Below are 115,343 nucleotides of genomic sequence, written 5' to 3' on the forward strand. Positions count from 1 at the left end.
GGTACAGGTGAATATGAAAGCTCCGTTTTGTACCATCCGCATCTTCACACTCCCAAGACGCGCCTTGCTCGGAGGCGCCTTTGCGGCGGAGCATCGCCGTGAGGAGCTCCCACAGCGATTCCGCCCGCAGCATCGTACCCAAGGCGCGACCCTCAACCGAGTCGGAATCCATCGCGAATAATCGCCTCGCCGACTTGTTGGCGAAGCTGAGGTTTTCGGCGGCGTCGCAGATCAAGATAGGATCGGGTACCACATCGAGGACGTTTTTCAGACCGGCCAGTTCGGCCGCCAGCCGTCCATGCTTGATTTCCAAGGCGGTGTGAAGCTGATCACGTTCCGAGATTTTCAGGACGGCATCGGATAGTCGCTGCGCCAGCGACTGCAACAAGGAATCGAAGGGTTCCCCCACTTCGGCCCGTACGGCAAAATCGCGCTCTTCGTTGGCGTTCTCCGCGGCGGCGTTCAGGTCGGCCAGGCATTCGACTAATCGGTGCTCGCGACGGCGCATCAAGACGTAGACCGCCCTTGCCGCCGCGGCTGCCGCGAGAAAGGCCGCCGTCAAGGTGACCGCCGATACCATCCCGCCGCTCATCAGGGGCGACGCGAGTGCGCCGACCATTGCGTTTGGGACGGGCGCAAGTGGGGTTGCCCAGTGCAGTCCTTGCTCAATCAACGTCATGGACGAGAATCCTTAAACACCTCAATTTCCCCGGTTCGTAGGGGAGTCTTTCTTTGCGATGTACGGAGCCGACACGACTCGACGGATTCGACTCACGCAATAGCCTGTCTCAAACGACCGATGCGTCGCCGGGAGTGCGCACGGTCCGCGCGAAGCCCGGCGTGGAGGGAGGGTGTGGATCGCAAGCGGCGAGCGGTTGCCTCAAAGCCCCAATTGCGAGGCCTTCTCGAAGTAGCGTCTCGCCTCTTGCGGCTTGTGCAGCTTTTCCGCAGTACACCCCAAGAAAAGGTAGGTCAGAGGGAGGGAGTTGTCCAATTCCAGAGACCGCCGCAGGATCGTTTCCGCGTCGGAGAATCGCCCCAAACGATACAAAGCCAAACCCAGCACTTGGTCTAGTCGGGCATCGGGCGGCAATCCCCGAACAATCGGCGCGATCTTCTCGATCACCACATCCGGGCGGTTCACTCGCAACAATTGTACTGCCGCCGCATGAACCATGACCGGATCGCGTCCGTGCTTGGCTAAGAGATCCTCGAGCCTCATTAAGGCGGCGGGATCGTCGCCGGCGGCAACGTCGTCGATCACCTCGCCGAGCCTCTCTTCCCACGACGTAGAATCGCCCACCCGTTCACCGTCTCGGGACTCGGCGGAGGTCTCCGCAGCGACGGGGATCACCGCCGAACGCCGGGAAGTCGCGTCACCGGCGTCCGAGTCGGGGCGTCGTTGTGCCGCCGCGGCGAGGGCATCCTCATGTCGCTGCTGGATGTCCCGGCGAACTCGCTCCCGTCGCTCCAGTCTTTCCGCGGTAATGTCGGCGGCGGATGTCGGAGACGGTTTGGCAAGGGGACGGCATTCCGGACCGGGGGACGTGCTTCGACATCCGACCAAAAGGCCGAGGCAGCATGCGAGTACGAGCCCGAAAAAAGCGGGCGTCGAACCGCGGGCATCGATGACGGGAAGGTGGACCATCACGGGTGTCGGACCTCGCCGTTGGAATCGCGCGCGTTGCTTGGGGGCGGCGGTGGGGGTGCCGGCAAAGGAGACATCGGCGGCGTCGCCTCCAAGGCGTCCAATATCTCCGGCGGTAGTTGTTCGCCGTCCAATGCGGCGGGAGAAAGCAGGATGTCCCCCCCGGCGGACTCGGGCGGACAGATGCCTTGCAACGAATCTCGAAAGGCGATCGCTTCGATATTGCTGGGGTCGAATTGCACGGCGAGACGTGCGAATCGCAACGCGAGGAGGGTGTGCCCCGCCGCCGAGGCCTCGCGCGCCCGTTGCAAATAACGGCGTGCCGCCGATCGCTTGCCCAACGGGCTCATGGTTTCGGCATACGTTGCTTGTCGGTTCAGGTTTTCCGCGGCGCTACGTCCACCCTCGGCGGCTAATTGGTAGTCGCCCATGATGTGCGGCGTAATGAGGACGATGATCTCTTGCTTGCCCGTCGTTTCGGTCTTGTTGCGAAAGGCCGCGCCCACCAACGGAAGATTGCCCAAAAACGGCAGTTGCGAACTGGTCGTTTGCAAATCCTCGCGCATCAGTCCGCCGATGATCACCGTAGCGCCGTCGGGGACCATGATGTTGGTTGTGACTTGAGTGGTGTCCTTATTGGGAACCGTGAAGTTGTTGGTGATTTGCACGGCCCCCGTGGAAAGCTCCGGATGGACTTCCATGCGGATCAAGCCGTCGTCGGATATGAAGGGCCGAATGATGAGTTGGGCTCCGACCTTCAGGAAATCCACGGTCTGCGACGCGCTGGTCTCCGTGATGGTGGTGCTGACGTAGCCCAACTCCTTGCCGATCAGAATCTCCGCGCGGTGCTTGTTGAGAACCAGCAACCGCGGACTGGCGATGACGTTGGTGTCGCCGATGGACTCGAGCGCGGTAATGAAGCTGGAGACGCTCGCATCCAAATAGGCGACCTTCAAGCCGCCGTCGAAACTGACTTTATCCAGATCGGTGGGTGGAATGCCCCAGCCCAGACGAATATGCCCCTTATTGCGGAGCAGTTCGAAACTGATGCCGAATTGATCTCTGTCGTCGAGGTTGACGCTAACGATCATCGCCTCGATCGCCACTTGAGCCGGGCGGACGTCCACTTCCTTCAGGATGCGATCGACCTGGCGCAGGACGGTTTCGTAATCGCGAACCAGGAGGATATCCACGCCGGCGTAGGCGTTTCCGCCGGCCTTCGTGGGATCCGGCGCAATTCCGACCTCCGCGGCCGTAGACAGGGTGATCTTGCCGAACTCCGGCGTCAGGATCGGTTCGATGAGAGCCTTGATTTCTTCCGCGGTGACGTAATTGGGGCGGTAAATACGAGTGGCCACCGCGTCCTTCATTTGCAGCACGCCTTGGATGTCGGCGGGCGTGCCCACATAGACGATACTCCCTTGCCGGTGCATGGCCAAACCGTGGGCGGCGACGACGGCGGAAAAGGCCTCGTCGGGCGACAACCCGTTGAGCGAGGCCGTCACCGTTCCCTGCACGTTGTTCGACATCAGCACGTTCAGGTTCATTTGGCGCGCCAAGGCGTGCAAAGCATCGCGAAGGTCCGTATCGCGAAATTGCATCACAAGTTGATCGCCTGGGGCGGCGTTGGCCCGTATCTTGTCGCTTGGCGTCGCAAGTTCCGGTGCCGTCGGCGGCGGAACCACCTCTTGCAACGCTACGACTTGTACGCCGTCGATTCCCGGCTGATTGCCGGTTCCCGCGGCCTCGCAAGGGACGGCCTCGGCAGCGGGAGGCTGCGAGGTGAACCAAGACGCAGGTTTTTCGGCGGGGCGTGCTGCTTCCAATTGCGGATGTGTCCGGCCGATCGGCGATTCGGGGAATACGGCGGTCGGATACGCTTGATCGCCGGATGGGTGTGCCGTCGTCGGGAGGGAGAACGCTCCGAGGGTACCGTCCTGATGATCCCCATCGCGGGCGGGCATCGGTCTCGCGGAAGCATAACCGTTCTGACCGGCGGGCGGGATGTTCGCCGGTATCGACGTACCTTGCGGTTCGATTATCGGGCGGGTGGAGACCGAGTCGATTTCACCGGGAAGCAGTTCGTGATGCCGTATCGAAGGCGTCGAAGACGCCGGCCGCGGAGGCTGAAGCGGGTTGCCTTCGGGCGAAACGATGCCGGTGATCGTCGGTGCATGAGGGTCGTCGAACGGAGAGACGGGCAGGGAAACCGTCCCCAACGACAGGAGCACCGCCAAAGCGACGCCCGACGCGCCGAAGGCGGTCATCACGAGGATTTGCAGTAGTGCTTTCATGGTCATCCTTGACCGTGCATGTCATCGGCCCCGCGAGGCGGCTCCTGCCGTCACTTCCACCAAATTTCTAAATTGCCAATCGGTTGTCAGTTTGACGGGAACGACGCGGCGGGCGGAAGCGTCAGTTCATATTCCTTTTCACCGACTTGAATCGCCGTGCCTTCTCCGGAAATCTTGACGATGCGGACCGGGATTGCGAGTCCTTTTTTGTTCAGCGTGATTTGCGCCCCCTCCTCGACAACCCGGTCTCCCAAGACGGCCGATCGGCCGCGCGGTCCGATGATGACCGCCCGCAATTCGAGTCCCAAATCCGCCGGCCGAATGGGTTCGTCCTCAGTGCTGCCGTTCGGTTGCTTGGCGTCCTCGTCCGGTTTTGTTTCCACGGCCGCCTCGACCGCTCGTTCGAACGGATCGCGGCGGAATACCGGAGATTCGTCGCCTTGGCGGCCTTGCCGCGAAAGCCACTCCTCGAATCGGATCCACACGGGTGACACCGAACCGACTTCTGCACCCGAATTCGGATTGGGGGTACCCGGGAATGTGGGCAAGGTTTGCCCGATGCCGGTTACCGCCGAATCGGCCGAGCCTGTCGGCGTCATCGAAGTCATGCCGGCCGTGGATATCGTTGATTCGCCTGCCGCAAATATGGGGCGAAGGATTCTCCCACCCCATAAGTAGGAAGCGACAACGGCAAGGGCGACCAACACGGCCGCTTTCAACGGATTTCGTTTTGCCTCCTTTATCAGGATCTTTGCCCAATTTTTCTTCTTCGGCATGGATTCGCCAAAGCCGCCTATCGCGGCGGCCTCCTTTGCTTATTATCGGAAAACACGACTCATTTTCGCTAATCGGAATAATTGGAATTGATGGAAAACACTGACAGCACGAGTTGGCACGAAACCAAGTTCGATCCCGGTTCGCGTGCTAAGCGAACCGATTTGACGACGGTGGGGCGACGATGGTCGTCCAGGGTGCGCAAGAAGCGGATGATGTTTTCCGTTTTGCCCGACAATTGAAACTCGATCTCACTCACGGACATCCAGCCGATATTCTGCAACGAACGCGGCGCGACCCGGCTGAAATCGACGCCCTCGCTTTCACCCGTCAGCGTCGCCTCTCGCAGGAACGCGGCGAGGGCGACTTCGGGTGAGGCCGCTGACTGCCACGGTCTAAGAAACTTCTCCACGTTGTCGAGTTTCGCTGCGACCTGCTGAATGCGTTCCCTAATTGGCGGCGCCCCGGCTGAATTCGGCTGAAGCTCGGAGATTCGGCGTCGTAGTAGGGTCGTTTCCCGGAGTGTCGGGATCAGCCAGACGCCGAGATACACGACCAGAAGGACTGCCGGAATGAAGAATTCCAGCTTTCGTACATGATCGCGAAAGTTTACCATGGTTCGCGGCATTTGCAGGCATCTAGCGGATCGGCACTCGCAGGGCGCGGCGATTCGATCAAGTCAAACCGTCATTTCCGCCTATACAACTCTAGATTACGTCAGGCCCCGGCACGATCGCGCGGCCGTCGCTCCTACGAACGCGTTCCAAACGTTTTGTGATCGGTTTGCAATCCGGGTCACCGCATGGCGGCAACGGGAGGGGCGGCGTTCAGCGAATTATCCGCCGTGCTCGTTCCCAAGGGGCTTGCCTTCATGGTCAACGAAATACGAAACACGTTGTCATCGGCGTTTTCCGCCTCCGCCGAATTCTCGACGGAGCCCAGTCGCACCGAGTCGAATCGTTCGCTTTGCGACAAAACCATGACGTATTGGTGGATGGCGCGAAGTTCCCGTGCTCGGCCTTGTAATGTGATCTGCACCACCGCACGCTCCAAATCTTGTTTGAGCCTTTCCAGGGCGGCTTTGTCGGCGGCCTCTTGTTCCGTCCCTATCCCGTCGTTGAGTATGCGCACGGTTGGCGTTTCGGGGTTTTCGGCGGGGGGAACCCGTTTCCATTCGACGCTTTCCAGGACGATGTCATCCGACAGCAGGGTCATCAAGCCGAAGAGCACACGCGAAGGCGGCGTCTGATAACCGATTCGGGCCAACCAGTCGGCGCGCTCCTCTTTTTGGGCGAGTTGTTTGGCAACCGCTTCCAGGCTTCCGGCGGCCTGAGCGCGGCTCGTCGCCTCCGCCGTCAGACGAGCCTCTTGCTCGCGCAACGCGGCCAGCAAACGATATTGGTATCCGCTCAGCAAAACCAAGCCGATGAGCAGGCCCGCCGAGACGAGAACGGAGAGCTTTACGCTCTGCCGCCGTCGCCGCCGGGTCAGATATTCCGCCGGCAAAAAGTCTCTCTCAGCGTAGGAAATGACTGCCATAAGCGATTCCAATCACCGCGTATGCCCGAGTTCAAGGCTTTGTTCTTCAAGGCTTTCTTCGAAGGATTCGGCTTGGGCGGACCGGCCTCTCGTGGACATTTCTTTCCGCACGCCGTTGCTCGCCGTTTTCAGGCATCCCGTCAGTGCCAGGCCGAGTGCCGTCTCCCATTGCAAGGGGCGCGAAATCCGGCAGCGCACCTCGAATGCCCTGAGGGGATCGCTGAGTTCCACAGCGGCGTGAAGTTGCTGCCGCAAATAATCGCGCACAAGCTCGTCCGCTTCACTCCCGCCCAGGACGACCGTCGCGGGCGGTTCGCCGCGAAAGGTCACGCTGAAGTAGCGGACGGCCATGGCGATTTCACCCGCCAAACGTTCCAGCAACGGACGGATCGCCTGCTGGACGCTTCGCATTACCTCCGGATCACGGTGGCTTGCACGTCGGTCTCCGTAATTGCGGCGCATCCCGTGGCCCACTTCCGGACGGAGTTGAAGGTTCTTGCACACGGCGGCATCGAGTTCTTTGCCGGCTATGGGCACGCCCTTCAAAAACGCCGGTTGAAGGTCGCGCGCGATCATGATTTGCGTGAGACGGTATCCTAAGTTGACGAACATCATGGGTTGGTGGCGGTCCTCTTCTCGCCGGAATTGGCGGAGGCGGCACCGCAGCAAAGCCATCGGTTCGGCCTCGATCCCGTCCAGGTGCAGCCCGGCGGCCTCGGCGATGCGGACCAACCGCTCGGTTGTGTTCCGGCGGGTCGCCAGCACGATGACTTCGCGCCGCACCGTCTCCCCCTGGCGGACCGGCCCCACATCCAGATAGCGGATTTCGCCGGTTTCCGGCGCAATCCCCAGACGCCCTGCGCATTCTTGGGCCACCCAAGCCGATAGGGACTCGCGTCCGCCCTCCGCGACCCGGACGTTTTGCGTAATCAAGTCTGCGGCGGAAACGCAAAAGACGGCACGTCGCCCGTGGAATCGCCCTTTCGAAAGGGCCTGCCGCAGACCCGCCACCGTCTCCTGCACCCATTCGTCCTCGGAAGCAGCAGGGGATTCCTCCGGGCGGTTCCATCGCACCGCCTCGATGAGGGCCGAACCGTCCGCGGAAAGCTGAACCAATTTGAGCGAACGACTGCCGAGATCGACGCCGATCGGACTGAAACCTTGTCTCCACAACCGCATAAGACCGTCATCCGTTCTTGTTCTCGTTGATGACCGAACCTTGCTCCGGTACAAAGTGCGGGTCGTGCCAACGCCTAGGGGAACAGCCAGCCGGGCGGTCCCATGGCGTCGATCGGGCCGACTTGCACGGAACCGGTAACACCGTCGATGATGATCGTCACATATCGCGGCGACGGCGATTCCCCGTCCGTCAGCCAGATCATGGCCGTCCGCGCGGTTTCCAGCGATCCCGTCGGCCCGAATTCCACGAATTCCACAGGCTTTGCCGAGGCGTCGAAGGTGGCCGCTCCCAGCAAGTGGACCCGCCCGATCAAGGCGGAACGTTCACCGAGGTCGAGGACCCGCATCTTCGGATCCCCGCCGCTCTCCACGACGACATCCGCGGGCAAAACGTCCAAAGCAGGATTGTTTCCCGCGTGTTTCCAATACAAACGATTGCCGGGTACATCGAATACCACGCGGTACTTGCTATTGAAGGTGATTGCGTAATCCCTGGCTTGCCATAGCTCGGCCGCAACGATTTGCGCCGCGGCCCGAAGTTGCTCGTGACTGCTGGGCCGCAACGACGGCCAGGCCACGGCCAAGACGATCGCCAAAATCATGAACGCCAGTAATAACTCGATGAGCGTGAACGCCCACCGCGTACGCATTCGCCGAGTTGCCGAGCGTTCACCGCGTTTCATTGCCGCCGCCTTTTTCGGGCGGCGCCCGATCCGCCGGCGCCGTCCGTTTGAGGGCTTGTAGTTGCTCTTGAATCAATTTGTTTTGCTCCACCAGTAGGCGGTTCTGCTCCGTGAGCACCTCGTGGATGGCCCGTAACTGCGCAATCATTTCCATCCGTTGTTCGACGGCATTGGCGAAGGGCTGATTGGAGGCCTCCCCCATTGCCGGCGAACGTCCTCCGAAAAAGTCTAGCATGAGACCGGCGACGACGACCGCCGCCATTACAACCGCTACGAACGACATTTTCCTCATGAGGATTATTTCCTTATCGATACAAGTGACCAAATGCGCCGCCGGTTACGGAACGCCGGAATCCCATCGAATGACGGACCATCGCAAGCCGGGCGACGGATCGAGCGCCGTTTTGTCGCTTGGGCCGGGTGCGTAGATTGGTTCGCCGTATTGGAACCAGTGATATGTCGGTTCCTCACTCTCCGGTTCCAGGCGAATCCGAGGCGCCGGATCGAGTCCGCGAGCGTTACGCAACCAAAGCGGAAAATAGCGATTCTCGCCCGATGCCGTCGGGTACTGAGCCTCGAAGTCCTGGCGTAATCGCTTCCAATCCTGCTGATTCCACGGCGTCCGCGCATCGATGCGAAACTCGGGCGCGAAGACCTTGCCCTGTATCGTCAATTCCGTGCTCGCGGCGTTTTCTCGGACGTGAAAGTGACCGAACAAGCCGACCAGTCCTTGGATGGTTCGCGACGTTCCGAACGTGTCCACGTGCAACTTTTTGCCGCTGAGCGTCGGGATGCGCAGTCGGGCGCCGGTTGCACCGGGGGCCGGCATCTCGACGGGCTGAAGAAGAATATTGCTGCCGGTCACGGCAATATCTCCATCGGCGTATAGGCTACCCCGCACGGTGACGTTGCCGCGAAGTTCGATGTTGCTTCCGCAATAGTACAGCCCCAGCGGATTGGAGGCGGGATCCGCGCCGAGTGCGGTGTTCTGTAACACGTTGGGGAGGCCGGGGATGGTGTAACTCGGACCGCCGGGAAATAACCGATACGCTGTCAGTCCCTTCTGAAGGGTCAAATCCGGTTGGACGTTGGATCCTGCCGCCGACTTGGTCTCCACGCCGAGAAGAACGGATAGTGCGTAAACCGTTTCCGCGGGTTGCGAAGAGAACGGCAAGGTGACGGTACCGGCGAACGGTCGATAATCCGGATAGCCGTTCAGCATCATCTTGCGGAGGTGATCCATGTAAAGATTCCAGGCGGTCGTTTCGCTCGGGTACCCATCGGCGAGGGAAAGGCTGCTTTGAAACCGGACTTTGCCGGCAACACGGTAGGGCACGTTGAGCTTGCAGCCGCTGGTTAGTGTTTGATAAACCGTGTGCGAGGTGATGGCGTTCCAGTCTTGCGGTTGAGACCCCAGCGCCCGCGGGACCAACTCCAGGGTGATGCTCTTCTCACAGACTGCGGGATAGTCGGGCCTTCCCGGTTGCCAGGCCTTCCCGATGGACTTCATCGTGATGCGAAGAGGCAATCGAGAGTATTCCGTGTCACCGGGCGTGAGGCGTGCGTCGCCGGGCAGGAAACGGACTTCGAAAGATTGGTTGGCGCCGCAACCTCCCGCCAGCATGCCGTTGACGCCCGGCCATTGAGACGAGAATGCCTTCTGCATACCCACCGATATGCCGGTATCCGCCGCACGGCGTGCCAATTCCGCGAGGGTCCCGTTGGATTCGATTTCCGCGCGGCGGGCAAGCAGGTAGGATGCTGCGTAGGAGACCGCCAGGGCGGCCATCACGGCGAATAGAACAGTCAGCATCACGACGGCACTACGCGCCGCTGCACCGCGCAGTCGCCGGGGATTCTTGAGTCGTCGGTGTCGGTAGGAGACGGTCGGATGGCGCGGGATCATGACGGCTACCTCCGATCGGCCCTAAGGACGTACATCCGACCGACCGATCCGAACAACGGCACGGCACCGGACGCGGAGGCGTCGCCCCGGCGCGTCTGGATTTGTAGTTCTACAGCCAACCACACGTGCCGCATCCCGGTTTGTGGGCTGAACAAGCCTTGCGGCCATGCCATGGCCTCCCAAGGCACGGTAGAATCGTTCCATTCCGCGGAAGAAGGGCGCAGACGAATCTGAAAACGCAGCGCGCCCCGTCGGACGCCGTCGATCTCGAACGTCCGCAATTGATCCGACCAAGTCACGGTTTTTCTAAGACCGTCCAACTTGACCGTTTTCACCAGATTCCGCCATGCGGCCCCATCCTCGTATTCCGGCGCGGGGTTATTTCGGTGCGGCACCGTAACTTCCAACACTTCATTCGGTTGGGCGGGATTGGGATAGAAAAAGATCAACTCACAGACCCTGGGACGCCCGTCCGGTTCCGCAGGTTCTTGTTCGGGATGCCAAAGAACCAGGCATTCGGGAAACGTGCCCGACGGAGAGAGGTCGCCGACGACGCGGGCGCCGGGGAACAACTCGTTCGCGAAACTCTCCGAGAAGAGGCGGCGGATGCGTTCCAAGCACAATCGCCCGGATTGCAGTCCCTGAGCTTGATCCGTGTTTTCGGTGAACGCGTCTTCCGAGGTTTTCACAAGCGCCGCCGTGGCGGTCAAGATCATGGCCGCAATGCCCACGGCGATCAGAATCTCCAGAAGAGTAATCGCCTTGCGCCGACGTGGTGCGCCCGTGGCGACGGCGGTCGAAGTCGGTCGTGTCTTGAGATCCCAATCGGACATCACAGTCTCGCGGTATGCTGGGGGGACGGACGCTTCACCACGTTTCCGTCGGAACGTGGGCCACGATCTGGGAAGCTTGACCCAGCAAGATCAGCCCGCCGTCTTGCTTGCGGCGATATACCCGAACTTCAATCAGCCGAAAATCCGTGATTTGGCCTTGGGGAAGCGGCGTGGCGTAATTCGGGGGCGACACGTACGCGACGCGGACCTCTCGCCGAAAGCGGGCGAGCGCATCGGTCCGCGCGGCGACGGGACGATACCCGCCCCAACCGTCCTCTTGGCCCAAGGGGATTCCCCAAGCGTCTTTGGGCGGTTCTTCCACCCAACCGTTGAAGTCGTCGATATCGTCAAAACGGGAGCGATTACCCGTCGCCGCCTCATCAAAGCCGGGCCGCAAATAGACGTCGTACGGGATGGCATTTCCCTCGCTGTAACGGTTGCCCAGGATCTCGTCCAACAATTGGCAGGCCAACCCTTGGGCGATCATGCGGTCGCGAGCATCTTCCGAGAGGGCCAGGCTGGAGGTTATCGACAGCGTGATCGCCGCAGCCGCGACTGCGAAGACCGCCAAGGCCACCATCACCTCGACCAAGGTGAACCCCGCCGGGCGAAAAGATATCCGCCGCAACGGCGACGGAGTCCCCGCAGCGAGATACGTGGCATCACGGGTACAAACTGCGGGAAGCATGGCACGTTGGTCGCGATGGCAAGGCGGCGGGGATAGCTGAGGACGACGTCGGGCAAGTTTGCCGGTCAAAGCAACTATAGCTTGCGAGGGCGTCGCGACGAGTGTTCCGACGAAATGGGGTCGGGTTTCCCGCAACCACGCGAGTAGCGATGAGAAGACTCTCGCTAGGAAGCCCCGTAAATCTGCACGGAAAAGCCAACAGAGGCGGTTCCTCAGACCGCAAGCGTTCCGCCGGCCGGATGCATCAGGACAATTTCACGGGTTATGCCGACCGTGCGGACCTTTGGCGCGTCGCGCACGGTCCGGACGGTCGAGCGGCACTCCAAATAAAAAAGGTTCGGCATCAGGGGCCGAACCTTCGAATCGTTTCAGACGATTGGCTTTGGTCAAGTCGTGGGTCTCGCACAGATCGGACCCGACCGGGCGCGAGGCGACGACTCACTGCTACTTGCGAGCCTGGTTGCTTTGCGCCGCCGCTTGGATGTCCTCAAGGCTGCGTCCCAGCTTTCGGCGCGGGAGTCGTCCCGACGAGGCGGTCAATTGCTTCCACTGCTCGGCCTCGGGCATGACGCGAAGCGCCTCTCCGATCCGTTCACGGTAATCCCCGCCGTCCGGGGTGGTGCCCAGGTTATCCACGGCATCCGCAACGCCCAACAGCACGGCCTGTCGAACGCCCTCTCGTATCCATGAGAAGAAATTCATCGCTTAGCGACCTCCTTGCTTTTCGCCACTTGGAAACGACGTTGTGTCGGACCTCGCCCGCTCCGCGCGACGGCAGCGGCGGCGACCGACGGCCATTCGGCGAAAAGATACTTACCGGGAAGACGCGCGTCCAGATCACTTTGCCGGCCGATTTCTGCGCGCAATGCCAGAGTCGCCGTGATTGGGCGCGGAGGGGGTTCCTAGACGAGATCAATCGTTTTGCAAAACTGGAGGGACTCGCGAAGAATCTGCTCGTAATCCGTAGTTTCCAGATCCTCGCCGATCAGTTCGATCTCGAAAAAACCGTCGTAGCCGTTATTTCGCAGACGCTCGACGATTTCCCTCACAGGAACGATTCCCCGTCCCAGCAAGCAACGGTTTTGCTCCGTCGTCGGAGCGGCCCTGCCGTCACCGAGTTGGACCAGGCCGAGGTGAGGGACCATCTCTGGAATCCGCTCGATCAGGTCTTTATCGAAACCCAAGTGGTAGGTATCCAAGAGAAGTTTGATACGAGGCGAATCCACCGCGGCGAACAATTGCAAGTATTCGTCCCAGTTGGTGACGAACGTGAACTCCTCGGCGCAGGCGGGATGCATCGGTTCCACGGCGAGATTGACGCCGTATTGCTCGGCCGCCGGGGCCAGAGTCTTCAGGGCGTCGCGAAACAATCGGCGAGCGTGGTTGTGAGTGTGACCGCCGCGGGATCCGCTGTAGACCAACAGGCATTCGGCCTTCAATTCTCCCGCCGATCGAACGGCATCCAGGGCGTCCTCGACGGCGGCCTTGTAGGAACGACCGTCACTTCCCGTAAAACCGCCCGCCCAATGGAGGCTGGACACCTTGAGTCCATACTCCGCGAGCAGTTCCGCGCCCTTTTCCTCGCCGAAGTCGGATAGCTTCTGCCGCCACACTCCGATGGCCGAAACGCCCAACCGCCGATAGCGTTCGACGTCTTCCTCGAAGGACCACCGAAAGGTTGTGGTTTCGCAAACCGAAAGTAACGCCATCCGTGTCATGCTCCGTCGCAATCGTTCCGTGAAGGGGATCGGTGAGCTTGATCCGAGCAGGCGACCATTCCCCGAGCAGCAAGTATGCCTGATTTGCCGCCCCGCGTAAAGAGGCGGTTTCCTCTCGCCTGACGACTCCGTCCGTATTCCGCGTTAGCTCTCAAGCCCGTTCGGTTCGCCGTGCCGCGGCGGGGTTACGGCGTCTTTTGGGCGAGATCGCGGAGATCCCAGGCATTCAACCACCGCGTTTTGGTGACTTGCAGACCGATCTCCGTCAATCGGTCATGGAAATGCGGCATGTGGCCCGCCCCGTAGAAAATGGCGATCCTTCGTCGGCCTTGCGCGATCTCGCGACGAAGCACCTCCAAAACGCGCTCATTGCGTCCGGCAATCAGGGTGGACCCCTGCGGCCCTTCCATGGCTTGGATTTGCCCCTCGGGGTCCTCAGCCAGTTGTCGCGCGAACGCGCGTTTCAGTTCGAGGTTGCGATTCTTGCTAAATAACGCGGCCAGTATATCGGCATCGCTCACCTTGGCCTTGCCCGAAGCGTTCTTGGCCATCTGATAACCCATCGACCGGAGTGCCATGGCCCAAAGACTCTCGCCGCGTTCTTCCATGCTTTTGGTGAATTCGTCGGGCGACAGATCGGCATGGACGAAGTTGTCGCGCTGGTAGTCGATGACGCTGAGCTGATAAGTCAATCCAAGAATCGTCGTCATGCCTCGCTGTAGAAAGGAAATGGGGTGATTGGATTGACCGCCGCCCGGCGGAACCCGCGTTCCCTCCGGCGCCACCAATTCGTACAACACCACGTCGTACTTCGCGAGGATGTCGTTCAGTTTCTCATAGTAGGCCCGTTCGCCCAAATGGATGACGCCTACCAAATCGACCTGAAGATCGGCGGGGATTTGCTCCATTCCCGGTTTCGTTCGGTACGTCACGATGGCCGTCTGCAATGCGATCGGCTCTTCCTTCTTCTCCAAGAGGCGAATGAATTGCGGTTTCGAATCGTCCGACGATTTCGCATCGCTCTCCGCTGATGCATGCGTGTTCGGCGCCACTTTTTCCGCGGACACCGCCGGGACGCCGCGAGCGCGGGGGGCGCGAGCACGCCGTGAATAGCGGGGTTGACCGATTATTGTACCCGTAGTCTGAGACCCGAAGAACGCAGTCGAACCCTGACAAAGGCCCGGCGACAGTTCGCCTGCGATCGTTCGATCGTTGCCGATTATAAGTACAGCGGCGACGGAAACGAGTAAGATTGCGACCGTGCCCCCATTCCAACGTCGACGGGCGGGAAACCGACGGATTTGCGGCGACATGCGATGATCCTTTAATGGGCCGGTCCGAGTCGGACCTGAACCGTTATCACACGGAAATCAACCTTGGAGAAAGTTCCACCCCGGCCAATCGGTTCCTTTTCCAATGTAGCTCACCTTATTCTATTCGCCACACACCCGAATCGCCACGATCGACGCGGCGATGACTTTCCGAGAAAAGGCATGGCGGATCGAGACAGGAAAATCCGCGGGAATGGGCAAGGTAACGTCGGTGATATGGAACGGCACGCCTATACCGGACCGAGAATCGGTACGAAAGGACTTACGAGAAAATCGGGGCCTTGCCGCCGGAATAAAAGAGGAGCCATGCTGAGGCGGGGCCGAAAACTTCGGCATATCGGGGCGAAAGCGAGACTTCTTTACCGCTCCCGATACGTGATGCGTCCCTTGCTCAGGTCGTAGGGGGATATCTCCACCCGGACTTTATCGCCCGGGACGATGCGGATGAAGTTCTTCCGCATCTTACCGGCCACGTACGCCGTGATGACATGGCCGTTTTCGAGTTGTACCCGAAAATTGGTATTGGCCAGCGCCTCCAGCACCGTGCCTGCCACTTCGAACCCCGATTCTTTTTCCTTCGCCATAAACGTCTCCCGGGAAGACCGCGAACCCCACCGCATTCCGGGCGGGCCGGAATCGGAATTCTTTATCGTAGCAACGATCTTGCCCGGTTCCAAGGGCCGAGCAAGCGCCGTTCTACGGCGGCGCCGTGCGGAGTCCCAGCGGAGGGTGTCCGAACGCCGACATCGTGATTGCCAGGCAAAGCGGTGCCGCAACGGCTGCCCGGACGCTGGTTCGCAGGACGTCTCAGGAGGCCGCGCCGACTTGGAGCTGGGCCGCCCGAACCGTATTGCGCATCAGCATGGTAATCGTCATCGGCCCGACGCCGCCGGGGACGGGGGTGATTTTGCCGGCCACCTGACTTGCCGAGGCGAACTCAACGTCCCCGGCCAGTTTGGGCTTGCCGGATTCCGTCGTTCCCACCCGATTGACGCCGACGTCGATCACCGTCGCTCCCGGCCGAATCATGTCGCCCGTCACGGCATTGGGCCTGCCCGCGGCCACGATCAGAATCTCGGCGCGACGCGTATGTTCTTCGAGGCTTCGCGTTCGGGTGTGGCATATCGTGACGGTGGCGTCGGCCCCGTCCTTCTTTTGCACGAGCATCATCGCGATGGGTTTCCCCACGATATTGCTGCGTCCCACCACGACCACTTCAGCGCCTCGAATCGACGTTCCCGAGCGAATCAACAACTCCTGGATGCCCGCCGGAGTGCATGGGGGAAACACGGCCTCGCCGATCATCAAACGTCCGACGTTGACGGGGTGAAATCCGTCCACATCCTTGTCGGGATCGATGCTGAAGACGACGCGATTCTCGTCGATATGCCGCGGCAAAGGCAATTGCACCAAGATGCCGTGGACTCGGCGGTCTTGGTTCAGTCGGTCAATGAGTCCGAGCAGGTCTTCCTGCGACGTTTCGGTCGGAAGCGGATAGTGGAACGACTCCATTCCCAATTCTTTACAGGTGCGGTTCTTGGCCGTCACATAGGAAATCGAAGCCGGATCCTGCCCCACCAGCACCGTCGCCAAACCGGGAGCGATGCCGTAGCGGGCAGCGAAGTCGGCGACTTCCCGCCGAATCTCCTCGCGGACCTGCTGGGCAATCGCTTTGCCGTCGATGATCTGAGCCGTCATGATCGCGAACTTTCTCCGCCGGAATCGGCCGTCGGTTGAATCAACCTAGGACTGAAATACCTTGCGAATCTCCGGATGCAATCCTGGAAACTGATCGACGTATTCGGCACGGTGCTTTTCCAACGCCGATTGACGTTCCTCGAAGACGTCGTGAGGCAAGAGTTTTTCCGGATGGAAAAGAATGGAGTCCACCAGCCGCACCGCCGCCGGCACGTGCAATTTGGTCCTGGGAGAGAACACCCATTCATCCAAGCCGCCGCGGAGGACGGAGTCTAGTATCCCCATGGTATCTCCCAACCGGATGTCCCGCATCGATTCCCCTTCGCCGACAAACCCGGTGTTCAGCAGGTAGCACTGAATGTGCGGATTGGTCTTGAGGATGTCGTAGAAAAGGTTCGCGTGCTCCGCCCGATCACCGGCCAGGAAGGGATCGTAGAAAAGGCAGTTCTTGATCTTGCCGGCCTGAGTGGGGTCGCCCGCCGAAGACTCCATGGACTGTCCCAAGACCATGAAGGCCGCCGCCTGTTCATGCGTGAGCTTGGCGATCGCCGGGATGATGTTTCCCCGCGTGATCAGAAAGAGGTTATCGACGCGTTCGGAGTTGATCTGCGAGGCCGCGTGCATGAAGTCCCGGCGCTCAATGACCGCTCGACCGTTCGAGGTCCGCTCCATATTGAAAAAGTCGATGCCGCCGTCAGGCTCGATCCAGACGTTTTCCAAGAAGGTCTCGCGTTTGAGCGAGGCGTAGTAGGCCTCCAACTGATCGCCCGGGTTCAATCCATCCGTCTTGACGAAGATTCCGCCCGGTTCAAAACCGTGAAACGACCCATCCCGGTGCAGCGAACCGCCGTCATCCTGGATGAGCCAGGATCGCTCGCGACCCTTTCGAGCGAGCACCTTGCAAGTGGTGCTGGTCTTGCCGTTGGCGCTCAACGCTGCGAATAGCGAGCAAGTCGTTTGATATTCACCGTGGGGCGTCTCCAGCGTGTCGCGTCGGCATCCGACATGCAAGAAGATCGCGTTGCCGTTTTGCTTGACGCGAAAGTCTTCGCCCGCAAACACACCCTTTTTCCATTCTCCGAAGTAATTGCTGTTGCGGACGATTTTGACCATCCGACCCGTGCCGCGGTCATGCGCCAGTCGGATAGTGATATCCTTGTCGGGCAGTTTTTTCTGCTTGTTAGTTTCGAATGCATCGTCCGTGAACATGATGACCTGATAGGTCGGTTCCTCCGTCGTGGTCGGTCTGAACAGTTTCAGTCCGGCGAAGGCCACATGCGCGAACCGCCGGGGGACGATCAGCCGCGCCGTGACGCCCTCCGCGCCGTCTCCCACTTGCACATCAATGCTGACGAGTTCGACCTTCTCCAGTGCCGCCTTGGCCGCTTCCAGGAGGTCGTATTCGGCCTTGCCGAATTTCGTGTCGATGTTGTTCTTCGTGAACATCGCGGCCCGGGAAGTCGGTTCGGAATCCACCGCTAGCGAACCGTACTTGGTTTCCCGAACCTCGGGTTCCTCCCTCGCCAAGAACCGCAGGCGCGCCGTATCCGGATTGCGAATCAGACGACCGTCGTGCTGAGCCTTTTCAAAAATCGACTTGGCGGTCTGGGCGAATTCCTCGAACATACGGCGGACTCCTCTAGTACGAAATTGCGAAAATCAACGCCGGTACGCACATCTCAAACCGGCGGGCAGCAATGCCACGGAAGGCACGGCAACGAACGCAACTCACCCGGCAGGAGTCGACCGAAACCTCAAACGCGCTTCATCGCTTCGAACGACGCCGATGCTATGGCGACGCTTGCGGCGCCCCATGAGAATTCGCATTTTCCCTCCCGGGCTGACGAGTATCCATTCTCTTCAAGCCCCAACGTCAAACCGTCAAGTATAATCATCTCGCTTCGAGATCACTAGTACGCCGGCGGTAAGACTTGCCATACCCGAATAGGAATGACCTGCTGCGGCGGGAACAGAAACGTCCCAGTCTACCTTTCCCTTGAGGCGATCCCGGCACCGTTGGGCGTCGTCCTAGGGAAATGCATCAACCCACCCTGCGGCGGCAGTTGAGGATGTCGTGCCGCGTGACGCGGGCTTGTCGCACTTCAAACGGCACGGCGCACCATCGAGGCGCAAAATAGAAGGCCGAGGAATTCTTCAATTCGACGAAAGGGTGCCGCCGCGGGGGCGTTTCGGATTCAGGTTATGAATTCAGGCGTCACAGCCCGGGGGACGGCGCCGCATTCGAAGCCGCGACGCAAAAACTCCGCGATGGCCGTTCGCCCCCGCGGACCGAAATCCAGCGTCCAATCGTTGACGTACATTCCCACGAATCGATCCGCCAATGCGGTATCCAAATCGCGCCCGTATTGCTGAGCATATGCGAGAGCTTCTTCGCGATGTTGAAGCCCGTAACGGATGCTTTCCAAGAGAATGCGATCCACGTCGCGCGCCACTTCCGGTCCCAAATCCTTACGGACCGCGTTCGCTCCCAACGGTAACGGCAAGCCGGTCTCGTCCGTCCACCATCGCCCCAAATCGACGATCAGTCGCAAGCCGCTTTGGGCGTAGGTCAGTTGTCCCTCGTGAATGAGAAGGCCCGCATCTACGGAACGATCGCCGTAACGCCCCTGGACTACCGCACGGGGGATTTCATCGAACGGCACGATGACGTGATCGAATTCGCGATTCAAATATAGGCGAAGGGCGAGGAAAGCGCTGGTCAGGCGACCCGGAACGGCAATCGTCGATCGCACCAGGTCCGGCGGTGGAGAGTCTTCTCTTGCGACCACCATCGGACCGTAGTTGTCGCCCATGCTGGCCCCGCAATTGCACAGAATGTAGCGATCCGACAGATGAGCGTAGGCGTGGATGCTGACGGCCGTCAGTTCCAATTCGCCCGCAAAAGCGCGGTGATTCAGCGTCTCGATATCGACCAACTCGTGAACGAACCGATAGCGCCCCGTGGGAATCTTGTTCTTGGCCAGGGCGTAGAACATGAAAGCGTCATCAGGATCCGGGCTGTGTCCCACTCGGATCAAGAACGAGGTATCGGCCATCCGCGAAACTCCGCGCGAGCGCGCCGCGCGGCGCGGGGACGTACCTACGCCTCCCAGGAAAGACCGGCGGCATCCTCCATGGGATAGTCGCTCGGGGAGGCGTTTGTCAAGTAGCGAGGGGGCGCCGGAGCGGCGGGTTGGCTAGCGGAATCGTCGACCGGCACATCCGTCGCGGACAAGGCTGCCTCGTCCACGCCGCCGGATGTACCCAGTTTGCGGCAGACCTCCAACCAGGTCTCGCGCTCGATGTGTAAGACGCGTAGCGCATCGTCCAGCAACTTTTCGTCCAGCTTCAAGCCCGCTTCCACCAGGGTTCGATACACGAACGTGTAAATGGCGGCAACTTGTTTCACCAGGTTCGGTGCGGCATCCATTTTCATGGCGGCCAACATTTCCGCCACGATTTGCTGTGCCTTGGTGATCGCCTCGAAGGCCGCGTCATGATCTTGTCGCTGCCAAGCCGTGCGTGTTCGCTCGATGTACCGGATGGCGGCTTCGATCAACAGAAGATGCAATCGCTGCGGGGAGGCCGTCAGCACCTCCGATTCCAGGTATCGATCACCATAGGATGGTTGCATGGGAGCGGTCCGACGTTGCGAGAATGGGTTTCGACGTCGCCCGACGGTGTTCCGTGTGCGCAATCACGGAATCCTGCCGAAGCGGCGATCCTTTGGTACTTACCTGCGGCATCCGCCGGGAGTTCTTGGGAAACGACGTCTCGTCGCAAAGCTCACGAATTGTTGGATTGGGACAAGAAGCTCATGTCCAGCGGCTTGATGGCCGACAGCACGTTCATTTGTCCCTGAAGCTTCGCGATGGCGGTTTCCATGCGGTAGAAATACAGCAGAAGCTGTTCCCGCCGCCTTTCCAGTTTGGCATCCCACCATTCCAGCTTTTGCGTATTTTCTTCGTATTTTCGCGAGAGCGAGATGAATCGCTGTGCCATCAGCGATACATCTTTCCCCGTCAATGCCTCCAGTAGCTTGTCGAACTTGGCGGCGAAACCTTGATCGGAGTCCGTGAAAAACCGTTTGACGGCATCCGGGCTTTCCGCGAATTTGTCCTTCAGTTTCGCGGAGTCGAACTCCAGCGTGCCATCGTCCTTGAATCCGATACCGAGTTCTCCCAAAGATCGAATATCACCGACGCCCGAAAAACGCCCGCTCAGGAGGCGGGTGAGATCGCTTTCCAATCGCAAGACCGTGGCGTCGCCCGTCAATATCTGTTTGGTGTCGGTATCGACATCGTATTTCGTAAGTTCCTGGAGGCGTTTGTAGTATTTGTTGTAGTTGTCCACGAACGCCTGGACGCTGGCCGTCAAGTCTGCATCCGTATTTTGCACGCTGATCATGACGGGAGTCGCGGAGGCCTGCTTGACATCCAGTGTGAGTCCCGGAACCACACCCGAAAAAGAGTTCGTGTGCGATGAGACGATGAGAGTACCGGTGACTTGCAGGGAACCGACCGCCAACTGGGCGTCTCGGGCTTCGGCGATGCGATTGAGGTCGAGCCCCAACTCGGAGGCGTCGATGACCATGCGCCCCAAGGCGCCCAGCCCTTCGCCGGTAAGATTGAGGCGATAAGGGCGCGAGGACCCGTCGAACAGCACAGTCGCCCGCAGACCGGCGTTCAGGTCGTTGATCTTCTGCGTCAAGTCATCGAGGGAATCTTCCGCAGAAAGTTCGATTTGCCGCGTGGTCGAACCGTCGATCACCCAGTATGTGGTCGAGTCGATCGTTTTTTCGACCGGCGCGGCCAGCAGGTTCAAGTCCTTGGCGGTCGTGGAAGTGCCTTCGCTAACCGAAGGTTTTCCGGCGCCGCCCGCCGTATCGCGAATCCAAATGCCGTCGCCCTGTTCGTTGATTTCAGCATAAACTTGGGCCGCCCCTCCGTTGATCTTGCGGATCACGTCGCCGATCGTCTGAACGTCGTCGCTTGTCAGATCGACCGTCGTGCGAGCGCCTCTGCTGTCCGTGACGGTGAATTTTCCCCGTGCAACACCCTTTCCGCCGTTGAACTCACTCAACTGAGTGCTTAACGAGACGGATTGCAGATGCAGGTCGCCGCTGTTGACCTCAGCGACGGCGGCATCGACGGCAATCCCAAGCTTCTGCGCCGTTTGCGTCGCGTCCGCGTCGGCGATTTTCAAATTTCCGCTTCCGGAAGTCGTATCCTGAATCAAGAGTCCCGTCTTGGCACGGTTCAGCGACGCGGTCACGCCGATTCCCGCCGAGTTGATGGCCGTGAGGACGTCTTCGACGGTCTCCGCGGAGGAAAGATCGACGACGGCTTCGGCGCCGCCCCGGTCCGTGATGGTAATCGATCCGAGGTTTCCCCAACCTCGGCCCCCGTTGAGGCTGGAGAGCAGGACCGACTGCAATCCGCCGACCAAGCTGCGCCCCGTAATGACGCCGTCCGCCGCCGTGGTATCCAGTCCCAAGTCTTGCAGAGTCGAGGTCCCATAGAGGGACGACAACTGAAATTGTTCCGTGCCGGAAGTCAGGTCGGTCACGACCAAACGCTTGCCGTCGGCCGAGATCTCGGCCCGCAGTTTGTCGGGCGAAGCTTGATTGATGGTCTGCACCACGTCCGCCAGCGTGCGTTGCTGTTGATGTTCGCTTCCGCCGGGGATTAGAGCGTTGAAGTCGATCACGCCCGTGGTGCCGTCGCGCAATTGGAATGAAATCTCAGGCAGGGAATAGTGAAAGCCGACGCCCATCCCGTCGTTAAGTTGCGATAGATGGGTGTCTCCGGTGACGAAAACAATGGAATTCCCGTCGGCGGACGAGGCGGCGACGTCGATTCCCGCCAATCCGAGCGAGGCCGCGGTGGAACCGCCGCCAATCTCCTGCACCCTCAGGTTCGTCACGCTCATACCGGTGCGATCGGTAAGGCGGATGTGATCGCCCACCGCTTCGGCCTGTACGCTTATGCGGGTATTGCCGTTGATGGCCGCCAGCACGTCCTCCAGCGTTTGTACGGTGGTCAAGTCAATGTCGGCCGATGATCCGCTGCGATCAGTGATGCGAATGACCCCGCGTTCGAAGCCCGCGCCGCCCCGGAGTTGGTCCAGCGGGGTACTGCGGGCCAGATCGGATCCGAAACGAAATGCGATCGCCCCGCCGCCCAGCGCCGCCGTGCTCGATTCGACGCCGGAGGCCAACCACTGCTCGCTTTGGGCCGTGCGAACCGGTGTGAATAGGTAGGAGCCTATCGGCGGCGTGCCCGTAATGGTAGCCGACAGGGAGGAATCGTTGCTGCTGGTGGCGAGTCGTTTGTCGTAGACGGCGGGCTTGCCCAGGTTCTTGACGACGTATTGGGTCGCGATGACCAGCGCCGACAACTCCGTGATGGCGGCCCGTTCCTGGTCGATCTTTTTCGTCGCCGCGTCCAAATTGTCGCGAGGCCGAGACTCCAGCTTCATGAGCTTGTCCACGGTGTCCCCAATGGGAACGCCGCTGATCAGCCCGATGCTGCTTTGAATCCTCCCCATGTTCAAGTCCTCGCAACGAAAATGATTCGCAAACGATAGAGTCTGCCAAATCCTTTATCGACGGATTCGGCCCGCCGGGTGAACCGAAGCCGTATCCCTCCCGCTAAACCCTAGCATGTGGGACGAGGGTGCGTTTGACACCCCCCTTAAGAGCCAAGTTCATAACTGTCGAAAAACCGTGCCTTTGGCACCGATGCGTGAATTTTCCGAAAAAGACGATTGGAGATTCTGGTTAAATTGTGCCGATAATTACTGCCAGCCGAATCGGGTTGCGGCCAAGCCGTTGCCTAAAACCAACGCAACTAGGTGTTGGTGATGCACTGAGCCGAGGGAAGCACGTCCTGCCGATGGAAAGCGGACTTTTTCGAAAGATTCCAGGCGGATTCGATAGCGCCGTTTGTCGCGCCGCCCCCCCGGGATGCGCCGCAGGCCGGCCCTCGGCATTCGTCGCAACTTGCACGGCGATCCTTTCGATCGCATTAGTCGGGTGCTCTCTCGTTCCGAGTCGCACTGAGATTCCGACCGTACACAATCCTTTTCCTCAGATTCACAAGGTTGCCGTACTCCCCTTTTTTAACTTGAGTGCCGAACCGACGCTGGACGGTCGCAAGGTGGCCATCGCTTACTACAACGAATTGCAGGAGGTCCCCGGTTTCGAAGTGATCCCGGTCGGAGTGGCGGAAAGGGCCATGGTGGAGTCCCGTTTGGCGCTGAACCGACCCGAGGACGCGCGTCGCTTGGCGGAAATGTTGGGGGCCGACGCAGTTGTCGTGGGAGCAATAACGGAATATTCGCCGTACTACCCACCGAGGATCGGCCTTCAGGTGGAATGGTACGCCGCGAATCCCGGATTTCACCCGGTTCCGCCGGGCTACGGATTACCTTGGGGAACCGACGAGGAGAAAAACATTCCCGAGCGGCTCATATTGGAATCACGTCTTGCTTATGCCCGGGAACAAATGAAGACGCAAACCCCTGCTTTCGGTGATGTTTTACATGCCAATATAGGGGACATGAGTTCTTCGCCCCTACCCAAAACTGAAGGCGGATCGTCGGAGACGAACGCCGGTATGCCCGATTCTTGGCCGGACCCGCGGGGATTGATACCACCTCCGCCGCAACCGACGCGCCCGGAATTGATCCCGTCGAACGAACCGATCCTCGTCCACACGCGAGTCTTCATGGGAGACGACGGTGATTTTACGGCGGCCCTTCAAAGCTATGCAAATCAACGCAATGACGCTCGGTTTGGGGGGTGGCAGACCTATCTAGAAAGAAGCGATGACTTTGTCCGCTTTTGCTGTCGGATGCACATTTGGGAAATGTTGACGGCACGAGGAGGCGCAGGAAAAAGTCAAGTGGTTTGGAGGCAGGAGAAAATCCGATAACAGAGAAAAGCGGGCGAACTGGGAAGGTTACCGAATCGAGCCACAGGCGGGTTACCACCGTCACGAGCTTCTATGATAGGAGACGCCGTACCGTGGGTCGCGAAATCAACGTCGTTGCCTTGATCAAAGGCGAGGAGCGATACATCTTTCTCTTCGACGACGATAGCCGGGCCGAAATGTTGCGGACTTTGGGCCGTTTTGCGTCGAACCCGGAGCTGAGTTTCTCGTGGTACGACGCCGCCGTGCTGAGCCAAAAGGTCCGGCAGGAGGCCCGCCGCCGCGCCCTCGCCTCGCGATTCAAGATGTCTCAGGTAACCGACCCGGATGACGCACTCTGAAGGGGACCGCGAGCCGAATAGTTGACCTTGAGGTCCGACTCCAACCCATCCATGTCCGTCGCAACGCCCGATTTCGCTTCCGCCGTTGCTCGCTTCTTGCGATATCTCGCCGCGGAGCGGGACGCCTCGCCGCTGACGATCAAGAGTTACCGCGAGGATTTGACGGCCCTGTTGGAGTACTTGAACGATGCGGGCGGACCGGTGTCGCCCGACCGCATTACGGTCGGCGATCTTCGCGGATACGTCGCCGCGATGCACGAGGCCGATTATGCGGCAGGTACGATCGCGCGGCGGTTGGCCTCGCTTCGCAGTTTTTTCCGCTTCGGGATGCGCGAGGGTTGGGTCAACGACAATCCCGCCAAGCCTCTCCGTAACCCCCGAAAGCCTCGCAATTTGCCGCACGTCCTTTCCACCGAGGAGGTCGGGCGGTTATTGCAGGCCCCCCCGGCCACCCATCGCATGGGTCTCCGCGATCGTGCCATCCTGGAAACGATGTATTCCGCGGGACTTCGAATCAGCGAGACGGTAGGGCTAAACGACGCTGATCTGGATCTGAACGAAGGAATCGTCCGAGTCCGCGGAAAAGGCAAACGAGAACGACTGGCCCCGTTGGGGTCGTATGCCGCACGTGCGGTACGTCACTGGCTAATAGCCCGGCGTTTGCATCCCAGTCTTACGGAGAGTACGGATCGGCCCGTGTTCGTCAATCGATTCGGTCGGCGACTGACGACGCGGAGCGTGGCCCGCATGCTGGCAAAATACCTCCGGCAAACCGGACTCGATCGTCGGACCACTCCCCATACGCTGCGGCACAGTTTCGCCACGCATCTTTTGGATCGCGGGGCGGATATTCGCAGCGTGCAGGAGCTCTTGGGCCACAAGAGTCTGGTGACCACGCAAATCTATACGCACGTCAGCACGGCGGGATTGCGGGCCGTTTACGAAAAGGCCCATCCCCGGGCAAAATAGTCGGCGACCGAGATTGGACAGGCCATCCCCCCCGCGCCGGCGCTGCCGAAGCGGTTACGAAAAAAGTATCGCGGCGCACGAAAGGGCCGGGCAAACTTGCGCCCGGCCCCGTGGATGGCTCGGCTCGTTGGTTCCGGTTCGTTTGAACTGATCGAATCGAACGGGAACAAGCAGAGAAAACGAACGCGGCTTATTTCTTGCCTTCGTCGAAGATGCCGGCTCGCAATTCCGGATCCGGTGTCGGACCGCCCGCTCGCCCGGCGAGATAACCATCCGGCGTCATCAGGTGCTTGTACACCAGCCAGTCGATATCATCTCGCAGGTAATCTCCGTGCCCGTCGCAGTAGAAAGCTACCACCATGCCGGGGTGCCGACTCGACGGTCGTGCGGTGTTGACGACCGGAGCAAGGAGGTCGCGAGGCGCGCTAATACATTGGTTGATTTTCGCGGGACGCTGATCCGTCGGATCGCAAGGGCCTGGCGTAACGTCCCAAACCATTCCCAGATCGCGCTCATTCGGCCAGCGCGGCGCGCCGGAGGAATCCTCGGGTTTCCACAAGGTTGCTTGGATGTTCTCAGAAATCAAAAGCGTGTTCGTGGAACCATCGTGGCGACTCAGGTAATCCAAGGACATGGCCTTCTTGCCGCCGATCGGTGCCGCGTGATCGAAGAAAACGCCATGCTCGAGCCCTTCGCCGGGATAGCCCGTGATGCCCGCTGCCTGATCGGGATCCGGGACGCCGCAGTTACCGGCGTAGGCACACATCGCCGGGTGGTCGCGACGAGGATCGCTGGGACACGACAGGAACTTCAATTCCACGACCGGCTTATTTAACCACGAGACGCTCTCGTCTTTCCAAATTCTTTCCAAGTCGGCACGTTCCAAGTACGGGAACAAGCTGACCATCCATGTCCCAACAATCGGATCGTCCGGGGTTCCGTCGTTGTTCTCGTCCGGATCCACGATGAAGCGATAGCCCGGAAACTCCCGCCGCGATGACTCGTAGTTCTGAAGCGCCAAGGCCAACTGCTTTTGGTTGTTCAAGCACTGTGCCCGCCGCCCCGCTTCGCGGGCTGCCTGTACGGCAGGCAGGAGCAAGGCCACCAACATCCCGATGATGGTAATGACGACAAGCAATTCGACGAGCGTGAACCCTCTTCTGCGCGCAAGTCCGCGGATCATGGGACTCCTCCAGGATTAGAAAGCCGGCACCTTGCCCAATATTATTTTCACACACCACGCCGCGGATTTCCAGACCTTTTTCGCGAATTTGTCGAAAAATCGTGTTCGCGCGTAGGCCCTAGCCGCGGCTCAATCGAGCGGGAAGCTTTCTTCCGTGGTCTGCTTTCGATACAGCGGCAGATGGCGATAGTAGACTTCCAAGATCATGCAGGCCAGTGCGGTACAGTACAACCTCCCGCCCCGATCCGTCTTGTGGCCGTCTGCGAAAAACCAGCTTCCCGTCTCATGCCCCGCTTTGGCCTGGGAATTGACGAGGAAATCTCGCATCTCCGAGTTCCACTTTTTCCATTCCTCGCCCTCCCAGTGTCGCAAGACCTGCGTAGCATAGTAATTGTAGTACATATCGGTCTTGGAGGGGCCGCGCTCGCTGAGCCATTTGACGCCGCGCTGGAGAGCGGGATTGTCCTTATCCCAGCCCATGTACATGCGGCAGAGCAATCCCACCGCGGTCGTGGCGGGACCGGCCCCAGGGTCCGTATAGCCGTAATTGGCCCCTTCGTTGCTTTGCACGGAATCCAAGAAGCGCGTCGCCTTTTGAATCGTAACAGGCGGGATTTGCAGGTAACCCATGAAACCGCTCTTCAGAGCCATGAGTTGCCACCCCACCACGGAGGTGTCGCCTTTCTGCCGCGGTTGATATCGCCACCCGCCGCCGACCGGGTCTTGGGCCGAGACAATGAAATTCAGAGCCTCTTGCGCAGGGGCGCGCAATACTTTGTCCCGCGTCATGGCGTAGGCTTCGGTCAAACAAATCGCCGCCAGGCCGTGCGAGTACATGCTGCCGCCGTTCTCGTAAAAACTTCCGCCCTCGGGAGAGACCTTCATTCGATTCGTGATCAGGTAGTACAGCCCTGCGCGGACGCTCTTGGAATATTCCCCTTCGCGATGGGTTTGGCCCGCGCCCAGAAACGGCAGCAGAGCCATGGCGGTAGCGCCGCTTCTCGCATCGGCCAAACTGCCCGGATTGCGGCACTGCCCGTTACAACCGCCCGCTTTGGTGTGGTCGAAGCTCCACCCGCCGTCGGGCATCTGGTGGTCGGCCAACCACTTCAAGGCCAGCGCCACCGCCCGCTCACTCCCCGCGCTTCCACCTGCCGTGGCCACCAGTCGGGCCTTACCCGAACCGCGTCCCGACATATCGTTGCCGGACAGCGCCCCCACCGCCGCCATCAAATCGGACTGATTGGCGTGTTCCAGGCCGATGGGGCTGAGTTCCACCACCGCCGTTGCCGCCGTGGCATCATTGAAGGCCGACACGTCTTGCGACGAGTCCACGTTCGAGGCTACTTCGATCGGGGAAAGGTCGGTTTCCAAATTGATGTCTTGAGGCGCGTCTTGGAGCAAATCCTCGACCTCCTCCACCACATCATTTTCTCCGGGGGCCACAACCAGTTGCTGGGCCGTGCTTTCCCGCGGTGCGGGAATGGTAATCATCGCCATGATCAGCAACGCCGCCGCGTGGACGACCATGCTGACGAACCAACTGGGCGTCCAATGGAGGATTTCACTCAACAGGTAACGAAACCGACTCTTGGGAGGGGCCTCTTCAATGACGACGCCGTCCGGCGACGCGGTTGCGGAGCGTTGATCAGCCTTGACACGGTCGGCCTCTTTCTTTGCAGGCGTCTTGACCTTGGCTGCGGCAACCGCCTTCGCCTTGGCTAGCGTCGGAGCCTTGGCGTCCCCCGTCGCGCCTTTCGCCGGATTCGGCGGATTTTCGGACGGAGGCGTCCCCTGTTTCGGGAAATCGGCCGAAGCCTCGCCGCCTGCCGCGCCGCCTACGGATCCGGTTTCGGTTGGTCGGGCGGCAGCGTCGCCTGCCTTTTCTTCGTCCCTATTGCCTGCGTTCGGTGCTGGAGGCACTTGAGACATCGAACACTCTCCAAAAGCCGCAATTCTCTATTCCGATGGACGAGCCTCACCGACGTGGACCGCTGCCTGAGCGTGCGATCCTCGGACACTCCCGACCGGCCCGACTTCGCCGACCTCGACGGTGGGCGCGAACGTAATCACTCCCGCCGAATCATCGACAGTGCGTGGTCGAACGGGTGTCGATTCTATTCTAAATCAACGCGGGGCACTCCGTACAGCCTTTTGACTCCGGCGGACGCGATTCGCGGCACAGGGTTTGGCTGCGACTTGACGGCCGACATAAAATCTCTCAATCCATTGCCTTGTGTACAACGTCGCGAATCGAGGCGAATCACAGCACATTCTTGCAAACGAACACGGGATGCGACGGAGGAATCGAAAAATGTCGGAATCGAAAACTCAGATCGTGGTACGTCCAAACGGTCCGCTGGTGGTCCAAGGCTTCTTCGAACTCGTGGATGCCGACGGCAAACCTTACCCCGTCACGCCCGGCAAACCGATCGGCCTGTGTCGTTGCGGGGCGTCTCAAAACCGGCCTTTTTGCGACGGTTCGCACCGCACGTGCGAGTTTCAGGCCGACGATCACGCCCCGGAGACGGCGTGAAGTCCGGTCGGCATTTTGACCGGCGATTCTTTTCGACCGAGTGAAGCTACGGACTTGCCGGTTTTTCGAAACCGGTCCCGTAGCGTTCGCGCCCGGGGCGTTCTATAAAAGCGCTCGCAGGTGGCGAATGCTACGTTCGGCCTGATCGATCGTGCCGCATTCCACGCTGAGGACGATGTCGCGCGGGGCTTTGCGGCAAAGTTCGATGACCTTGGCCCAGTCGATCACTCCATCGCCGCAGGCACATCCCACGGGCGTGCCGGTGACTTTGCCGCGTTCTTGCTCGGACTGGGCGATCGAAATGTCTTTGGCGTGGAGGTGGACCAACCGTTCGAGAACGCGTTCCAGCCAAGCGATTTCATCTTCGCCGGCCAGGTAGGAGTTCCCCGTGTCGAAGTTGATTCCGATGACGGGGGATCGCACCAGGCTCCAGATTCGGTCCAATCCGTCGGGGTGCTTGCTATACTGCTGATGAGGCTCCAGGCCGATGAGAATGCCACGCTGCTCCGCCACGAACGCGACCTCTTGCAACGTGTAGTGCATGAGGGCGAAATCGTGGTCTTCCGTCGTCCAACTCGCCTTCGGCCCCTCATCCGTGTTCACGACGGGTGCCCCGCACTCGGCGGCATAGCGAACGGCCTGTTTCAGATATTCCACGCTGATCTCAGGCTTGCCTAAAGGGCAATGAGCGGAGAGGCCGGAGAGTTTGACGCCGGCCTTTTCGCAAGCGCGTCGGATCCGGAAGGGATCGTCCAACATGGAGACGCTGTGGAAATAACCGGCCTCGGACAATAATTCCCGTCCCCAATGGACCATAGGCTCTACGTACTCGTAGCCCAATTCCGCCGCCTTCTCGACACCCCATTCGAAAGACTTGTCCGCATGGCGAACGAATTCCATGTTAACGCCGATGGATACTTTTCCCATGATCGAGACTCCTAGCCCGCGGTAAACCAGCACCGGACCCGGAAAGGAACGCCCCCGCCGACAAGACGCTCCCAACGGTCCCCGAGTTTCGACGACACCCCTTTGATGGACTCTCAGTTTGGCGGCAGTATAAGGTTCCGCGCAGCCGGAAACAAGGTTTGCGGGTCCGCTGAGCGGTTCCGCGGGGTCGCAAGCGAGAAGCCGATCATGAACCGGTCGGCATGCTTTCGCTAAAATGGGTAGACTATACTTGATAAAAGTTGCCTTCCGCGGAGAGCTTCCGATGTTGAAAACCCTTGACGAAAAGCTGGCCCGCATTCGCGCCGATCGCTCGTGTCGTGATTTCATTTTGGCCGACGCCAAGGATGCCGACATGGCCTTCGGGCTTTCGGCGCCGGGAAAAAGCCCCGAGCATCACGCAGGCGAGGCCCGATTTCGCACGTTGGACGAGTATCGTCAGATCATACGCGAAATCGTCGCGCAAGGGCTGGTGGATATCATGCTGATGAGCGCGAGCACGAATGAGGTGCTCACGATTCGGGAGCGTATTTTCGACGGTTCTCGCGTCACGCCCGCCGTTCGCGCCAACGATACGACCGACATCTGGCTGGCGGGCGGCGGCCTGGGGCAATACGATCGCCAACCTTCGCGCCCGTTTCGTACCGCAACGATCGACCACATCATGTGCGGAAAGGCCGCTTGCGATTCGGCGGAGCGGGCATTGGGGGCCGATTTGGGACTGTACTCCGTCACCTTCAACAACGACACGGAAGCCGATCTCAGAACGCTGGAAGCCTACCGTGCGTTCCGCCTGGAGGCGGAGGCGAAAGGGTTTCGCCACTTCTTAGAGGTCTTCAGCCCAAATGCACCGGGAGAGAACGCACCCGCCGATGTGGCTCGGTTCGTCAACGACCACATTGCCCGAACGCTCGCCGGGGTCACCAGTCGCGGGAGGCCGTTGTTTCTTAAGATTCCCTACTTCGGTCCCGAGGCCATGGAGTCGCTGGTCCGTTACGACAGCTCGGTGGTGGTGGGCATCCTGGGCGGTTCGGCCGGGACCACGTTGGACGCGTTCCACATGCTTTGGGAGGCCAAAAAGTACGGGGCGAGGGTGGCCCTGTACGGTCGCAAGATCAATCACGCGGAAGATCAGTTGACCTTTATCCGTTATCTTCGCTGGGTCGCCGATGATCAGATCGAACCGGCGGAGGCCGTGCGGGCCTATCACAGCGATCTGCGAAAGCTGGGCTTGACGCCGCAGCGTTCCCTCGAGGAGGACTTGCAACGAACGGTAAGCGCCAGTTCGTACTCGGGTCGCGCGGACGCTGCGGTCGCCGCCCGCGGAAAGACCGCAGTTAGTCGGCATCAGAACCGCACCGCAAATGACCCGTCCTCTCGAGTCACTATTTCCACCTGGCGAGCGCCGGCGGACGATCCGGACTTCAGCCGTCTCACTCCCGCCGAGAAGGCCAAGCTCAACCTGGAACGCTGGAAACGGATTCTCGGCTGAGCGTACTTTCGCCCCCGCCGTTTCGTGCGGGAGTTGGCGGAGCCGAATTCACCGCCCAGTGATACGGCACGCGGCTTCTTGGCGCGACCTCAGGCTGCCGCCCGCTCGATCGCTTCCGTCGGTTTTTCGCCCACGATCATCCAGGAAAGGCTGGGCGTCGGCATGAAGCCGTCGAACATCCGGAACAACGGCCAGAGCCGATTGAACCACCGCATCTGGCCGGGCGAAAGACGCCTGCGTCGCAGGATCCTTCCGGAAACAAACCACGCCGCGGCACCGACGCGGTTGAAAGACTTCTGGTGAATGACACGAAAACCGGCCGCTTCCAATTTGCGCTTCAGATCGTTCCCGTCATAGCGTCGGAAGTGTCCCAAGGCCCGGTCCAACGACCCGAACAATCGGCTATCCGCCGGCACGACCAGCACGCAACGTCCGCCGGGTTGCAACGCCTCGAAGAATCCCCGCAGCACTTGTTCGTCGTCCGGCAAGTGTTCAAGTACGTTGGCGCAGAAAATCGAATCCAATCTCTCGTGCTTCAAGGCCGCATATAAACTTGCATCATTCAAGTCGCCTTTTCGCACGGTGACGCCATGGCGATCGGCAAACCGGGCCTCCAAGATCTCGACATACTCCGGGTCATGATCCAGCAAGACCAGGGCCTCTCGACGGGCCAAGAGGCGGCTTAGGTTCCCGATGCCCGCTCCGGCCTCGAGCAGTCGACGTCCCAAAAAGGGAGACGCCTGTTCCACCATCCAGCGATTGTAGGTCGAGGCGCGGCTCACGGCCTCGAGCGTGGCCAGGCCATCATCGCGGGATACCCGCGTGTCCCAGAAACGGTAATACAGCAGGGCTGCCAGGGCCTGGACTCCGTCCCATGCACCGATCTTTTTGCCTTCGGCGTAGGTTCGACCGGCGTAAGTGATGGGGACCTCGTAGATCCTGGCCCCCAATTGAGCCAACCGGCAGGTCAACTCGGGTTCAATCGTGAACTTGCGGGAGGAAAGGTGCAAGCGGCGGAGGATGTCGGCACGGATGACCTTATAGCCGGTCTCCATGTCCGTCAGATTGAGGTCGTTGATGACGTTGGCAGCCAGCGTGAGCACCTTGTTCGCCAAGGTGTGCCAAAAATAGAGCACGCGTCGCGGGTGCCCCACGAAACGCGATCCGAAGACGGCGTCGGCCTTGCCGGACAGAATCGGTTCCAATAGTTGCGGATAGTCGGCGGGATCGTATTCCAGGTCCGCGTCCTGAATGACCGCCACGTCGCCGGTCATGTGTTCTATGGCAGTGCGGATCGCCGCGCCTTTGCCCTGATTCGCTTGGTGCCGGACGGCGCGTACGCGACGATCTTGTTGCGCCCAGCCCTGTAAAATCTCCCAGGTCCCGTCGCTGGAACCGTCATCGACGGCGATGATTTCAATTGCTAGAGAGATCGGCGAACGCAGCACGCGGCGAATGGCTTGGGAAACCGTCGCCTCTTCGTTGAAGACCGGCATGAGGACCGAAAGCTTCGCGAACCGACGAAGCCTGGCGCGGGTAGCATCCTCGCTCGAAACAGCGTTTGATTCCGCGGAACCCAACCGGACTTCCGAGTCGAAGACCACCGGTTCGCCTATTATTTGCGCCTCCGTGCGCCCCACCATGGACGTTTTCCCCCGAGAAATCGTTTCTCATTGCAACATCCGGTAATCTCCAGATTCTAGTGCGATGCGATTGACGCTCCAATAGCGATTTGCCCCTTGTCCGGCCTCCGCGGGAATTCGTCGAAATCGCTCGGCAGTTTGAGGATGCCCCGGTTGAGGGGCTTGCGCTATTGCCGCTTGCCTGGGCGACGGCATTGTGTTTACGCTCGAAAGTGCGAGACATTCGTCGCCTCAAGAATTTGCCGGGCGTGTTTTCCGAGGATCGAATTCGTGCGGCGTGATCCGAAAGTGTCCGGCGTGTGTGAGCGATCGCAAAGCCTAATCGCGGATAGGACTGCCTGGAATGCGGTTTCGAGATCGATCGGTATTTTGTCTTTTGCAACGTCATCTACGCCCCGAAGCCCGCGCCTTGCGGATCGCCCTGCTGGTATACGCGATATTCGGATGCTTGGGACCGATTCCGCTCGGCCTGCTCAATCGAGACGCTGTTGCCGGCCAACAAGAGGTCGGCGACGGCAGGCCCTCACCGAATCAGAGTTGGCTTCGTGAGGTTCCATGGTCGGCCGAAGACTCGTCGGCCTTCGTTTCTCAGATGTTGGAACCGATCGCTGAAGGCAGTTTCAACGTCCGCCCCGTCCGGCACGACGACGTGAGCCAGTGGGAGTTCAAAGGGACGTGCCGACTGGCAACTCCCTTTGAGGACGGCCGATCGTTGTGGCTCAAGCTGGTGAAGGCCGAGCGATTGGCGATTCTCATACGGAACCGACAGAGCGCAGTGCTCCTGCGTCTTTACCCCTCGTATCACCAAGCCTGGGCGGCATACGCGGTGGATAACGACGTGGCGGTGCCCTCGGCCGCGCGCCCCTTGGAACTGCTGGCTACCGACAATGGACGATATCGCCGTAGCGGCGGCGGAAGCGTGGCCGTACATTGGGCGTCGGGGCAGGTTGTTCTGAGTCGCGGCAATTTGCGATTGTTGACCGTTCCGTTTCCTGCAAAGCCCGGTGAGGTCGTGCTCGACGGCGATTTTCGCCTGCAAGACTGTCGATGGCATGATTTCTCTTCGCTTCCCGAGGACGACGTGCTTGCGTTCAATGCCGGAAACGGTGCTGCGATCTCGCCTCGCAACACGGATTCGCCGCCGGGAAAGTCCGGACCGGGTACTGCCCACGTGTCCGCGACGACCGAGGTGTTTCGCCCTCCGCTCGAATCGGCTGCACGGATGGCGTGGGAGAACTTGGGCGGCGAATCACCCGTCCCGCTCGAACCCTTGCCGGATGGTTCGGTTCGATTGGCCGCGCCGCCGGGTCGAGAACCGGCCTACGCAGCGTTCGCGTTGCCGGATGCGGTCCTGTACGACGTCCGCTTGGAAATCGGCCGAGCGACCGCGGGATCGGGGATATTCCTCGCGGATCAAGAACGGAAGCCGATCTGCGGTCTGCAATTCGATCGGACGCCGAGCGAAGGGATTCTGTGGCTCGGTTTCTCGGATGCCCGGCGAGGCGTTGAAACGAAAAACCGCGATCCCGGGCGAGAAATTATTCCCGTGACGCGGGGTAAACTCTACGTGCGACTACTGTGGGGCGCCGGTACCGTCAAATGGATGGTCAGCCCGGACGGCACTCACTGGAGCCTTTGCGGCCCCCACGCCGAGCGGATCGACCGCAAACCCATGATGCTGGGCGTCTTTCTCACGTCCGGCAACCAAGACCGCGTCTTAGAGTTGCGGGGGATAAGCTTGCGTGAGGACATACTTCTGCCGGACTGGCCGAGTCGCGAATGGTTGGGCTTGGTCCCGCAAGGAGTCGCCCGCGCCGAGAACATATACCGTTGGTGGCCAGAGGTCCGGATGGCTAGGCCGCTCGGCGCACCGGTCGCGGCGTGGACGGCGGCCTGCGCCTGGAAAACGCTGGCGGAGAATCCCTTTCCGTGGCTGTACCCCGATCTGTTGCGGGCATATTGGCTCGCGGTCTTGGATTCGGATATTCCGTTTGCGGAAAAGTTGCGAGGCAGTCGCATTCTGGCCGGCTACATGAACGCGCGCGATTGGGGCGTGTGGAATCTCTTCTACGAGCGGATGGAGGAAGCGGCCATCGAGGCCGCGCGGCGCGGCGAAAAGAACGTCTTCGAAGCCCACTCGGAACTCATGATAAGGACTCCCCTTTGGACCGAGTGGCAGAGAACGGCATTTTCCGATGCGCTATTCCGCGGGGAGTTGTTCACACATATCTATCACGGGGAAGATCAGGCCGCAGCGGACTTGGCACTGCAACCGCTTTTCTGGGCCGTTCCCGGAGATGATTTCGTAAGCCCGTCCATGCGGCGTCTTTCGCGGGGCGCCTTGGCCCGCCATCCCCGGTATTGCCCGCCGGGCTTGGCCATCGGCGCGGAATCCGCGGATCCGTCCGGTCCGGTCACTGACGATGATAAGGACGCCTATGCGTTCCGGCGCGAACTCGATGCCATGCTTCGAGAACAGGCCTGGTCCGAGGCTGCGGAACGCATCTGGACTGTGTGTGTGTCGAAGACACCGCCGAGTTTTTTCCCGCATCCCGATCGCGACGATCTGCTGCTCGGTATGTCGTGCTTAGTTCGCGTTCTCGAGGAGCGTCACCCCGAACTGAAGGAAGCTCTGTCGCATCGCTCTGAGGAGCAATCACAAGTTCTTGTTCGGGAGGCACAACGACGCGGCGACGAACGATTGGCCGTCTCCGTGGCCGAAGGGTTGCCCGGTCTTGCGTCGGCGGCGCAAGCTGCGGAATGGCTCGGGGATCGGCGCGCGGTATTGGGTAGGTTTGCAGAAGCCCGAAGCTGGTACGAAACCGCCGTCGCTTATTCCGCGAACGAGACCGATCGGCGACGCATTGCCGAGAAGCAGACTCGCGTATTGGGCGTTCCGAGCGGGGACAATCCTGACCCAATCGAAACGGTGAACGCGACCGACGCCGCTTGGTGTGACGCGGACACGGCAATCGGCGCGGAGTGGGAAGGCCCTGCCGAACGTGTCGTATCGCTGTTCGAGATCGCCGGCGATCGCATGGTGCGCCCCGAGTGCCTGCCGGAGCGCGACTTCGATTGGCCGGTTCGTCAGTTGGGCGTTACCGCGGCCGAGGATTGCCTGATTATCAACAATCAGCGCGACGTGGTTTGCTATCGCTTTACGGACGGCGTGCTGCTTTGGGAGCAGCGGTTGGGCGGCGATGACGGCAATCGGTCCGTTCCGCTGGCGAAAATGCGACCCATTCTCCACGGCGAGACCGTCTTTTGTAGAAGATGCACGTCCCGCGGCGTCGAGGTGGCGGCCCTGAGCCTTCTGGACGGCCAAGTGATTTGGAACGTATTGCCGTTGGATGGTGCCGTGAGCGATCCTTGGTTCGTGGGCAACGAGTTGTTCGTCTTGGCGGCCGATCGTTTGGGGGCCGGTCAGATGGGGGTAATGCTCGTATCTCTCGATCCCGAACGGGGTACGGTACTCCAGCGAATTGGACTCTTCCAATTGCGGAGAGTGTGGAGCGATGACTTGAACATCCTGGTGTATGCAAACGCCGGCACGTTCTTCGCGCAGGGAGAGGGCGTAGTGTTTCGGGCCGATTACTCGGGCAGGGTACGTTGGCTCCGGGAACAACCGTGGATTCCGCCGAGCGATCGCAGTTGGTGGCAGGCCCACCCGTGGTATGTCGCGGCCGCGACGGCGCCCCTTGTGCGCGGCGGTCGCGTGTATGTTCATCAACCGGGCAGTTGGACGGTGGAATCCGTGGACGTCGAAACGGGGGAGCCGATTTGGAGTCGCTCCGACGGTCGATTAAGGAGCATCCTAGCCGAGTGGAATGGTCGACTCTGGTTACAGACGGAGGACGGCTTGCTGGTCCTTGAGGAGGCGGACGGGCGAATGGAACGTTTTGCCCCGTTGCCGAACCTTTTGGGCGTAGGCTTTCTCGAAGGGACGCAACAATTGTGGTGCGCAACGTCGCGCGAGGTGCCCGGCAAGCGAGACGAGCGGGAATGGCGATTTCTCCGCCTCGATGCCGATACCGGGCGAGTCCTTGGCGCGATGAGCGTACCGGCCGAAGGAAAGGATTGGCAGTTCTTCGGACCGGTCGTCCCCGCGCCGGATGCAATCGTCTTCATGACGGCGTCGCGAAGTCAACCCGCCCTTCGGCGCTGCTATCGCATGGAACTGTCGCCTAAATCGCCGTCCCCGCTGTCTTCCAAGTATTGGGACGCCGACCACCGTGTTCGTTAGCGACAAGGGAAAGCCGATTCGCAGGTCGCGTGCTTGGGAACGTTGACATTCCATTGGGGGCTGCCAAAAATAGGCGCTAGATGCAGTGGCGGACCGCTGGCGTAGACAAGCCGTGTGAGGAACGACTCGCGTAGATTCGCCGTTGCCTCTCCCCATTCCAACCGGAACAGCAGAGAAGATGGCCTTGCATGTCAAGAAAGCCCTCCCGTCGCCGACACGCGGAGGGAGGTGGCTTAATAACGCGCCTCGCAATGCGCCGAGACCCCGGCGGCTAGGCCTGCGTCTCAATCGCTGCGGTTTGGCGCACTTCTTTTGCGCTCTAGTCGTCCTAAGCGCGTCTTGGGGATCAGCGACTGCTTCAGCCGACGAATGGGAAATCACACCTGCGGGTGAGCAGGCGTTGAATCGCGGTCTGAGTTGGTTGGCGAGAAATCAAGGCCCTGAAGGAAACTGGACTTCTGACGATCTGGGGTTGGTGAGTACCGGGGTGCTGGCCTTTCTCGCCGCGGGGCATTTGCCCGACCGCGGCGAATACGGCGGGCACGTTCGTCGCGCGATGGATTACGTGATCCGCGGCGCCGACTCTTCGGGATTGCTCAACATCGCCGAACCGCGCCGCGGCGTATACAACCATGGGCTATCCACTTTCGTCTTGGGTCAAGCCTATGGAATGACTCGCGATCCGCGGATGGGACCCACGCTCGATCGTGCGCTGCGTCTGATTGCCGACACGCAGTGCGAGGACGGCGGGTGGGATTATGTGGCGGTTAAGCAGCGGCAAGGGCACGATTTGAGTTTGGCGGTCATGCAAGCGCTGGCCCTCCGCAGCGCCGTGGACAGCGGGTTGGACGTTCCGCCCAAGGTGATCCAAGCCGCCATCCGCAGCGTGCGGGAACATTACACACCTTCGAATTGCCCGCGCGACGCCCCCGAAGAAGAGCAGAAACGGCATCCCGGCCAGTTCACGTATACGCGCGGCGGGGGCAATCCGTCGCCCGCCATGGCGGCGGCGGGCGTGGTGTGCCTTCAAGAATTCGGACAATATGACGATTGGCGAATCGGAAAGAACATCGAGGTGATTCGCAAGGCGGTGCGAGAGGCGGCCTCGCCGGATCGCGCGCGTCGGGAACGCCGTGCCCCCTTCGATCCGTACACGCTGTACTACGTCTCGCAGGCCCTTTACCAAGTCGGCGGAGAGCCTTGGCGGGAATGCTATCCGTTGCTACGGGATGCCGTGGTCGCTTCGCAGATCGACGATCCGAAGAACCCGACACGCGACGGGATGTGGTCCGCTCAAGGGCATGTCGGCGGAAAACCCGGTGATCTGTACATGACTGCCGTGTGCTGTTTCGTGCTGGCTATTCCCAACCGTTATTTGCCGATCCTACAGGAAGGCCGCATCGAAACCTTGGAGAAACAGTTTGGGACGCCGACGCCTTAGCCGCGTGCCCGCCGCTGTTGCGTCAGGGTTCTTGACCGCCGGTCGAAACGACGTCGTACAGTATCCGGTGATCCGCACGTAGTGACTTCATGGGGAACAGGGAACGATGTTCGTGGCGCCGTGGTTTTTGGCTGGAGGGTTGATCGCGGTCGCCGGCTTGACCGTCGTTCACCTGATGCACCGGCGGCGCTACCGCGTCGTGCACTGGGCGGCCATGGATTTTCTTTTGCAGGCCGTTCGCCGCAGTCGGCGCATGCTGCAACTCCGCGATCTGCTGCTTTTGCTGATGCGGGGTGCGTTCCTGTTGTTGTTCGCTTTGGGTATGGCGCGGCCGTACTGGCCGGGCCAAGCCGTCCCCGACTCGTCCGGCGCCGTGCATGCCGTTTTGATCATCGACAACAGCCTCAGCATGGATTACGGCGAGTTGGCGCGTTCCCTGCTCGACGATGCCAAGCGGCAGGCCGAGGCGCTGTTGCGCGGGTTGCCGCCGGGGAGTCGCGCGACCGTGCTGGCCGCTGCGGGATCGCCCCGCGAATGGTTATTGGGGGCCTATCCCGGGATCGACGACGCCGTTGCCGCCGTCCGCGAGATCGTCGCCGTCGATCGGACGCCGAACCTGGCCCAAGCTTTGGAACACGCGGGCGAGGCCTGCCGCCGTGTTTCCAGTCCCGCCGCCAAGCGAATCATCGTCTTCTCGGATTGCCAGAGCACGAATTGGGACGACGAGGGACTGCAAGCCGCGGCCAAGGGAACGGGGCGCGCAATCGAAGTGCGAGCGATCCGTGCCGCGGCGCCGAGCAATGCCTGGGTCCACGCCGTGTTCTTAAGAGACCGATTCTGTACCCGGCAAGACTCGGCCGTTTTCGTGGCTCAGGTCGGGTTTTGCGGTTCACGACCGCGACAAGGTGTTGAGGTTACGCTGCTCATCGACGGCGTGCCGGCGGCGTCTCAGACGGTGGACTTGCAACCGAATCAAGTGCGGGAGGTGCTCTTTCCGGCGGTATCCTTGCCGGTAACCCCTAGCGCCGAAGGCGTGCAGTGGATCACGGCAAAGGCGGTCCTCACTCCCGACGCACTGACCGGCGACGACTCCCGAAGCGTCCTCGTCCCCGTTTTCTCAGGATTTCCCGCGATCTTCGTCGACCAGGTCGGTCAAGAGGAAGTCGCGGCGGAGGACCGTTTGGGAGAGACTTATCTGCTCCGCCGGTTGTTGACGGCGAGCGAGGGCGAGGATTCAGTGATCGACGATCGATCCTTGACGGTCGTCACAATGGATCAACTTCGTCGAGAACTTTTAGCCGGGGCAAGGCTGGTCGTGGTGGCGGGCGTGCGAGCGCCGGGCAAGCAGGCCGAGCTATTGACCGAGTACGCGACGCTGGGAGGAAACGTTTTGATTGCAGCGGGCGGCGAGTTCGACCCTGCCGCGTGGACTCGCGACACCTGGGATGCCGGCTTGCCTCTACTCCCGACTCCGCTGCAACCCGTTCCCTACGATTCTCGTTTGGCCGGCGGCGATTTCGGGGGCGTTTTGCAATGGGATGCCGCCTCTCTCCAGGATGAGTGCTTCCACATCGAGGGAATGGCGTCGGAGGAACTTTCCGCCCTTTACCGGACGCCCTATTTCTTCCAAATCGTCGAGCCTGAGCCTGATTCCGCTCGGGACGATTCAACGACGAAATCGATTGCAACGGCGTCGGGCCAGCCGTGGTTGACTTGGCGGGACGACGACACGGCTCCCCGTATCACGGTGGTTGCGTCTCGGTCGTCAACGGAACCGGCGGCGGGCGACCATTCAATTTCGGACGGCGAATCCAGCGCCTCGGAGGTCGGCAATGACGCCGCGATGGCGCGTACGCATCAAGTTTCCGCCCGATTTACGAATGGTGCTCCGTATCTCATCGAGCGCAGATTGGGCCGCGGAAAGGTGTTGTTGGTGACCAGCGGTATCGCGCGCGAATGGAATACGCTTGCCGCCACGCCCGCCGTCGTCGTTCTGGATCGCCTTTGTCGTCGGCTGATCGAGGAAACCTTGGAAAGGCGAAACTTTTCGACCAAGGACGCGCTCACCGTGCTGATCCCCGCTGCGTATCGGGCAGACTTTTGCCGGATTGTGAAGCCTTATGGGGCGGCGGAGCCGATTGCGACAGGTGCCATCGGTACGCGTCAATGGGGCGCGGAACTCGGGGCTTTGCCGAAGCAGGGGGAATACCGTCTTCAGTGGTTCGACGAAGCCGTCGCGTCCGCGAACGAAGGCCGAGTTTCGTTGGCTGCACCGCGCACGGAATTGCGGTTCGCGGTCGGTTGTCCCGCCGAGGAGTCCGATTTGCAATACCTCGACGACGCATCGCTGTCGTCGGCCGTTGGGCCGGAAATTGTTCGGGCCGCGGGGGGGCGTGCCGATCGCGCGGAATCGTCGCAGCTTTGGCGATACTTGATCCTTGCCGGGGTGCTTTTTCTCTTTGCGGAATCGCTGTACCTGGCGTTTCCCCGGTCGGAGGTGCGGCCATGAACGCCTCCGCCATCCTCGCACGCCTGCTCGGGATTTCTTCAGGCACCGTTGAAGACGTCCACATCGGCCTGACGGCGCCCTGGGTTCAAAACGGCTGGGGGCGGCTTACGATCGCGGTGGTTGCCGTGATGGCTTGGGCCGTCTTTTTCTACTATCGCCGCCAACGATGCCCGAGGGCGCTGATGCGGGTGAGCCTAACGGCGCTTCGTGCGGGAGCGTTGGCCTTCGTGGTAGCGATCCTGGCCGAACCCGTGGCCGTCGTCCGCCTCAGTAAGCCGGTTCGTCCCGCCGTGTGGTTATTGCTCGACGACACCCAAAGCATGGCGATACGCGACGCTTGGTCGCCTCGGGAAATTGCCGAACTGGGGCCTCTGATTCGCGCGTCCACGAATGACTCCGCAACCTCGCCCGGCGACGGAGTTTCAGCGCACGGCGTCAACGCGCCCTCCCGCTTGGACCTGCTTCGCGGTCTGTTCGCGGCGGATGACGGTGCATTCTTGCGGCAATTGCGTGAACGCTGTCGTTTGCGAGTCTTCCGTTTCAGTCGGCCGGACGGGGTGGATCATCTGGATATGGACGACGCCGACAAGGGGTCGGGTTCGGGGGCGACGGACGGCGGCGCTATCGGGCAGGGGCTTACCGCGGGCGGCGGCGTCACGGCCCTGGGCGCGGCACTGGCGGATTTGGGGCGGCGCAAGAGCGGTCGGGAACCGAGCGCCGTGGTCGTCTTGAGCGACTTCAATCAGAACGCCGGTCCGCCTCCCGAGCCGATTCTCGCGAGCCTTGGCGTACCCGTTTACACGGTGGGGTTGGGCAAGGCCGAAACCGAGGACATTGCCCTGGAAATGCAATTGCCGCCGCTCATGAAAAAAGGCGAAGCGGCGTCGATTCGCGTGAGCGTTCGAAGTCAAATGCTGTCGGGCCGAAACGTCACCGTTCGCCTTGCGGTCCGTCCGTATCGCGCGACGGAGGCCGCAGGCGTTGGAGCTTCGCAATCCGGAGCGGAGGTTCCTACCGATGAAGAGCCTTTGCAACTCGTCGGCGAGCAAACTCTCACCTTGACCGATGAAGTACGCGACCTGGAATTCCAATACACTCCTTCGGAGGTCGGCCACTTTGCTTTTGCGGCGGAGGCGGATTCCCTACCGGAGGAGAGCGTGACCGACAATAATCGCGTCGTTCGCGACAATTACGTGCGGGATTACTTCTTGCGATTGCTTTTCATCGAAGACGAACCGAGTTGGGAATGGCGGTTCATCAAGGAGGTGTTCCACCGCGATCCCTTAGTCGGCTCGGAGGGTTTTCGCACGTTTCTCCGCTCCGCCGATCCGCAGGTTCGCGAACGGAATCCCCTGTTTTTGCCCGTGCTGCGAATGCCTCGCAAAGAGTTCTTCTCGCACGACGTCGTGATCCTGAGCGACGTGCCCTCGGACATGCTGACGGACGGTTTTTGCGAGCAGTTGGAGCAATTCGTTTCCCAATTCGGCGGCGGCTTGGTCCTGCTGGCGGGGCCTCGATTCGGTCCCGGGCAGTGGGCGCGATCCTCCCTGGAGCCGATGCTGCCCGTGCAGATATCCCCGCAAGCGCGAATGCGTGATCGACCCTTCACTTTGACGCGAACGCCGGAAGCGGCCCTGACCGATTTCATGCGTTTGGGCGACACCCCGGAGGAGGATGAAAAGGCTTGGGCCAATTTGGGGAGCGTGCCGTGGTATTATCCCGTGGAACGCGTCCGACCCCTGGCCGGGGTCTTGGCGGCGCACCCCAGCGACTTGTGCCTCGACGGCAAGACGCCTCAGCCGATTGTCGCGATTCAGCGGTACGGGCGTGGGGAGGTCGTGTACATCGGCTTCAATGAATGGTGGCGTTTGCGGCGAAAATATGGGGAATTGTACTACCGTCGATTCTGGGGGCAGTTGATTCACCGATTGGCCATGCGGCACGTTTTGGGCACGCAGAAGCGGTTCGTAGTGCAGACCGATCACACGCGCTATCAAGCCGGCGACGAAGTATTGCTGACTGTGGAGGCCTACGGCGAGGATTTCCAGCCCCTGTCCCAGGAGCAGATTCCGGGCGGCGTTTTGCGAGGGGCGATCGCGCCGACGGCGTCGAGCAATCCGTCGGGGGTCGAACGTGAGGTCGTCTTGACACAGGTTCGGCCCGGTTTGTTTCAATCGCGGTTTTCCGTCTTCGAAGAGGGCGAGTTCACGGTTCGAGTGTTCGATCCGGTCGCCCAGGAATCGGCGGCGTCGGAGTTTCAGGTGACAGCTCGATCCATCGAGATGGCCGCCGCGACCCGCAACCGCGATTTGCAAATGAAACTGGCCCAATTGTCGGGAGGTCGGAGCTACGAGATCACGGAGGCTTCGCGACTGCTTCAAGACCTGCCGCGGGACCATCAAAGGGAGACGATCATCGAAGAGGTCGCGCTCTGGAATAGCTGGGCGGCGTTCGTGTTGGTGACGGCGGCATTGCTGGCGGAGTGGTTCATTCGCAAATGGGCGCAAATGGCATGAACGATCTGGGGCCGCTGCACGCCCTATTGCAACGCATCGGTCGGCGACGACGGATGCTCCGCTGGTCGATCGGGCTGAGCGGAATCGTCGCGGTCGTCTGTGCCGCATGGCTGGGCCTCTTTGCGATCGATTGGGGGCTGCAACTAGGCGGGTTGGAGCGTGCCGCGGCGATCATCGCGACCGTCGTCGCCCTGGGTTGGTCCGTCCGTCGATTCGTCCTGCCCTGGTTGTCCGCGCGCGAAACGGAATTGCAATTGGCGCTTCTGTTGCAGCGTCTTGAAGGGATCGACACCGACCTGGTCGCGGCCCTCCAATTCGCGGCTCGGGACTCGGAGCCTTGGGGTTCCTCGGAGTTGCAAGCCGCCGTGATTCGCCGGGTCGCGAGCATCACGCCCTCATTGCCGCTCCGAGAGGATACCCCTCGCCGCATCGTGGGACGCCGGCTTCTGGTCGCCGCCTCCGTTGCGGCCTGCACCGCCGCCGTCGCGTTGGTCTTCCCCGAGCACGCCCGCGTCTTCAACAATCGCCTGTTGCTGCGTGCCGACTCCTACCCCACGGCGACGCGGATCGACGAGATTCGAATCGCGGGCCAAACGGTCGAACGTGGTCGATCGCCGGCGGAGATTCGCTGCCCATTGAATACGCCCGTCGATTTCCGCGTGAAGGTATCGGGACGCATTCCCCAAGACGGCTGGGTGCAATTGGCGACCGTGGAATCGCGCGAAAGCAGTCGCCTTCCCTTGCTGCAACAGAACGCGACGCCGGGTGCGTTCGCGTCCAATCTGCCGATCTTGACGGGCGATTGCGAGTGCCGCATCCGAATCGGAGATGCCTCGGCCGGCCCGATTCTCCTAAGGCTCGTCCAACCTCCGGAGCTACGCTTGGGCTTTCAAATCCGCGAACCCGATTACGGAGACGGCACGGATCGTACTCTGCGATGGCAGGAGGGCGTCCTTCAGCTTGCGGTACCGGAAGGCTCTTGGGTCCGGCCTTGGTTGATATCGGATCGACCTCTGAATCGGGCCGTGCTGTATCTCGGAGATACGGCCCTGACTTTGAGTCGGGTCGCCGAAGCCCCGTCTGCCGCGGCGGACATGAACAAAACCGCGACGCCGCAGGCTGTCGGTTCTAGCCGGGAACGCAGTGGGAAGACGCCCGAATACTTTTGGACATTGGAACGGAACACGACGTCCTTGGCGGACGTCACGGAACCGGTTCGCCTCGAGTTCGTGGTCGAGGATCGAGAAGGTTCGGGGCCTTTGAAGCTGCAAGCGATTCTTCGCCCGCGCCCTGATCAGCCGCCTCGCATCGCGGCGGAGTCGCGAGTCTCGTTGGTCCTCCCTCAGGCTCGGCCGACCATTCTGTGTCGCGCCTACGATGATAGGGGGTTGGTGCGGATCGAGGCCCGCGCGGAGCGTCTGCGGACTGATGGAGCCGCGGAAACGCTCCACACCTGGACGCTATGGAACTCGGATGGCCGCGCCCGGCGTCAGTTGGAAGAGCAGTTTCCGTTGGACCTTTCCGCGACGGGCGCCGTCAAGGGCGACCGACTCCGAATCAGTCTGACGGCGGTAGAGCAAGGTCGCGACGGGCAACCGGGCCGAAGCGTCGATTCCGCGCCGATCACCTTGGACGTAACGGATGAGCAAGGAATCCTCGCCGCGATGGCCGAGTTGGACCGAAAATCGGCCGATCAACTCCAGCAAATGATTGACCGACAACTGGAAGTCGGAGGATCTCCATGACCGCCCATCACCGCAATCAACTGGGTCCCGAAAGCCCCGAAGTCGCGCTTGCCTGTGGGCACGGCGGCAGGCTACGCGGAGGTTGGAAGGTTGGCTTGGTGCTCGGGATGGCGTGGATGCTTTCGGCCTCGGATATCGTGGGGGCCCGTCCGGCAACGGCCGAAGTGCCGAATTCCGTCACCGCTCGCGACATGGCTCGCAAGCGACTTACGCAGCAGCAGCAGGTTCGAGAATCGGCCAAGCGTCTGGTGAGCGAGCAACTCGACTTGCAGATGCTGCAACTCCGCGAAAATGGCTTGGACAAGCTGCCGCTGTACGCGGAATTGGCGGAGATGCGGGCGAATTTGGATGCGTTAGTCGAGACTCACATGCAAGAGGTCGTCGCGATTCTCGATCGACTGCAAGCGGACGATTCCGTTGACGAGCGGGAATTGCTCGGCCTCGCGCGCGAGAAGAGTCGCGAAATCTTGGTGCGCCTGCTTATGGAGCGCCAACGACTGTTGCGCCGTTTGAAGATGGCTGAGCTGGAATCGCAGGTGCAGCGTTTGATCGAAAGACAGACCACCGTCCGAGACGGCACGGCAGCCTTGCCGGGACTGACGGAATCCGCTCGCCCCTTGGCGGCGGTGAATTGCCGCGAAGACCAAAAAGACGTCGCGGCTTTGTATGTTCAGATGACCGCCTTGCTGGAAGACGTTGCCGGTTGGGGCGCGGAGATCGGTCGCGAGGCCGCCGACGGTCTTGCTCTCTTGCGGCAGCGGCAGAGCGAGGCCGAACTCGCCGCGGCAGTACAAAGCCTTGCCGACGCGAATTGGTCGGCCGCGGTGGGGCATCAGAATCGCGCCATCGAAACGTTCGAGGAATTATTGGAGCGTCTGCGAAGGGCGTCGGGATTGTTGGAACGGAACGAGCCTGCGCAACGCAACGCGGTCCTGGAAAAATTGGCCGCCAGGCAAGAGGAATTGCGACGGCGGACGGAAGCCCAGGCCGCCGATCCGGAGAACGCGGACCGTCTGGTCGAGGAGCAGTTGGGCATCCAAAAAGAGTTGGAGAAAACCGCCGCGAAACTACCCGACGCGGTGAGGACGCCGCTCGATCGAGCCGCAGCGGCCGCCGCCCAAGCCGCCGAGCAACTGTTTCAGGCGAACGCCGCCGAGGCAATGCAGCACCAGGATCAAGTCCTTGCGAACATCGCGGAGGCGTTGTCGCGGACCGACGACGATCCGAGTTCGCGGTCGCCGGACTCCGCTGTCACCGTGTCGCGCGACCCAATGGCCGATCTCGAACAGACCGCCGAAGCGTTGCGTCGGGCGAGGGAGGAGCAGCCCCGGGCGTCTGAGTCCGCCCGAAGAAATGAACTGTCGGAGGCGGCCGATTTGGAACGACGAATCGCAAGTGAAGTCGCCTCCATTCCCGATGGTCGCGAACTGCCGGAGCAAGTGCGATCCGCCGTGGAAGAAGCGGCCCAAAAGGTCGGTGAAGCTGCTCACACGTTGAAGGAACAAGGCGATGAATCCGCCGCAGATCAATCCGAGACGATCAGCCCGAACCGGAGTACGGGGCCGAGGGATCCTACGGACGCATCGGCCGACCGTCCTGCTCCTTCCTCGAACGACGCCGACGGTGCCTCGATCGGGGATGCAAGCGAGTCGTCGAGTTCCACGCCGAATCCGTCCGCCGCGGCGGCCACGCGATCGGCGGAACAAGCCCTGGAAAAAGCGCTCTCCGTGGTCGAGACCGAGTTGGCGGATCGGGCGCGGCAACGTGCGGCAAGTGAAGTCGTGGCGGCGGCGGGCGAGGCCTTCCGTGCGGCAACGAACGGGATGGACTCCGCACCCTTATTCGAGCAGGCCCGGCAATCGGCGCGGAAGTTGGCCGATGTCACGGCGCGCCAACTGGAGCAGGCTCAAGATGCCGCCAGGGCGGTGGAGCAGCATTTGAACCGGGAGCCTGCCGCATCTTCGGAGGCGTTGCGACGGTTGGAGGAAGCCGGGTCGGCGTTGCTTGAGGCCGCCGCGGCGCAACAGCGGGCGGCGGGAAGGCCTCAAGCGGCGGAAGCGATCGTCGAGGCGCCCAACATGCAAGCTGCCGTCGCCCAAGCCCGCGAAGCTGCGCGTGCGATGGCGGAAAGCGACGCTTCGCCGACCGGCGACGTTGCGGGCGGCGAGGACAGGCAATCGGCCCGGCAGGCGTCGGACGCACCAACGCCGCAAAGTAGTGCTGACGAATCTCCGAATCAGGAGGACGAACGTCGAGCCGCGCAGTCGCAGGTTGCCGAGGCGTTGGGCCGGGCGAGAAACTCGCTTTCTCAAGCGGCCGACTCGACCGAGTCGGCGGAAATGGCGGCGGCACTGGCGGCCGCACAGCGGGCATCATCGGCAGCGGGACAAGCCGTCGCTCAATGGTCGGCTTCGCCGGCGCCCGAGGTGCCTGCGTCGGTCGCATCCCTGCAACGGGACGCCGCTGAGCAGATTGCCGCCGCGGCCGAGAACGTCCAGGAAGCCATGCGGAGAATGGAGCAGGCGGCGCTGCAAGAGCTGGCTCAAAACCGACGAGCCGCACAAGCGTTGGTCGAAAAGGCGATTCCCGTGACGCCCCAAGCCACCGATTCGTTGCATCAAGCGGAGTCGGCGGCGGCCTCGGGAATGCAGCCCGAATCGGGGTCCGCGGCTGCTCAGGAGGCTTCCCGGGGAAAGTTCTTGGATGCGGCGTCCGCCATTGCCGCCCGGGAAATGCAATTGAAACAAGCCCTGGAAGCCGCGAACCGCCTGCCGACCTTGCTGACGCCCGAAGCGGTAACTCCATCCGGGAATCAAATTGCATCCAACGATGGGTCGTCCGAATCCGATGCGGAACCGGTCTCGGCGGCGCTGCGAGCCATTCAGGAACTGGCCGCCGGGGCAGCCAACTCGTCGGCGGTGATGGATGCGAGCGCCACACCGAAAACGCCCTCTCGCGACAACGAATCCGGTGTGTCGGCGTCCGCCCTCGCAACATCCCAATCCGAGAACCGTACAGATGGAGCGTCTTCGAATAATCGGGATGCGGGCCGCTATCCCGCCTCGCAATCGACGGCTTCGCAGGGACGGATGGGCGGCGAAACCGATTCCGCGAATCGCAGCGAAGCGGAAAGCGCCGGCCCGATTTGGATGCCCAATCTTCCTCCCGAGGTTCGCGCGGCGATTCGCGCCGCGGCGGAGAGTCCGCCACCGCCCGCCTACCGGGAGCGTTTGCGCAACTATTTCAAAAATGTCAAGTAAACGTGGAACCCCCAACGAGGTCGCCATGAACCAACCGGAACTGAGTCAGGGAGACGTTGCTCGCGTCCAGCGTTGCCATCAGACCTATCTTCGCCTTCGCGAGGAACTGGCCAAGGTCATCGTCGGGCAGGAACGCGTCATTGAAGAAGTGCTGATCGCCGTTCTGGCTCGCGGTCATGCCCTTTTGGAAGGCGTGCCCGGCTTGGCCAAGACTCTACTAATCAGTTCGCTGGCTGAAGCGACGCATCTGACTTTCAAGCGGATTCAATTCACGCCCGATCTGATGCCGAGCGACGTCACCGGGGCGGACATCATCCAAGAGGATCCCGCCACCGGAGAGCGCGGTTACCGCTTTCTGCCGGGACCGATCTTCGCCAACATGATCCTTGCGGACGAGATCAATCGCACGCCGCCGAAGACCCAGGCCGCCATGTTGGAGGCCATGCAGGAGCGGCAGGTGACGGCGGGAGGCAAGGTTTATCCTTTGCCCGATCCCTTCTTCGTGCTGGCGACCCAGAATCCCCTGGAACAGGAGGGAACTTATCCGCTGCCCGAGGCGCAACTCGATCGCTTTCTGCTGTATATCCACGTGGATTATCCGTCCGCCGCCGAGGAATGGGAAATAGCCCGGCGCGTTACGTCCGAACGGCGATCCGGATTGGAACCGCTTCTTACGGGCGAAGGCTTGATCCAGTTCCAAGAATTGGTGACCCGCATCCCCGTCGCCGACCAAGTGTTGGGGTATGCCTGCACGTTGGTTCGAGCCTCTCGGCCCGGGTCTCCGGAAAGCCCGGATTTCGTGACCCGTTGGGTTGCATGGGGCGCAGGACCCCGCGGTTTGTTGACCCTCATCATGTGCGCCAAGGCCCGCGCCGCGCTCCACGGACGATACCACGCTACCATCGGCGATGTGCAAGCGATTGTGAAACCGGCCCTTCGCCACCGCTTGGCCGGCAACTACGCGGCCCAGGCGAACAATCTCACGAGCGATCGACTAATCGAAATGTTGCTGGAGGCGGTGCCTGCCGATGTGCCGTATGATAGGCCGAGTGACGACCTTGCGCTCGCTCAATCCGCCGTTCGCTGACCGCGACCTCGGTTGCGGCTGACCGGGGAAAACTCACCCAGGAGTTGAATAACCGTGTCGCAGGGTGTTTTGGCGAAATACTTGGATTCGGAAGCCCTGGACCGCATTGCGCGGCAGCGATGGGAACCCCGGGGATTGGTCCAGGGAAATCTGGCGGGCGGACATCGTTCGCCTTTGGCGGGGTTTGCCGTCGAATTCGTAGGACATCGCCAATACGTGTGGGGAGACGATCCTAAGCACATCGACTGGCGAGTCTTTTTCAATCGCGATCGCTTGGTCGTCAAACAGTACGCTATGGAGACCAATTTCGTCTGTCATTTCGTGCTGGACGCCAGTGCCTCCATGACGTACGGGACGGGCGATCAGCAAAAGCTCCGATACGCCGCGCGGTTGGCGATGACTCTGGGATACTTCATCCTCCACCAAGGCGATAAGATTTCGCTGGCCACCTTCGACCGGGGACTTTTGGCATTTATTCCGCCCGGAAATTCGCCCGCGCAATTCGTTCGGATGACGGAGCATCTGGAGACGCTCGATCCCCGAGAAAAGACCGATATCGGGCGAGCCCTCGCGGAGATCGGCGAGCACTTCCATCGACGGGAAATCGTCGTGGTGTTGAGCGACTTTTTTTGCGATCCGGCGGATTTAGAGAAGGCCGTGCAGCAGTGGCGCTACCAGCGGCACGAGGTCGTGCTGCTGCATGTACTGCATCACGACGAATTGGCGTTCGAATTCGAGGGCCAAGTGAAATTCGTGGGATTGGAGTTGCCGGACGAGCTGCTGACCAGGCCCGACGAACTGCGGCGCTCCTACCTCCGCGCTTTTCAGGACTTTCAGGAAAGGCTTGCCGCGATTTGTCAACGGAACCGCGTGGAGTACCTCTTGGTCGATACGAGTCGCCCGCCCGCCGACGTTTTGGCCGACTACCTGATGCAACGCTCGCGATTCCGCCGCGCACGTTGACGCACGATTCGGGCTTCGACGCCCATGCCCGATCGCGGTCGCCGTCCCCCTTTGACATGCAGCCTCGGCTGTTTTTATAATCAACCGGATAGCTGCGAGCGAAGTAGTAAAGATGGCTTCGTGGTCTTGCGACCGGGTCACGGCGTAGTCAAGACTCGCCACTGCGGCGTTATGGCAGTGATAATGACGGCGGCCAAACGGCCCGATCGGACAGGTAGCTCAGTTGGTAGAGCACTGGACTGAAAATCCAGGTGTCGGCGGTTCGATCCCGCCCCTGTCCACTTGAACGCAAAGGCATCTGGGAACGCGACATTCTGTGTTTCCCGGATAATCAGTCACCTGGACTTGTAGTCCAGTGCACTCACGGCAGGTGCCCGGATCGGTGACGACCGGGGGGCTTCGGCGGTGCCGGTTGGCCTAGACACACCTGCCATTTTCGAGTTGCATTGTAGCCGGTAGCGGCTAAAATGGAGGCATGAGCATGGCCGAGCTCTCGGAGTACGTTACTGTTGCGGAGGCGGCAAAGTTGCTGGGTCGCCACGAACGCATTGTGCGTAGGTACATCGAAAAGGGGTATCTACCTGCCGAGCGAATCGGACGTAGCTATGTCATCGAGCGGAGAGCGATTTGCGAATTTCAGTATCCTAAACCAGGAAACCCATTACTGATTCGCTGTAAGTAGCGTATAGTGCGGCGGTTACGGAATTTTTCTGTATCCGCTTTTTTTCTCTTGCAACATAGCCGACATCGGCTATAATGCGGAAAGTAAAAGCACCGGCACCTTCTTAGCCGCCTCTGCGGCGACTGAGCGGGGGCGCAGAAAAACCAGATGGGCGTCCAGCCCGCAATCTTGTTGCGGAGTGAGCGATGCGATTGGATCGCGTCCCGTCGCAATTGGTATCCAACAATTGTGATAGAGGAGACCTCGTCCCGACGTCGGAGGGGAATCCGGTGGGGGCCTACGCCGTCGCCTGGTTCCTCGACGACCGTCGGCCCTTGGTCGAGTGGATGACCAAGGCGGAGATCGACGCCAACGCCGAGCGGGGCGGATCGTTCGGCAGCGACTCCAGTCCCTGGGAGACGGACTGGGCGGAGATGGCCCGCAAGACCGTGATCAAGCGGCTCTTGAAATATCTCCCCCTGGCGGATCGACGGCCGGTGAACCAATCCGCCACGCGGCCCAAGGGGGATTTGTATGGTAACGAGGCACGAGCGACTCCGCCGGAGTTTGCCGCAGGGGAAGGTGAGGTGTCGGCGGCCGAGAGATGCGTGGAGCGGTATCGCGAGATGATCCGGAAGGCCGGAAAGGCCGACATCCCGACGATCGCGGCCGCGCTGCGTTCGGACGACTGTTTGGACTCCGCGGAACGCAGTGAGATGTTCCAGTTATTGAACCTGCGGCAAGAGGAATTGAAGGGAAACCGGACGAATAGCCAATCTCGTGATCACGCGGAAGTCGGGTGACGACGTGCGCGACGGCCTCGGGAGGATGCGAAACATGGCGAAGCGTGAACGGCAGCTCGACATGACCGAGTGCTTCGACATCGCGGACATCCGGCGGACGATATTCCACACCATGGCCGGCGTATTCGGGGAGATACGACTTGACGATGCCTGCCGCTGCGAATGCGGCGCGATGATCCGGTGAGTTGTCAATCCGAGCGCTGGGTGGGCTATTGTCTGGTGTGACCGCTGCGGGTGGTTTGCCGACCAGCGATGGATTTTCGCCGAAACGGAACTTGAGGACCTGGAAGAAGCGGCGCGCGAATAAACAGCGTCCCAACCGGATGAGGAAGGACGCATGGAACCCAGCCAAGAAAAGGAGTTGCCATGCTGGTGTTGACCAGGAGGAAGGATGAGCGGATCGTGCTAAAGATTGCCAAAGACGTCGAGGTCGTGATTACGGTCTGCGACGTTAACGGAAACAAGGCCCGGATCGGCGTCGAGGCCCCTTCCCGCGTGGCGGTCCTGCGGGAGGAATTGATCGAGCGGATCATCCACAAGGCCGAGGACGACAAGGGGGATCGGCCCGATGAAATTGGGTTACACGAGGCTCGGCGAGGGAGTTTCCATATTTCTGGAAATCGGTTCGTACCACTTTCGGATGATGCTCCCCGCCGGCGACCTGGCCTCGCCGTCCGGGCGCGAGATCGTCAACGCCTGGCTGCTGGGTATTACGACAATTCCGGGGCTGGAGATACCGCATCGTTAGGTCGAAGCCCTGATGGACGCATTAGATTCCGAGTTTCCGATCGCCGGCAGGCTGAGGAAACCCAGGCTGCGGTTATTTTGAGGCGACGGAGGCGCCCCAACGCCGGGATTTCTTGAGGTGCAGCATGGCCGGGGACTGGATTCCCATTCGGACGGATATTCACTCCGTCCCCGAGGTGCTCCGTCTAGCGCGTCTGACGGGGCGTTTAGTGGATGAGGTTGTGGGTTTGCTGGTCAGGTTCTGGGCGTGGGCTCAGGCGCACAGCACCGACGGAGCGTTTCCTGGGAGTACCCCCGTTACCCTGGCCAAGTGCGCGCGTATTCCCACGTCGTTCGTTCGTGCCGTCGTCGCGTCCGGGTGGTTGGAGGCGGACGAGGCCGGAGTTAGGATTCCCCGCTTCGACCGATGGCTATCCCACGCGGCGAAGCGGCGATTTACAGAGCGGGAGAAGAAGCGACGGCAACGCCGCGACGGGGCCGCCGCCGGAGAAGGGGCGAACGGGTTGCCGCGCGTCCCGGTTTTGTCCCGATCGTGTCCCGATCGTGTCGGGACTACAGGACAGAAGAAAGGAGAGGATATTATCGACGACGACGACGACGAAAAGAATCGGGGAAAAGGGGGGGCCGGGGGGGAAACCCGACGCGGCCCCGTCCCGAAACGCCGGGGACGACGGCGGGACGACGGCGGAACCCCCCAGCCAAGAACTCGCGATTCGCCGAGCGTTCGAGCACTTCGGCCGCATGTGGGGCAGGGCCGGTCCGTCCGTGAAACGCGACCGGGTGCTGCTCTGGAGGCTTTGTTCGGCGGCCTGCAACGGGAGCGATTGGGCGAGGGCCGTCCTAGAGACAGCGGCGGCCGCGGCCCCGAGGAATCCCGGGGCCTACCTTCAGCGGCTGATCCTCGAAATGGCGCCGAAGGTGCCCAATCCCGCGGTTTGGCTGCGGCGGTTCCCGACGCCCTACGAGGTCGCCCATCCGCCGCCGCGCGACCCGCGAAGGCCTCCGCCCCAAAAACTCGATCCCCCGGCCTCGGCGCAAGAGGTGCGGGCTATGTTCCGCGATGCGATGAACGCTGTACGGTGCAACGGACGACCGGGAACCACGTAATGACTGCCCGTAGGAATCCGCCGAGCGAACCTCCGGACGGATCGGAGAGAAGCGAATGGAATCCGAGGTCACGATTAGGCTGGAAAAGGCGGTGGCGGCCGTTTTGCAATCCCCGTCGCTCCACCGCCAATCCGTTCCGCCCTGCGGCGATACCCCGTTGCGGTTGCACAAAGCCCGGACGCGGGCCGTGCGGAACGGTCGCATCGCGGTCTTGGTGGCTGAACGGCCGACCTCCGACGTCCCGGAGGGGTATTTGGTCGTGGCGCTCTCCGATCTTCCCTATCTTGTCGCGAGCCTCTATGCGGAATTGATCGAGGCCGGCCGTGGCCGCAATTGACCCGACCGGCCGTCTACACTGAACGCATGATGACGCCGCCGACGCTGGCCGCCGCGACCCAGGGGCTGATCCGGCGAGGCTTTTCGCTGCGGTCGGTCGCCTTGCTGTTGCGCATCGACCGGGGAACCGCCTCCCGATGCCGCCGGCGTCCCGTGTCCGTGCCGGTCCTCCGCATCGCCCATCGCTGTCCCGGCTGCGGGGCGCTGGTGACCGAAATCGCGTGCTTAGCGTGTCGCATACGAAACCGGAGCCTGCCATGAGGATCGCCGCCCTTCTGCAAATCCTCCGCGCGTTGCGGTCGGCCCTCCGCTTTCCGTCCATCGAGGACGAAGCGGCCCTGCGGGAGTTTCTCGGAACCGTCCTTGAAACCGCCGCCCGACTGGCCGCGTTCACGCCGACGACCCTGGACGACGCCGCCGTGCGCGGTTTGGCCGCCGCGATCGCCGACGATCGCCTTTGGACGCTGCTCTATCGGCTGTTGCGGTGGGCGGCCTCCGAAAACGACCTCCTGGCCCTGGCCGACGCCTCCGGGCTATCCTCCGACGAACTCCTGTCGATCAGGAACGAAGTCCATGAAGCGATTCATCTTGGCGGCCGCCCTGACGCTTCTCCCGTGGCTTGATGCCCGGGCGGAGATTCGCCTCGAAAAGTCCGACCGCGGAATCACCATCGTGGTGGAAGGCGCGGATGACGCCGCGGTCGTGCCCGTGGCGCCCGGGCGCTGGGTTCTGGTCTGGGCCGCCGGGTCCCCCGCCAAACTCCAAACCGCCGTCGTCACCGTCGGACCGTCCGACCCGGCTCCGCCGACGCCGCAACCCGAAGCCGAGGCCTCGCGACTGGCCCGCGAGTGGCTGTCTCTGGTGCCGGACGAAGCGCGGGCCAAGGCCCCGCAATTGGCGGGCGCCTTCCGGGGCGTAGCCGTCCGCATCGCCTCCGGGGAACTCCGCGACCCAAACTCGATCATCAACGCATCCGTCGCCGCGAACCGCGAGACCCTGGGCGAACACCGCAACGCCTGGCTGCCATGGTTCCAGCGCTTGCGCGACTACATGAACACCCTAGCCGAAAGCGGCAAACTGACCACGCCCGAGGCCCACGGCGCGTTGTTCCGGGACCTCGCCTCGGGACTGGAGGCTAACGCCCGATGATCGACCGGCCCGAATCGCTCCGGTTTCTGGGAGGCTGGCGCCATGACCCAGCGCTGATCGACCGCGTCTGCGCCGCGGCCGGCGTCGGCGGCCTGTACGCCGACGCCCCGCACCTCAAAGACACCGGCGCCGGAAAGCGCGTCGTGCTGCTGGAGGCGCTTCGGGACGTCGAGGGGGATTGGATTCCATACCGCCCGCAGACCCGCGGGACCTGCGTCGGCCGGGCCGGGGGCCGCGCCGGAGACGTTCTCCAAGCGCTCCGCGTGAAAGAAGGCGCGGAGTGGAAGGCCCGCATTTCATCCGAAATCGTCTACGGGTTCGCCCGCGTCGAAATCGGCGGCCGCCGGCTGCGTGGGGACGGGGCCGTGGTGGCAAACGCCGTCGAGGCGGTCCGCCGCCTCGGGGTGCTCCCCCGCGGACGCTACGAGGTCGGCGGGCGGACGTTCACCATCCCCGACCACGACGACGACATGCTGGCGGCCCAGTGGGGAAACTCCGGAGTGCCGGACGAACTCGAACCGCTCTGCCAAAAGCACCTGGTCCGGGCCTGGTCGCCGATCCGCAATTACGCGGAGTGCCGCGACGCAATCGCCGCCGGATACGTGGTCTGGTTCGGCACGTCCCAAGCCTTTTGGCGGAGTCTGCCCGCACGGCGAGACCGAGACGGCTTTTTGCGTCCGACCGGTTCGACCGCCCATAGCTGGCTGGTCGTGGGGGTGGACGACACCGCAAGCCGCCCGCATGTGATTATGGACAACCGGTCGTGGGGGGATGACTGGGTCGAGGGGCCGACGGGAGACTATCCCCTACCGCTACCGCCCGGCTGCTACCGCGCCGACGCCGAGGCCTTCGACCTGCTGGTCCGCAAGGGCGAGGCCTACGCCGTCGCCGACCTGGACGGTTTCCCGATTCGCAAACTGGATTATTTGCTGATATGACCGCTCTAACTTTCGCCCTGGCCGTTGTCTTGGATTATCGTCTGGCCTTCCCCGACTATGCCATGCTGGGACCTCCTTCCGCCCCTCCGCACGCCGCGGCGCCGCTCGATCCTTCGGCGGCGCCCGCGGCGGCGGCCGATTGTCCCGACGGTCGATGCGCGTACCCGTCCCGCTCTGTCGCGCCGCGGCGAGGTATCTTTCGGCGAAGGTAAGCATCTATGGACCCCCTCACGTTCTGGTCCGTTCCGATTCAAGCAGGGTTCGCCGCGTTCTGTGCGGCGCTGTTGACGCTCTGCGCTTGGCTGGTCGTGCAAATCGTTCGGCTATCGCGGCAAACCATGTCCGTGGTCGAATCCAATACGGAGGCGATCACCCGGCAAATCCACCTTTTGCAAGTGGTGGTCGAGGATTGCCAAACCACGCGATACAATGTCGAACAACTTCGCCTGCGGCTGGAAGCCCGGCCTTGCCTCGCCATCTATGAGTCCACGCAAGACAAAGACGACGACACGAAACCGGGGACGAACGGCTGCTCGAAAAGCCGCCGCCAATAACACAACGGGGACGACGTCGGCACGCACGCGGGGCTTACAGTCCGTGTTCCTGGCCGCCTACGCAAACAACGCCAACGTGGCCGCCGCGGCACGCGCCGCGGGAATCTCCCGCACGGACCATTACCGATGGCTGCGGGATTCGGATTATCGGCGGCGATTCCTGGATGCCCGCGAATCGGCCCTCGACGGCCTGGAGGAGGAGGCCTGGAAGAGGGCGCGCGACGGATCGGATCGGCTCCTCATGTACCTGCTCAGCGCGTACCGGCCGCGTTTCCGCGCCGACGCCCCGCCTCCCGCCGGCCCCCTCGATCCGGAGCTGGTCGAACTCGATGAACAAGACCTAATCCGCGAGGCCCAACGGGAGGCGGCCGCGATGGGGTATGGCTCACTGGACGATGTTTGGGCGGATGGATGACCGCGACCCGCTGCACTTGCCGCCGGCCCTCCGCGAACTGGCGCGACGCCGCGCCCGCGACGGCCTGCTTGCGTTCACGCGCTGGACCTTTCCCGAGTACGCGCCACACTGGCACCACCGGCTAATCTGCCGGACGCTCGATCGTTGGCGCCGGGGGGAGGTGCGGAACCTCATCCTCTCCATGCCACCGAGACACGGAAAAACCGAACTGGTTTCGCGACGGCTCCCCGCCCTGCTGCTCGGATGCAACCCGGACGCGCGAATCATTATCGCCGCTCATACGGCATCCCTGGCCGAAAGCAATTCCCGCGACGTGCAACGCTGCGTGGAATCCGAACGCTTCCAACAACTGTTTCGCCTCCATCTTCCGGCGCCCGGGCGCCGCGGCGGGCGATACAAGCGGACCGACGCGCACTGGGAAATACCCGGACGCAAGGGATACCTTCGCGCGGTCGGGGTGGGCGGTTCGATCACCGGTTTTGGTTTCGACTGCGGCATCGTGGACGACCCGGTCCGCTGCGCGGAGGACGCCGAATCGTCCGTCGTCCGCGACCGGCTCTGGGATTGGTTCACGCGGGATTTTTGGACCCGCCGCGCCGCGGGCGCCCGCGTCTGCGTTACCATGACCCGCTGGAATCAAGACGACCTTGTGGGTAGGATTCTACGACTGTCGGGCCGCGGTTTGGGGAACTGGGAGGTGCTCACCCTCCCGGCCCTGGCTGGCCCGTCCGGGTCGTCGCACCCGGACGATCCGCGACGCCCCGGAGAGGCCCTCTGGCCCGAACTCATATCGGCGGAGGAACTGCGCGACATCGAGGCGACGGACCCGCGGGGGTTCGCCGCGCTCTACCAACAGGACCCCAAGGCCGCCGGCGGAACCGAGTTTCCCGAGGAGTATTTCGCCGACCACCTCTGGGTCCCCGTCGGGGAATGGCCGACGCGCGATCAACTCGATCCCCTGGTGATGGCCGTCGATCCGTCCCGCGGGCGCGACGACGCGGCGTCGGATTACGCCGCCATCGTCTGGGCGGGGATGCACAAGCACTCCGACCTGGTATTCGTGGATTGCGACCTGGAGGTACGTTCCCCCAACCGCACGCTCGAGCGCGCCCTCGGCCTGTTCGACACCCTCCGGCCCGACTTCGTCGCCGTGGAGACGAATCAATTCCAAATCCTCTTCGCCCAAGAACTGGAGCGACGGGGCCGGCAGGGGTTCCGCGTGTCCCTACCTTTGGTCTACATCCAAAACACACTGCCGAAGATTCTCCGCGTCCGGCGGCTGGGACCGTGGCTGGCCGCGCGACAACTCCGCATCGCCGACACGCCCCACGGGCGGCTGTTAGGGCGGCAACTGGCGGAGTTTCCCATCGGCCGGCACGATGACGGCCCGGACGCCCTCGAAATGGCCTGCCGCGTGCTCACCCAGCACGCGCCGCGCCGCGTGGAGAGTCTCACCTACCGCCCGGGCGGGCGCGATAGCCTGCGGTTCGAGTGGCGTTGACGGTGCGGCAGCCGCCGCGTCGGGTTCGATAGGATGGCCGATATGGGGTTCTACTCGGAACTGTTCCGCAATTTTCACGCCGCGGCCCGACGGGAGGCGGTGGACGACTTTCGAAACTCGGCGGTCGGCCGGTTGGCCGCCCTGGCCGGCGAGTCCCGCTACCGGAACGCCCGCGCCGGTCAACGATTCGTTCGCGCGCTCGAACGCGCCATCGGCGGGGGCGGCCCGTCCGCGATCGAGCGGTTCCGCTTCGGAACCGCCGCTTACGTCGTGGAAAAATACGCCCGAGAGGATAGCCCCGGAGGGGAAATCGTCCGGCAATGGTTGAAGGCGCTAGGCCCAGCCGGCGACTTGATGCTTAGTCTGTTCGGTGCGCCCCTGGGTCGCGCCAACTCCCAATCGGCGGCGCTCAACGCCGCAATCCGCCTTGTGCAGGCGTTCGGGATGGAGGTCCTGCCGAACCCCTCCGGACCGTGGAATCCCTCCCTTCGCTCGCGCGGCCGGGCCGCGGCGTGGCGCTACCTGCGCGACATCGGCGAATTGGACGCCCTCCAAGTGTTCGGCGGCGTGGAAGAACTCGCGGACCTGGACCCCGCGGTGTTCGAACCGAAGCTGACGATCCCGGACGTCGTGTCGCTCACCCCTCCGCAGTCCCGCCCGCCCGGGTTCGAGCATCTGCCGGAAACGCATCCGATTTGGACCGGAGAGTTTCAGGAGGTGCAAAGTTCCGACGTGCATTCCGTCGCCTACGACCACCGCGACGCAACGCTTTATGTGCGTTTCCACAAGAAGGAATACGTCCGCGAACTGGGCGACTGGGTACCGGCCGGGCCGGGGCCGATCTACGGCTATTACAACGTCCCCCCGAATATGTTCCTTGACCTCTTGCGCGCCGACTCTCCGGGGTCCTGGGTGTGGGACCACCTGCGAATCCGCGGCACGGTCGCGGGGCACCGATTCGACTACCGGCTGGTCGCGATTGCGGGGACCTACGTCCCGCGCAAGGCGACGTTCACCCCCTTGACCGGCGACTACGAAGGCGAGTACGGCGAGGTCTTCATGCCTCGATTGGTGCAGGGGCCGTCCGGGAAGTGGTTGAAATCGCGTAAAGCGTTCGAGGTGGTGCGGACGTTTCGACCGACGTCCCCGATCCCTCCCGGACGGGCGCAACTATTCGGAATCTAGAGAGACCAACCATGAGCAACGACGAAATGGCCCTTGTGAGCGCGGACGGCGTCGAACGCCGACCCCTGGGCATCCCCGCGCAATCCGGAATCGCGCCCAACCTGGGACAATCCCCGGTCCCCCACGTGGTGACCTTCGCGGGCGTCTACGGCGGCGGGTCCAAATCCTACATGCCCAGCGACGAGGCCCTCCAGCATTCCTGGTCCAATGCCCAATACCTCCGGCAGGACGTTGCCGTGATGGAACCGCTGGAGGTCCGGAAACGCGCTGTCGCGCTGCTGGATTGGCATATCGAGCCGGACGACCCGACGGACCCCGAGCAAAAACGCATCTCCGACGAGGTGACGTGGATACTGCGGAAAACGCCGCGGTTCCTCCAGTACCGCGAAACCCTGCTGGAGGCGATCTTTTTCGGTCGCTATGCGGTGGTCAATACGGCGGGATGGGTTGTGCGCAAGGGCCGACCGTTGGTCGGCATTCGCAAGTGGCGGCCCCTCCACGGGGACAAGCTGGTTTGGCGGTGGGATGATAACACCGGCGAGTTCGACCCGGACTGCGTGGGCATCCGCCTCGGCCTGTCGGCCGGCGGGGACGACATGATCCAGCGTTGGCGGTCCTGGGCGGATGCGAACGGCGGAACGATCCTCCCGACCTACGTTGGGCCGGCCTTTTTCCCGCCGGAACACCTGCGCGAGCTAATTACCATCCACCGCCACACCGTCGAGGACGGCGACTGGTACAGCCCCCAGAACGCGGCGCGGATTTTCGGGGTCGGAATCCGATCCCGCATCTATTGGACGTGGTACCAAAAACAGGAGGCCCTGGCGTGGCTGATGGAGTACCTGGAGCGGTCCGCGTTCGGCTTGGAGCTTTGGTACTATCCGGCAGGATCGGAAAAGGCCCGCGAGGACACGATCAACGCCGCGAAGGAGCGGATCGGGAACGCGCGCAATATCCTGGTCATTCCCCGCCCCGCCGGTCCCGAGGGGCAAATGTTCGGCGTCGAAGTGATCGAGCGGAATATGGCCGGGGCGACCGCCCTCAAGGACATCATCACGGAGTATTTCGGCCACCAAATCAAGCGCTACATCCTGGGGCAGACGCTGACCACGGAGGCCCACGCCACGGGATTGGGTTCCAACCTCGCGTCGATTCACCTCGATACGTTCCTCCAAATCGTCAAATATGATTCCATCAACCTGGCCGAGACGCTCACCACCGAGCTGGTCGCTCGGATCGTCAAGTGGAACTATCCCTGGTTCGACGAATGCCCGTTACGGCTGGTGATCGAGACCGAAAAGCCGGACGTGCTGGAACGACTCCAAGCCTTGCAGGCGGCCTATGGCATGGGACTGCCGATTCGCGCCCGCGACGTGCGGGAACTTTTGGGACTGGCGGAGCCGGCCGAGGATGAAGAGATTCTATCCCTCAATTCCGGTCGCGATGAGCAAAGGGAAGCGGGGATCGGAACGGGCGAGCCGGTGGGGACGGCGGAGGACCCCGCGGACCCTTTCTCCGGCTTGACCGGCCCCCGGAGAGCCAGCGAGAACTGAGCGGGCGTCGGGAACGTTATGCCCGCGAGAAAATCCCCGAGGGGACGATTCGCCCAATCGGTGGCGAATTACGGATCTTGTTGCGGAGCCGCTGGCACCGACTCCACGAAGCCATTCCATCGAGCGAGCAATCCCGTGCCGCTTGGCGGCAGCTCCTCGCATCCGAGATGAGGCATCGTTCGCACGTCGTTGAGCACCTCTCCCGGGTGTGGTCCCGCCTCCAGGAGACGGTCCTGCCGCAAGGGACGCAGGCCCAGCGACAGCGGCGGCGGCGGATCCATCGCCGGCAATTGAGTCAGGCCTGGGAATACCTTTGGCCGCGGCTGGGAGTCGGTTCCCAAAGCCGCCTTGCCCGACACCACGCCACCGCCATTGTCTGCGCGGATATGAGCGAAGTCCGGGCGTGGCATGACTATTTGGGGCGTCTTGTGAAGAGATCAACCCAGCAGCAACCGCCACGACCGGAAAAGGTCGCCGCCGTGGTGCACTGGGTCCCGCTCCCTCAGGGAGGACGGGCTGCCGTCCTGGTCATCGACGGTCCCGCCAGCACGGTCGAGTATCGCTACCTTTTGGCCCACGAACTGGCCCATATCGTCCTTAAAGAGGATGACCGGCCGATCCATGACGAACCGCAATGGAAAGCAATTTGGCGTCAAGAGAGAGAACACTTAGCCGAAAGATTCTTGGACACGCAAATTAAGGCCGACGTGAAAAGAGACGCCAAAGAAGCCCTCGCCTGGGCCTTGGCCCTTCACTGGCTGAGTCAGGATTTTGCAAGGACGCATCCTCGGATGAGTCGTTTTGTAAGTCGTCTAGACCGAGATAGATAGCATCGGGAGCCGACGGGGGGAGTGTTCCATCATCGGGGGGCAGTTCCCAGTCAAAATAACGCCGATAATACTCCCTTTCCGTGATCCGCTCCTCGGGGGGAATCTTGGCTGCGGCCCAGCCTGTGACATTGACAAGATCCTCTCCCGTCTCGGCATCGATGACCAGGCTGTAGTGGGCGATTTCCTTGTCCGCATCCTGGTCCTTGATGACGTAGAGGACGCGGTGTTGGAACTCCGGGGGATCCGCCCCGAAGATCATGAGATGCAGATCCTCACGGATCGCGTCCCATTCCTCTTTGACAGCGGCCCAGGTACGTCGAAGAGATTGCCGGAAACGCATCGTCGCGCCCTCCACGCGGAATCTGGAAGCGGCATTTTGCGGGACGGGCCGCCTATATTATCGTCATGACGGTCGCCCTTCGCAAGCAAAACTCCCGTTCCCACGCCGAGCGTTTCCCGGCGGAAGAGTTTACGAGAATCCCCGGGGTAATCGTCTTCGCCGAGCATAGCACGACGCTACGCGACGGAACCCCCGTCACCTACGACCGGGACGCGCTGGAAAAAATCGCCCGGAATTGCAACCGGAGGATCGAGGAAACCGGGAATTACGCGGCGGTATGCCTAGGGCACATCTACGAATCCGTTTCGGCCAAACCCCTGATCGGCTTTGCCGGTCCGTTCCGCGTCGAAGATCAAGGCGGCCGCGCGGTTATCGCGGCGGATTTTTGGATTTTCAAGGATGACGCCAAGCAACTGAAGCGCTATCCGCGGCCCAGCCCCGAGGTATGGATTCCGCTCGACGGATTCGACCCGGACCGAATCTTCCTCGACCCCATCGCAATGCTGGGAGCGGAGACGCCGCGGCTGGATTTGGGAATGAACTTCCTTTATCGCGCCGAGGGGAACGGGATGCTATGCGAGAAGTACGCCGCGCAGCCGTCGGCGTGGAATATGAGTCCCGCCGATCCTCCGCCGGAAACCTACACCGGAGACCCACAGATGGCCCAACTCACCCCCGAGGACATTCAAGCGATTCTCCACGCGATCGAGGCGACCGACTGGTTCAAGTGGATTCAAGAGCAACGGGCCGCCGCCAACAAACCCGAACCGGACGCGAAAGGCGAACCGTCCGACGACAAGGGACCCCCGCCGCCGATCGACAAAAAACGCCGGACCTACGCCGACGACGATAAGGCGGACGCAGGCCGCGCGCCTGCCCCGCCGGACGACGACGAGGCGCAGAACGACGACGACAACAAGCCGGCCGATGATGGAACCTCGCAGCGCCCGAAGCGGGTCGAGGAATATCGCTCGACCACGCTTTACGCGCGGCGCGAGGCGCTGCTGGAGGCGCAAAAGGAGATTTATCAACTGCGGCAGGGCTTGGAGCGGGAGCGGGCCCTCCGCGTGAATTCGGAACGCCGTTCGATCCTGCAATCCCTCGCGCAGCAATTCGACCTGGACGTGGACGAGGAAATGCGACGGGTCGCCTACGGCAAGGCGAGCGACCAGGAATTCACGCAGCACGTGGAAACGATCCGTCGCCGCTACCGGCCTCTCCCCACGGCGATGGACCTTCCCGTATGGGGCGACGCCGCGCCGGATTACGCCCCCGACGGTCCCGAGCGCTACGCCCGCAAACAGCGCGAGGAGTTGAGCCGCAAGGCGCTGGAATACGCCAAGCAAAAGATCAAAGCCGGACAGCATATTTCCTACGACGAGGCCTTGGAGGCGGTTTCGCGCGGCCGCTGACACGTAACCATAGGACCCCCGACCATGCTCACCGAATTGCAATTGCTGGCCAAGGGGAATATCCTCCCCTCCCGTTTCGTCTCGCTGCATTCGACCGACGAATCGTCCGCCGTCCAATCCGGCGATAACGCCGAGATCATCGGCGTGGCCCAACCCGGGACCAATAAGCCCGCCATTTCGGGTTGGGTCGATCCGACCTACGCCGCGGAATCGGGCCAATCCGTGATGGTCGCCGGAATCGGTTCCGTGGTGCTGGTCGAGGCGGGGGCGAACGTAACCCCCGGCAAGCTCCTCAAGAGCGATTCCCAGGGACGGGCCGTTCCCGTCGCGACCACGGGAACCACCATCCAAAACTACGGCGCCGTGGCGTTACAGGGCGGCGCCGCCGGAGACAAAATCCGCGTTCAGGTCGTGCTGGGCAAGGTCCGACCCGCCCTGAGCTGATTGACCTGATGAAGTATCGCCCCGCATAGCTTGGAGTGTGAACCATGCCCGCCGTGATGCCGTCCGCCTACAACGTCGCCGTCCCCAATCTGGACGCTACGAACCGCCTCATCGTGGACTTCGGGCGGAACCCGTCCGAGTTTCCGGTGCTCCGCTATTCGCAAATCGTCCCGGTCAAGAAGTCCACCGGGCTGTGCCTCAAGATGACCGTGGAGGAGGCGGGACGCATCCTCAACTCGGACCTGGCGGACTTCGTTTGGCCCGACGGCGCGGACGCCCCGATCGGGCTGGACAATACCGAGTCGTTCGAGTTCGTCCCGTATCGCTGCGAGCGGTACGCCCCCCACGCCGCCGTCGGGGACCTCACCCGCGACAACGCCGATTGGGACATCGTCAACCAAAACGCCTCGATCAAGGCCCGCCAAGCCATGACGGCGCGGACGCAAATGGCGGCCAATCGGATTTTCACGGAATCCAACTACGACGCGAATAACGTGATCGACGTCAATGCGACGTTCGGCGCCAAGTGGAACGCCGCGACGACGGCCAATATGGTCATCCGCAAGTCGATCAACGCCGCCGTTCAGCGGATCGTGTCGGCTACCTTGGGGGCCGTGAAGGCCAAAGACCTGGTCTTGGTCTTGGGCGATACGGTCGCCCGCGCGATCTCGGAATCGCAGGAGTTTGCGGACTACCTCAAGGGGTCGCCCGACGCCCTGGGCGCCCTCCGCTACCAATTCCGCGACGAGCCTTCGGCGGCCAACGACCATTTGCCCGGGGTGAAGCTCGTCACCACCCGGCACCGCTTCCGCACACTGGGTGAGAAGCGGAACGCCTCAGCGGCTCTGGTGTCACCCGATGTGGACGCCTACGCCGTGTGGGACGATGACGACATTTATCTGCCCTGGCACCTGGAGACGATGGCGCAGGTCTTCGCGGCCGGTATCTCCTGGTCGCGGCCCGCGGAGGTCTGGATCGACCGCCGCACGCACTTGCAGCGTAAGACGACCGGCGGGCTGTTCCACGGTTCGTGGGGCTTCACCCGCGAAGCATTTCTGGCCGTAGGGGGCTATCCCGCCATGCAATCCGGTTAGGACCAGGCCCTTGCCGGGCGACTGAAGAAGGCCGGCTTCAAACCAGTATCACCGAGTGAGCTGGTTACCCCATCCGGACTGACCGAGCTTGCCACCACTCCCAGTGCAAAGCCAGTACAACCACGCTCCCAAGCTTCCTCTTCCCATCAAGCCCCAGTTTTCCCCGTGGCCAGCGATACAGCGCCTTCCCCTGACGGCGGTGACGTTTCTTGCCTTTCCCTTCCTTCCTACATCTACCGCGGGCACACGTATCCCGGCGCCCGGCATATCTCGGCCCTCGGCAAGGACGGCTACGAGCGGCGAGGCGAGGAGACCATCGCCCCCATCTCCTGCGTCACGCCGCGGTGGTCGGCCTGCTGGGACGGACTGGCGCTGAGGGCAACGCCGCCCCAGGCAACGGCGTCGTAAGTACAGCCCTCGAGGCGGCCGCTCGCAGGATTCCCCAGGCGTTCTGCTCGCGTCGGCCGAAGCATCTGGGCCACTGTCGTCCGTCCATCTCCCGCTACCCCGCCGACTCGATCGACTCCAAAGCGTAGGGGGCAATCCGCACAACCCCGTGACAGATGCCCGTCAAAATGTCAGCTCTGGTTGGGTATCATCCCCCACTGCCGACCGGCCGGCACGAGGGATGTGAGCCGGTAGGCGAAAAAATCTTGGAGGGGGTACTTGACAACCCACACACACACACAGATAAAATCAGCCCGGCGATTCAAAATGGTGAGATCGCAGCTCACTTCAGAACAACGAGGAGGGTGAAGAAATGGTGCGACCACTTACGATGACGCTGACGATCGCAGGATTGATTTGGGTTGCCATGTTCACGAGCCCCAGACAAATCAGAAGCAATGACGTTTTGAAGGCTTATGGATCCGATTTGTTGGATTGTGACACGACGGGACTTTTTGACCAGCATTGCCCGACCGCCCCAGGTTCTGGAATTCAATGTCCTGCTAAGTACACCTACCGGAAGTGTAAAGCGAGTGAGGGTTCCGCAGACAATCTCCTCTGCAAGCCAGGTGAAGGGGCCGTAAGATGTGGTGCCGATGCCCGTTGCCAGACCGTCAACCAGGACGACACTAGCACGAACTGCAAGCCGAAGTCGTAATCGGGCTTGTGTAATCGGAAGGCTAGGTCAGCGGGCGGTAAACAGCATATGTTGCGTGGACCATTCGGGCGAAGGATGCTTACATGGCGCACCGATCTTGTAAGTCGGCCTCCCCGGGGGCTCGCGGGACAACAAGGGAGGCTATTTGGCTGCAGCTAATTGCCGGGGTGCGGATAATTGAAAAGGGCATTGGAGACCGAATGATAGTGCGGGTTCGGGGTGATTGTGAATGAAAAGGACCGCCTTTTCCATTTCCGGCGGTGGCGGGAGGACTGGGCAACGGAGTCGTAGCGATGAACTGTTTGTCGGCGGCCGGGCTTTTCTGGATGCTTTCGTCAGTGCTATCGGTTGCCCTGGTCGCGGATGGAACAAGCAAGGAAACAGTTGATACAGCAGTTAATACAGCAGGCGTCGTGCGGGAGTTGGAAGAAACTCTCCGAGAGTGCAGTTACCTGGAATTCGACGCTTCGGTGAAGGTGTATGAGCATTCGGTGGATTCTTCAGAAAGGCCGATAATGAGGGACGGCCAGTATCATGTTTTGCGAGGACTCAAAAATTGGAAGTGTCTTGGCAAAGTATTTGGCAGCACCGTTTATAAGGGAAAAGCTGTTGCGGAGACGACGCAATTTGAGCACCTGATTAAGGGAGGTGAATGGTTTACTGTCCTGATAGAACCATCGTCCGGAAAAGTGGAGTCTGTCCTTCTCGACAGGAACGTATCAGAGGAAGACCGGTCATGGGCCCTGCTCGAGGACGATTTCGTGTGGGTCTTTGGGTATCACCCAGGCAATTGGTTTGCGTCTTATTTGCCCGACGTGCTCCGACAGTGCGAATTGACGGCCAAACCCGATGTGTTGGATGGACGCGATACCTTCTTGTTGGAGGCCCAAGGGAGGTACGGTCACTATCAGTTGTGGCTTGATCCCAGCGAAGGGTTTCTCCCGCGGCGGATGGTATTGGTAAAACGTGGGAGCGATCTTTTTGGGAAGGAACCGGTATCAGCAAGTAAGGGGTTGCACGCCGTGGTGATCACTGTCGACGTTCGACGAATCGATCGCGTGAAGGATATACCGGTCATGGCGGAGTTTGTCATTGAGCGCGAGAAGAGTTACGATGATCGGCGTGTGGTTGACCGGAGTATGTGTTCCCTGTCCAATATCCGGGTTCTTTCAAACCCTGCCCAGGAGGACGGCTTTGCGTTGAGTACAAAGATCCCCAATGGAACACCTGTGCAGGTGCAGGATGCGCTTCACTTGGATTTCGTGTGGGAGGATGGACGGGTTGTCAACGTGGTGGATTCAAGGCTTGTCAGCCGGCTTGAAGACAGTCGCTTTCATCCGGGGGGGGCTAATTCGCGCTTCTGGCTGGTGGCGGCCAATGCAGGCGCGATCGGATTATTGCTGCTCGTCATGGCTTTGCGGAGATGGCGAGGCCATGCCGGCAGGCACTAGTTGGCGGGGGTCGGGGGTACGTGAGAAACCCGTGCGAGAAGAACGCCGGGACGGCACGTGGCCTGGGACGGACAGTGGGTAAATGAAACGTGAGCTTGGGCGGTTTACGGGTCAATGAACCGGGTAGGAAGACAGCTACGGGTTGGCTGGACGGTTGGAGCTTGCTGGCTGGCCATGGCTTTAGGGGCGGTGGTTTGTGCGAGCGAGGGCGCTGCCACCAACTACCAAGTGCCAAGCGGGGAGAATCAGTGGCAAGGCGAGTTGATGGCGGGCGGGCCATGCTGCGGCATCTATAGCCTTTATGCGTGCCTCCGAGCCATTGGCTGGGCGGGGGACATAATTGAGCTGCTCAAAGTCGAGTATGTTGGCTCTCCGCGTGGCAGCAGTATGCAAGAGCTGATACGTGCGACGGAGGACCAGGGGGTTTTTGCCTTGCCGGTGGAAGGGTTGGGTGCCGACTCGCTTCGAGAGGCCCCTTTCCCTGCGCTTTTGCATGTGAGAGGGCGGACGCGGGGGCGAGAGTACGAGCACTAGGTTGCATACCTCGGCGAACAGGAAGGCAAAGCAAGAATTGTCGATCCTCCGAGTCCGTGTGAGCTTGTCTCTTTCGCAGACTTGCTGGCACGTTGGGATGGCACATCGCTGTTTGTTGCACCTGTCGAATTCAGCATCACTCAGGCGGTCTGGCCGCACTATTCGAGGTTTTTCTTGTATTGTCTGTCGGCTGCTACGTTGTTGGCTGTGTTTCATCTCGTCGCCTTCCGTCGCTCGGTCGGTCGTACCGCTTCGGGGCGGTTGGGCCGGAGCATTCAGGAAGCTCTCTTCGTTATCGGGTTCGCGGTGCTGACTGCGATGGTGGCCCATACGGCTTTTAACACGGGGTTCCTGTGTAACAGAAGAGCTGTGGCAGAAGTGGTGCGACGATATCACACGGCGTTCTTGCCGAAGCTCACTGTTCGGGACGTTCGGCACTTACTCCAAAGTAACAAACACGTAGTGATCGTCGACGCTCGGTACCCGGACGACTTCGTTTTAGGCCACCTGCCGGGTGCGATTAACATTCCCGTAAGATCGAGTCTTAGAGAGGTGGAAAAGGCTTTGGGCGGGGTAAGCCGATCCGCGCCCCTTGTGGTCTACTGCCAGAGTGCTGGCTGCCCATACGCTGCTGACATCGCCGACGCTTTGACATTCCTTGGCTTTACGAATGTCATGCTGTTTCCAGGCGGCTGGGAGGAATGGTCAGGTGATGACTCAAGCAAGCAAAGCACTCAGTAAACTCGAGCGTGGTGCCATCCGGAGCAGCGATTCGAGCGTTTCTTCGCCGTCAATTGGCGGTTTGCGTTCGCTAGCCATTCGCTTGCGATCCGTGTCAGCGATTGTAGTTGGTCTGACTTTCCTGGCTAGTAGTAATCCACATTTAGAGAACCCTTATCAGTTCCTTGGCTCTGTCTATGCCTACGGGCTTGTCGGGCCCCGTTTCGGAGAAGTGGTGGCGATAATCCTACCGTATCTTCAGCTTGTGACGGCTATATGCCTGCTCGGGCGCATCCTTTTCGGCGGGGCTTTGCTGACAAGCTGCCTGCTGTTAAGTACCTTCTTCGCAGTCCAGCTTTCAGCCTTCGTTCGTGGGCTCAAGATTTCGTGTGGGTGCTTCGGCCCGGTTCACAGCAATCAGGTTGGCGTGTCCTCTTTGTTTTGGCTCACCATCCTGTTGATACTGTCTATCGCAGGCTTCGCCTCGCATCTGGCTGCGGCAAGTGGCTCAAAATCGGGATCGCGTTTTTTGAATTCAAATAGTATGCCGTTGCGGTTCCTGAACAAGGCTGCTTTGCCCTGATGGTGCGGTGTTAATCTACAATGCAAAAAGTGACCCGTCATGGCAGACTGAGTAACCGGGCTCTATGCTGGGGCTTGAGCAACAGCGGCACAGTCACAATCTTAATAGCAATTGTCCTAGCCATGCATGCGGGATTGTTGGCGTGTGCTGCCGCGAGGCATTCGCCTACCTGCGATGAGGTTAGTCATTTAGTTGCGGGGATTAGCCATTGGCATTTGGGGAGGTTCGATCTATACCGCGTAAACCCGCCGCTGGTCCGTCTCGTGGCCGGTGCTGCCGTGATCCCTGCCAAACCGAACACTTGCTGGCGATTTTATGACGAGGGTGTAGGCCAACGCTCGGAGCGAACCATCCGCAAAGACTTTGCCGTGGCTAATGGGTGTCGTACGTTCTCCCTTTTCTTCGTGGCTCGCCGGGCATGTATTCCCTTCGCCCTGTTGGGCGGCCTGATATGCTTTCTTTGGGCCAGAGAATTGTACGGGCAGGCGGCAGGCGTGATTGCACTGACATTATGGTGTTTTTCGCCGAATATTCTGGCACATGCGTCGCTGATCACGCCCGATGCAGGCGCAGCAGCTATGGGGGTAACAGCAGGATACGCGTTTTGGCGCTGGCTGAGGCAACCCGGCTGGGCGGAAGCATTTCTCGCGGGCGCAGCTTTAGGGCTGGCGGAACTGACCAAAGCGACCTGGATCGTGCTGTTCGCTCTTTGGCCGACGGTTTGGCTGGTGCGGTTCTTTTGGAAGAAGAATACCGGCAATCAGCATCAGAAGATGCTGCGCCCCGACCCGAAAACGACAGCCGCTTGCCGATGGCAAGCCTGCCAACTGGTGGTGATTCTCCTTTTGGGCGTATACGTGCTCAATCTTGGTTACGGCTTTGAGAGCACTTTCCAGCGGTTGGGCGAGTACCGTTTCGTCAGCCTGGCGTTGGGTGGTCCTCGAGACGACGTGGATCGCTTCGGCGAAGGGAGCAACCGCTTTAGCGGTACTTGGCTGGCCAACCTGCCGGTGCCGCTACCGAAGAACTATGTGATGGGCATCGACTTGCAGCGGTGGGATTTTGAGCGGAAGATGTGGTCCTACCTGCGGGGCCAGTGGCGTCTGGGCGGCTGGTGGTACTACTACCTTTATGCTTTAGCGATCAAGGTTCCCTTGGGAACGTGGATATTGATCTTGGTGGCACTTTTGCTCGGGTTGCTCGGCCGGGGATATGCCGCACCCTGGTCCGAAGAGCTGGTGCTGCTGGCGCCGATCGCGGTGGTGCTTCTACTCGTTAGCTCACAAACGGGCTTCAACCATCACATGCGGTATGTGCTGCCAGCGTTCCCGTTTGCTTTCATCTGGGCAAGCAAAGTGGCAAGGGTGTTTACCTTATCACCTGCCGGTTGGCCGCGACGGGTGCTTGGAGGAGTGGTTGCGGCCGCCTTGAGCTGGTCGGTTGCCAGCAGCTTGTGGATATATCCGCACAGTTTGTCGTATTTCAACGAACTAGTCGGCGGCCCAAGGCACGGACATGAGCACCTGCTCGACAGCAACATCGACTGGGGCCAGGACCTTTTGTATTTGAAGCGCTGGTACGACAGGCATCCGGAGGCACGGGCGATTCACCTTGCGGACTGGAATTGCTGGAATGCCCGAATAGCAGGTATCCAGTACGTGGAGGTCCCCCCGGGACTGGAAGCTACTCAAAACGGTTCGGAGAACCTGAGTGAAATGGGGCCGCAGCCCGGGTGGTACGCCTTGAGCGTTAACGAAATCCACCGTCGCGATGGCAGGTACGGCTATTTCCGGCATCTTGAGCCGGTGGCCACGGCAGGGTATTCGATTTACATCTACCACATCACTCCGGACGAGGCCAACCGGGTTCGGTGCCAGTTGGGCTTGCCGGAGTTGCCCTAGAATGGGCAGCCGACAGGAAAAGCAGAGGTAGGAAACGAAAACGCCAAACAAGAGGGGTGACAGCAGGTGTGAGGATGGCCGGGCGAGCAGCAGCCCGAGGAAATGTATCACAACGGGAACACTGACCGATGGACCTAGTGAAGTTCAAACCGCGCGTGGGCAAACCTGACTTGCTGAATCACAGTGGTGAAGATCCGCTGCTTTCGGTAATCGTGCCCGTGTACAATGAGGCGCGGACCATCGAGGAAGTTCTTCGCCGGGTGTTGGAGGTGCCGTACGACAAACAGGTTATCGTGGTGGACGACGGCTCGACGGACCGCACGCCGGTGGCGCTGGAAAAGTGGAAAGGACATGCACAGGTAGTACTTTTACGGCATTCGGACAATCGCGGCAAGGGAGCAGCGATTCGCACCGGGCTGGAACATGCGCGGGCACGGTTCGTGCTCATCCAGGATGCCGACCTGGAGTACCATCCGAGTGACTACGGGCGGCTGTTGCAACCGCTCCTTGCTGGCCAAGCCGATGTGGTTTACGGCTCCCGGCGGCTGGGGCAAAAAGTGTTTGGCCGCAGTGAACATTCGGACCGGAATAGGAGGGGCCTTTTCTGGGTGGACCGCTGGTTTGGCCGCCTGAGGGAACTGGCCAATCCGTTCTATCACGGGGTGACGGTGCTGAACCTCCTGGTGCGGCTTTTGTACCGGGTGCGAATCACCGACGAAGCCACTTGCTACAAAGTGTTTCCCACGGAGGTGCTCCGAGCAATGGAGCTGGAGTGCGAGCGGTTCGAGTTTTGTCCGGAGGTGACGGCCAAAGCTGCGCGGATGGGCCTGCGGATTGTGGAAGTGCCGATCCACTATCAGGGGCGTAGTGTGCGGGAAGGCAAGAAGATTCGCTTTCGCGACGGCTTGGCGGCAATGGCCACCTTGTGGAAATACCGCCGCTGGCAGCTGCGGCCGGCTCGGTCTGTCGGCGAGCTTGCGCACGGCATGGCGGCGACCTGTACGGTTGGGAGTCGGCGGCAATAAGAAAAGGCGGGGCAGATGGTATGTTCGCAACAAGAATCGGTATAACGGAATAGGCGGGCAATACCGGACGATAGGGCGTCTTCGGGGGGCTCGTCATGTCGGCGAACAGAACACGGCGCGCGATGACGCTTATCGAGCTGCTGGTGGTGATCGGCATTATCGGCCTTCTTGTGGCCCTGCTCTTGCCCGCTGTGCAAATGGCCCGGGAAGCTGCCCGGCGTGCACAGTGCCGCAACCATCTGAAGCAGATCGGGCTGGCATTGCTTGAACACCACAACACTTACCGATTTTTTCCGGGAAACGGCGGCTGGGATCCCACTCAGCAGATCGAGGCGGTCGACGGCACGATGACCTACATTTCCACCACCGACGAACTGGACCCCAACGGCCCCACGATTCACTACTGGGGTGTTGGTGATCCACGTCGGGCCGGTGCGGACCAACCAGGCAGTTATGCCTTTTCGATCCTGCCTTGGATCGAGCAGAAAAACGTCTTCGACCGGCGCGACTGGAAGGTACCAGTGGTCGTTTATGCTTGTCCCAGTCGGCGACCGCCGATGGCCCTGACGGCCCCTTTAATCGACGAATATGGCAGCTATGCGAGTGGGGGCTGGCCTTGGGCGAAGACCGACTACGCTGCCAATCTGTTGGTCGTGCCCAATCGTCCCCAGGTGGTGCGTCTTCCCGACATTGTCGACGGCAGCGCGCAAACGCTGCTTGCCGGTGAAAAGTCGATGGATCCGAAAGACTATCTTACCGGCACGTGGTATTTCGACGAGCCGTTTTTCGCCGGAGGATCGGTTGGCACGGCCCGATCGGGCACGAAGGTGTTGCCGGATAAATATGGTGTGAATTTCCAAAATCACTGGGGTTCGGCACATCCGGGAGCGTGCAATTTCCTTTTCGCCGATGGGCATGTAACGGGCATTTCTTATACGGTGGAGCCGAAGGTCGTCGAATCGCTGATGACTCCCAACGGGAACGAAGTAACACCGTCGTTCTGAGCTGTCGGTTCGCATTCGTTCGGCACCCGTGTTTTCGGCCGATACGAGTTCGGTGCCGCGGATGCGGGCACCTTCCGGAAACGCCCGGTCTTTGCAATAGTGCTTTGTTTGCCCGGAGCAGACCGGATGCATCAAGGCAAGCAGCAATGGCGAGTATATCTGCTGCTCGGGATCATAATTGCCGGCGGCTTGGCACTTCGTTTGTACCGGCTGTGCGATCGCAGTATCTGGTTCGACGAGGCTTTCAGCTGGCGGCTGGCACAGTATCCTCCGGGTGAGATGTTACGCCGAGTGACACTTGACAACAATTTGCCGCTGTATTTCGGGCTGTTGAAGGGCTGGGTGGGTTGCTTCGGCGATTCTTTATTTGCCATGCGTCTGCTAAGTGTTTTGCTGGGCACCGCAGCGATTGCAGCGATGTTCCTTTTTGTGCGCGAGGCGCGCCGCTGGTGCTGCAACGAAGCTCGGCAAAACAACAGCCCCCGGCAGCAGACGGAAACGGCACTTGTCGCATCGCTTTTTTTGGCGGTCAGTGTCTTTCAAATCCGCTGGTCCTGGGACATACGCGCCTATGCCCTCGGCACGCTTCTTGCGCTGCTGACGAGCTGGACGTTACTTACAGCGCTCAGGTCGACAAAACATGCCTTCCGCTGGTGGCTTAGTTATGCGGTGCTGGCTTTGCTGTTCGCCTACACGCATTACTTTGCCTTGTTTACGCTTGCGATACAAGGTGTATTCGCCCTGTATTTGTTATGGGATCTGGCCGGCAACAACTTGCGAGACTTGTTCCGCAGTCGCAAAGGCCGGTACGCTGTTGCATCCTTTGTGCTGGTGGCGGCCGGTTGGGCAGTGTGGATGCCTTTCTTCTACCGCCAGTTTCACCAGGTACAGGAGAGCTTCTGGATTGCGTCCTTGCAGCGGTGGGAGATTGCCCATACGGTGTATCGGATGTTCATGGAACCAGAAGAGGCCACGTTGAGCCTTACAGCTTCGCTGTGGGCACTAGATTTGTGCGTGCTGGGCTGGGTGGTTTTCCTATGGCGGCCTGATCGCGTTCGGATCTACGTGGCGGCCAGTGCATTGGTGCCGATCGCAAGTGCGGTACTGCTAGACCGGCTGGGTGTCCATCTGTTCTTTCTCCGCTATTTTCTTTTTGCCCACATGTTCTTTCTTGCTGCATTGGCCATGCTGGTCGGGAGAATCCCTCTGGTGCCGGAACGGCATGTGGTGATTGGGGGGCTGGCGGTTAGCGGCTTACTGCTTGTTTGGCAATTTCACGCAAAAATAAACCTTCCGCAGCGGCCGGGCACGGAAGCCGCCGCCCGATGGATTCTCGAGCATGCCGAGCCCGACGATCCGGTGGTGGTCAACTCCGCGTTTTGCTATTTGCCCGTGTTGTACTATCTGCGCGATCGCGGTGGCTGTTACTTGTATCGTGCAAATAATGATGGTCGGGTGCCGCACTACTTGGGAGCGGCGGTCATCGAGCCGGAAGAAATGGTCACACAAGAACAACTCGCAAGTTTTGCGGGGAACCGAATATGGTTTGTTGAATCGACCAACCGGGTAGGAGCGGCAGATTCTTTTCCCCCGGCTGATCCAAGACGAATCATTCGCCAAATGAACTTTCCCGATGTATTCGGCCTGGGAACGATCCGTGTGCACGAATACGTCCCCTGGAAACAGCAGACCCCCATACCCAAGCGTCAATGGACCACTAGCCAGGCAGGGTGGCAGCAATGAACTCTGGCAGAAGCGCTTTTAACTTGCTAAGCATGAAGTGGCACTGGATGGCGATCGCCGCAGCAGTAGTTGGGGTGATGGCTTTGATCTGGGCTGTAGTTGCCCATCGCAGCGGTCGCTCGTTTGCCAATGTGCTACTCGGTTGCAAGGAAGTGGAAGGCGTGCTCGATTCCGGGTTTCACTACCAGGAGTACGACCAGGGACAACCTTTTCGCTGGACCAACGGTCACGGGAAACTGCTGGTGCCGATCGACCCGAAGCGTTCCCCCCAAAGCTTGTGGGTCAGCGTGATGACTTTCCGTCCGAAGCCCGATCCGATTCCCTTCCGCATCGTCGTGGACGGCAAGGTGCTTTACGATGGCATGATCCCATCGGGCAAATGGGAAATCGACCTTGACCTGCGATCTCGCCATTTTGGCAAGGAAGTGATGATCGAACTGCTCAGTAGCACGTTTGTTCCCAAGGGAGTAATGGACGGAGGCAAAAACAACGATCCGCGCACACTGGGCGTTCAGGTTCGCGGCCTAATGCTTAAACGCAACAACCGATAGCTCGCTGGTGCGTGACGATGTGCGGATGGTGGGCAGATGTTGTAACGTCTTGTTGTATTGCACTTTTACTCCGCGTTACCATCTGCCGTCTCACCGGAGCCGTGCGTGGTTTGGGGCACCTGATGCCGGAATGAGCAGCCGAAGGAAAAACTTCCACCACGATGCAGCGGCAAACTATGTCAAAGAAGGCTCTCATCGTTGTCTTGCTTGCCGTCATCGGCCTTGCGCTCTGGTGGCGCGGGCCGGTCTGGCTCACGGCGCTGACACCACGGACCTACCAGGGCAGCCCTTTCCTGCCTGATTTTTTCCAGGACTGGGCTTCAGCGAAAAATTACCTGAAAGGCGTGCCCGTTTACGACCCGCTGGAAAATGCGTTGGCCCGATATCTCGGCCAGCACCGGCGTCCGGGTGACACCGTTTTCACCGAGGTGAACGCCCATCCACCCGCTTCCGTGCTCTTGACTTTGCCTTTCGCCTTGCTCGGCTACCAGGATGCCTTCGTTGTTTGGACGGAACTGTGCCTGATCATGCTGGGCCTGAGCATTTGGATCGTACTTTGTGGGCTGGGGTTCCGCCTCGACCTCCAGACTTGCTTGACGATCTTCCTGCTGTTACTGTTCTGCCATCCGCTGCTAAGCCACATGCAACAGGGCCAATGGATGATTCCGCTTCTGTTGTTGCTCTCGCTCAGCTGGCACTGGGAACGAACCGGTAAGCCTTGGCTGGCTGGAATATCCCTAGGAATAGCTGCGGTGTTGAAGTTGATTCCGGGCTTTCTCTTTTTTCCGTTTCTGCTCCGCAGGCGGTGGCGGGTGGTGTTGGGGGGCGCGGCAGGATCGTTAGGATTGTCGCTACTCACAACAGTAGTGTTGGGCTGGAATGCCACCGGGACGTACTTTCGGGAAGTGCTGCCGCACGTAGTGCGATACCGTGGGGCATGCCACAATCTGTCGCTGTGTGGCATCTGGTACAAACTGCTGGCCCCCTTGCCTCATTGGATGCCCGTCGAGTTCACGCGCGGCTGGCAAACGCCGGCAACAGCTACCGCCATATGGCTTGCGGTAAGCGGTCTGCTCGTTGCCTTGCTGGCCTGGTGTATATGGAATCGGGGCGATGATGCCGATGTCTGTCTTTCGCTTTCGATCGTTGCCATGCTGCTTGTCTCGCCGGTCACCTGGGACCATTACTTGGTGCTGCTGGTGCTGCCGCTTGCCGTTTTGTGGCAGCGATTGCCGCGGCACACAGCAGCTTGGCCGGCGTATCTCTTCTGTGCAGCAATACTTTGGCTGGAACCGCTGGCAGTGATGCAACACGGCTTGATCCTTCTGGGAGCCGCACGTAGTCCGCAAACCGGCCACTGGCTCGTCGGGCCGCTCGAACTGTTAACGGCAATCTCCGTTCCCACTTATGCCCTGCTGGGTTTATTCTTCCTGCTGTTGCTGGCTCCAACCAGTGCGCCACTGGCCCGGTCGGCAGCGGCGGCAAACCTTGTGTCCGATTCGCTAAATGCCTCTGCCGAAAAGCGGTCCATGGAACATCCGTCCGGGGTTTGCGAACAGGTAGGTGGCATTGCGAGCTACCTTGCCCAACAAGAGCTGCCGCCAAAAGGGTTGCAGAGACACGAACTTTCGCTGATCCAGATATGTCGAAAAGCGGCACCGAAAACACCTGCCCAAAGAAGGAATTGGCCGATCAGTAACTGCCCGGCAAGTCCAACGGACGTTTTCGCCTGGCTGGAGTTTGCCTGCTGGACGCTGCTCGTGCTGGCACCGATCCTCCGCTGGGTCAACGGCCCGGCCGTCTCTAGCGATCAACTGGTGGTCCGTGTGGCACTGGTGCTACTTGCAGGCACAGGAGCCATCGTTTTGCGAATCATCAACCGGCGTCGCAAGCAACCGAGCTCGCTCGCAACCGAAAGCAACACTCAAAACAGTGGCGAAAACCACACCGGCTAAACGACCATCACCCGGCAGGCAAATTCGGCCGGCCGTAGGAGTTGGTAGCTGGATGCATGCCGACGTTTGCAAAGCCGAGTGCCAAAGAGCAAGCGAAGCCGAAGATCGGGCGATGAGTTCGGAACACTCAAAGCCAAAATGCGCAGTGAGAATGCCTGAAGCAACTGGAGATATAACCGAAAGTTGTGGCCGGGAGGGAGTTGAAAGAGGCGGTGTGCTTGGCGAGAAAGGTGTTTACGAAGCATCCTTTTTCCCCGGAGCACACCACCATGCGAGAAGTTACTGCATCGACGATTACGTTGCCAGAGGCGAGGCTTTCCTTGGACGAGATTCTTCGCCAGGGAGCCCAGCGACTGCTAGCCCAGACCATTGAAACGGAAGTCGCCCAGTGGATCGACGAGCATCAGCACGTGACCGACGACCGTGGCCGTCGCCGGGTGGTCCGCAACGGCTACCTGCCCGAGCGGAAGCTGGTCACCGCCGCGGGCGAAGTGGCGGTGCAGCAGCCTCGCGTGCGAGATCGCCGGCCGGAAGAGCAGCGGGAGAAGTTCAACTCCAAGCTGCTCCCACCGTACCTGCGGAAGACCAAGAGCATGGAGGAGTTGATCCCCTACTTGCACCTCAAAGGCGTCAGCACGGGCGACTTCCAGGAGACGCTCTCGGCGCTGCTGGGGCCGGATTGTCCGGGCCTATCCGTGACCACGATCACGCGGCTCAAGAGCGTCTGGGAGCAGGAGTACCGGGAGTGGTCCTCCCGCTCTTTGGAAGGCAAGGCGTATGGGTACGTGTGGGCGGACGGCATCCACGTCAACATCCGCTTGGAAGAAGATCGGCAATGCATCCTGGTGCTAATGGGCGCCGCGAAAGACGGCCAAAAGGAACTGATCGCCATGACCGACGGCTACCGGGAGACCGCCCAGTCCTGGCGGGAGTTGCTCTTGGATGTGAAGCGTCGCGGTTTGACGATCGACCCCAAACCGGCCGTGGGCGACGGAGCGTTAGGCTTCTGGAAGGCGGTCGCCGAAGTCTTTCCCTCGACCAAGGAGCAGCGCTGTTGGGTGCACAAGACGGCCAACGTGCTGGACAAGCTCCCCAAGGGGAAGCAAGCCCAGGCCCAAGCGATGCTCCACGAGATCTGGATGGCCGGCACGCGCCAAGCTGCGAACCGGGCATTCGACGCCTTCTTGGAGACGTACCAGGCGAAGTATCCCAAGGCCACCGAATGCCTGGCCAAGGACCGCGAAGAGCTGCTAGCGTTTTACGACTTCCCCGCCGAGCACTGGAATCACCTGCGGACGACCAACCCCATCGAGTCCACCTTCGCCACGATCCGCCTGCGGCATCGCCGCACCAAAGGAAGCGGCAGCCGCCTGGCTTCCTTGACCATGATGTTCAAACCGGCCGAAAGCGCCGCCCGCCGCCGGCGACTGCTGGACGGCCACAAGTTGCTGCCCGACGTCATTCGCGGAGTCGTCTTCCAAGACGGCCTACGCCTCGACCAAGCCGCCGCCTAATTCAATTCATCATCCACAAGTATTGATAATATCTCCCAGAAGGAAGCTCCGAGCAACTTGTCGCACACCAGGTCCCCGAATGTTGTCTCAAGGATACCTTGTCGGAAATCGTTCGTGGACCAGTCGTATTCGAAAACTGAGTCGGCGTCGATCTTGTCCACCCACTGCCAATCCATTTCCATGTTTCGCACATCCATCTTTAGTTTCCCTTTTTCGCCATCGACGGGCGTCAGACGCACGTCAAAGCGCCCCTTCGCTTCGATATCGTGCGGCCCCCCAAGCCAAAATGATGGACCCATTACAACAGATTTTATGCTTTGGTCTTCCTTTATCGGCGGCAGGTCGCCCACGAACGGGCGAATACTTATCCACCCATTCGTCTGAATGGTATACCATTTACCGTTGGCGGGAATGTTGAGGTATTGAGCAATCGCACCGAGAAACTTGCGCCGCGCTTGCTTTGGGAACCCCTGAACAACCTTAGCGACTGCGGCGGCTCGAGTATCTCGGCGTTGTTTTCGGCTCCAAAGGGCGGATAAGCGGAGTGTATAAGGCCTATATGTGTTCTATGTCGGCCGGTTTATCGGTTTGTCGCCGCGTGAGCGCGCACTATCAGCGCTCTATCCCGCGTCGGGCAAGGTCATACTCCGCAAGATCGCCCAGCGGTGAAGGTAGATATTCACGGCGCTCGCCACCACCAACGCATACTGGAGATCCTTGAATATCCCCCGAAACCGTGTCTTCCTCAAGCCGACACGTGTTTTATTATCTCAAAGACGTGCTCCCCATCTCCGGGTCGCGACTCTTCGCCTCGTTCTTCGTCGAGGTCGGGGCGTGGATCACCGTGGCGTCCACGATCGTCCCCTCCCGCACCTTGATCCCGTGCTCCGCCAGATGCCGATTCACCGTCTCCAGCAGACTCTGCCCCAGGTCGTGCCTCTCGATCAGGTGTCGGAACCGACAGATCGTCGTCTCATCCGGCGGGGCGTCCTTGCCCAGGTCGAGACCCAAAAACTCCTGTACGGCGTGACTATCGTGCATCAGTTCCTCCGTTCGCGGGTCGGAGAGGCCGTACCAGATTTGGAGGAAGTAGAGCTTCAGCATCCAGATCAGCGGCTTGACCGGTCGGCCGAGTTGGTCGCTCTTGGGATAGAACGGCTCGACGAGTTTCACGAGTCCTTGCCACGGCATGACTCGGTTCATCATTCGGAGGAACTCATGCCGTCGGGTGGGTTTGCGCATCACGTCGAAGCCGCCCGTCGCCAACGTCCGCTGCGATAAACCGTCCTTCCTCGCCATAATCACTTGCCCTAATGTCTATGCGCCTCTATCTTGGTTCCCAATTATGGTCGTATTATACTGTTGTCAGACGGCGGTTGTGCAGAGGTTCCCAAAATGGTTTTTGACAAGACGCGGTAAGCCTCTGCCGCGATCTCGTTTTTCTTTTGGGACCATCTCTTTTGGCGGTTCGGATTGTCGCGAAACCGCTTACGGCAGGTCGCGAATAATCCGGACGACCGGGACTTTAGTCGCCGGGACTTAGCGGAGCGGAATAGCCGCAGATGCTTCTTGCGGTCCGGTTTGCCGAAATGACGTACGGTCTACCAGGTTGTTTCGCGAGAGAATTCGACTACGCGCCCAAATCTCTTTTGAGATTAGAAAGATCGGCGCGTAACGCCTGAACCTCCTCTTTGAGCGTGTCTATTTCGGCACGCGCTTCCTTGAGTTGCTGCTCTAACTCGGACACGCGGTTCAGCGTTTCGGACGATGCGCTCGCGGCGGGAATGCCGGAGACGGATCGCGAAGCCGTGACTTGCGGTGTTGGCAAACCGCGCGAGACCGTCCTCGAAGGCTGAAGCGATTCTTCGGCATTGCCGGGATCGTTGTCGTCGTACGAAGTGGTAGCGAGGGCCTGAAATTGCGTCTGAATCCTTTCGAGTTCCCGCGGCGGATGGAAGGAGTGGGTCACCGTGTGACCGCGACCCGGCGGGGTCAGACGACGGAGCAAGCCCTTGCTTTCCAAGGAGTCAAGGACGGTACGAAGGGCGGGCAAGTCGGGGATCGACTCCATGCGAGAGACGTGCGATCGCAGTTCGCCCTCCGTCTGTGGGCCGCGGAGGAGCAACTCGCAGAGAACGCTCAGTTCCAGTTTGTCCACGCCCAGCCATTCGTAGGCGTAGTGACGAAACTTGTCGACGCGACCGGCGCCTTGGATGATGCCGACCGCTCCCACGCGACGCAGCGTTTCCAAGGCCGTCTCGACGGCAGGCTCGTCAAGCTGCATGACGGGGTCGCGATTGCTCTTTTGATTACAGGCGGTGATGGTGGCGTTGAGAGTCAAAGGATAGGCGGACGGCGTGGTCTTGGCCTTTTCGATTAGTACGCCGAATACGCGTCGTTCGATTAAACTTAACGTGCTTCCGCGACCGGGATACTCGCGTTGTTCTCCCGCCCTATCGCCTTCACTCATGGGTGCGTCCTCGCCTTCATGCAACCATCCAAAGACCGGCTACCGGGATCGTTTCAGAGGTTTTAGCCCGGCCTTCGCGAGAATGAATTTGACGCGACCGATTCGGCCGCCGAAATCCACGGTGGCCTTGCGGTTGTCGCCGCTGCCGCTGAGCGCGACGATGCGACCCACCCCGTGCCGTGGATGAGCCACCAGCATATCCTGTACGTAATCGTCGGTGCGAACGGGACCTGAAGCGGCCGACCCGACGAGGGCCGCGGCGGTAGTCAAGCGCGGCCCGGGGCCGACGCCGTTGCGGCGAAGCTGCGGTTGAGGTCGCTCGCGGTCCCAACCCGAACGCATCGCCGTTCCCGCAACCTCGGCGGCGCGACCGACCGTTTGCACGCAGTCCTTGGGCAACTCCATGAGGAAAGGACTGGGGATGGTCAACCGGCGCTGGCCGCGGAAATCCCGCGTCGATGCGTAGCTGATTTGCAATTCCTCCATGGCTCGCGTCATGCCGACGAACATCAACCGCCGCTCTTCCTCCATTTGATCGTTCGATTTCAAACTCCGCTCGTGGGGCAGAATCCCTTGTTCCACGGCGGTAAGAAAGACGACGGGAAATTCCAGGCCCTTCGACGCGTGCAAACTCATCAGCGTGACGCGGTCGTCCTCCTCCCACGCATCGACGTCGTTGACCAGGCTGACCTCCTCCAAAAAGGCATCCAGTCCGCCCGGTTCGGGGTGCTGTTCGTCGAATTGCCGGGCATAGGTCAGCAACTCTTCGACGTTGGCCAAACGCTCTTGATCCTCTTCCGCGGACGACTTGCGGAACAATTCGCGATATCCGGTCTCGGCAAGCACGCAACCCAGCAATTCTTCGATCGGGCCGGAGGCCGTTGCGGTCAAGTTGTCGATGAGTTTGACGAATTCCGCGAGTTTGGTTGCCGCCCGAGTTTGCAATCCCGGGATGCTTTCCGCTCGAGCTATCGCCGTCCAAACGTCCCAGCCCTGCGATCGCGCCAGTTCCAGCACATGCGCCACCGTCGTATTGCCGATCCCGCGAGGCGGGTTGTTGATGATTCGCAGGAACGCGACTTCGTCTCGCGGGTTCTGGATGAATTTGAGGTAGGCGACCAGGTCCTTGATCTCGCGTCGCTGAAAGAATTCCACGCCGTTGACGATTTGGTAGGGAATGTTGCGACGCCGCAGCGCAAGCTCGAACTCTCGTGAGAGCGCGTTGACCCGATAGAAAACGGCAAAGTCGCGAGCCCGGCGGCGACCGTCTCGGATCGCGGACTGAATTCGGCTGGCAATGTCCTCGGCCTCTTCCGTTTGATCGCGGTAGGCGACGAGTCGCACGTCCGCCCCGTCATCGTTCAGAGTGAAGAGGTCTTTGCGTTTTCGTTTCACATTGTGCGCGATGAGGCCCGCCGCCGCCCGCAAAATCTTCTTGGTACTGCGGTAATTCTGCTCCAATCGCACGACGCGCACTTGAGGGAAATCTCGCTCGAACTCCAGGATGTTGTTGAGATCGGCGCCGCGCCAACCGTAAATCGACTGGTCGGGATCGCCGGTTACGGCAAGATTGGGGTGATCGATGGACAGCGCGCGGGCGATGGCGTATTGGACGAGATTCGTGTCCTGGTATTCGTCCACCATGACATAGCGATGCCGGGCGTCCAATTCGCGGCGGAGTTCCGGATTGCGTTGCAAGACGATGGCCGTATTGAGCAGCAGGTCGTCGAAATCCACGGCGTTCGACCGGCTTAGCCAGCGTTGATAGAGGGGATACACCTTTTGCACGATGGAGCCCATGGGAGAACCGTCGCGAGGGCTGTATTCGTGCGGTTGGATGAAGGCGCTCTTGGCCGATCCGATAGCGGCGGCGACGGTATCCGGCGTGTAGTTCATCAGGTCCACGCCGGCCTCCGCGATCACACGCCGCAGTCCCTTCAGCGAGTCTTCCTTGTCGTAAATCGTGAAGTTGGCTTGCAGGCCGATGTGCCGACCGTAACGTCGCAGAAACTGGGCCGCAAAACGGTGGAAGGTGCCCAGCCAAACTCGGGTGCCGGGAGCCAATTGTTCAACGCGGCTAGCCATTTCCGCCGCCGCCTTATTGGTAAAGGTCAAACCCAGGATGTTTTCTCCGGGAATGCCTTGACGAAGCAAATAGGCGATGCGATGGGTGACGACCCGGGTCTTTCCGCTCCCCGGTCCCGCCAAAATGAGAAGCGGTCCGTCGACGTGGGTGACCGCTTCTCGCTGGGAGGGAGTCAGCCCCGACAGTAGATCGGCGTCATTCATGAAATGGCTTTGTCCGTTGTCTTCCCGTGCCAACGGCGGCGTCCGCTGAGGCGTTGCGACCGAATGCGCGAAGGCCCGATCTTCAGCCGACCTGGTCCCGATTCGCTTTGCAGAACCGCAGCATGAAATCGCGAAGGGCGACCACTCCTTCCCAGGGCATGGCGTTGTAGATCGACGCGCGGCAACCCCCGACGGAGCGATGGCCTTCCAGATTGTAAAGTCCCACCTTCCGCGCCTCGCTCAAAAACTTCTTCTCGATGTCGCCGTTGGGGAGGCGGAAGGCGATATTCATCGCCGAGCGACTGCCGGGAGCGGCATGGACCGTGTAGAACCCGCCGCACGATTCGATCGCATCGTAAAGCAAGGCGGCTTTCTTCTCGTTGAATTCCTTCAACTTTTGCAGATCGCCGAACTCTCGCAATACCCAGTCGGTAACCAATTTGACCATGTAAACGGCGAAGACCGGGGGAGTGTTGAGAAGCGAGTTCTGTTCGGCCAATTGGCGGTAATTGAGCATTACGGGCAAGTCGTTGGGACAGCGATCCAGCCAGTCCTTGCGGATAATGACGACCGTGACGCCGGCGGGGCCGAGATTCTTCTGAGCACAGGCGAACAGTATCCCGTAGCGACGAATATCTACCGGACGACTGAGCAACTCGGACGAAGCGTCGCACACCAGGGGTATCCCGTTCGTCTCGGGTTCGCGAGGAAATTGGACGCCCGCGATCGTCTCATTCGAGCACAAGTACACGTAAATCGAATCGGGATCAATGTTCAACTGGTCGTCGGTGGGGACGCGGTCGTAATTGGTCGCCTTGCCATCCCAAGCAACATGGACCTGGCCCTGCACGGCAGCCTCGGACGCCGCCTGCTTACTCCAGGTGCCGCTGACGATGTAGGATGCCTTGCCGCCCGTATTGCGGAGAAAATTCATTGGGACCATGCCGAACTGCAATTTGGCCCCGCCCTGTAGGAACAAAACCGCGTATTCCTCGGGGATTTGCAAGAGGGTGCGAAGATTGCGCTCGGCCCCCTGAATGATCTCGGTGAAGGCCGCCGAGCGATGGCTGATTTCGAGGACCGACATGCCGACCCCGGGTAGTGCCAAAAGGTTCTTCTGGGCTTCCTCGAGCACCGGTTCGGGAAGAACCGCCGGTCCGGGCGAAAAATTATAGACTCGCTGCGTCATCGCTTCTCTCCTCACTATCTTGGGCTGTATTCGGGAACGATTGCGTTTCGGTTTCCACGGCCCGGACCGGCTGAAAACCCCGATGCCGCGGGGCGACTAGATCGATCGACCGCCGTGTGACAGGACCGGATACCCTTCGGACGGCGGAAGAATCGCCGGCGTTCGCGGTCCCCGACGGCGTCCTGCTGTGCTCGCGCTCTCCGCTAGGGTATCCGCCATCAGCACATTCTGCAATTGGGGGGAAAAGCCGAAGGGGGCACCTATCAGACGGGACGTTGCTCGATGCCGTTTCCGTACCCCGACAGAGCAAGGCGTGGCCCAGACAGCTTGCACGAGGAAGCATCGAGCGATGGGCGACCTTCGGGGAATCGCGCGGGTTACGTCGCCCAAGTAAGTCTCCGCGGACAGCGACGCGCGGAAAATGCCGCTGCGATGCTCAGGCGAATAGCCGCATCTCCGGCTGTCCCTTTCCGTCCTGGGTGACGTAGAAGGGACGTCGTTCCACTTCCAACGCCGTACGCGGCGAAATGCCCATCGCGGTGTAGATGGTGGCGTGGAGATCGGTGACGCCGATCGGGTCCTTGACGGCCATGCACGGTCTTTCGGGCGCCGATTCACCGAAGACCTTGGCCCGGGCGATGCCGCCGCCGAACATCAAGACCGAGCTAGCCCCCGTGAAATGGCGGTGCAGGCCGTAATGGATCATCTCGCCCATCACGTCGGCGGGGGCGCGAGACTGATCCTTGGCGTTGCTTCCCGGCACACCCTCGACCAGCATGTCGCGGCTGAATTCACTGGCCAAAACCACCAAAGTGCGATCCAACAATTGCCGTTCTTCGAGGTCGCGGATGAGCCTGGCAACAGGCCGGTCGATCAGTTCCTTCATTTTGGCGTAGCGTGTGTGGCCGTTTTCGTGGGTGTCCCAGCCCTCGAAAGGCACGTACTCCGTGGTGACCTCGATGAATCGCGCTCCAGCTTCGACTAAGCGCCGGGCCAGCAGGCAGCCCAGTCCGAAGCGACCGGTATTGTATTCTTCGTAAACGGATTTCGGTTCCAGGGAGATGTCGAAAGCTTCGCGCTTGGGGGAAGCGAGCAAGCGGTAGGCGTTGTCCATGGCCCGCAGAATCGACTCCCGGTGAAAATCACCGGCTTGTACGTAGCGAGGATCCGCCTCGGCGAGCTTTTGATAGAAGCGGTACCGGTTTTCGAAACGAGAAGGCGTCATGCCGTGCGGTGGGCGGACCGCCTCCGCGCCCTGTTCGGGGTACGGGATCACGAACGGACCGTACTCGCCGCCCAAAAATCCCGCGGTGTGGAAAGCCTTCAACTCCTCTTTCTCGCCGATCCCTTCCAGACGCTGACCGATCACGATGAAGGGGGGCACGGCGTCATCGCGCGGACCTAAAAGGCGGGCCATCCAGGCGCCCATGTGCGGTGCGGCGACCGTTTGCGGCGGCACGTAGCCCGTGTGCCAGTGATATTGATGTCGCGAATGCAAAATGTGTCCCAAGTCGGGCAGCACATGGGAACGGATCAACGTCCCGCGATCAAGGATCTGGGCGATGTTTTCCAGGCCTTGAGAGAGCTGAACACCCGGCAGGACGGTGTCGATGGCGGGAAACGTGCTCAGAATCTCGGAGGCGGGCAAGCCGACGCGGAACGGGGCATAGCGTTTCGGGTCGAATGTGTCGGGGGCGGCCATCCCGCCGGCCATCCATAGAAGGATGCAGCAGTCCGCCTTGGCCGCCGGTTGATCTTGCAGGGCGGCGCGTTCGTTGCTCTCGGTTCGCGGGGAGGTCCAAGCACGGGGTGCGTCGAGGGTCAATGTGGCGGCTGCGCTCGCGGTTGCCCAACGCACGAAATCGCGACGCGTCCAACGGCGGGGGTCTTGGCCGATTCCGCTTCCTTCGTGATCACGTTTCATAGATCTCTCTCCCGGCAAGCGGCGGCACCGCCGCCATCGTTTGCGGTGGGTTGTCGCGCTTGCCTATTTCTTGAGATTTCGTTCCCATGGTAGCCCGGGGACGTTCCATGCCGGTCAATAGACCGTCTGGAATTCCGGCAGCATGAACACGGCCCAAAGGAAGTCAACGATCCCGTTTGCGTTCAAGGCGGCGACGGTTTCCGGGGCTTCGGAGCCTGCTCCTTCACCATCCGCTCGCAAAATACTTCGCGCAATCTCGATGTCTCGGTCGGTCGGCGGACGCGTGAGCGTGCTCAGAAAGACGTGACGAATCAACGCGTCCGGCGATTCCTCCTTGAAACGCTCCTTCAGATACCCCGCTCCTTGTTGCAGCGCTTCGTGGAACTCGGGGCCGATGGCAAGGTCGAGTGCTTGAAGCGTCGTCACGTCCTCCGGTCGCGTGGTAACCACCACGTCGCGCATCGGCCTGCCCAGTGCCAACTGCAAGCGGTCGGCCGCTGTGAGCGAGGCGCGAAACCAAGTGGGTTTCTCCTCGACGGGCGGCGGAAAGGCGGGTTTCTCCGGGCCGGTTCCGGTCAATCGCCGCAGAGTGTCGACGAATTGCTCCGCCGTCAAACGCTTCGGATGGGGTCCTTCGAAGATGTAGCCATCCGCCGAGTCGGGATGGAAAGGCACGGAAACCGCGGCGTAGATTCGGGAAGTGCCAATGTGTTCGATAAGCTGTTTCAGGTCCCAATCATGTTGGATCAAGTAGTCCGCCAGGTAATCCAGGAGAGATTCGTCCCAGGCCGCTCGCCCCATTTCATCGATCGGGTGGACGATTCCCCGGCCCATCAAGCGGTGCCAAATGCGATTGACGATCGTCCGTGCGGTTCGACCGTTTCGTGGATCGGTCAGAAGCTCGGCATACCGACGCAACCGCGCCTCTCGGGGAGCGCCGGCGTCAATATCGCCCAATTCGGGATAGACGAATCGGGCTTCGGCGATCCGCCCGGTCGGTTTGTCGCATCGGAAAATTTCGAGCGGTTCTTCCGCCGTGATTGCGGCCAATCCGTAGGCGTCATTCAGCGTCCAATGATCGATGAAGCTATCGTGGCACGATGCACACTTCATGTTGATCCCCAGGAAGACCTGGGCGGTATTCTGCGAGAACTGCAACTCCGTCCTTTGACTGGCGTTTACGTTGCCTCGCCACTTGATGCCTCGCATGAAACCTTCCGATTCGGGCTTCGGCGCGACCAGCTGCCGCACGAATTCGTCGTACGGCATGTTGTCGTACAAAGCCTGATACAACCAACCGGTGATCGGTTTGCGTCCGCCGTCGATGTAGCCCGTGCCCGTGTAGTCGTTTCTAAGCAGGTCATTCCAAAAGCTGAGCCAGTGCTCGGCATATTCGCGTTTGGAATCGAGTCGCCGTTTTAGCCAACGCGCGTTTCTATCCGGCGAATCGTCCGCGCTAAAGAGCGCAATTTCTTCTTCCGTGGGAGGCAGTCCGATCACGTCGTAACTCATGCGCCGGAACCATTGGAGCGGTTCGGCAGCGGGAGGAAACTCCATGCCGTGCCGGTCGAAATAGGCCCCGATCAACCGGTCGATGGGATGCTTGCGATCCGCGGTCTCCGGGGGGAGTGCCACGGGACGCAACGACAAGGGGCGAACCTCGTCCGCCGAAGGCCCCGAGAACGCGAAACCCGGTTCCCAGGGCATGCCCGCGGCTATCCATCGCCGCAAAAGGTCGGTTTGCTCCGCAGTCAGGGGCGGACCATTTGCCGGCATCCTCTCATCCGGGTCGCGACTCATCACGCGACGAAGGAGTTCACTTTCCTCCGGTTTGCCGGGGACGACGGTTCCCGACTCCAAAATCAACTCGCGAGTGTCGAGAGATAACCCACCCTCGCGTTGGGAACCTAGGTGGCATTGACCGCACCGCCCCCGCAAGATCGGTACGATTTCGTGAGCGAAATCCACACGGTCGGAAACTCCGGAATCCTTGGGCGTTCCGGCCTCTCCGTCGCGAACCGATCCCTGCTTGCCCGCTGACTGTAAGCTCTGGGCGGAAACGCCGCCGGCTGTCGCAGTATTCGATGGGGCCTCGTCGGCACGAGCGTCCGGAATGTTGAGCCAATCGGGCACCGGCACGGCCGTCCCCACGGCCAAGAGGAGTCCTGCCGCAACGACAAGACATCCCAACTTACGCCACGTGATGAACCCGGCTGCGACAACACATGGCCGTCTTTGCATTCCATAAGCTCCAGTCGATTGTTGAGGCGAGGGCCGGTATAGGCGAGCAATTGGAGTTGCAACTGAGACTCACTCCACGATGCCACCCAATTTTTGCCGTTGGCTCTGTATTTGTCAAGCAGTTCTGTGATAAATCATCCCGTCCGTCCGGTTTTGCGGCAAAAGAATCGACTTGCGGCGGAACGTGCGGGCGAGTCGATCTCGCGGCGCCTCGGCGTGACCTATACTTTTCACACAGGTCTCACGCGGGCGGATCGGGGCACTTTTTCCGACGCTAGAGTGAGCAACACTGTGTGACGGGAGAATGAGGCCTAATAACAATGAATCTGGACGATTTGTGCGAACTCCTCGATCGCGAGGAAAGGCAGGGCCACTGGTTGCCTGCAAGCCTGCGAGAATCCGTTCCAGAACTTCCGATCACACTTGTCGGCGTCTTGAATGAAAAACACTCCTGGGTGTCGATGTATTCGGGGACCGAGGCCGGACGCCACCTTTCGGACCAGGTGAAGGAGTGTTTGAAATCGGAAAAGGTGCCCCGAGCCGGACTCATCCGCCCCATGTCCGGCGAAGATTCCACGCTCTTTGCCGTCCCGGTGGAGTGTCGTTGCATCCAAATGTGCCGTCACCTGCCGCAACCCATCCGCGGAATTTCGGCAGTCGTTCTTGGGTGGGACGCTTCAAGTGTTGAAAGATTGGCCGCTCGATTACGACCGACGCTCCGCGCCGTGGGTTGTTCAGCCCTTCTCGCCGAAGTTTCCGAGCAATACGCCGCCTGGGTCGCCCAGCTTCAAAACGAGCGGGCGTCACTTCAGCAATCCCAAATGGAAGCGGTGGCCCAAGCGCTGGAAGAGCACGAAAAAGTGCTATTGGCGGAGGAAAGCCATCGTGCCCTGCGGGAGTTGATGGAGGCACGGGACGCCGCCCAACGGGCGAAGGACCAGTTTTTCGCGAATCTATCCCACGAGTTGCGGACGCCCCTCCATGGCATCCTCAGTTATGCGGCATTCGGAATAAAGAAAGCGGAAACCGCCGAACGGGCCACGTTGTTAAAGTACTTCACGCAGATCGAGAGGAGCGGCCAGACCTTGCTCGCGTTTCTCAACGATCTTTTGGATCTGGCCAAACTCGAAGCGGGCAAGATGCAATATGAATTCGCCCGACACAATCCGGCTCAATTGATGGTCCGCGTGTTGGATGAACTGAACTCAGCCTCCGAGCATCGCCGCATACGTTTTGAGTTTAACCCGCCGCCGGAACCCCTCGAGGCGTGGATGGATGACAAACGAATCCAGCAAGTTTTTCGCAACCTCATCAGTAACGCGATCAAATTCTCCCCCGAGGGCGGCACGATTCGAATTACCATGGTGGCCGAGGATGAACGCTGGACGGTAGCCGTAGCCGATCAGGGGTGCGGCGTCCCGCCAAACGAGATCGAGAGTATCTTCGATCCCTTCGTCCAGTCCAGCAAGACGCGCACGGCGTCCGGCGGCACGGGTTTGGGACTCGCGATTTGCCGCGAGATCGTCCACTCCCACGGGGGAAAAATCTGGGCCGAGAACCTTCCCGAAGGGGGGGCCTGCTTTTGGGTTCGTCTGCCTGTACACCCGCCCGCGGAGTTAGACACCGCTGGGGAAGAGCGCACCGCCCCGATTTCTTCGCGCGAACCCGTGCCGGGGGAACTCCGCCGGTGACCTGACGGGGACCGGGTGAAGGTTGGAAAGACAACATCCCGCGTCTTGTGAACCATGTGCGTGCCAGGATCAGCGGTGCTAAACCGTCGGATTTTTTCTTTGATCCGGGCGAAAAAAACGGTCTGGACGCGATGCCAAAAGGGACGCTAAACTACCCGCCGACTCGGCAGGCTGCGTCCGTCGCATGGGCCGTGTATACATCTGATCCGGGGTTTTGGCGAACGCGACGGATCGTCGTTGGCAATTCAGTTCCGCAAGTTGCTGCCGTGTTGCCGGCCGAGTCGGGTTAACCGGGCATGGGTGCCGTGGTCAACGTGCCGCCCCGTGGCAGGAGGGCGGGTAGATTCGACTGAGACGATTAGCCCGACATCGGGCTGCGATGTTCAGGAGGAACTCGCGATGCGTTCCCTTAAGCCGATGGCTCGACGCCTGCTCGCGGCGGTGTTCTCCAGCCTGGCGGTCGTGCTTTTCAGCCCGTTCGTCCTATGCCAAGAGCCTGGTGATTCTTCGAATAAAGACGACGTCGGCGTTCCATCATGGGGAACGGCAGCGTCGGATACGCAACCGCCGTTGGAATCCCCGGCGGGACCCACACTGACACTCCGCACGGAAGGCTCGCAGTCGGAGAGTGCTCAATCCGCCGATCCCGCTGCGAAAACCGCCGTCTCCGGCGAGTCCGGCCCCGGCGAGTCAGTCTCAGGAGACGGGCGAAGTTCCACGTTGGAACCTGCCGTCGATCCGGTTACGAACACGGAAGTGACCGTCGATCCCGCCGCGTTCAATGGAATCACGCCGGGCGTTTCGACGATGGAAGACGTCCGCAAGGCATGGGGCGAACCCACGGCGCGCGCGGAGCAGGACGGCGATTTGCTGCATTTGTACGCAGTCGGGCCTTTCAATCGAGTGGAAACCCATTTCCGCGACGGCAAGGTCAGCGGCATCGTGATCCATCTTGAGAAGGCTTATCCCGCGAACTTGGTTGCCGAACATCTTCAGTTGGCCAACGTCAGACCGGTCTTGGTATCCGATCCGCAAGGTATGGTGATCGGCCAGGCCTTTCCGGAAAAGGGTGTGTTATTCAGCTTTGCGCCGGCGGGTGAGGCGGGCAAGGCTTCGATGCTGGTAACGCAAATCGTGTTGGACCCGATCTCGGCGGAACCCTTTGTGCTGCGAGCCGAGACGTTTTTGGAGAACGATCCGGAATCGGCGGAGAAAGACTTGCGGGTCGCGTTGCGATTGGACCCCGGTCACGCGCGGGCACATTGGCTGTTGGCAAGGAGCTACATGTTGCTCCAGGCTCCCGGTACCGGTTTGGCCGCAGCGCAGCAGGCCGTGGCGTTGGCGCCGAACGATCCCCAGTTTCGGTTGACCCTGGCTCAACTCTTGGCCGCCGCGGGCAGTCGCGAGGCTGCCTTGCGGGAATTGCAAACCGTGGCGGCAGCGGCGGAGAACCGCCCGCACATCAAGGCCCGGGCCGTTTGTGCATTGGGCGACTTGAGCGCCAACGCGGAACCGCCGGACTACAAGAAAGCCGTAGAGTACTATACCGAGGCCATCAAGATCGCGCATCCCATCGCCTCCGATCCCCATCCGGCCTACCGGTTGGCCGCCAAAGAGGTCCTCGTAGACGCGCATATCGGAGCGGCTCGGGCGATTGCCTGGGGACCTTGGGAGCAAAAGGAAATCGTGGTGCCGCGTTGGTTGGATCGTGCCGGAACCGCCGCTGACGCCCTGGCCAAGGAAGGCGGTTCGCCGCTGTTTCGCATTCGGGTAGCCGCCGCGGCCTTGAGTGCTTCGGTAGGGGTACCAAGCGGCCTGGATCCCCAGCCGTGGATCGCCCGTCTCGAGGAGGCGGCGCCCTCGGCCCTAGCGGAGGCGGGCGGCGTGCGGCGATTGCAAATCCAGTGGGATATCGGCGTCGCGCTCTACGACGCCGTCCAGTGTTTTCAAATCCGAGGGGATCACGACTCGGCGCTCCGATACGGCTTGGAGGCCGCCGAATTGCTTGAGAACGGCCAAGAGTCGCGGACGTTGCAACAAAGTGACTACTACCTGATGGGCCGCCTGTACTTCCGACTGGGCGCCATCCATGCCATCGCCAAGCAGGACCACGACTCGGCCGTGAAACTGTTTGACAAGGCGGTTCCCATGCTGCAAAAAGCGGCAACCGGAACGACGGGCTTGTCCGCCGGACGGTTGGGCGAGACCTTCGTCAGCATGGGCGTTTCCTATTGGGAATCGAATCAGGCCGCCAAAGCCATCGAATTGACCGAACAGGGCATCAAACTCTTGGAGACCGCCGTGCAATCCGGCGCCATGGATGCTACCGCCTTGGAAGTTCCCCATTCCAATTTGGCGGCCATGCGACGCCAAGCCCGAACCGCATCCGCCACGACTTCGTCGCCGGAAGGGGAAGCCCCATCGATACCGCGGTAGTAGTCCGTCGGTTGGAATCGACCGGGTTGTTATTGGCACGGTTTGGCGGAAAAATGGCGGGCAACGCATGCGGGCATGCTCCACACCGCGAACCGATGTTCGCGAGTCCGCAGCGTCCACTCCCACGAGGGTCGGTCATTGATGCAAGCCGCGGAAACGCTCGTCACCGTCGCTACTTACAACGAGCGGGAGAATCTTCCGCTTTTGGTGGAGGCGATCTTTTCCGCCGCCCCGGACGTCCACATTCTGGTAATTGACGACAACTCTCCGGACGGAACCGGCCAATGGTGCGATGAATACGCGGCACGAGATGGGCGTCTGGGTTGCATCCATCGCGAGGGCAAGCTGGGACTGGGGACCGCGACGCTGCTGGCCCTGCGAACGGGGATCGAGCAGGGCTACCGATTCATCCTCAACATGGATGCGGACTTCAGCCATCCGCCCGAGAAAATCCCGGAATTGATCGCTGCGATGGAACCTCCGGGAAAGCCTCCCGCCGACGTTGCCATCGGTTCGCGTTATGTGGACGGCGGGGCAATCGAGGGTTGGCCGCGGACCCGACGCTGGATGAGCGCTGCGGTCAACTTCTACGCGCGCTTGCTGTTGCGACTGCCGGTCCGAGATTGCAGCGGGGCGTTCCGGTGTTATCGAGCGTCCGCATTGCAACGAATCGACTTCGCAAGCGTGCGATCGCGCGGGTACTCGTTTCAGGAAGAGATTCTTTATCGTCTGCGACGGGCGGGCGCCGTCTTTCGCGAAGTTCCCATCACCTTCACGGATCGGCGGCGAGGGCAGTCGAAGATCAATTCGCGCGAAGCCCTCGAGGCCCTCTGGATCATCGCCCGGTTGGGGCTGCTGGGATGAACGCGATCCTCGCTCCTGCCCTGTCGTCCCCCACCTGACTCTTTGCTCGACTTGCCTCATAATGACGGTTCGCGTGCGCGGCATACCCATGCTGTGCGTAGGCCGACCGTGTACGGCGGAAACGAGGAGACTTCGATGAAGGATCAAGAGATGCCGTCGCTCACCGAAGGGGTATTCCAGGGCGATTGCCTCGACGGAATGAAGGCCTTGCCGCCGGAGTCGGTGCATCTGGTCTTTGCCGACCCTCCCTTCAATATCGGCTATCAGTACGACGTGTACCGCGATCAACTCGACGATGAAGAGTATATCGACTGGTGCCGCCGGTGGACCGGGGAAGTGGCGAGGATTCTTCGTCCGGACGGAAGTTTTTGGCTGGCGATCGGTGATGAATACGCGGCCGAATTGAAGGTCATGATCCAGCAGCACCATCGTCTGGTATTGCGGAGTTGGGTCGTGTGGTATTACACGTTCGGCGTCCATTGCAAGCGGAAGTTTACCCGCTCGCACGCCCACTTGCTTTATTGGGTCAAGGATCCGACGCGATTCACGTTCAACGACGCCGACATTCGGGTGCCCTCCGCTCGGCAACTGGTTTACGGCGACAAGCGAGCCAACCCGCAAGGACGCCTGCCGGACGATACCTGGATTCTGCGACCGCAAGACGTTCCCGACGGCTTCCGCCCCGACGAAGATACCTGGTACTTTCCTCGCGTTTGCGGCACGTTTCGCGAGAGGGCGGGATTCCACGGGTGTCAGATGCCCGAGCAATTGCTGGGGCGGATCATCTCGGCATGCAGTCGACCGGGCGAATGGGTGCTCGATCCCTTCGCGGGTAGCGGCACGACGCTGGCCGTAGCCAAGAAGCTGGCGCGGCGATATTTGGGCTTCGAGTTGTCGCCGGAATACACCGCCAATATCCGGCAGCGATTGGAGGCGATTCAGCCGGGATCGCCACTGGAGGGTTCACCGGACCCGCTGAAGAGCGTGCCCTCCACGGATCAAGGTCGCCGCTTGGAGGACGTGGAGCAAAAGCCCCCGCGGCGACGTCTTGTGCGTCGGCGGAATACCTCTCCTGCGAGTCCTTCGAGGGATTCCACGCCGCCGGACCGCCGCCGCTGACTTCAGTCAAGCGGACAAGCGGTTGATTTCACGGTGGCGCGAAGGAATACTCGACCGCAGGCTTCGAGCAGGGGCGGCAACCACGCTACTTCTTGGGTACGATCGTGAAGGTGACTTCCAGGTTGGGCACCGGTTCGGTGAAGCGCAACCCCAGTCGCGTGGGCTTCTTCGAATACCGAATCGGCTCGTCGATTTCCTCCGACTTCAATTCAAAGGGGCGGCCTCCGGCGCCGATGGTGACCACGACGGCGGCCTTCCCTTCCCCGATTAGCAATTCGTTTTCGGCCGACCGCTTCCAAGGGGAAAAGGTCACGAGCGACTCTTCCAACTCCTTCGGGGACGAAAACCGGACGCTATCGGTCACCGTGAGGCTTCCCCCGTTGCCGCGACGAAAGACGAAGGTCCGCTTCAACGACTGCAATTCGGGCACCGGGTAGGCGGACGTCAGATCCATTTCCACCAAGTCGGCTTCGTCGCTGAACTCGGTACGCAAGATCTTTCCTTTCGCGTTGCCGCCCGGTCGCTGCAATTGGCCGGCTATCACGGGGACGGAATGACCGTAGGAGTTCAAGAGTTTACTTTGGTAACGGCGAGAGTCGAAGGTTCGGGCCGTGTAGACCTCGGCACCGGGATCGACCAGCACCGCTGCGCCGCCGACCACCACAAGGAAGGTGCCGACGTCGTTGTGATTGTGATGTTCGGCGTTGTGTCCCCCTTTGAGCGCCGCTGCCAAGTCGTCGGGCCGATCGGGTGTCGGCCGCGCAATCAGGACGCCGGCATCGGGAAACCAATCCCGCAAAGACCTTTCAAGTCGATCCACCTTCGCCGCCGGCGGTCCGCCTGCGTCCGGCATGCCGAAAACGGACAATTCGGCCAACGAACCGGATGGGCCTGTTTGCGGTCCGAGATACCGCTTTTCCAAGTCGGTCAAACCAAAACCCCAACGGCGACTGAGGTAAGCCATCAATTGCGGGTCGGGCTTGGAACCGAACGTACAATCCGCGAAGGGGGGGTAGAAGTCATGCGTGATTTCCATCCGGTAGGCGAATCGAGCGGGCGCCGTGGCGGCGGGATCGAGGATGAGGTCCGCCTTGCCGCCCGACGCTCGATAAAGGACGTCGGAGAGAATGACGTAATGTCCAAAACCGTAGTTCCAATAGCCCATCCCCTCGGAACAGTACCCGTCGACGGTAAAACCTTGGAGGAAATTGCGGATGAAGTGCTCGGCGGAGGCCGCGAAAAACGCCCGGCGTTCCACGTCCTCGACGGCGGCCATGGCTGCGCCCGTGGTATTGGCCAAACATACGGCATTCCAGTTATTGGTCGTGGTCAGCCACCACAATTGAGGTCGTCCTTCACGGACCGCGCCTTCGAAGGGCTGAAATATCCGCCGCTCCAGGTTGGCCATGACGAGCTTGCGGACCTCCGGAGAGAGCTTGTCTCCCAACCAGTTCAAAGTCAAAGCCAATTCGAAACCGGTCGCGGAACTAACCAAGTCGATCTCCACCGTCTTGCCTTCAAAGTTGGCTAAGTTACGGTCGTGGGCGGGCAGCACCCAAGTCTTTTCCTCGCAAAAGGCCTGGAGCGTTCGCCCGATGTCCTTGAGGAAGCGGCCGCGGTTCTCAAGGCACTCCGCGAGTACCAACAGGCTGTGTCGCCGACGCCGCGCAGATAGCACGGATTCGTAGCGTCTGCGCGTGCCGGTCTTGGAAAAATCGAGATACAACTCGTCCGTGGCTTCAGGGAGAGGCTTCGCCGCCTCGATTGCGGCTTTCGCCGGAATATCCTTGAAACCCGGCAGTTCGGCCAGATGATCCCAGACTTGGCGATTGGCGATCGGCGCGCCGATCCCGCCCGCCGACTCGGGCAACATCGATTTCCAAGCCGCAACGCGTTCCGGCGAAGGAATCGTTTCCTCGGCGCAGACGCGGTCCGCAACGGTTGCGGCAACCCAGCATACGATGACGGTTCCGGTTATAAGAGTTCGTCCCAACGGCCGGGCAGCGAGACGGATCATGGGCGCGCAACTTTTCATGTCATGGTCCTTGCTGATCAAAGGTGGGATCGAGTGCGGCAAAGGGAACGGAGGGTTGGCGTGGTTTTGCGACCTGATATTCGCATCAAGGGTGAGGGCCGGTTGAGAGGTGCCGGGAGGCTCTCGTTACGAGATGCTTTCCTCACGCACGTGCCATTTTAGATGCGGCCGAACCCCGACGCAATCGAGCGGCTGGCAGGCGTAACAGCGTGCCGCGGTTTGCGAGGGGAGAGTGTTCTCCGACCGAGTTGCCGCATTCCTATGTTTCGCGGATGCCGCACCCGGGCCGCTTGATTGACATGAACCGCCGTGGCGAACCTATAATGCAACCTTCGACCCATTTGGCGACGGTACGATGAGGATGGAGGCAATGCGAGAAATTCTTTGGCGTGTCTTGCTGGCCGGTTGCTTTTGCTTTGGTTTGGCGCCTGCGTCTGTGCTGCTTGGTGAGAACCTTTGGGTGGAAGGCGAATCGCCTCAGTCCCAAACGATGAATCGCCATCCGTGGTGGTACGATCAGGTCAAGAGAGAGCACCTGTCGGGTGGGGACTGGATCAGCAACTTTTCCGAGGATAAAGAGGGAACGGCGACCTACAGCGTGGTTTTGCGAGAGGGCGGCGATTACGCCCTTTGGTTACGCGCCAATCCCGTGAAAAGTCATTTGGCGTTTCGCGTGGATGAAGACCGGTGGCAAGAGGTCTCTTTCGACGGGGCCTCGGAAGTTACGAATATCGCGGCAGACGGCAAGCCCGACTTACGATTCATCGGTTGGGTCTTCGGAGGCCGGCTTTCCCTGAAACCGGGTGAACACCGGATCACCTTCCGGATGTACGGAGACCTTCAGAACCACGGCGGTCTTGACGCTTTCGTATTGACGAACGAGGTCTTCGCTCCGCATGGATTGTCCAAGCCCGGCGACCCCGCCACACAAGCGGAACGCGTGGACGAGCGGGAGACCTGGGCTTTTCAACCGCCGCCGGACGCGTTTTCGTCCGAGGCGTGGCTCGACCTTCGATCGTTGAACGAAACGCAGGCGGGCGAGTCAGGTTTTATTCGGCTCTCCGCGGACGGCATGTCTTTTCTCCGCGGTGACGGTCGGCCGATCCGTTTCTGGTCGGTTGTGAGCGACGGGTGGCGAATGGAACCGGAGGCCATGCGTCGCCACTTGCGGTGGCTGGCCAAATTGGGCGTGAATATGGTTCGCGTTCACGCACAACTCTGCGTGGAAAAGGAGGGCGCCCGCCTTACCGATGTCGATGAAACCGTCGTGGACGGCATCCAACGCTTCGTGGTAGAGGCGAAAAAGCAGGGCATTTACGTTACGATTTCGCCCTATTGGTCGCACACGCAAAAGATTCCCGCAAGCTGGGGGCTGGATACCTACACCGGGCAATCGGGACCGGAAGGGTTGATCTTTTTCGAGTCGCGATTGCAGGACGCCTATAAGACCTGGGTGAAGGAGTTGTATTCGCGGCCGAATCCGTATGCCGAGAATCATGCGCCCCTGCGCGATGAACCGGCGGTAGCCGTCATCCAGGTGCAAAACGAAGACAGCCTGCTTTTCTGGACGTCGCAAGGGATTCTCGAGCCTTTTGCGGGCAAACTCCGCCGACTGTTCGCCGACTTTCTGGTCAAAAAATACGGATCGTTGGAGGCTGCACGCAAGGCGTGGGGCGAGGCTCGGCACAAGGACGACGATTTCGCGGCCGGGAAGGTCGGTCTGGAAATTATCTGGCGATTCACATCGCAGGCCCCCAAGCCCGACCGTGCCTGGGCGAAGCGACTGGCCGACCAGTTGGAATTCATGGCCCGACTGCAATACGGTTTCTATCGCGATATCGCGGCTTACTACCGCGAGACCCTGGGTTGCAGGCAACTCATCAACGCCACCAATTGGCGGACCGCCGACCCGGTCTTGTTGGAGGACGTGGAGCGTTGGACCTACACCGCGACGGATGTGTCGGCCATCAATCGTTATACGGGCGGCGTTCACAGCGGCCCCATGAACGGATGGCGAATCGACCCCAATCACTTCTTCATCAGCCAATCGAATCTGTTGAAGCCGGAGGAGTTTCCGGGGGCTCTCAAGCAGACGGTGGGACAGCCGATGTTGATCACGGAGGTCTCGTGGACCAGTCCCTCGTTGTATCAGGCGGAAGGCCCCATCATGGCGGCGGCCTACATGTCGCTGACGGGAGTCGATTCTTTTTACTGGTTCGCATTCGGCGATGAGACCTGGCACGCCGATCCGGTTTGGCCTTATTGGAAAGTCGGCAAACTGAACTCGCTGAAAAAATGGTCGAGCGCTATCCCCACGCACGCGGGCATGTTCCCTGCCGCTGCGCTGGCGTACCGATTGGGCTTCATTCAAGGCGCGGACCAACCCGCCGTGTACGAAGAGCGCTCTCTCTCCGGGATGTGGGAACGCCGCGTGCCGATCATCTCGGAAGCCGGCAAATTCGATCCCAACCGAGATCAAGGCGACTTCGCCCCGAATTCCCCCATCCGCCAGGAGGTGGACCGCTTGGCCTTCTTCGTGGGGCCGGTTGTGATCAAGTTCGAGGGAGACGAAAGCAACAGCCGAACGGTTCCACTCGACCGTTATATCGATCGGACCCGCGGCGTCGTCACGAGCATGACGGGCGAAATCTCGCTCGACTATCGCAAGGGAACATTGACGGTCAATGCGCCGCGATACCAAAGTTGGACGGGCTTCTTGAAGGCTGCCGGCGGGCGAATGGAACTGGCGGATACCGTCATCGAGTCGCAAAACGACTATGCGTCCGTCACGGTGGTCCCGCTCGATGAACGCCCGCTGGCCGCTTCGGAAAAAATCCTGGTTCAAGTCGGCACCACGATCCGCCCCACCGGGTGGATCGAAAAAGATGCGGAAATAGAGTCAGACGGCGTGACTTTGCGAGGAAAGCAGATCGTCGATACCGGCCGCGCACCCTGGCGCGTCGCCGCCGCCAAGGTACGATTGACGGTGAAGAATCCCAACGTCAAGAAGGCGGTGCGATTGGACGTCAACGGCTATCCCGCCGGTGCGGTGCCCGTGGAAAGCGCGGACGGCGGCCTCTCCCTCGAATTGCCCGCCGACGCCGTCTATGTTGTTCTGTCGCCCTAAGTCCGGTCGGCGGGAAAAACTCCACGCGCGATCCGGTCGCAATAGAGAGGGCGTCCTTTTTTTCCGTTGTTCAGCGTTACATGGGAGACGGCCATCATGAAAGAGGCATTTAATCTCCGGACCCGCCCGACGAATCGAGGTATGCGGCGTCGCGATTTTTTAGCAACCAGCCTAGCCGTCGCCGCCGCGGGCTGCACGATGTCGAAAAACCCGGAAGCCGCCGAGGCGGTCGACACCGTGCAAGGCCGCTGGATTCCGCTCTTTAACGGCGTCGATCTGAACGGTTGGCGCGCGTCCGAGAATACCGCAAGTTGGCAGGTCCGGGACGGCGTCCTCTCCGCCGACGGGCCGCGAAGCCACTTGTTCTACGTCGGCGACGCGGTCCCCACGCCGTTCCGCAATTTCGACTTTGTCGTGGATGTGATTACCGAAAAGAACGCCAATTCGGGGATATTCTTTCACACAGATTTTGTGGAAACGGGATCGCCGCCGAAGGGTTACGAGGTGCAAATCAACAATTCGTATCCTATGATCGGCGACAACCCGGAATTCAGACGTACCGGCGGACTATTCGCCATTCGCGACCTTTACAAGGCCTGGCTGCCGGACGACGTTTGGTTTCGCGTCCGCATTTGCGTGATCGGGAAACGTGTTCGCGTTTGGGTGAACGACGTTCCCACGGTGGATTATGTCGAACCGGACGACCCGCCGCGGGCGAAGAATCGCACGCTCCGTCGCGTTTCGCAAGGGACCATCGCGCTTCAGGCTCATGATCCGGGCAGTCGCATGCGATTCCGTGATCCGCGGATCCGACTGCTGCCCGACGACGCCGACCCGTTTGCCGAACCGCGGGCATCCGAGGAAGGTTACGGGTTGAAGCCGGGATTGATCGATCGGATGGCGGCCCTCGGTTTGCCGATCACCGATTTCCATGTTCACATCCGCGGCGGTATGACGGTGGACAAGGCCGTTCTTCGCCAGGCCGTGACCGGCGTCAACTGCGGCGTTCTGGAGAACGTGGGGCGCGGATGGCCCATCGACGACAACGAAAAGCTCAAGGCCTTTCTGGACGGTGCCGCGGGCCGACCGGTGTTCGTCGGCGTGCAGGTGAACGATCGTGATTGGGCCGACGTGCTGGCGCCCGAGTTGATCGCGAAATTGGATTACGTGCTTGCCGACACGATGATCATGCCCATGCCGCACGACGATAGCCCGCCGGTCAAGTTGTGGATTACGGAGAATTACACAATCGACGATCCCGACGCATGGATGGAACGGTACGTTCGGCACAATCTGCGGGTTCTTTCAGAGCCGATTTCCATCTTGGCGAATCCGACTTGGCTGCCGCCGCCGGTCGCCTCTCAGTACGATCGCTTGTGGACCGAGGATCGAATGAAAAAGGTCATCGGCGCGGCGGTGGATCGCGGGGTGGCCCTCGAGATCAATGCCTCCAGCGGATATCCGCCCGTGAAATTCTTGCGCATGGCCAAGGATATGGGGGCCAAGTTCTCACTCGGCACGAACAACTTCGACGACAAACCGATCGACATGAGCCGATGCTTCGAGATGATCGAAACCCTGGGGCTTCGCTTTGCGAATATGTTCCTCCCCCGCCCGGGAACGTGATTGGTTGAAAGGCCGCATCTTCATTGCGACGGTTGCCGACCGCCGCGCGGCGAAGTCGCGGCGATTGACTTCCGTCTCTCCGGCGCGAAGAATCGAGAAGCGGGTTTCCGTCGACGGTCGATCGGCAGTCCGCACGAGTTGTCAATTCGCGGTTTTTCGCGGTGCGTCTCCACCCTTAACCGAAGCCGGGTGAAGTCAACGATGAATCAAAGCAACGTTCAGGCCTCCAAAGTTTCGAGCGTTACGAAAACGCATGATCCTGACGGCTTGCCCCATGATGAGCTTCCCGCCGAGTTGCTGGAGAAAAAAGAGCGACTCTTGCAACTGCTGCGTAGCTTTGGAAGCTGCGCCGTCGCGTTCTCCGGCGGTTTGGACAGCGCCGTCCTGGCCAAGGCGGCGCATGCGGCCTTGGGGGAGCGGTCGGTGGCGGTGACCGGCGTCAGCGCAAGTCTCGCCGCCGGAGAATTGGAGGACTGTCGCCGCTTGGCCGCCCAAATCGGTATCCGCCATGTAATTCTGGAAACCGACGAACTGAGCAATCCGCTCTATCAACGCAACCTGGCCGACCGTTGCTATTTTTGTAAGACGGAGCTTTTCACCAAGATGGGCGACTGGGCGGAAAAGCTGGGAGTCGCGGTCGTCGTCGACGGTTCCAACCGCGATGATCGGGGAGATCACCGCCCCGGCATGACCGCCGCTCGCGAACACGGAGTCCGCAGCCCCCTCTCGGAGTGCGACCTATCCAAAGACGAAATCCGTCTTTTGGCCAAGCACTGGGGGTTGCCGATTTGGGACAAGCCCGCGTCGCCGTGTCTGAGCAGTCGCATCGCCTACGGCGAACAGGTCACGCCGGAGCGATTGGCCATGGTCGAGAGGGCCGAGCGCTTCCTCCGCGGCCAAGGTTTTCCGCTTCTTAGAGTGCGTTACCACAAGGGCGATCTCGCCCGAATCGAGGTACCGGTCGAACAACTGCCTCGACTATTGGAACCTGCGCTGCGGGATGCTTTGGTTCATGAATTGACCGAGGCGGGCTTCAAGTTCGTCACGCTCGATCTGATGGGATTCCGTTCCGGCAGCCTCAATCAATTGGTTCCCGCGGAGAGCCTTCAAATCATGGAGAAACGCTAGCCTGAGACGCCGGTCTCAAACATGGGCCATCGATCGGCGCGCTCATTCTGTGAGCCCACCCGGCAAATCCGCAACTGAGGCCCCCAAGGGTGGTGCATTTTCGACGGTCGCCGCGAAACGGGCTAGCGCGGCGGAGAAGGCGTAGCGATTCCTCCTGACGGGTCCCACTGCCACCAGGCGGCGGACGCGGCGCTGTTTTGAACCGTTCCCGGTGTTGGAGACGCGCCCGGTGGGGACGAAGCCGACATCGGGAAATTCGGCCCGGTGACCGGCGGTGACGGCCGAACGGGAGCGACGACGCCTTCTTGACCATTTTCCGGCGCTATTGGGACATTGCTCCCCCCGGATTTGGCGGTGCCTTCGACGGGTTGTTTCGGTCTGTCGTGATTGCCCAGAAAATAGACTTCCTCGGTTGCGGATACCTTGCGTTCCGGGCGATCGAAATTGACGAAAGGAATATCGAGCTTCTCTCCGGCGATCTGCGTCCCCGAGTAGATGTCTCCTCTCTGAAAAGGCCCCGCTCCAAGGATCCATACGTCCTGTGCCCAGCTTTTGGCAAGCACCTGACCGGACTGCCACAGCGGTCGCCCGCTTTCTCGTTGATAGGCGAACAGCAGGATCTTGGTCACTGCGGTTTGTTTGGTCCGCTTCACGAACGGAATCTCGGGTATGTTAGAGGGTGCACCTGCCGCGGCAAGGGCCGAGGGTAGGTTGGTTTGGGGGACGCCGATCAATAGGCTGTGCATGTCGGTGCCGACCGCGCCGGAGCGAACCTCCACGATGTAGTCCGCCTGTTCCTTTTTTTCCGTCAGAATAGCCCCGCCCGCCAACAATTGCTGACGAAGGGAACTCACCAAGTAAGTCGAGTCCACCACGTCTTTGAGATAGCTGTCGTCGAGAAATACTTTTTTCCCCACGAGTGCCCGAAAATCGATCTGACTCACCGCCTGGTCGATCGATGCGGAGATCAAGAGTTGTTCCGTCGCGGTGCGTCGGGTCTCGGTCCACTTCGAGGTGCCGCATCCGACACAGACGGCCGTTGCCGCCGCAAGGATGACGGCGGTGTAGTAGGGCGATCGCCTGCGCAATCGTGAGCGTGATTCCATGCTTCCGACCATTCACAGCCCTTCTTTCGGGGGGGTGTTTCTCAAGCTGAATCTTTGGGGCGGGAGAGTATAGCGTTCAGCTCGATGCGGCGAAAGCCGGGTTTTGTCCGCAATACGGACCGAACCGGCGACCGGTCGGCTGCGACTTGGGCGAGAAAAAGGGAAGAATGTGGAGATTCAATCGTCGTCCGGATCGGGTACTTCGGACGAGAATGCCTCATCTTCGGAAAAGAGCGACGGTTCTTGGGTGGGCTTTGTCGGCGGCAAGACCTGCGTCGGTTCCGCCCCAAAGACGTCGATCGCTTTTCGGACCAAGGGATTTTGCATGATATCGAAAAGCTGCTGTTGCTGAGAGACGGGGCCTTCGTTTCGACCCTCCAGCGGCGACGTTCCCTCCGTCAACACGAAGTCCACGGTGGTGTTCCGCCCGCAAATACGGCGCAGGGCTGCTTCGATCCGGGCTTTATTCTCCGGCCGACAGCAAAAGCCATGGCTGAATTTGGCTTGCGGCCGAAACAGGACCTGAAACCGTCCGCCCTCCAATCCCTGGACGCGATCGAATTGCCTCGCCTGTTCCGCGAGCAAGACGGGCAGCGTTTCGACGGCTTGCGTCCAGATTTCGAGCGCGCGATCAGGGTCCGTCGCGGCCGCTGAACCTTGTTGATCCCTAAGGGGGGCGGATTCGGCGACGTCATCGTCTCCCGCCGCCTCTTGCGGTCGCGGTGCCGGAGACCCCGAAGTCGGGGGGATTGCGACGCTTTGACTGCGCGATCGGCCCAGCGTGCGGGCGGGAGGCTCGGTCGGCCTCACGTCACGTGTCACGGGACTTACGGCGGATTGACCATCCGGGACCGGCGCCGCCCGCGAAAACGCGCTCGCCAAAGGCTCGCCGGGACGAAGGGCCGCGCCGGATGCGGGCGCCGACGCCGCGACGCGTGGATTTCCGGCAGGCTGGGATCGCAGTTCGACGAGGATCCGGTGCAGATCCTCCATTTCGTCCAGCATCACCAGTCGCACCAGGGCCAATTCCGCTACGATGCGATCGTGCGTCACCACGCGCATTCGGCTGAGCGCGTAATCCAAAATCTGCATGGAGGCCATCAAACGGTGCAGTCCGAGAGTTCGCCCGATGTCCGCAGCGCGGTCGGCTTGGTTCGGCCCGACCGTCAAAAGAATATCGCCCTTGCACCCGAGGGAGGCTGCTAGACAATCTCGGTAGAATGCCAGAAGCTGCTCCATCAAAATGGCAGCGTCGGCGCCCGCGGCAAGCACGCGATGAAGCTCGGTGAGCGCCGCTCCGGCATCCCGCGCGGCGATGGCCGTCACAATGGCCTCTACGGCATCGGTCCCGGCCAGGCCGAGCAGACGGTTCGCGTCCTCCAGGGTGAGGCGATCGGCGGCGAACGAAAGGAGTTGCTCCAGGAGCGATTGGGCGTCGCGCATGGATCCGGAGGCCTTTCGGGCGACCAACTCCAAGACGCCGTCGTCCACCGCCACGCTTTCGCTTTCCGCGATCGCCCGCAAACGATCCACGATTTCGGGGGTACGAATCCCCGCGAAATCGAATCGCTGGCACCGCGACAAAATCGTGATGGGAACCTTGTTCGGCTCCGTCGTGCAGAAGATGAATTTGACGTGCTCAGGCGGTTCTTCCAACGTCTTCAGCAAGGCGTTGAAGGCCTCCTTCGTGAGCATGTGGACTTCGTCGATGATGTAGACCTTGTAGCGGCTGCGACTGGGGCGCACCGCAATGCTCTGGCGGAGTTGGCGAATCTCTTCGATTCCGCGATTGCTGGCGCCGTCGATTTCCAGGACATCGACGTCTTCCCCATTAGCGATGCCAAGGCAGATTTCGCATTGATTGCACGGATCGGGCGTGGGGCCCTGCACGCAATTGAGCGCTTTGGCGAAGATGCGAGCGGTGGAGGTTTTTCCCACCCCGCGGGCGCCGGTGAAAAGATAAGCGTGTCCCACACGACCGTGCCGGATGGCGTTCGACAGGGCCGCCGCAACGTGCTCCTGTCCCACGAGGTCGCGAAACGATTGCGGACGGTAACGCCGAGCAACGACCAGATAATGGGAACCGCCCGATCGCTGCGTGATTTCCGCCTCGGCCTGCGATGCCCCGGCTTTAGGATCGGGTTCGGCTTTGGCTCGACGTGGACTCATGGATTACGTCCACTCGGGAATTCCGAGCTTTTCTGCGCGGGGACGTATTTGCCTTCGATCGAAACCCGAGTGCAACCCGGCCGGGCAAGGCGAACTTGGGCCGCTTGCGCCTCGGCGTTCCGTCGAATCCGGTCGGCGTCCGGCGAGGAGCCCACCGCACATGAAGATGACCGCTTATGGCTGCTGACTTTCGTCCCTGACCAGGTTCGCGGCTCCCCATTGCGGGGACCCCTCGCCGGGCGTCGGCTCGGCAGATGGCATTCCGCATACCTCCTTCGAGGCTTTCAACTGTTTTACGCGATACGAGAGGGGCCGTCAAATGGGGTGTGCGCACGAAACCGGAATCCGTCGCCCGGGATGGGCTACAGTGCAGCAGCGGATCGCCCCGATAGGCGGCCTCTTTCAATTAATTATGGTATCGGTCTCGAATTTCAGTGAAGGCCGTGCAACCGCTTCCGTAGGGTATGATCCAACCCTTACCGTGAGCCTGTGGGCTATGATTGAGGGTGTGGATTACTTGCCGAGAGGTGTTGCAGTTTTCGCTCGCTAGGACCTCAAGATATGTCGCGCGCATTCGGATGCATCGTGGGTGCTCGGCCGAACTTCATGAAGATGGCACCGTTGCTGCGAGCACTGGAAAAATACGACGATGTTCACACGCTGCTCATCCACACGGGGCAACACTACGACTCCCAGCTTAGCGACGTGTTCTTCGAAGATTTGGAGATGCGGCGCCCGGACATCCATTTGGGGGTGGGATCCGGTTCGCACGGTCGGCAAACGGCGATGGTGTTGGAAGCCGTGGAGAAGGTATTGGTCGATGCGAAGGCCGCGGGGCATCCCTTGGATCGCCTGATTGTGGTGGGGGATGTCAACTCCACCATGGCCGCCGCGCTGGCCGCCGCCAAGTTGCAGATTCCGGTGGCGCACGTCGAAGCGGGCTTGCGGAGCTTTGATCGCTCCATGCCCGAGGAAATCAACCGCATTGTCACCGACGTCATCTCCGATCAGCTTTTCGTATCCGAACCGTCCGGAGTGGAAAACCTGCGTCGAGAAGGGCATTCGCCGGACCGGATTCACCTTGTGGGAAATGTGATGATCGACACGCTTCGGTCGCTTTTGCCGAAGATTCGGCCGCGAGAGACCCTGAAGCGGTTGGGCATGGATGTCAAGGATTTCGGCGTCGTCACGCTGCATCGACCGTCGAATGTCGATCAGCCCGACACGTTGGCGCCGCTCCTGGAAGTCTTGTCCGATGTGGGTGACACGTTGCCCATCTTGTTCCCGATTCACCCACGCACGCAATCGCGGATTCGAGAATTCGGCTTGGAGTCGTTCTTGCGGTGGGAGGGCGATCGAAGGGGCGGGCTGATTCCGCTGCCGCCGCTGGGGTATCGCGATTTTCTGGCCTTGACGTCGTCCGCGAAAGTGGTGATCACGGACTCGGGCGGTTTGCAGGAGGAAAGCACGGCGCTGGGAATTCCGTGTCTGACGTTACGGCCGAACACGGAACGCCCCGTCACCGTGGAAGAGGGAACCAGCACCCTGGTCGGCAACGACGCAACGGCGCTCCGACGACTTTTGGAGGACGTCTTGAGCGGTCGCTACAAGCAAGGGCGATGTCCCGAACTTTGGGACGGGCACGCCGCGGAGAGAATCGCCGCGATATTGACGGCCTAACCGCCCCCGCGTTTTCAAGGGCCGAGCTGCGCTAGGACGGGCGGTCCGGCTTGAGCGGTTCGGGCATCGGCAAATCCAGCAGTTGCACCAGCAACATGAGTACGCCGAGCAAGATCGTTAGGATGGGAATCTCTCGATCGAGTTCCAAATAGCCGGTCTGACGCAAGACCGAGCAGATCGACGCCGCGAGGAAGAACGGTCCCAGCACCACTGAGAGTTTGTTGAAGCCCCCAAGGACGAAGGACAAGATGCCGACCGTCGCCAGGCCGATCGTCCACATCCAGTCCACGCCGGGAATGATTTTCAAGACATTCAGCAACCACGTTACCCCCAGCACGATCACGAGGATCGGAACCACGAATCGCTTTGTCGATGACATACGGATCATCTCCCGCCGGACAATCGGGCCGGACTCGGCAAGTCTCACCGCCGGTCGTTGGGTTCACAACTCCAATTCCCGCGCTTCGCAGGGCGCCGGACTCGATTAATCTATCCGTCGGGGACGGCGTCATCAATTCGGGCGAACGAAGATAGCGAAGATACGAAGATTCGTGTTCGCTAAACCTTAAGGTGAGGGCGGTTTGATGCGAACACGCTTGGATGCCCCCGCTTGCGAATTGCCGCACGACGACGTTTTTTCTATACTTCGATTGTGGAAATAGCGGCGCATAGTCCACAAGAGCGGTTTTTGTCTGAGGAGGTACGATCCGGTGACGGTGATTCGCGAAATCTTGGTGCGGAAAGGGACGCACGTTTACACGGTCGCCCCCGACGCTACGCTTCAAGACGTTGTGGACGAACTGGTTCAGCACAACATCGGGGCGGTTTTGGTTTGCCATCGCGATCCCGCCGCGGGTGAGGAAAAGTTGCTGGGAATCGTTTCGGAACGCGACGTTCTGCGGCGCTGTGCGCTTTCAGAGCGACCGTTGCGAGATTGGCGGGCGGAAGAGGTGATGTCGCGGAATCTGGTGACCGCCGGGCCGGACGATTCCGTGGGCGACGTACTCAAGGCCATGACGCTCAATCGCATCCGGCACTTGCCCGTTCTTCAAGAAGGCAAGCTGGTCGGGATCGTCTCCATCGGCGATCTCGTAAAGTCGCAACTGGACGAATTGGCGGTGGAGAACCGCTTCATGAAGGACTACATCCAGGGTTGAGCCGGTCCGTCCGCTTTCCGCCGTGCGTGGGACGGCGCGAAACGCCCGCTGTAAAACATTTTGCGCCGCATGCCTTGGGGGTGTCGTCCGCGTCACGCGCCGCTCACTGCCCCGCGGCGGAGTAGTGCTTGTCGGCGAAATCCAAGTAGCACCGCCAGTCGTATTCCGTGAGGTCGTGTTTCCCGCTGCGGACGTGGTATCCGATCGTCCCCATGATCGGTTGGTCGGGCGGCGGCATTTCGTCGGCGGGCAAACCATCTTTTCCGAAAAGTTGATAGACGGGCGAGGCCGCCTTAGCAGCCAAGAATTCCCCCTTGGGATCCGCCCAAAGGTCTTCGGACGCACTGGCGACATAGACGGGCCGCGGGGCTATCAGCGCGATCAATTCATGCTGATCGAACGGAAGTTCGTCCTCGCGGTTGCCGTACTTCTTGAAGTTCTCGCAAAACCAATGGGGAAACGCGATATTGATGCGTGCCACCGTCTCCCCAAACCGGCGTCGGCTGAGCGCCGCCCCGCCGCAACCCGAGTCGTTGGAAATCACGATGGCAAACCGCTCGTCTTGCGCTCCCGCCCATAGCGCGGTCTTGCCCAAACGAGAGTGACCCAGCACGGCAACTTTGTGGGCATCGACGTCGGGATCGGTTTCGAAGTAATCCATCGCTCGGCTCAGTCCCCAAGCCCACGCACCGATCGAACCCCATTCGTCCGGCGCGGGCCGGGTCTGCCCTTCTTTGTAAAACAGGGGATGAACGCCGTTTTGAAAACCGTCGTCAAAATCGGGGTCCAAATCGCCGTAATAGATCGTGGCGAGACCGTAGCCGCGACTGAGAATCAACTCGACGGGCCAACGACTTGCCGAGGTGCCGCGCGACGCCTCCGTGGCCCGATTGTTGACGACTCCCTTGTCGGGATTGTTGCGCATCCAACTCTGCGAAATCGTTATGCCCGGGTCCGCGTGAATCGTGTGGTTGCCGAAGAAATTCAAGCCCAAGAATATCGGCACGGGTCGCTGTGCCTGCTTGGGCAGGTAGAGCAACAGGTCCATTTTCGGCCCCGCGTCCCTGGCCGCGGAAAAGTATATAACGATTTCCTTTCTCACGGCGGCGCCCCCTAGCGCGTTCTCGTCCGTCGATCGGACTTGGAACGAGAGGGCGTCGGGACGCCCCGGCGATTTGCCGTACATCTCCCGGGCGAAGAGGGCCAAAAGCTCCGGGCGGCGCTTGTTCTTCCAGGTGTCGGCGTCCCGAACGATCGTGCCGTCTTGGCAAAGCAAGGGATCGGGCAGGGTATAGGACGGAACCAGGTTCTCGTCGTAGTTCACGGCGGCCTGCTCGGCGCATGAGCTTTGCCGGGCAACGCACGCGAGTATTGCCGCCCCAACAACCGTCCACAACATGCCGAGTCGGTCAGCCCGTTTCATGAGCGAGGTTCCTTGCGACCGGTTCCTGTCATCATCACCGCGCCGGCAACCGCCGGTGTCCCGACGACGCGAGACGCGAAGGCCGTCTGCGGACCGAAAACCGGCCCCCACCGAGTCGTGCCGCGTCGCGGATTCAGAACGGCCAAATGCGGGGCGCCAGCGTCACCGTCACCACGGTGTTCAGGATATTCACGGGAATCCCTGCCCGCAAGTAATCCGAGAATCGGTAGTTGCCCGGTCCATAGACCATCAGATTCGTTTGATACCCCAACGGCGTGGCGAAGGAGGCCGAGGCGGCCATCATGATACTGACCACGAAGGGTATGGGATTTACCCCCAGCGTGTTGGCGGTGGCCAAGGCGAAGGGGAACATCAGCGCAGCGGCGGCGTTGTTGGTGACCATCTCCGTCAGCACGGACGTCATCACGTGGATGGCCAGCAGCGAAAGCCACGGATTGTGACCGGCCAGGTCGATGAGGGAACCGGCGATGAGAGAGGCTGCTCCCGTCTTTTCCAAAGCTTGTCCCACCCCCAGCGCCGCGCCGATCGTCACCAAAAGCTGCCAATCGATGGCGCGGCGTGCCTCGGTGAGGGTGCAGCAGCGGAATAGGATCATGGCCGCGGCGGCCAGCAGAGCGCCCTTGAGCATGGTGATCCTGCCGAGCGAGGCCGTTACGGAACCGATTTGGATCGTGACGTCGCCCAAAGATTCACTGAGAGACACGACCAAGACCATAATCGCGAGAATGATGAGGGCGGCGGCGGCTTTTTCGAAGCGGGGCGGACGAGAGTCTTCCAGGCGGCTGAGCAGATAGAAATCCCGGCTATGCCGATGCGTTTCCATGAAGGAGGGATGTGCCTCTAACAATACGGTATCCCCTCGCCGCAGCACGATGTCGCCGATCTTTCCCGGCAATCGCTCTCCCTCGCGTGCCACGGCAATCACCACCGCGTTGTAAACGGACCGGAACCGACCATCGCGAATGGTCTTGCCCACCAAGGGGCAGCGGTCGCTGATGACGGCTTCGATGAGGCAGCGTTGCGAACGAGGCGCATCCAGCTTGAAGACTTGGTTCGTGGCGGGAACTAGCCCGCGAATTTTTTGCAGATCGCGCACCGATTCCACAACGCCGACGAATACCAGTCGGTCGTTCGCCCGCAATTTCTCTTTGGGGGACACGGCGGGCAAAATGTTTCCGTCCCGGTTGATTTCCGCCAGATAAAGCCCCGGCAAATGGCGCAAGCCCGCCTCCTCGATGGTCTTTCCCACGAGCTGACTACCGATCTCGACCTCCATTTCGGTGGTGTATCGTCGGGGGTCCTCCCGAACCGGCGCGGTGGGCTGGCGGTTCGGGAGCAAGAGACGGTGCGTTGAAACGACGACGAGAATGCCGGCAACGGCCAAAGGAATGCCGACCCAACTGATGTCCAGAAGGCCCAATCCGCGCGGCAAAGCGACTCCGCCGGCAGCCTGCGACTGATCTGCGGCCCGAATCAAGAGACCGTTCACCACCAAATTGGTGCTGGTTCCGATGACGGTGCACGTCCCGCCCAAAATGGCCGCGTAACTAAGCGGCAGGAGGACTTTGGAAGGGGTAATCCGGTGCTGCCGCGCCCAGTCGGTAACGGCAGGAGTCAGCATGGCGACGATCGGGGTGTTGTTGATGAAGGCGCTCATGGCGGCGGTGGGGGCCATCACCCGGAGAATCGCGCCGGCGGTGGTTTTCGGGCGACCGAATATCCGCTCGGCGAGGGCGGCGACGGCTCCCGTTTCGGTCAAACCGGCACCGACCACAAACAATACCGCAATGGTGATCATTCCTTCGTTCGAGAATCCGGACAGTGCCTCGCTGCTGGTAAGAACTCCTGAAACTAGGAGAACGACCAAGGCGCCCACCAGGGTTGCGTCCGGCGGAATCCTGGTCAATGCCAAGACCAAGAAGACTCCCACGAGCACGCCAAGAGAGAGGACGACTGCAAAGGTCATTCGGCAAAGTGTCCCGTCAAAATCGGCCGCGCTTCACCGGCCGAGCGATCCTCGACGAACCCCTCGCAGTATACCCGAAGGGCAATCGCAAAAAGCGTCCACGTATTTACCAGTTTATTTCCCGGCAGGTTCGGTGCACAATCGAAGGCAGCACGACGGTCCTCCCGAGCGGCTAAACCGTCGTGACGCCGCCGAGTGCACTCCCTCCGGCCGGCGGGGTGGTCGATCCATCTTCCGGTTTCAGCAACAGGAATTTTTGGAATGTCCTGGAAATCTGCTGGAGAGTTGTCACGACCACTTCCGTGCCGAATCGGCCGCTCAATTGTCAATTAGTACTATTATGATAATAATACTTATAATATAGCCTGAGTTAGGTGTCAATGCCTGCGCCCGGTTGGGATGCGCGGACAAGCGTAGGCATCTTCCACCCTCGTACTCAAAGCCGGATTCAGCCGGGCGGTTCGCACATGCCGCGGTCGCACGACACGATACAATAAAGCTTTCGTTCCACAGACTGCTCGGGCCCCGATTGCAGAGGCTCGATTCGGCTCCGTCGTCGGCGATGGCGGCCATGAACATTCACCTTGTAAGTTGAGATTCGTGAGGATGAAAGACAGTGCCAAGCCGGTTCCCCAGACGTCGTTGGATCGTCAACCCGCTGATACCGCTTCCGAAGATGTTTCTCCGGACGCGGGCGGAAATGCTTTGTCGTCCATGGAGGATCGGGTAGACGCCGCCGAACCGTCCGGGAATCGGGTCGACTTGAAAGCGATCGAAGAGGCGGTCCGGACGATCCTCCGGGCCGTCGGCGAAGACCCCGATCGCGAGGGGCTTCGCGAGACCCCGGCGCGTGTTGCGCGGATGTATGCCGAATTGTTCAAGGGACTTCGATCCGATCCCCGGCGCCATTTGCAAAAGGTGTTCACGGAACGCTACGATGAGGTCGTTCTGGTCAAGGATATCAGCTTCGAAAGCACCTGCGAGCACCATTTGATGCCCTTTATGGGCAAGGCGCACATCGCCTATTTGCCGGGTGGCAAGGTCGTCGGATTGAGCAAGTTGGCACGTGTCGTGGAGGACGTGGCGCGTCGCCCGCAGGTTCAGGAAAGAATGACGGAGACCATTGCCGACCTTTTGGTGGAAGAACTCGAAGTCCGCGGGGTCGCGGTCGTCGTGGAGGCCGTGCACACGTGCATGACCGTACGGGGAGTGCGGAAGCCGGGCAGCGTGTGCGTGACCTCCGCCATGCGCGGCGCCTTTCGCAACAACCCGTCCACACGGGCGGAAGTCATGACCCTGATCTTCGGCAACCACAAATAGGACCGATCGTCCCACGGGCCGGCGGCGACCGGAATGAGCACGACCTTTTCGGACCAACAAAGGGCGCGCGTTCACGAAGACCTTTCCGGTCTCGTGCGGGGCGATGTCC

Annotated in this window: 93 protein-coding genes, 1 tRNA gene, 1 other RNA gene and 1 pseudogene (2 of these 96 cut by a window edge); 57 read left to right on the forward strand and 39 right to left on the reverse strand. The window is 60.9% G+C overall.

What is annotated here, in order from left to right:
- The 21 genes from ACYQ6J_RS08670 to fliD form a co-directional block, all read right to left on the reverse strand.
- Nucleotides 1-679 carry the start of an ATP-binding protein gene (locus ACYQ6J_RS08670; RefSeq protein WP_460183788.1) on the reverse strand. 803 nt of this gene lie to the left of the window's left edge, so the window shows 679 of its 1,482 coding nt (coding positions 1-679); the start codon lies at nucleotides 677-679; its stop codon lies beyond the left edge, outside the window.
- Between the two features lie 201 nt (nucleotides 680-880).
- Nucleotides 881-1,651, reverse strand: coding sequence for a tetratricopeptide repeat protein (locus ACYQ6J_RS08675; RefSeq protein ID WP_460183789.1), 771 nt, complete (start codon nucleotides 1,649-1,651; stop codon nucleotides 881-883).
- The gene (locus ACYQ6J_RS08680) at nucleotides 1,648-3,942 is read right to left on the reverse strand and encodes a type II secretion system protein GspD (protein WP_460183790.1); all 2,295 of its coding nucleotides are present in this window, start codon (nucleotides 3,940-3,942) and stop codon (nucleotides 1,648-1,650) included. Before ACYQ6J_RS08680 ends, ACYQ6J_RS08675 begins: the two co-directional genes overlap by 4 nt.
- A gap of 86 nt (nucleotides 3,943-4,028) precedes the next feature.
- Complete coding sequence (locus ACYQ6J_RS08685) at nucleotides 4,029-4,436, reverse strand: hypothetical protein (protein WP_460183791.1); 408 nt, start codon at nucleotides 4,434-4,436, stop codon at nucleotides 4,029-4,031.
- Nucleotides 4,437-4,786: 350 nt separating this feature from the next.
- Nucleotides 4,787-5,344, reverse strand: coding sequence for a hypothetical protein (locus ACYQ6J_RS08690; RefSeq protein ID WP_460183792.1), 558 nt, complete (start codon nucleotides 5,342-5,344; stop codon nucleotides 4,787-4,789).
- 167 nt (nucleotides 5,345-5,511) lie between these two features.
- A complete protein-coding gene (locus ACYQ6J_RS08695; RefSeq protein ID WP_460183793.1) occupies nucleotides 5,512-6,255 on the reverse strand; it encodes a PilN domain-containing protein in 744 nt (247 codons plus the stop codon).
- 12 nt (nucleotides 6,256-6,267) lie between these two features.
- Nucleotides 6,268-7,434: a pilus assembly protein PilM gene (pilM, locus tag ACYQ6J_RS08700; protein ID WP_460183794.1), complete on the reverse strand. Its 1,167-nt coding sequence runs from the start codon at nucleotides 7,432-7,434 to the stop codon at nucleotides 6,268-6,270.
- Between the two features lie 74 nt (nucleotides 7,435-7,508).
- Nucleotides 7,509-8,084 (reverse strand): prepilin-type N-terminal cleavage/methylation domain-containing protein, encoded by a 576-nt coding sequence (locus tag ACYQ6J_RS08705; RefSeq protein ID WP_460183795.1) that lies wholly within the window; start codon nucleotides 8,082-8,084, stop codon nucleotides 7,509-7,511.
- 19 nt (nucleotides 8,085-8,103) lie between these two features.
- Complete coding sequence (locus tag ACYQ6J_RS08710; protein WP_460183796.1) at nucleotides 8,104-8,409, reverse strand: hypothetical protein; 306 nt, start codon at nucleotides 8,407-8,409, stop codon at nucleotides 8,104-8,106.
- A gap of 45 nt (nucleotides 8,410-8,454) precedes the next feature.
- Complete coding sequence (locus tag ACYQ6J_RS08715; protein WP_460183797.1) at nucleotides 8,455-10,023, reverse strand: hypothetical protein; 1,569 nt, start codon at nucleotides 10,021-10,023, stop codon at nucleotides 8,455-8,457.
- A gap of 5 nt (nucleotides 10,024-10,028) precedes the next feature.
- Nucleotides 10,029-10,856: a PilW family protein gene (locus ACYQ6J_RS08720; protein WP_460183798.1), complete on the reverse strand. Its 828-nt coding sequence runs from the start codon at nucleotides 10,854-10,856 to the stop codon at nucleotides 10,029-10,031.
- A gap of 34 nt (nucleotides 10,857-10,890) precedes the next feature.
- A complete protein-coding gene (locus ACYQ6J_RS08725; RefSeq protein WP_460183799.1) occupies nucleotides 10,891-11,544 on the reverse strand; it encodes a prepilin-type N-terminal cleavage/methylation domain-containing protein in 654 nt (217 codons plus the stop codon).
- Nucleotides 11,545-11,988: 444 nt separating this feature from the next.
- Entirely contained in the window at nucleotides 11,989-12,246 is a 258-nt protein-coding gene (locus ACYQ6J_RS08730; RefSeq protein WP_460183800.1) for a hypothetical protein, read from the reverse strand.
- 200 nt (nucleotides 12,247-12,446) lie between these two features.
- Complete coding sequence (locus ACYQ6J_RS08735) at nucleotides 12,447-13,253, reverse strand: sugar phosphate isomerase/epimerase family protein (protein ID WP_460183801.1); 807 nt, start codon at nucleotides 13,251-13,253, stop codon at nucleotides 12,447-12,449.
- A gap of 194 nt (nucleotides 13,254-13,447) precedes the next feature.
- A complete protein-coding gene (locus ACYQ6J_RS08740; RefSeq protein ID WP_460183802.1) occupies nucleotides 13,448-14,329 on the reverse strand; it encodes a hypothetical protein in 882 nt (293 codons plus the stop codon).
- A gap of 623 nt (nucleotides 14,330-14,952) precedes the next feature.
- Nucleotides 14,953-15,177 (reverse strand): translation initiation factor IF-1, encoded by a 225-nt coding sequence (infA, locus tag ACYQ6J_RS08745; protein WP_460183803.1) that lies wholly within the window; start codon nucleotides 15,175-15,177, stop codon nucleotides 14,953-14,955.
- A gap of 223 nt (nucleotides 15,178-15,400) precedes the next feature.
- Complete coding sequence (gene folD / locus ACYQ6J_RS08750) at nucleotides 15,401-16,291, reverse strand: bifunctional methylenetetrahydrofolate dehydrogenase/methenyltetrahydrofolate cyclohydrolase FolD (RefSeq protein WP_460183804.1); 891 nt, start codon at nucleotides 16,289-16,291, stop codon at nucleotides 15,401-15,403.
- 45 nt (nucleotides 16,292-16,336) lie between these two features.
- Entirely contained in the window at nucleotides 16,337-17,917 is a 1,581-nt protein-coding gene (locus tag ACYQ6J_RS08755) for a phosphoenolpyruvate carboxykinase (RefSeq protein WP_460183805.1), read from the reverse strand.
- Between the two features lie 569 nt (nucleotides 17,918-18,486).
- Nucleotides 18,487-19,347, reverse strand: a complete 861-nt coding sequence (locus tag ACYQ6J_RS08760; protein WP_460183806.1) for a menaquinone biosynthesis family protein — start codon at nucleotides 19,345-19,347, stop codon at nucleotides 18,487-18,489.
- A 44-nt stretch (nucleotides 19,348-19,391) separates the two neighbouring features.
- Nucleotides 19,392-19,925 carry a flagellar export chaperone FliS gene (locus ACYQ6J_RS08765; protein ID WP_460183807.1) on the reverse strand — a complete coding sequence of 178 codons (534 nt, stop codon included), beginning with the start codon at nucleotides 19,923-19,925 and terminating at the stop codon, nucleotides 19,392-19,394.
- Between the two features lie 152 nt (nucleotides 19,926-20,077).
- Nucleotides 20,078-22,840 carry a flagellar filament capping protein FliD gene (gene fliD / locus ACYQ6J_RS08770; RefSeq protein ID WP_460183808.1) on the reverse strand — a complete coding sequence of 921 codons (2,763 nt, stop codon included), beginning with the start codon at nucleotides 22,838-22,840 and terminating at the stop codon, nucleotides 20,078-20,080.
- A 611-nt stretch (nucleotides 22,841-23,451) separates the two neighbouring features.
- Between fliD and ACYQ6J_RS08775 the strand changes: the two genes are divergently transcribed.
- The 3 genes from ACYQ6J_RS08775 (at nucleotide 23,452) to xerC (ending at nucleotide 25,535) form a co-directional block, all read left to right on the forward strand.
- Nucleotides 23,452-24,228 carry a beta/alpha barrel domain-containing protein gene (locus tag ACYQ6J_RS08775; protein WP_460183809.1) on the forward strand — a complete coding sequence of 259 codons (777 nt, stop codon included), beginning with the start codon at nucleotides 23,452-23,454 and terminating at the stop codon, nucleotides 24,226-24,228.
- Nucleotides 24,229-24,320: 92 nt separating this feature from the next.
- Nucleotides 24,321-24,566 (forward strand): hypothetical protein, encoded by a 246-nt coding sequence (locus tag ACYQ6J_RS08780; RefSeq protein WP_460183810.1) that lies wholly within the window; start codon nucleotides 24,321-24,323, stop codon nucleotides 24,564-24,566.
- A 51-nt stretch (nucleotides 24,567-24,617) separates the two neighbouring features.
- A complete protein-coding gene (gene xerC / locus ACYQ6J_RS08785) occupies nucleotides 24,618-25,535 on the forward strand; it encodes a tyrosine recombinase XerC (protein ID WP_460183811.1) in 918 nt (305 codons plus the stop codon).
- A 190-nt stretch (nucleotides 25,536-25,725) separates the two neighbouring features.
- Here xerC and ACYQ6J_RS08790 read toward each other — a convergent pair whose 3' ends face one another.
- A complete protein-coding gene (locus ACYQ6J_RS08790; protein ID WP_460183812.1) occupies nucleotides 25,726-26,718 on the reverse strand; it encodes a DUF1559 family PulG-like putative transporter in 993 nt (330 codons plus the stop codon).
- 129 nt (nucleotides 26,719-26,847) lie between these two features.
- Entirely contained in the window at nucleotides 26,848-28,650 is a 1,803-nt protein-coding gene (locus ACYQ6J_RS08795) for a prenyltransferase/squalene oxidase repeat-containing protein (protein ID WP_460183813.1), read from the reverse strand.
- 382 nt (nucleotides 28,651-29,032) lie between these two features.
- On the opposite strand from ACYQ6J_RS08795, the gene ACYQ6J_RS08800 reads away from it, so the two are divergent.
- Nucleotides 29,033-29,254 (forward strand): CDGSH iron-sulfur domain-containing protein, encoded by a 222-nt coding sequence (locus ACYQ6J_RS08800; protein WP_460183814.1) that lies wholly within the window; start codon nucleotides 29,033-29,035, stop codon nucleotides 29,252-29,254.
- Nucleotides 29,255-29,356: 102 nt separating this feature from the next.
- Here ACYQ6J_RS08800 and ACYQ6J_RS08805 read toward each other — a convergent pair whose 3' ends face one another.
- On the reverse strand, nucleotides 29,357-30,181 hold the full coding sequence (locus ACYQ6J_RS08805; protein ID WP_460183815.1) for a sugar phosphate isomerase/epimerase family protein: 825 nt from the start codon (nucleotides 30,179-30,181) through the stop codon (nucleotides 29,357-29,359).
- 283 nt (nucleotides 30,182-30,464) lie between these two features.
- Here ACYQ6J_RS08805 and ACYQ6J_RS08810 point away from each other — a divergent pair, with 283 nt between their 5' ends.
- Nucleotides 30,465-31,691, forward strand: a complete 1,227-nt coding sequence (locus tag ACYQ6J_RS08810) for a beta/alpha barrel domain-containing protein (RefSeq protein WP_460183816.1) — start codon at nucleotides 30,465-30,467, stop codon at nucleotides 31,689-31,691.
- Between the two features lie 89 nt (nucleotides 31,692-31,780).
- Here ACYQ6J_RS08810 and ACYQ6J_RS08815 read toward each other — a convergent pair whose 3' ends face one another.
- Nucleotides 31,781-33,334 carry a glycosyltransferase gene (locus tag ACYQ6J_RS08815; RefSeq protein WP_460183817.1) on the reverse strand — a complete coding sequence of 518 codons (1,554 nt, stop codon included), beginning with the start codon at nucleotides 33,332-33,334 and terminating at the stop codon, nucleotides 31,781-31,783.
- Nucleotides 33,335-33,677: 343 nt separating this feature from the next.
- On the opposite strand from ACYQ6J_RS08815, the gene ACYQ6J_RS08820 reads away from it, so the two are divergent.
- The 41 genes and pseudogenes from ACYQ6J_RS08820 to ACYQ6J_RS09020 all read left to right on the forward strand — a co-directional run bounded on the left by ACYQ6J_RS08820 (nucleotide 33,678) and on the right by ACYQ6J_RS09020 (nucleotide 80,253).
- Nucleotides 33,678-37,577 (forward strand): outer membrane protein assembly factor BamB family protein, encoded by a 3,900-nt coding sequence (locus tag ACYQ6J_RS08820; protein WP_460183818.1) that lies wholly within the window; start codon nucleotides 33,678-33,680, stop codon nucleotides 37,575-37,577.
- A gap of 475 nt (nucleotides 37,578-38,052) precedes the next feature.
- The gene (locus ACYQ6J_RS08825; RefSeq protein ID WP_460183819.1) at nucleotides 38,053-39,018 is read left to right on the forward strand and encodes a prenyltransferase/squalene oxidase repeat-containing protein; all 966 of its coding nucleotides are present in this window, start codon (nucleotides 38,053-38,055) and stop codon (nucleotides 39,016-39,018) included.
- Nucleotides 39,019-39,130: 112 nt separating this feature from the next.
- Nucleotides 39,131-41,527, forward strand: a complete 2,397-nt coding sequence (locus tag ACYQ6J_RS08830; protein WP_460183820.1) for a BatA domain-containing protein — start codon at nucleotides 39,131-39,133, stop codon at nucleotides 41,525-41,527.
- A complete protein-coding gene (locus tag ACYQ6J_RS08835) occupies nucleotides 41,524-44,043 on the forward strand; it encodes a hypothetical protein (RefSeq protein WP_460183821.1) in 2,520 nt (839 codons plus the stop codon). Before ACYQ6J_RS08830 ends, ACYQ6J_RS08835 begins: the two co-directional genes overlap by 4 nt.
- Nucleotides 44,040-45,788, forward strand: a complete 1,749-nt coding sequence (locus ACYQ6J_RS08840; RefSeq protein WP_460183822.1) for a hypothetical protein — start codon at nucleotides 44,040-44,042, stop codon at nucleotides 45,786-45,788. The genes ACYQ6J_RS08835 and ACYQ6J_RS08840 overlap by 4 nt, the downstream gene beginning before the upstream one ends.
- Nucleotides 45,785-49,048, forward strand: coding sequence for a coiled-coil domain-containing protein (locus ACYQ6J_RS08845; protein WP_460183823.1), 3,264 nt, complete (start codon nucleotides 45,785-45,787; stop codon nucleotides 49,046-49,048). The genes ACYQ6J_RS08840 and ACYQ6J_RS08845 overlap by 4 nt, the downstream gene beginning before the upstream one ends.
- A 25-nt stretch (nucleotides 49,049-49,073) precedes the next feature.
- A complete protein-coding gene (locus tag ACYQ6J_RS08850) occupies nucleotides 49,074-50,135 on the forward strand; it encodes an AAA family ATPase (protein WP_460183824.1) in 1,062 nt (353 codons plus the stop codon).
- Nucleotides 50,136-50,189: 54 nt separating this feature from the next.
- The gene (locus tag ACYQ6J_RS08855) at nucleotides 50,190-51,098 is read left to right on the forward strand and encodes a DUF58 domain-containing protein (protein ID WP_460183825.1); all 909 of its coding nucleotides are present in this window, start codon (nucleotides 50,190-50,192) and stop codon (nucleotides 51,096-51,098) included.
- A gap of 208 nt (nucleotides 51,099-51,306) precedes the next feature.
- Nucleotides 51,307-51,379: transfer RNA gene (locus ACYQ6J_RS08860), tRNA-Phe, on the forward strand.
- 200 nt (nucleotides 51,380-51,579) lie between these two features.
- Nucleotides 51,580-51,780 carry a helix-turn-helix domain-containing protein gene (locus ACYQ6J_RS08865; RefSeq protein WP_460183826.1) on the forward strand — a complete coding sequence of 67 codons (201 nt, stop codon included), beginning with the start codon at nucleotides 51,580-51,582 and terminating at the stop codon, nucleotides 51,778-51,780.
- A gap of 185 nt (nucleotides 51,781-51,965) precedes the next feature.
- Nucleotides 51,966-52,562, forward strand: a complete 597-nt coding sequence (locus ACYQ6J_RS08870) for a recombinase RecT (protein WP_460183827.1) — start codon at nucleotides 51,966-51,968, stop codon at nucleotides 52,560-52,562.
- Between the two features lie 34 nt (nucleotides 52,563-52,596).
- Nucleotides 52,597-52,746, forward strand: a complete 150-nt coding sequence (locus ACYQ6J_RS08875; protein WP_460183828.1) for a hypothetical protein — start codon at nucleotides 52,597-52,599, stop codon at nucleotides 52,744-52,746.
- A gap of 182 nt (nucleotides 52,747-52,928) precedes the next feature.
- Nucleotides 52,929-53,081 (forward strand): annotated as a pseudogene (locus ACYQ6J_RS08880) (carbon storage regulator); the annotation flags it as partial.
- A gap of 49 nt (nucleotides 53,082-53,130) precedes the next feature.
- Nucleotides 53,131-53,310 carry a hypothetical protein gene (locus ACYQ6J_RS08885; RefSeq protein WP_460185560.1) on the forward strand — a complete coding sequence of 60 codons (180 nt, stop codon included), beginning with the start codon at nucleotides 53,131-53,133 and terminating at the stop codon, nucleotides 53,308-53,310.
- Between the two features lie 764 nt (nucleotides 53,311-54,074).
- Nucleotides 54,075-54,416 (forward strand): hypothetical protein, encoded by a 342-nt coding sequence (locus ACYQ6J_RS08890; protein ID WP_460183829.1) that lies wholly within the window; start codon nucleotides 54,075-54,077, stop codon nucleotides 54,414-54,416.
- Nucleotides 54,417-54,471: 55 nt separating this feature from the next.
- A complete protein-coding gene (locus tag ACYQ6J_RS08895) occupies nucleotides 54,472-54,753 on the forward strand; it encodes a hypothetical protein (protein WP_460183484.1) in 282 nt (93 codons plus the stop codon).
- Nucleotides 54,754-55,009: 256 nt separating this feature from the next.
- Entirely contained in the window at nucleotides 55,010-55,375 is a 366-nt protein-coding gene (locus tag ACYQ6J_RS08900) for a hypothetical protein (protein WP_460183483.1), read from the forward strand.
- The gene (locus ACYQ6J_RS08905; protein ID WP_460183830.1) at nucleotides 55,326-55,901 is read left to right on the forward strand and encodes a hypothetical protein; all 576 of its coding nucleotides are present in this window, start codon (nucleotides 55,326-55,328) and stop codon (nucleotides 55,899-55,901) included. Before ACYQ6J_RS08900 ends, ACYQ6J_RS08905 begins: the two co-directional genes overlap by 50 nt.
- Nucleotides 55,898-56,839, forward strand: a complete 942-nt coding sequence (locus ACYQ6J_RS08910) for a C1 family peptidase (RefSeq protein WP_460183831.1) — start codon at nucleotides 55,898-55,900, stop codon at nucleotides 56,837-56,839. Before ACYQ6J_RS08905 ends, ACYQ6J_RS08910 begins: the two co-directional genes overlap by 4 nt.
- A complete protein-coding gene (locus ACYQ6J_RS08915; protein ID WP_460183832.1) occupies nucleotides 56,836-57,051 on the forward strand; it encodes a hypothetical protein in 216 nt (71 codons plus the stop codon). Before ACYQ6J_RS08910 ends, ACYQ6J_RS08915 begins: the two co-directional genes overlap by 4 nt.
- Before the next feature lie 6 nt (nucleotides 57,052-57,057).
- Nucleotides 57,058-57,393, forward strand: coding sequence for a hypothetical protein (locus ACYQ6J_RS08920; protein ID WP_460183833.1), 336 nt, complete (start codon nucleotides 57,058-57,060; stop codon nucleotides 57,391-57,393).
- Nucleotides 57,394-57,436: 43 nt separating this feature from the next.
- Nucleotides 57,437-57,808 carry a hypothetical protein gene (locus ACYQ6J_RS08925; protein WP_460183834.1) on the forward strand — a complete coding sequence of 124 codons (372 nt, stop codon included), beginning with the start codon at nucleotides 57,437-57,439 and terminating at the stop codon, nucleotides 57,806-57,808.
- Nucleotides 57,801-59,309 carry a terminase large subunit domain-containing protein gene (locus tag ACYQ6J_RS08930; RefSeq protein WP_460183835.1) on the forward strand — a complete coding sequence of 503 codons (1,509 nt, stop codon included), beginning with the start codon at nucleotides 57,801-57,803 and terminating at the stop codon, nucleotides 59,307-59,309. The genes ACYQ6J_RS08925 and ACYQ6J_RS08930 overlap by 8 nt, the downstream gene beginning before the upstream one ends.
- A gap of 42 nt (nucleotides 59,310-59,351) precedes the next feature.
- Complete coding sequence (locus tag ACYQ6J_RS08935; protein ID WP_460183836.1) at nucleotides 59,352-60,494, forward strand: KTSC domain-containing protein; 1,143 nt, start codon at nucleotides 59,352-59,354, stop codon at nucleotides 60,492-60,494.
- A gap of 11 nt (nucleotides 60,495-60,505) precedes the next feature.
- Nucleotides 60,506-62,047, forward strand: a complete 1,542-nt coding sequence (locus ACYQ6J_RS08940; protein WP_460183837.1) for a phage portal protein family protein — start codon at nucleotides 60,506-60,508, stop codon at nucleotides 62,045-62,047.
- Nucleotides 62,048-62,214: 167 nt separating this feature from the next.
- Entirely contained in the window at nucleotides 62,215-62,877 is a 663-nt protein-coding gene (locus tag ACYQ6J_RS08945; RefSeq protein WP_460183838.1) for a M78 family metallopeptidase domain-containing protein, read from the forward strand.
- Nucleotides 62,878-63,282: 405 nt separating this feature from the next.
- Nucleotides 63,283-64,629 (forward strand): hypothetical protein, encoded by a 1,347-nt coding sequence (locus ACYQ6J_RS08950; RefSeq protein ID WP_460183839.1) that lies wholly within the window; start codon nucleotides 63,283-63,285, stop codon nucleotides 64,627-64,629.
- Nucleotides 64,630-64,653: 24 nt separating this feature from the next.
- Nucleotides 64,654-65,073 (forward strand): hypothetical protein, encoded by a 420-nt coding sequence (locus ACYQ6J_RS08955; RefSeq protein ID WP_460183840.1) that lies wholly within the window; start codon nucleotides 64,654-64,656, stop codon nucleotides 65,071-65,073.
- A 44-nt stretch (nucleotides 65,074-65,117) separates the two neighbouring features.
- A complete protein-coding gene (locus ACYQ6J_RS08960) occupies nucleotides 65,118-66,167 on the forward strand; it encodes a hypothetical protein (protein ID WP_460183841.1) in 1,050 nt (349 codons plus the stop codon).
- A gap of 165 nt (nucleotides 66,168-66,332) precedes the next feature.
- Nucleotides 66,333-66,575, forward strand: a complete 243-nt coding sequence (locus ACYQ6J_RS08965; protein ID WP_460183842.1) for a hypothetical protein — start codon at nucleotides 66,333-66,335, stop codon at nucleotides 66,573-66,575.
- A gap of 990 nt (nucleotides 66,576-67,565) precedes the next feature.
- Entirely contained in the window at nucleotides 67,566-68,723 is a 1,158-nt protein-coding gene (locus tag ACYQ6J_RS08970) for a hypothetical protein (RefSeq protein ID WP_460183843.1), read from the forward strand.
- Nucleotides 68,724-68,897: 174 nt separating this feature from the next.
- Nucleotides 68,898-69,257, forward strand: a complete 360-nt coding sequence (locus tag ACYQ6J_RS08975) for a hypothetical protein (RefSeq protein WP_460183844.1) — start codon at nucleotides 68,898-68,900, stop codon at nucleotides 69,255-69,257.
- A gap of 318 nt (nucleotides 69,258-69,575) precedes the next feature.
- Complete coding sequence (locus ACYQ6J_RS08980) at nucleotides 69,576-69,998, forward strand: rhodanese-like domain-containing protein (protein ID WP_460185535.1); 423 nt, start codon at nucleotides 69,576-69,578, stop codon at nucleotides 69,996-69,998.
- Complete coding sequence (locus ACYQ6J_RS08985) at nucleotides 69,970-70,560, forward strand: MauE/DoxX family redox-associated membrane protein (protein ID WP_460183845.1); 591 nt, start codon at nucleotides 69,970-69,972, stop codon at nucleotides 70,558-70,560. Before ACYQ6J_RS08980 ends, ACYQ6J_RS08985 begins: the two co-directional genes overlap by 29 nt.
- A 368-nt stretch (nucleotides 70,561-70,928) precedes the next feature.
- Nucleotides 70,929-72,461, forward strand: a complete 1,533-nt coding sequence (locus tag ACYQ6J_RS08990) for an ArnT family glycosyltransferase (protein WP_460183846.1) — start codon at nucleotides 70,929-70,931, stop codon at nucleotides 72,459-72,461.
- A gap of 128 nt (nucleotides 72,462-72,589) precedes the next feature.
- Nucleotides 72,590-73,486: a glycosyltransferase family 2 protein gene (locus tag ACYQ6J_RS08995; protein ID WP_460183847.1), complete on the forward strand. Its 897-nt coding sequence runs from the start codon at nucleotides 72,590-72,592 to the stop codon at nucleotides 73,484-73,486.
- Nucleotides 73,487-73,581: 95 nt separating this feature from the next.
- Nucleotides 73,582-74,490, forward strand: coding sequence for a DUF1559 family PulG-like putative transporter (locus tag ACYQ6J_RS09000; protein WP_460183848.1), 909 nt, complete (start codon nucleotides 73,582-73,584; stop codon nucleotides 74,488-74,490).
- 126 nt (nucleotides 74,491-74,616) lie between these two features.
- Nucleotides 74,617-76,233, forward strand: a complete 1,617-nt coding sequence (locus ACYQ6J_RS09005; RefSeq protein WP_460183849.1) for a glycosyltransferase family 39 protein — start codon at nucleotides 74,617-74,619, stop codon at nucleotides 76,231-76,233.
- 47 nt (nucleotides 76,234-76,280) lie between these two features.
- On the forward strand, nucleotides 76,281-76,784 hold the full coding sequence (locus ACYQ6J_RS09010; protein WP_460183850.1) for a hypothetical protein: 504 nt from the start codon (nucleotides 76,281-76,283) through the stop codon (nucleotides 76,782-76,784).
- Between the two features lie 161 nt (nucleotides 76,785-76,945).
- Nucleotides 76,946-78,739 carry a glycosyltransferase family 87 protein gene (locus ACYQ6J_RS09015; RefSeq protein ID WP_460183851.1) on the forward strand — a complete coding sequence of 598 codons (1,794 nt, stop codon included), beginning with the start codon at nucleotides 76,946-76,948 and terminating at the stop codon, nucleotides 78,737-78,739.
- A gap of 269 nt (nucleotides 78,740-79,008) precedes the next feature.
- Nucleotides 79,009-80,253: an IS256 family transposase gene (locus tag ACYQ6J_RS09020; RefSeq protein WP_460183852.1), complete on the forward strand. Its 1,245-nt coding sequence runs from the start codon at nucleotides 79,009-79,011 to the stop codon at nucleotides 80,251-80,253.
- On the opposite strand, the gene ACYQ6J_RS09025 is transcribed toward ACYQ6J_RS09020, so the two are convergent.
- The 7 genes from ACYQ6J_RS09025 to ACYQ6J_RS09055 form a co-directional block, all read right to left on the reverse strand.
- The gene (locus tag ACYQ6J_RS09025) at nucleotides 80,250-80,603 is read right to left on the reverse strand and encodes a hypothetical protein (protein ID WP_460183853.1); all 354 of its coding nucleotides are present in this window, start codon (nucleotides 80,601-80,603) and stop codon (nucleotides 80,250-80,252) included. The two genes, ACYQ6J_RS09020 and ACYQ6J_RS09025, sit on opposite strands and share 4 nt — an antisense overlap.
- 415 nt (nucleotides 80,604-81,018) lie before the next feature.
- Entirely contained in the window at nucleotides 81,019-81,552 is a 534-nt protein-coding gene (locus ACYQ6J_RS09030) for an IS5 family transposase (protein ID WP_460183854.1), read from the reverse strand.
- A 331-nt stretch (nucleotides 81,553-81,883) separates the two neighbouring features.
- Nucleotides 81,884-82,723: a YceH family protein gene (locus tag ACYQ6J_RS09035; RefSeq protein WP_460183855.1), complete on the reverse strand. Its 840-nt coding sequence runs from the start codon at nucleotides 82,721-82,723 to the stop codon at nucleotides 81,884-81,886.
- A gap of 39 nt (nucleotides 82,724-82,762) precedes the next feature.
- On the reverse strand, nucleotides 82,763-85,012 hold the full coding sequence (locus ACYQ6J_RS09040) for an ATP-dependent helicase (RefSeq protein WP_460183856.1): 2,250 nt from the start codon (nucleotides 85,010-85,012) through the stop codon (nucleotides 82,763-82,765).
- An 82-nt stretch (nucleotides 85,013-85,094) separates the two neighbouring features.
- Nucleotides 85,095-86,201 (reverse strand): 3-phosphoserine/phosphohydroxythreonine transaminase, encoded by a 1,107-nt coding sequence (gene serC, locus ACYQ6J_RS09045; RefSeq protein WP_460183857.1) that lies wholly within the window; start codon nucleotides 86,199-86,201, stop codon nucleotides 85,095-85,097.
- Nucleotides 86,202-86,637: 436 nt separating this feature from the next.
- On the reverse strand, nucleotides 86,638-88,125 hold the full coding sequence (locus tag ACYQ6J_RS09050; protein ID WP_460183858.1) for a DUF1501 domain-containing protein: 1,488 nt from the start codon (nucleotides 88,123-88,125) through the stop codon (nucleotides 86,638-86,640).
- 114 nt (nucleotides 88,126-88,239) lie between these two features.
- Nucleotides 88,240-90,366, reverse strand: a complete 2,127-nt coding sequence (locus tag ACYQ6J_RS09055; protein WP_460183859.1) for a PSD1 and planctomycete cytochrome C domain-containing protein — start codon at nucleotides 90,364-90,366, stop codon at nucleotides 88,240-88,242.
- A 320-nt stretch (nucleotides 90,367-90,686) separates the two neighbouring features.
- Between ACYQ6J_RS09055 and ACYQ6J_RS09060 the strand changes: the two genes are divergently transcribed.
- The 4 genes from ACYQ6J_RS09060 to ACYQ6J_RS09075 all read left to right on the forward strand — a co-directional run bounded on the left by ACYQ6J_RS09060 (nucleotide 90,687) and on the right by ACYQ6J_RS09075 (nucleotide 96,476).
- Nucleotides 90,687-92,057, forward strand: coding sequence for a sensor histidine kinase (locus ACYQ6J_RS09060; protein WP_460183860.1), 1,371 nt, complete (start codon nucleotides 90,687-90,689; stop codon nucleotides 92,055-92,057).
- Nucleotides 92,058-92,456: 399 nt separating this feature from the next.
- Nucleotides 92,457-94,493: a tetratricopeptide repeat protein gene (locus tag ACYQ6J_RS09065; RefSeq protein WP_460183861.1), complete on the forward strand. Its 2,037-nt coding sequence runs from the start codon at nucleotides 92,457-92,459 to the stop codon at nucleotides 94,491-94,493.
- A gap of 141 nt (nucleotides 94,494-94,634) precedes the next feature.
- On the forward strand, nucleotides 94,635-95,357 hold the full coding sequence (locus ACYQ6J_RS09070; protein ID WP_460183862.1) for a polyprenol monophosphomannose synthase: 723 nt from the start codon (nucleotides 94,635-94,637) through the stop codon (nucleotides 95,355-95,357).
- Between the two features lie 135 nt (nucleotides 95,358-95,492).
- Nucleotides 95,493-96,476 carry a DNA-methyltransferase gene (locus ACYQ6J_RS09075; protein WP_460183863.1) on the forward strand — a complete coding sequence of 328 codons (984 nt, stop codon included), beginning with the start codon at nucleotides 95,493-95,495 and terminating at the stop codon, nucleotides 96,474-96,476.
- An 85-nt stretch (nucleotides 96,477-96,561) separates the two neighbouring features.
- Here ACYQ6J_RS09075 and ACYQ6J_RS09080 read toward each other — a convergent pair whose 3' ends face one another.
- On the reverse strand, nucleotides 96,562-98,511 hold the full coding sequence (locus ACYQ6J_RS09080; protein ID WP_460183864.1) for a heparinase II/III domain-containing protein: 1,950 nt from the start codon (nucleotides 98,509-98,511) through the stop codon (nucleotides 96,562-96,564).
- A 370-nt stretch (nucleotides 98,512-98,881) separates the two neighbouring features.
- On the opposite strand from ACYQ6J_RS09080, the gene ACYQ6J_RS09085 reads away from it, so the two are divergent.
- The 3 genes from ACYQ6J_RS09085 to larE all read left to right on the forward strand — a co-directional run bounded on the left by ACYQ6J_RS09085 (nucleotide 98,882) and on the right by larE (nucleotide 104,392).
- The gene (locus ACYQ6J_RS09085) at nucleotides 98,882-101,638 is read left to right on the forward strand and encodes a hypothetical protein (RefSeq protein ID WP_460183865.1); all 2,757 of its coding nucleotides are present in this window, start codon (nucleotides 98,882-98,884) and stop codon (nucleotides 101,636-101,638) included.
- Between the two features lie 141 nt (nucleotides 101,639-101,779).
- Complete coding sequence (locus ACYQ6J_RS09090) at nucleotides 101,780-103,264, forward strand: DUF1080 domain-containing protein (RefSeq protein ID WP_460183866.1); 1,485 nt, start codon at nucleotides 101,780-101,782, stop codon at nucleotides 103,262-103,264.
- 201 nt (nucleotides 103,265-103,465) lie between these two features.
- Entirely contained in the window at nucleotides 103,466-104,392 is a 927-nt protein-coding gene (larE, locus tag ACYQ6J_RS09095) for an ATP-dependent sacrificial sulfur transferase LarE (protein WP_460183867.1), read from the forward strand.
- A gap of 122 nt (nucleotides 104,393-104,514) precedes the next feature.
- Here the strand turns inward: larE and ACYQ6J_RS09100 are convergent, their stop codons facing one another.
- The 3 genes from ACYQ6J_RS09100 to ffs all read right to left on the reverse strand — a co-directional run bounded on the left by ACYQ6J_RS09100 (nucleotide 104,515) and on the right by ffs (nucleotide 107,904).
- Complete coding sequence (locus tag ACYQ6J_RS09100) at nucleotides 104,515-105,498, reverse strand: DUF6655 family protein (RefSeq protein WP_460183868.1); 984 nt, start codon at nucleotides 105,496-105,498, stop codon at nucleotides 104,515-104,517.
- Between the two features lie 177 nt (nucleotides 105,499-105,675).
- The gene (dnaX, locus tag ACYQ6J_RS09105) at nucleotides 105,676-107,667 is read right to left on the reverse strand and encodes a DNA polymerase III subunit gamma/tau (RefSeq protein ID WP_460183869.1); all 1,992 of its coding nucleotides are present in this window, start codon (nucleotides 107,665-107,667) and stop codon (nucleotides 105,676-105,678) included.
- 138 nt (nucleotides 107,668-107,805) lie between these two features.
- Nucleotides 107,806-107,904: signal recognition particle sRNA small type (gene ffs / locus ACYQ6J_RS09110), an RNA gene on the reverse strand.
- Between the two features lie 324 nt (nucleotides 107,905-108,228).
- Between ffs and wecB the strand changes: the two genes are divergently transcribed.
- A complete protein-coding gene (gene wecB / locus ACYQ6J_RS09115; RefSeq protein ID WP_460183870.1) occupies nucleotides 108,229-109,347 on the forward strand; it encodes a non-hydrolyzing UDP-N-acetylglucosamine 2-epimerase in 1,119 nt (372 codons plus the stop codon).
- A gap of 31 nt (nucleotides 109,348-109,378) precedes the next feature.
- Here the strand turns inward: wecB and ACYQ6J_RS09120 are convergent, their stop codons facing one another.
- Nucleotides 109,379-109,726, reverse strand: a complete 348-nt coding sequence (locus ACYQ6J_RS09120; protein WP_460183871.1) for a hypothetical protein — start codon at nucleotides 109,724-109,726, stop codon at nucleotides 109,379-109,381.
- A 331-nt stretch (nucleotides 109,727-110,057) separates the two neighbouring features.
- Here ACYQ6J_RS09120 and ACYQ6J_RS09125 point away from each other — a divergent pair, with 331 nt between their 5' ends.
- Nucleotides 110,058-110,504, forward strand: a complete 447-nt coding sequence (locus ACYQ6J_RS09125; protein WP_460183872.1) for a CBS domain-containing protein — start codon at nucleotides 110,058-110,060, stop codon at nucleotides 110,502-110,504.
- A 103-nt stretch (nucleotides 110,505-110,607) separates the two neighbouring features.
- On the opposite strand, the gene ACYQ6J_RS09130 is transcribed toward ACYQ6J_RS09125, so the two are convergent.
- Together ACYQ6J_RS09130 and ACYQ6J_RS09135 are read right to left on the reverse strand one after the other, a co-directional pair.
- Complete coding sequence (locus ACYQ6J_RS09130) at nucleotides 110,608-111,927, reverse strand: glucuronyl esterase domain-containing protein (RefSeq protein WP_460183873.1); 1,320 nt, start codon at nucleotides 111,925-111,927, stop codon at nucleotides 110,608-110,610.
- Between the two features lie 133 nt (nucleotides 111,928-112,060).
- Complete coding sequence (locus tag ACYQ6J_RS09135; protein ID WP_460183874.1) at nucleotides 112,061-113,914, reverse strand: SLC13 family permease; 1,854 nt, start codon at nucleotides 113,912-113,914, stop codon at nucleotides 112,061-112,063.
- A 714-nt stretch (nucleotides 113,915-114,628) separates the two neighbouring features.
- On the opposite strand from ACYQ6J_RS09135, the gene folE reads away from it, so the two are divergent.
- Nucleotides 114,629-115,234, forward strand: a complete 606-nt coding sequence (gene folE, locus ACYQ6J_RS09140) for a GTP cyclohydrolase I FolE (protein ID WP_460185536.1) — start codon at nucleotides 114,629-114,631, stop codon at nucleotides 115,232-115,234.
- A 33-nt stretch (nucleotides 115,235-115,267) separates the two neighbouring features.
- Nucleotides 115,268-115,343, forward strand: the 5' end (the start) of a protein-coding gene (locus tag ACYQ6J_RS09145) for an FAD-binding and (Fe-S)-binding domain-containing protein (RefSeq protein ID WP_460183875.1). It continues 3,077 nt past the right edge of the window; 76 of the gene's 3,153 nt are visible here — the first part of the coding sequence; it begins with the start codon at nucleotides 115,268-115,270; the stop codon falls past the right edge of the window.

The organism is Thermopirellula anaerolimosa (assembly GCF_054657335.1).

Bases quoted from the DNA above. Each gene is read 5' to 3' on its own strand.
- ACYQ6J_RS08800 (WP_460183814.1), top strand. From the start codon at position 29,033: ATGTCGGAATCGAAAACTCAGATCGTGGTACGTCCAAACGGTCCGCTG.
- pilM (WP_460183794.1), bottom strand. From the start codon at position 7,434: ATGCGGTTGTGGAGACAAGGTTTCAGTCCGATCGGCGTCGATCTCGGC.
- ACYQ6J_RS08870 (WP_460183827.1), top strand. From the start codon at position 51,966: ATGCGATTGGATCGCGTCCCGTCGCAATTGGTATCCAACAATTGTGAT.
- ACYQ6J_RS08940 (WP_460183837.1), top strand. From the start codon at position 60,506: ATGAGCAACGACGAAATGGCCCTTGTGAGCGCGGACGGCGTCGAACGC.
- ACYQ6J_RS08695 (WP_460183793.1), bottom strand. From the start codon at position 6,255: ATGGCAGTCATTTCCTACGCTGAGAGAGACTTTTTGCCGGCGGAATAT.
- infA (WP_460183803.1), bottom strand. From the start codon at position 15,177: ATGGCGAAGGAAAAAGAATCGGGGTTCGAAGTGGCAGGCACGGTGCTG.
- dnaX (WP_460183869.1), bottom strand. From the start codon at position 107,667: ATGAGTCCACGTCGAGCCAAAGCCGAACCCGATCCTAAAGCCGGGGCA.
- fliD (WP_460183808.1), bottom strand. From the start codon at position 22,840: ATGGGGAGGATTCAAAGCAGCATCGGGCTGATCAGCGGCGTTCCCATT.
- ACYQ6J_RS09005 (WP_460183849.1), top strand. From the start codon at position 74,617: ATGCATCAAGGCAAGCAGCAATGGCGAGTATATCTGCTGCTCGGGATC.
- ACYQ6J_RS09080 (WP_460183864.1), bottom strand. From the start codon at position 98,511: ATGAAAAGTTGCGCGCCCATGATCCGTCTCGCTGCCCGGCCGTTGGGA.
- ACYQ6J_RS08840 (WP_460183822.1), top strand. From the start codon at position 44,040: ATGAACGATCTGGGGCCGCTGCACGCCCTATTGCAACGCATCGGTCGG.
- ACYQ6J_RS09030 (WP_460183854.1), bottom strand. From the start codon at position 81,552: ATGGCGAGGAAGGACGGTTTATCGCAGCGGACGTTGGCGACGGGCGGC.
- ACYQ6J_RS08930 (WP_460183835.1), top strand. From the start codon at position 57,801: ATGGATGACCGCGACCCGCTGCACTTGCCGCCGGCCCTCCGCGAACTG.
- xerC (WP_460183811.1), top strand. From the start codon at position 24,618: ATGTCCGTCGCAACGCCCGATTTCGCTTCCGCCGTTGCTCGCTTCTTG.
- ACYQ6J_RS09035 (WP_460183855.1), bottom strand. From the start codon at position 82,723: ATGAGTGAAGGCGATAGGGCGGGAGAACAACGCGAGTATCCCGGTCGC.
- ACYQ6J_RS09055 (WP_460183859.1), bottom strand. From the start codon at position 90,366: ATGCAAAGACGGCCATGTGTTGTCGCAGCCGGGTTCATCACGTGGCGT.
- ACYQ6J_RS09060 (WP_460183860.1), top strand. From the start codon at position 90,687: ATGAATCTGGACGATTTGTGCGAACTCCTCGATCGCGAGGAAAGGCAG.
- ACYQ6J_RS08845 (WP_460183823.1), top strand. From the start codon at position 45,785: ATGACCGCCCATCACCGCAATCAACTGGGTCCCGAAAGCCCCGAAGTC.
- ACYQ6J_RS09020 (WP_460183852.1), top strand. From the start codon at position 79,009: ATGCGAGAAGTTACTGCATCGACGATTACGTTGCCAGAGGCGAGGCTT.
- ACYQ6J_RS08710 (WP_460183796.1), bottom strand. From the start codon at position 8,409: ATGAGGAAAATGTCGTTCGTAGCGGTTGTAATGGCGGCGGTCGTCGTC.
- ACYQ6J_RS09085 (WP_460183865.1), top strand. From the start codon at position 98,882: ATGCGAGAAATTCTTTGGCGTGTCTTGCTGGCCGGTTGCTTTTGCTTT.
- ACYQ6J_RS08970 (WP_460183843.1), top strand. From the start codon at position 67,566: ATGAACTGTTTGTCGGCGGCCGGGCTTTTCTGGATGCTTTCGTCAGTG.
- ACYQ6J_RS08720 (WP_460183798.1), bottom strand. From the start codon at position 10,856: ATGTCCGATTGGGATCTCAAGACACGACCGACTTCGACCGCCGTCGCC.
- ACYQ6J_RS08910 (WP_460183831.1), top strand. From the start codon at position 55,898: ATGATCGACCGGCCCGAATCGCTCCGGTTTCTGGGAGGCTGGCGCCAT.
- ACYQ6J_RS08985 (WP_460183845.1), top strand. From the start codon at position 69,970: ATGACTCAAGCAAGCAAAGCACTCAGTAAACTCGAGCGTGGTGCCATC.
- ACYQ6J_RS08690 (WP_460183792.1), bottom strand. From the start codon at position 5,344: ATGCCGCGAACCATGGTAAACTTTCGCGATCATGTACGAAAGCTGGAA.
- ACYQ6J_RS08875 (WP_460183828.1), top strand. From the start codon at position 52,597: ATGGCGAAGCGTGAACGGCAGCTCGACATGACCGAGTGCTTCGACATC.
- ACYQ6J_RS08835 (WP_460183821.1), top strand. From the start codon at position 41,524: ATGAACGCCTCCGCCATCCTCGCACGCCTGCTCGGGATTTCTTCAGGC.
- ACYQ6J_RS08975 (WP_460183844.1), top strand. From the start codon at position 68,898: ATGGCTTTAGGGGCGGTGGTTTGTGCGAGCGAGGGCGCTGCCACCAAC.
- ACYQ6J_RS09120 (WP_460183871.1), bottom strand. From the start codon at position 109,726: ATGTCATCGACAAAGCGATTCGTGGTTCCGATCCTCGTGATCGTGCTG.
- ACYQ6J_RS08805 (WP_460183815.1), bottom strand. From the start codon at position 30,181: ATGGGAAAAGTATCCATCGGCGTTAACATGGAATTCGTTCGCCATGCG.
- ACYQ6J_RS09100 (WP_460183868.1), bottom strand. From the start codon at position 105,498: ATGGAATCACGCTCACGATTGCGCAGGCGATCGCCCTACTACACCGCC.
- ACYQ6J_RS09050 (WP_460183858.1), bottom strand. From the start codon at position 88,125: ATGAAACGTGATCACGAAGGAAGCGGAATCGGCCAAGACCCCCGCCGT.
- folE (WP_460185536.1), top strand. From the start codon at position 114,629: ATGGAGGATCGGGTAGACGCCGCCGAACCGTCCGGGAATCGGGTCGAC.
- ACYQ6J_RS08900 (WP_460183483.1), top strand. From the start codon at position 55,010: ATGAGGATCGCCGCCCTTCTGCAAATCCTCCGCGCGTTGCGGTCGGCC.
- ACYQ6J_RS08920 (WP_460183833.1), top strand. From the start codon at position 57,058: ATGGACCCCCTCACGTTCTGGTCCGTTCCGATTCAAGCAGGGTTCGCC.
- ACYQ6J_RS08760 (WP_460183806.1), bottom strand. From the start codon at position 19,347: ATGGCCGATACCTCGTTCTTGATCCGAGTGGGACACAGCCCGGATCCT.
- ACYQ6J_RS08935 (WP_460183836.1), top strand. From the start codon at position 59,352: ATGGGGTTCTACTCGGAACTGTTCCGCAATTTTCACGCCGCGGCCCGA.
- wecB (WP_460183870.1), top strand. From the start codon at position 108,229: ATGTCGCGCGCATTCGGATGCATCGTGGGTGCTCGGCCGAACTTCATG.
- ACYQ6J_RS08680 (WP_460183790.1), bottom strand. From the start codon at position 3,942: ATGAAAGCACTACTGCAAATCCTCGTGATGACCGCCTTCGGCGCGTCG.
- ACYQ6J_RS09075 (WP_460183863.1), top strand. From the start codon at position 95,493: ATGAAGGATCAAGAGATGCCGTCGCTCACCGAAGGGGTATTCCAGGGC.
- ACYQ6J_RS08950 (WP_460183839.1), top strand. From the start codon at position 63,283: ATGACGGTCGCCCTTCGCAAGCAAAACTCCCGTTCCCACGCCGAGCGT.
- ACYQ6J_RS08865 (WP_460183826.1), top strand. From the start codon at position 51,580: ATGGCCGAGCTCTCGGAGTACGTTACTGTTGCGGAGGCGGCAAAGTTG.
- ACYQ6J_RS09015 (WP_460183851.1), top strand. From the start codon at position 76,946: ATGCAGCGGCAAACTATGTCAAAGAAGGCTCTCATCGTTGTCTTGCTT.
- ACYQ6J_RS08995 (WP_460183847.1), top strand. From the start codon at position 72,590: ATGGACCTAGTGAAGTTCAAACCGCGCGTGGGCAAACCTGACTTGCTG.
- ACYQ6J_RS09065 (WP_460183861.1), top strand. From the start codon at position 92,457: ATGCGTTCCCTTAAGCCGATGGCTCGACGCCTGCTCGCGGCGGTGTTC.
- ACYQ6J_RS08960 (WP_460183841.1), top strand. From the start codon at position 65,118: ATGCCCGCCGTGATGCCGTCCGCCTACAACGTCGCCGTCCCCAATCTG.
- ACYQ6J_RS08755 (WP_460183805.1), bottom strand. From the start codon at position 17,917: ATGTTCGAGGAATTCGCCCAGACCGCCAAGTCGATTTTTGAAAAGGCT.
- ACYQ6J_RS09130 (WP_460183873.1), bottom strand. From the start codon at position 111,927: ATGAAACGGGCTGACCGACTCGGCATGTTGTGGACGGTTGTTGGGGCG.
- ACYQ6J_RS08820 (WP_460183818.1), top strand. From the start codon at position 33,678: ATGCGGTTTCGAGATCGATCGGTATTTTGTCTTTTGCAACGTCATCTA.
- ACYQ6J_RS08885 (WP_460185560.1), top strand. From the start codon at position 53,131: ATGAAATTGGGTTACACGAGGCTCGGCGAGGGAGTTTCCATATTTCTG.
- ACYQ6J_RS09000 (WP_460183848.1), top strand. From the start codon at position 73,582: ATGTCGGCGAACAGAACACGGCGCGCGATGACGCTTATCGAGCTGCTG.
- serC (WP_460183857.1), bottom strand. From the start codon at position 86,201: ATGACGCAGCGAGTCTATAATTTTTCGCCCGGACCGGCGGTTCTTCCC.
- ACYQ6J_RS09040 (WP_460183856.1), bottom strand. From the start codon at position 85,012: ATGAATGACGCCGATCTACTGTCGGGGCTGACTCCCTCCCAGCGAGAA.
- ACYQ6J_RS08810 (WP_460183816.1), top strand. From the start codon at position 30,465: ATGTTGAAAACCCTTGACGAAAAGCTGGCCCGCATTCGCGCCGATCGC.
- ACYQ6J_RS08790 (WP_460183812.1), bottom strand. From the start codon at position 26,718: ATGATCCGCGGACTTGCGCGCAGAAGAGGGTTCACGCTCGTCGAATTG.
- ACYQ6J_RS08895 (WP_460183484.1), top strand. From the start codon at position 54,472: ATGGAATCCGAGGTCACGATTAGGCTGGAAAAGGCGGTGGCGGCCGTT.
- ACYQ6J_RS08905 (WP_460183830.1), top strand. From the start codon at position 55,326: ATGAAGCGATTCATCTTGGCGGCCGCCCTGACGCTTCTCCCGTGGCTT.
- ACYQ6J_RS08725 (WP_460183799.1), bottom strand. From the start codon at position 11,544: ATGCTTCCCGCAGTTTGTACCCGTGATGCCACGTATCTCGCTGCGGGG.
- ACYQ6J_RS08705 (WP_460183795.1), bottom strand. From the start codon at position 8,084: ATGCGTACGCGGTGGGCGTTCACGCTCATCGAGTTATTACTGGCGTTC.
- ACYQ6J_RS08915 (WP_460183832.1), top strand. From the start codon at position 56,836: ATGACCGCTCTAACTTTCGCCCTGGCCGTTGTCTTGGATTATCGTCTG.
- ACYQ6J_RS08735 (WP_460183801.1), bottom strand. From the start codon at position 13,253: ATGGCGTTACTTTCGGTTTGCGAAACCACAACCTTTCGGTGGTCCTTC.
- ACYQ6J_RS08795 (WP_460183813.1), bottom strand. From the start codon at position 28,650: ATGTCTCAAGTGCCTCCAGCACCGAACGCAGGCAATAGGGACGAAGAA.
- ACYQ6J_RS08765 (WP_460183807.1), bottom strand. From the start codon at position 19,925: ATGCAACCATCCTATGGTGATCGATACCTGGAATCGGAGGTGCTGACG.
- ACYQ6J_RS08945 (WP_460183838.1), top strand. From the start codon at position 62,215: ATGAGGCATCGTTCGCACGTCGTTGAGCACCTCTCCCGGGTGTGGTCC.
- ACYQ6J_RS08980 (WP_460185535.1), top strand. From the start codon at position 69,576: ATGGTGGCCCATACGGCTTTTAACACGGGGTTCCTGTGTAACAGAAGA.
- ACYQ6J_RS08955 (WP_460183840.1), top strand. From the start codon at position 64,654: ATGCTCACCGAATTGCAATTGCTGGCCAAGGGGAATATCCTCCCCTCC.
- folD (WP_460183804.1), bottom strand. From the start codon at position 16,291: ATGACGGCTCAGATCATCGACGGCAAAGCGATTGCCCAGCAGGTCCGC.
- ACYQ6J_RS09010 (WP_460183850.1), top strand. From the start codon at position 76,281: ATGGCGATCGCCGCAGCAGTAGTTGGGGTGATGGCTTTGATCTGGGCT.
- larE (WP_460183867.1), top strand. From the start codon at position 103,466: ATGAATCAAAGCAACGTTCAGGCCTCCAAAGTTTCGAGCGTTACGAAA.
- ACYQ6J_RS08715 (WP_460183797.1), bottom strand. From the start codon at position 10,023: ATGATCCCGCGCCATCCGACCGTCTCCTACCGACACCGACGACTCAAG.
- ACYQ6J_RS08730 (WP_460183800.1), bottom strand. From the start codon at position 12,246: ATGAATTTCTTCTCATGGATACGAGAGGGCGTTCGACAGGCCGTGCTG.
- ACYQ6J_RS09070 (WP_460183862.1), top strand. From the start codon at position 94,635: ATGCAAGCCGCGGAAACGCTCGTCACCGTCGCTACTTACAACGAGCGG.
- ACYQ6J_RS08815 (WP_460183817.1), bottom strand. From the start codon at position 33,334: ATGGTGGGGCGCACGGAGGCGCAAATAATAGGCGAACCGGTGGTCTTC.
- ACYQ6J_RS09135 (WP_460183874.1), bottom strand. From the start codon at position 113,914: ATGACCTTTGCAGTCGTCCTCTCTCTTGGCGTGCTCGTGGGAGTCTTC.
- ACYQ6J_RS08850 (WP_460183824.1), top strand. From the start codon at position 49,074: ATGAACCAACCGGAACTGAGTCAGGGAGACGTTGCTCGCGTCCAGCGT.
- ACYQ6J_RS09090 (WP_460183866.1), top strand. From the start codon at position 101,780: ATGCGGCGTCGCGATTTTTTAGCAACCAGCCTAGCCGTCGCCGCCGCG.